Raw genomic sequence first — 113,325 nt, forward strand, 5'->3', positions numbered from 1 at the left:
CGTCGCCGACGTACATCCCGACGTGGCTGGCGTCGGCGTGGTAGATGATCAGGTCGCCGGGGCGCATGTCCTGGATGTCGATGCGCGGGAGCAGCCGCCACTGCTCCTGCGAGGTGCGCGGGATCGGGCGCCCCGCCGCCGCCCATGCCTTCGACGTCAGCCCCGAGCAGTCGTACGAACCGGGGCCGGTGGCCCCCCACACATACGGCTTGCCTATCTGCGCGGTCGCGAAGGCCACGGCGGCTCTGCCTGCCGGGGTCGCCCCGCCGCCGACGTTCTCGATGCCCTGGGCGGGCTGGGGCCGGGTGGCGAGCCAGGCGGACTGGGCCCGGCTCGCGGCCTCCCGCTCCAGCTGGCGGAGCCGGGCGCGCTCCTTCTTCTCCAGCTGCGATTCCAGCTTCTCCGCCGCGGCTATCTGCGCGTTGATCTTCTTCTTGGCCTTGGCCTGCTTGACCCGGTTCGTCTCCAGCTTCTGCCAGTGGGAGCTGGCGTCCTGGGTGTACGTCTCCAGGTCCTCCTGGGTCCGCTTCAGCTCGGCCAGGACCGTCTTGTTCGCCTGCTGGCTCTGCCGGACCTTGTTGATGCCGTCGAGGAAGAGCTGCGGGTCGTCGCTGAGGACCAGCTGCGCGCCGGGCGGCAGGCCGCCGTTGCGGTATTGCTCGCGCGCCTGGGCGCCGGCCCGGTCCTTCAGCTCGGCGATACGGGCCTGGCCGTCGACGATCGCCTTGGCCAGCTTCACGATCTCGCCGGACTGCTTCTTGGTCTGCTCCTGGGCGAGGTTGTACGCGTCCGTCGCCGCCCCGGCCTTCCGGTAGAGCGTCTCGATCTGCTCGCGGACCTTCTCCAGCTTCTGGTCCGACGCGGAGAGGGGCAGCGGCGAGGAGGGCGGCAGCGGGTACGCGGGAGACAGCGGGGCCGAGGCGCCGGGAGCGGTCGGCGGCACGTCCGGGAGCGGCGCGGCCATCGCCTGGACCGGGACGGTCAGCAGCCCCAGCGCACAGACCAGCGTGATGGCGGCAGCGGCACAGCGGCGTCGGTTCACGAGCTCCCCCTCCGGGCTGGTCCCCGGGCCGGTCTCCGGGTCGAAGCGCCAGATAGCGTACGACTGACTTACCGTCAGTAACATGCGGGCGACGTCGCGATCGTGCCACGTCGTCCCGTAAAGCAACAGAGGTACGCGGCACCTGACGCGTCACATGACGGACCCGCCGGGCCACTTGCCCCGCCCTCTCCCCACCCCGCAGGACGAACGGCGCACCTGCGGCGTTCCCCCGAAGAGCATACTTTCGCCCGAACGAGAGGCTCCGCTCGGTAGGTGTCTGCTCAGGGGCTGTTGGGCCGCAGGGCGTCCCACCCGACGGTGACCTCGCCCTGCCGCCACCGCCGTACGCCGTCCGCCACCGGCCAGTCGCCCGCCACCGCCCGCACCGCCGCGATCCACCGCTGCCGGGCGCCGAGCGACGCGTACGGGGAGGCCGCCGCCCAGGCCCGGTCGAAGTCGCGCAGGAAGGCGTGGACCGGCTCGCCCGGAACGTTGCGGTGGATCAGCGCCTTCGGCAGCCGCTCCGCGAGGTCGGAGGGGCGCTCCAGCGAACCGAGCCGGGTCGCGAAGGTCACCGTCCGCGGCCCCTCCGGCCCCAGCGCCACCCACACGTGCCGCCGCCCGATCTCGTCGCAGGTCCCCTCCACCAGGAGCCCGTCGGGGGCGAGCCGGGAACGGAGCCGCGCCCAGACCTCCGCGACCTGGTCCTCGTCGTACTGGCGCAGCACGTTCGCCGCCCGGATGAGCGTGGGCCGCACCGCCAGCGGGATCTCGAAGCCGCCGTGGACGAAGGTGAGCCCCTCGCGCTCGTACGGCTTCGCCGCCGCGACCCGCTCCGGGTCGATCTCGATGCCCGCCACGGCGGTGCGGGGCTCGGCGGTCCGCAGCCGGGCCAGCAGCTCGACGGCGGTCCAGGGGGCGGCCCCGTACCCGAGGTCGACGGCCACGGGGGTGTCGGCGCGGCGCAAGGCTGGGCCGTGCGCGGCGGCGATCCAGCGGTCCATGCGGCGCAGCCGGTTCGGGTTGGTGGTCCCGCGGGTGGCGGTGCCGATGGGGCGCTGACGCATGCGGTGAGCGTATGCGACGGGGGAGGAGCGGGTACGCGGGTGCCCACGGGCGGAAGTCGGACGGCAGCAGACAGGAAGCAAGGCGGCAAGCGGACCGGAAGCAGGACGGCGGCAGGCAGGAAGCCGGACGGCAAGCGGACCGGGGCCCGGGGCGCCCCCGTGCGCCCGCCTTCGTGCCTCCCCCGCGCCCCCGCCTCCGTAATGATTTGGCAAAGCGGAAATGAAAGGCGGGATTCCGCTGTTCTCGCCCTTCGGAGGGCCCCGCGCCCTTCCCCGGCATGCCCTGAGTGAGGAGGACCGACGACGTGAGCCAGTACGTCTCCCGGCTCGGCTCCGCCCGGACCGGCCCGCGCCTCAGGTTCCCCGGCGGCTTCGCCGGAGCCCCCCGCAAGCCGCGGCGCATCGCGATGCTCTCCGTGCACACCTCCCCGCTGCACCAGCCCGGCACGGGCGACGCGGGCGGGATGAACGTCTACATCGTCGAGCTCGCCAAGCGCCTCGCCGCGATCGACATCGAGGTCGAGATCTTCACCCGGGCCACCACCGGATCGCTGCCCCCCGAGGTCGAGCTGGCTCCCGGCGTCCTGGTCCGGCACGTCGACGCCGGGCCGTACGAGGGGCTCGCCAAGGAGGACCTGCCCGCCCAGCTCTGCGCCTTCACCCACGGCGTGATGCAGGTCTGGGCCGGTCGCCGCCCCGGCTACTACGACCTCGTGCACTCCCACTACTGGCTCTCCGGCCAGGTCGGCTGGCTCGCCGCCCAGCGCTGGGGCGTCCCGCTCGTGCACGCCATGCACACCATGGCCAAGGTCAAGAACGCCGCGCTCGCCGAGGGCGACACCCCCGAACCGGCCGCCCGGGTCATCGGCGAGACCCAGATCGTGAACGCCTCCGACCGGCTGATCGCCAACACCGCCGAGGAGGCCGACGAGCTGGTCCGCTTCTACGACGCCGACCCGGCGACCGTCGCCGTCGTCCACCCGGGCGTCAACCTGGACCGCTTCCGCCCCTTCCCCAAGGACTCCGACACGCTCCGTCCGGGGGAGGCCCGATCCGCCCGCGCCGCCGCCCGGGCCCGGCTCGGCCTGCCGCAGGACGCGCTGATCCCCCTCTTCGCGGGCCGCATCCAGCCGCTGAAGGCCCCGGACGTGCTGCTGCGCGCGGTGGCGGTGCTGCTGGACCGGGACCCGTCCCTGCGCTCCCGGATCGTGGTGCCGGTGGTCGGCGGGCCCAGCGGCAGCGGGCTGGCCAAGCCCGAGGGGCTCCAGAAGCTGGCCGCGCGCCTGGGCATCGCCGACGTCGTACGGTTCCACCCGCCGGTGGGCCAGGACCGGCTGGCGGACTGGTTCCGGGCCGCGTCGGTGCTGGTCATGCCGTCGTACAGCGAGTCCTTCGGCCTGGTCGCCATCGAGGCCCAGGCGGCCGGTACGCCGGTGGTCGCGGCGGCGGTGGGCGGGCTGCCGGTGGCGGTGCGGGACGGGGTCAGCGGCTTCCTCATACCCGGGCACGAGCCGGAGGCGTACGCCCGCGCGCTGGAGCGGTTCGCGGACGCGCCGGAGCTGGTCGAGCGGATGGGCGCGGCGGCGGCGGCGCACGCGCAGTCCTTCGGCTGGGACACGGCGGCCTCGGGGACGGCCGACGTGTACACGGCCGCGCTGACCGACCACCGCCGCCGCGCGCTCACGCACCACGGCTGAGCCACGTCCGTACGTACGCACCGTCCGTACGCACCCTGTGCACCACGGCTGCTGAGCCCCTCCTGCCCGCCCGCCCCCGCTGACGTACGCTCGCTGCATGGCTGACGTACCCGAGGAAACAGCAGCGGCCCAGGTCATCGAGGCGACGCTGAACGATGCCGGGCTCGCCTGGGAGAGTCCCGCGCCCGGCAACTACGTCGTGACGCTGCCGGGCACGCGCAAGCTCTCGACGACCTGTTCGCTGATCGTCGGCAAGCACTCCCTCTCCCTCAACGCCTTCGTCGTCCGCCACCCGGACGAGAACGACGCCGAGGTCCACCGCTGGCTCCTGGAGCGCAACCTCCGCCTCTTCGGGGTGAGTTACGCGATCGACTCCCTCGGCGACATCTACCTGGTCGGCAAGCTGCCGCTCTCCGTGGTCACCCCCGAGGAGCTGGACCGGCTGCTCGGCACGGTCCTGGAGGCGGCCGACGACTCGTTCAACACCCTCCTCGAACTGGGCTTCGCGAGCTCGATCCGCAAGGAGTACGCGTGGCGGGTGTCGCGCGGCGAGTCCACGCGCAACCTCGACGCGTTCAGCCACCTGATCGAGCGCTCGCCCGGCGGCTGACCGGCAGGGCCAAGGAGCGGGCGGGCGGCGGGGGTTGTACGGCGGCTCCGCACAGTGCGTTCACAGGGTGATCACAGCCGAATCACGATCCGCCGAGAGGGCTCGCCGGGAAGAACATCGCTCAGAGGTTCGATCGTAAGGTGAGGATCACTGCGACGGCCCGTCCCAGACGGCCTCGGAGTGCCGCACGGGGGGAGGGGCGGTTGCTCCCGAACCGGAGAGAAGAACCATGCGCGCCACTGCCGTACGCCGTACCGCCCTCGCCGCCTGCGCGGTGTCCCTGACCCTGCTCGTCACCGCCTGCGGCGGCTCGTCCGACACCGGCGCGGGGGCCGGGAAGAACGACAAGGCCGGTGCCGCCGACGCGAGCAGCCAGGCCCCGAAGGGCGATGCCGGGGCCGAGGCCGGTGGCAAGGCCCTCAGCGCCGCCGAGTTGGAGACCGCGTCGCTCAAGCAGGGTGACGTCGAGGGCCACAAGGTCACCAAGGCGGGCCCGGACGACGAGGTTCCGGCGGACGGCCTGAAGACCGACAAGGAAGCCTGCGTGCCGGTCGTCCACGCCATGTTCGGTGTGGCGGCGGACGGTTCGAAGGCCACCGCCAAGCGCAAGGTGGTCACCGAGCCGGTGAAGGGCGCCAAGAAGCCGGTCGAGGACATGTCGGAGGAAGGGGTCGAGGACGCCATGAAAGCGGCCTTCGACCTGACGTCCACCCTCGTTGCGCTGAACACGTACGACGGGGCGGCGGGCCCGGACGCGTACGCCGCCGTGAAGAAGGCCGCGGCGGAGTGCGCGGGCGGCTTCACCGTCACGATCGCGGGCGACCGGCAGAAGATCGTCTCGGTCACCGAGGAGAAGATCACCGGCGGCGACGAGGCGGCGGCCTGGACGGTCGTCCAGGAGCAGGACGGGGCGAAGTTCGCGTACAAGCTGGTGGCGCTCCGCAAGGCAAGCACCGTGGCGACGTTCTTCTCCTTCAACCTGACGGCGGGTGCGGACGGCGGTGCCAAGTTCACCCTGCCGACGGAGGTCGTGGCGGCGCAGGCGAAGAAGCTCGGCTGACGGGCCCGACGCTCCGGCGTACGCCCCCTGCCCCGGCACTTCGGTGTCAGGGCAGGGGAACGAGCCGTACGACGGTGACGGTCAGCACGGACCGGGAGACGTAGTAGAGGACGATGGCCCCGGAGACGGTCGCCTCGCGCCGGTCCCGCTCGCTCTTGACGGCGGTCGAGGCGTGGCCGTACGGCTCCCTGCCCAGGGTGCGGGCCATCGCGTCCCGGAAGACCTGGCCGTCACGCATCTTGGCCAGGGTGTCATCGGCGGGCGGCGCGTAGGAGATACGGAAGCTCAAGCGACGCTCCGCCTCTCGGCCTCGTCCTGGGCCAGCCGGTCCAGGATCTGTTCGGCCTCCGGATCGGGAACGGCCTCCAGCATCCAGTGCCGCATGACGGCCTGGATCTCGTGGACCCCGGCCTCGTTGATGGCGAGGTCGAACTCCTCGCGTCTCTCCTCGGGCAGCGCGGCCCGGATGTCCGGGATGCTGTTGGGCACCTCGACCTCGGTACCGCCGACGAAGGTCTTCAGAGACTCGCCCATGATCGCTCTCCCCGATCTCCTTGCCCTTGGTGCCGCCACCTCTGGCCGCTGATCCCGGTGCTGCCGGGCTTGCTTGGGGCCACCGTAGTGCGTGGGACCCCCAGTTCGGCCCCTGCCCGCACGACCGGTGTACGACAGAAACGTGTTCGGACCGTGCGGTGGTGGGTTTCAGGCCGGGCGGAACGGTGCAGGTGCGGGCTCGGGCTCGGGTGCAGGCTCGGGCCGGGGTACGGGCTCGGGCCGGGCGAAGGGGAAGACGGGAGCGGGTGCGGGGTGGGGAGCCGGAAGCGGAGCGGGGAACTCACCGGTCCGGAGGCCGAGGCGGTGGAGCGCTACCGGGAGCTGCGGCGGCGCGGCCGTCCGAGCCCGCCGGCCCTGGACGGGCCGAGGATTCGGGCGAAGGTCGACCAGGGCTGGCAGGGGGCGCGCTTCCGCGCCTTCTTCCTCGGAGCGGGCATTCTGCTCTGTGCCGGGGGCGGGCTGATGATCGCGGCAGCCGTGGTGCTCACGGACCGGGGCGAATCCGTCCACGCCTCGCTCGGCGTCCGGGGCGCCGTCGTGGCGGGCTTCGGCGTCCTGGTCCTGATCGGCCATCCGGTCAAGGTCCTGCTGGCCCGGCGACGGTGGAAGCGCCTGCTCGCCACGGAGGGCGAGGGCAAGGGCAAGGACGGGAACGAGGAGAGCTGACGGTGTCAGGCGTCGAGGCCGGCGGCCTCGGTGGCGCGGCGCAGACGCTGCTGCCTGACCCGGTGGAGGAGCATGTTCACCGCGAAGTACGCAGCGGTCGCTCCGGCTGTCACCCGGACCCAGAGCAGGGACACGGAGCTTGCCGCCGTCCAGGTACCGGCGACGATGACGATCCAGTCGAAGGCCGTGGGCTTCTCATGGAACATCTGCCACTTGGCCACGGCGCGTCCCCCCAGTCATATGATCCGCGCCATTGTTCCATGAGGGCCGGAGCCCGGGAGGCCCGGGAAACCAGGAAGGTCAGGCGGGCCGAGGCACGATGCTCACGGCGCGGTAGCCGTACCCGTCCTGCCGGAAGCCCGGCGCCTCCCAGGTGAGATCGACCCGCTGCCCGGCCGTCAACGTACGGAAGCCGCTCGACTGGATGGCGGAGTAGTGGCCGAAGCAACCCCCCGGGGTCGCGGCGGAGTCGAGCACACCCCACCCCTCCTCGTCGTCCCACTCACGAACCGTCGCAGTCACCATGTCGGCCATGCCCGAACCGTACGGGCTCGCCTGCGGCGGAATCGAACAGTTTTCCGCCGCGTGAGCCCCCGGCACGAACAAGCCCCCCACCAGCGGGCGAACCGCAGGTGAGGGGCTTCTTCGGATGCGCCGGTGGTGCGGCTACTTCTTCTTGCCCTGGTTCTTCACGGCCTCGATGGCCGCCTTCGCCGCGTCCGGGTCGAGGTACGTGCCGCCCGGGTTCAGCGGCTTGAAGTCGGCGTCGAGCTCGTAGGAGAGCGGGATGCCGGTCGGGATGTTGAGGCCCGAGATGTCCTCGTCGGAGATGCCGTCCAGGTGCTTCACCAGGCCCCGGAGGCTGTTGCCGTGGGCCGCCACCAGGACCGTGCGGCCGGTGAGGAGGTCCGGGACGATGCTGTCGAACCAGTACGGGAGCATCCGGACGACGACGTCCTTCAGGCACTCCGTGTCCGGGCGCAGCTCCGGCGGGAGGTCCGCGTAGCGCGCGTCGTCGAACTGGCTGTACTCGTCGTCGCGGGCCAGCGGCGGCGGCGGGGTGTCGTACGAGCGGCGCCAGAGCATGAACTGCTCCTCGCCGAACTCGGCGAGCGTCTGGGCCTTGTCCTTGCCCTGGAGGGCGCCGTAGTGGCGCTCGTTCAGACGCCAGGAGCGGCGGACCGGAATCCAGAGGCGGTCGGCGGACTCCAGGGCCAGCTGCGCGGTGCGGATCGCGCGGCGCTGGAGGGAGGTGTGCAGGACATCGGGGAGCAGACCGGCGTCCTTGAGCAGCTCACCGCCCCGGACTGCCTCCTTCTCGCCCTTCTCGGTGAGGTTGACGTCCACCCAACCGGTGAACAGGTTCTTCGCGTTCCATTCGCTCTCGCCGTGGCGGAGGAGGATCAGCTTGTACGGTGCGTCGGCCATGAGTCCGAGCGTAATCGAACCCGCGCGCCCCCCGCGCGACCGCCCGCAACGCGGACAGGGCCGGGGCCGGGACACCCCCGGCGGTCGGACGATTGACGGTCGGCGTCAATCCGGTGGCGGGCGGGGAAGCGGGGTTCGTAACGTTCGGAAGGTCGTCACGTTTCGGAAGGCCGCCGGGAGCGCTGCCCGAGGCGAACGTTCCGTCGTCCGTTCCGTACGTCCCGTGGGGGGAACCGCATGTCCGTCGCCGGTCTCAGAACAGCCGTCCGCGAGACCGTCTCCGGGCTGCCCCGGGAGTTCTGGTGGCTCTGGCTGAGCACACTGGTCAACCGGCTCGGGGGCTTCGTCGCCACCTTCATGGCCCTGTACCTGACCCTGGAGCGGGGCTACTCCGCCTCGTACGCCGGTCTCGTCGTCGCCCTCCACGGGCTCGGCGGGGTCGTCTCCTCGCTCGGCGCCGGAGTGATGACCGACCGGCTCGGGCGGCGGCCCACCATGCTGATCGCGCAGCTGTCGATGGCCGTCTCCGTGGCGGTGCTCGGGTTCATGGAGCACCCCGTCGCCATCGCCGCCGTCGCGCTCTTCGTCGGTATGGCGAGCAACGCCTCGCGCCCCGCCGTCCAGGCGATGATGGCGGACATCGTGCCCCCCAAGGACCGGGTGCGGGCCTTCTCGCTCAACTACTGGGCCATCAACCTCGGGTTCGCCGTCTCCGCCGCCGGGGCCGGGTTCATCGCCGAGTACAGCTATCTGGCCGGCTTCCTCGTCGAGGCCGTGATGGTCCTCGCGTGCGCCGTCGTCGTCTTCCTGAAGGTGCCGGAGTCGCGGCCGGAGCAGGCGCCCGTGAAGCGTGTCGGCGGCAAGCGGGGCAAGGACGAGGTGCGGCTCACCACCGTCCTGCGCGACGGGCGCTTCATGGGGGTCGTGGGGCTGTCGTTCCTGGTGGCACTGATCTTCCAGCAGGGGTACGTGGGGCTGCCGGTGGCGATGGGGGCGGACGGGTTCTCCAGCTCCGACTTCGGCACCGCCCTCGCCGTCAACGGCGTGCTGATCGTGGCCCTCCAGATCCCCGTCACCCGTTTCATCCAGCACCGCGACCCGCGTCGGCTGCTGATCATCTCCTCGCTGGTCGCCGGGTACGGCTTCGGGCTGACCGCCTTCGCCGGGTCCGTCGCCGTGTACGCCCTGACGGTGTGCGTCTGGACCCTCGCCGAGATCGTCAACGCGCCCACCCAGACGGGCCTGGTCGTCCAGCTGTCACCGGCTCAGGGCCGGGGCCGCTACCAGGGCGTGTACACGATGTCCTGGTCCGTCGCCGCCCTCGTCGCGCCCCTCATGTCCGGTTTCGTGATCGACCGTTACGGCGCCGCCTGGCTCTGGGGCGCCTGCGCGGTGATCGGTACGGTCGCCGGGCTCGGCTACTGGCTGCTCATGCGCGACCTGCCCCGCGAGGAGGTCCTCGGCGAGGAGCCCGTGATCGAGCCCGCCCCCGTACCCGCCCAGGCCCGGCCGGACCAGGCCGAGCCCGACCCGGCGGCCGCCATGGAGCGCGCGGCCGACCCCGGCCCCGTGAGGACGACCCCGTAAGCCCCCAGGGACCACAAGGCCGTAAGCCCCCGCGCACCACGACGGCGCCCGCCCGGAGAACGAAACCGGGCGGGCGCCGTCCGCGTGTGCCGGCCATACCGGGCTCCGGTCAGCCGCAGCAGCCGCCGCACTGGCACGGGGCCCCGGACTGGCAGCCGCACCCGCAGCCCGAGCCGCAGCCGCAGGCGCCGAGCACGGTCAGGTGCACCACTTCGGTCGGGGTCTCCTGCTGGGGTTCGGTCATGGGGGAATCGGCCATGGTCCCTCCTCAGGGGCGTACGGCTGGGCGGCGGACGCCGGTGCGCCGCCGCCGGGGACGTACGGACACGGCACGTACCGCGTACGGCCATGGCGCCGCCCCCGCCCCATTGCATGCCCAGCCCGACCGGCGCATCAACGGCGCATGCATGCAGGAACGCATGTGCGACCGGCGTGCGCCGGGAGCGTACGCCCCAGGGACGTACGAAGCGCGCACGTACGTCGTACGCACCGCGTACGTACGACGTACGGCGGCCGGGACGCGTAACGGCTACGCGCCCTCCACCGGCGTCGCCGCCTGGATCTCGTCCGCGTGCTCACCCGTCACCAAGTAGACGACGCGCTTCGCCACCGACACCGCGTGGTCCGCGAAACGCTCGTAGTAGCGGCCCAGCAGCGTCACGTCGACGGCCGTCTCGATGCCGTGCTTCCAGCGGTCGTCCATCAGGTGCTGGAAGAGTGTGCGGTGCAGCAGGTCCATCTCGTCGTCGTCCTGCTCCAGCTGGAGCGCCAGGTCGACGTCCTTGGTGATGATGACCTCGGCGGCCTTGGCCATCAGCCGCTGGGCGAGCTGGCCCATCTCCAGGATCGTGGCGTGCAGGTCGTTGGGGACCGCCGACTGCGGGAAGCGCAGCCGGGCCAGCTTCGCCACGTGCTGGGCGAGGTCGCCGGAGCGCTCCAGGTCGGCGCTCATCCGCAGCGAGGTCACCACGATCCGCAGATCGGTCGCCACGGGCTGCTGACGGGCGAGGAGGGCGATCGCGCGCGCCTCCAGGTCGTGCTGGAGGTCGTCCACCTTCTGGTCGCCGGCGATCACGCTCTCCGCGAGCTTCAGGTCGGCGTCGAGCATGGACGTGGTCGCCCGGCCGATCGCCGAACCGACCAGCCGGGCCATCTCGACCAGGCCCTCTCCGATCGAGTCGAGTTCCTCGTGGTAAGCGTCGCGCATGGAAGTCCCTCTCCAGTTCCAACTGAGGCCGGGGTCTCGGACCGACCCCCACGGTGCCACGGTGGGGGTGCAACGCGTCCGTATCCGGCCCCCTAAGTGAACCGGCACCTACCCCTCGGTGAACTCTGGGCGACGAGTGTTCGAGATGGCACTCGGACGGCTGGGAGAGTGTCTCCGCACCCGCATAACCTTGAAGCATGGACGTGAACGCGGCGGTCGCCGCAGCTGCGGCGATCGCCGGTCTCTGTACCGGTGTGATCGCCATGCTGGCGTTCCGCTGGAGCGAGCGCGACCTGAAACGGCCCACGCGTACGTCGCTGCGGCCGGACAGCAACGCCGCCCTGCCGCCCGGAGTGGACACCGTCCTCTCCGTGCTCAGCTCCTCCGCCGTCGTGCTCGACGAGAGCGACAGCGTGGTCAAGGCCAGCTCCGCCGCGTATGCGCTGGGCCTGGTCAGGGGCGGTCGCCTCGCCGTCGAGCCGATGCTCAACATGGCCCGCGACACCCGGCGGGACGGCGAGATACGGCAGGTCGAGCTGGACCTCCCCCGGCGCGGCACCGGCCGGGGAGACGCCCTCGCGGTCTCCGCCCGGGTCGCCCCGCTGGGCTCGCGGCTGGTGCTGCTGCTGGTCGAGGACCTCACCGAGGCCCGCCGGATAGAGGCGGTGCGGCGTGACTTCGTCGCCAACGTGAGCCATGAGCTCAAGACCCCCACGGGAGCGCTCTCACTGCTCTCCGAAGCGGTCATGGACGCCTCCGACGACCCGGAGGCGGTCGAACGGTTCGCCGGGCGGATGCAGATCGAGGCGACCCGGCTCACCAACCTCGTCCAGGAGCTCATCGACCTCTCCCGGGTGCAGAACGACGACCCCCTGGAGGACGCCGAGCCGGTCAAGGTGGAGGTGCTCGTCGCCGAGGCGATCGACCGCTGCCGCCAGCAGGCCGGCTCCAAGCAGATCACCATGGCCTCCGGCGGCACCGAGGGCCTCACGGTCTGGGGCAACCGGGGCCAGCTCGTCGGCGCGCTCGGCAACCTCGTCGAGAACGCCGTCAACTACAGTCCCGCCCGCACCCGGGTCGGTATCGCGGCGCGCCGCACCGCCGGACCGGGCGGGGACCTGATCGAGATCGCCGTGACCGACCAGGGCATCGGCATCTCCGAAAAGGACCGCGAACGGGTCTTCGAGCGGTTCTACCGCGTCGACCCCGCCCGCTCACGGGCCACCGGTGGCACCGGTCTCGGCCTCGCCATCGTCAAACACGTGGCCGCCTCGCACGGCGGGGAGGTCACCGTCTGGAGCTCCGAAGGACAGGGCTCCACCTTCACCCTCCGGCTGCCCGAATCGGGCGTCGCGAGGGAGCGCACCACCGGCGGACCGCTTATCGTCAACGGCGTCAACGGCGTCACCGACGACGACAGAGCACCGTTCGGGACCGACTCCTATGACCCCTTCCCCGCCCCGGAGGCTCTTCCGTGACCCGAGTGCTTGTCGTCGAGGATGAGGAATCCTTCAGCGACGCCCTGTCCTACATGCTGCGCAAGGAAGGTTTCGAGGTCGCCATCGCGGCGACCGGCCCCGACGGCCTGGACGAGTTCGAGCGCAACGGCGCCGACCTGGTCCTGCTCGACCTGATGCTGCCCGGCCTGCCCGGCACCGAGGTGTGCCGCCAGCTCCGCAGCCGCTCCAACGTTCCGGTGATCATGGTCACCGCCAAGGACAGCGAGATCGACAAGGTCGTCGGGCTCGAAATAGGAGCCGACGACTACGTCACCAAGCCGTTCTCCTCGCGGGAGCTCGTCGCCCGCATCCGTGCCGTCCTGCGCCGCCGGGGCGAGCCGGAGGAGGTCACCCCGGCCGCCCTGGAGGCGGGTCCCGTCCGCATGGACGTGGACCGGCACGTGGTCACGGTCTCCGGCGGCAAGGTCGACCTCCCGCTCAAGGAGTTCGACCTCCTGGAGATGCTCCTGCGCAACGCGGGCCGCGTGCTGACCCGGATGCAGCTCATCGACCGGGTCTGGGGCGCGGACTACGTGGGCGACACCAAGACCCTCGACGTCCACGTCAAGCGCCTGCGCGCCAAGATCGAGCCCGACCCGGGCGCGCCGCGCTACCTCGTCACGGTGCGGGGCCTGGGGTACAAGTTCGAGCCGTAGACCGCGGGGCCGCGGACGGCATGCGAAGGGGCGCTTCCCGGCCGGGAAGCGCCCCTTCGCACGAGCGACCGCCGCTGAGCGTCTGCGCGGTACGGAGGCAGCCGCGCGTTGTGCCGTCGTGCCGCCGTGCGTACGTGCACGGGTGCCTCGGCGGCCTCTGGGCGTACGCGGGCGCGCGGCCTCTGGGCGTACGCGGGTGTTTGCGGCCCTTGTACGTACGCGGGTGGCGTCAGCCGGTCGTGCTACGGGCGCGAGGCGTGTCGGCCGACCGTGTTACGGGCCGCGAGGCGTGTCGGCCGGTCGGTCCGTACGCGGGGCGTACCAGCCCGTCGCGTACGGACGCGGGTGGCGTCAGCCGGTCGTTCCGGCCGTTCCGGTCTCCGGGGCGCCCTCGGTGCCCCCCTGCTGCTCCGTACCGGCCGCCGGGGACTCCTCGGTGCCCGGGGTCGCCGGGGCCTCCGGGGTCGCGGAGCCGCCCGGGGTGGGCGTGTCGCTCGGCTTCGGCGCGGGGGCCTCGGGCAGGGTGCCGGGGCCGAAGTCCTTGTAGTAGCCGGTCGCCGGGACGACGGTCGCGCCGAGGCCGACGTCGCCGGTCCGGCTCAGCTTGAAGACGACCTGCTGGATGTTGCCGTCCTGCGCGGCCTCGCGGCCCTTCTCGATCACGGCGGTGGCGTTGCCCTTGCCGCCGAGGACGATCTGGCCGCCGGCCGGGATCTCGATCGGGCCCTTGCCCCGCGCGGCCTGGAGCTTCACCTGGGCGTCGGTGCCGGGCAGCGTGATGCTCTCCAGGACCTCAGCCTCGGTGCCGTCGTTGAACAGCGTCGCGGAGACCACGGAGGGCCCCTCGTCCTCGGGCTCGGCCTGCGTGATCACGTTCACGTTCTGGACCTTGACGGTGCCCACCGAGGTGGCCGCGTTGTCCGGCCTGACCTGGAGGCTCTCCGCGTTGTTGCCCGCCGCGCAGGCGGACAGGGAGACGATCGAGAACGCGATGGCAGTGGCGGCGAGAGCGCCGTGTCGAAGGCTGCGGCTCACGGCGGCGGCAACTCCTTGAACGATCGGACTGCGGACTTCGGACGTCGGGCGTTGGGCTGGGCGCCCCGCGGACGGCCGGGAAGGGGTCACGTAAAGCCGTCCTAAGGGTGTGTCAGCGGCCTTAGGCTACCGAGCCGCCACTCCCGGCCCGCACCCGACCCGCCCTTGGGCCCTCCGGCTCCTCCCGGGGTGCCCGGTCCGGGCGCCTCGCCCGGGCGCCTCGCGGTGGGCTCCGGCATCGGCCCGGGCGGGAGCGGCGGGCGGGGCGGGGTGCCGGTTCCCTGGCCGGTCCAGCGGCCGATTCGACATGCGCCGTTCACATAATCGCCGTGATCTCGCGGTGATCCCGTGGCGATCCGCGCGGTGATCCGCAGTGATCAATTCCTCCGGCCGCCGCGGATTAACCCGCGAAAGGCGTCGTGAGGGGCGTGTCTTGATCAATTTCATCGGCCACCGCACTTACCTCCGTACGGGTGATCGAGAGGCGAACGGCGTACGTAAAGTTCACCATGTGGAACCCGACAAAACGGGACTTTCGCCCTCTTCTGTGGGGCTTCCGGGCCGTGTGACGTGAGTGTTTCCCGCCCGTCGCGCAGCCGCTCCGACCTGCGAATACCGCCTTCCGGAAGCCTTCCGCAGCACGTTCGTGTCGCTGTTGTCAAGCCCTGAGATATGCCCTGACCTGCGAAAACGCCATTCAGGAGAGCGGATTCTCGTGTTACTCTGGATAGCCACGGAAGGGGTACCTGTCACATGACGTTCAAGGTTGGCGACACCGTGGTCTATCCCCATCACGGGGCCGCGCTGATCGAGGCTATCGAAACTCGCCAGATCAAAGGCGTGGACAAGACCTACTTGGTGCTCAAGGTCGCCCAGGGCGACTTGACGGTTCGTGTGCCGGCGGACAATGCGGAGTTCGTGGGCGTGCGCGACGTGGTCGGGCAGGACGGGCTGGACCGGGTCTTCGAGGTGCTGCGTGCGCCGTATGCAGAAGAGCCGACGAACTGGTCCCGGCGTTACAAGGCAAATCTGGAGAAGCTCGCCTCGGGCGATGTCATCAAGGTCGCCGAAGTCGTGCGTGACCTGTGGCGTCGTGAGCGCGAGCGCGGTCTCTCCGCCGGAGAGAAGCGCATGCTCGCCAAGGCCCGCCAGATCCTGGTGAGCGAGCTCGCTCTCGCGGAGAACACGAACGAGGACAAGGCCGAGGCCCTGCTCGATGAGGTCCTCGCGTCCTGAACCGGATCGCACCGGTCGTAAGAATGTGCCGCGGTGCCCGCTGACCAGCCGTATGACGGTGTGTCGTCGGGCGCTGCGGCATGTCCGCGTCCGGGCAGCCGTCCGGACGGCATGGCCGTACCCGGAAAATCTCTCGTACCCGGAGAATCCGGAAAAGCGTCCGGCTGCGGAGCCCGACTCCCTGTATCCCCGTGCTCCGGTGCCCCCACGCCCGCCGCTCCGGAGCGCCCGCTGTTCCGGATACTGATCGCCGACGCGACTCCGCTCGACCGGGGGTCACGGAAGGGGCCCGGTTCAAGTCAAGGCGTCACGCCCGGCTTGCTGGGCCCCTACCCATGTCGCCCGTGGAAACAAACCTGCCGAACCTTCGGACCTTCGGAGTGCACCCGATGACCTCGACGCCACCCCCGCCCGACCGGCCGCGCCACCCGCGTACCGCAGCGGTGATCCCCGCTGCCGGACGGGGCATACGGCTCGGACCGGGCGCCCCCAAGGCCCTCCGGGCGCTCGGCGGCACGCCCATGCTCATCCACGCGGTCCGCGCCATGGCGGCCTCCCGGGCCGTCTCCCTCGTCGTGGTCGTCGCCCCGCCGGACGGCGCGCCCGAGGTGAAGCACCTCCTGGACGAGCACGCCCTGCCCGAGCGCACCGACTACCTGGTCGTGCCCGGCGGCGACACCCGGCAGGAGTCGGTGGGCCTCGGCCTCGACGCGCTGCCCGAGGACATCGCCGTCGTCCTGGTCCACGACGCCGCCCGTCCCCTGGTGCCCGTCGACACGGTGGACGCGGTCGTCGAGGCCGTACGGAACGGGGCACCCGCCGTCGTTCCCGCGCTGCCGCTCGCCGACACCGTCAAGGAGGTCGAGCCCGCCGGGGCCGCCGGGGAGCCCGAGCCGGTGCTCTCCACCCCCGTACGGGCCAGGCTGCGCGCGGTGCAGACCCCGCAGGGCTTCGACCGGGACACCCTCGTACGTGCCCACGCCGAGGTCGCGCTCGACGGCGAGGGCGCCACGGACGACGCGGGCATGGTCGAACGCCTCGGCAAGCCGGTCGTCGTCGTCCCCGGACACGAAGAGGCGTTCAAGGTCACCCGCCCGCTCGACCTGGTGCTGGCCGAAGCGGTACTCGCCCGCAGGAGGGCCCACGATGGTTTCTGAGCAGCACACGACGGCCCCCGCCGCCCCCGTCATCCCGCTCGTCGGGATCGGCACCGACATCCACGCCTTCGAGGAGGGCCGCGAACTCTGGTGCGCGGGCCTGAAGTGGGAGGGCGAGGGCCCCGGGCTGGCCGGGCACTCCGACGCCGACGTCGTCGCCCACGCCGCCTGCAACGCCCTCTTCTCCGCCGCCGGTCTCGGCGACCTCGGGCAGCACTTCGGCACCGGCCGCCCCGAGTGGTCCGGCGCCGCAGGCGTCACGCTCCTCACCGAGGCCGCCCGGATCGTCCGCGCCGAGGGGTACGAGATCGGGAACGTGGCCGTCCAGGTCGTCGGCGTACGCCCGAAGATCGGCAAGCGGCGGGACGAGGCCCAGAAGGTGCTGTCCGCCGCCGTGGGCGCCCCGGTCTCGCTCTCCGCCGCCACCTCGGACGGCCTCGGCTTCACCGGGCGCGGCGAGGGACTCGCGGGGATCGCGACGGCGCTGGTGTACCGGGCGCGCTGACCCGGGCGGCCTCCGTACGGCGCACGCCGAGCAAGCCCCGTACCGCCTCCGCACGCCCCCTCATTCACCCGTTCGGCGGGTAGTGGCGGGAAGGAACGGAGGCGGTACGGGGTTGGGGGGAAGGAGCACCGCACCACCCCGGCCACCAGGAGGACGTACGCCATGACCGCCGCACTCTCCACCGAGCTCAAGAACCTGCTCGACACCCCGGTCTTCGTCCACATCGCCACCATCCAGCCGGACGGCAGCCCGCAGGTCTCCCCGGTCTGGGTCAAGCGCGACGGCGAGGACCTCCTGATCTCCACCACGGTCGGCCGCCGCAAGGAGAAGAACCTCCGCCGCGACCCGCGTGTCACGGTCGTCGTCCAGCCCTTCGACGCCCCGTACACCTACGCCGAGATCCGCGGCGAGGCGGAGCTGACGGAGGAGGGCGGCCCGGAGCTGATCAACGAGCTGTCGCTGAAGTACACCGGGAAGCCGTACGCGGAGTTCAACCCGGCCTCCGTCGATGACGACCCCCGGGTCGTGGTCCGGATCACCCCGCGCAAGGTCGTCGGACGCATCTGACGCGTCTGACGCATCTGAGAGCCCTCGCCACAAGCCCCCGGGAAGCCGCTGGGAAACCCTGGGGACCTCCCCGGCAAGCCCCGGAAGCTTCCGCGAAGCCCCTCGTGAACCCCTGAAGTCCTCGAAAGGAGCCGCCCGGAGGCGGTCCGGACCAGGCCGGTATCAGAAAGTTGCCCCCGCGATCGCCCAAGGGTCGCGGGGCACTGGTGTCGGCCTACTACCCTTGAGGCGTGACTATTCGCCTGCACGACACCAGCGCCCGGCAGATCCGTGACTTCGTCCCGCTCACGCCGGGCTGTGTCTCGATCTACCTCTGTGGCGCTACCGTCCAGGCGGCACCGCACATCGGGCACATCCGTTCCGGGCTGAACTTCGACATCATGCGCCGCTGGTTCACCTACCGCGGCTACGACGTGACGTTCATCCGGAACGTCACGGACATCGACGACAAGATCATCAGGAAGTCCGCCGAGCAGGGCCGCCCCTGGTGGTCGATCGGTTACGAGAACGAGCGCGCGTTCAACGACGGCTACGACGCGCTGGGCTGCCTCCCGCCCACCTACGAGCCCCGTGCCACCGGCCACATCACCGAGATGATCGAGATGATGCGCGGCCTGATCGAGCGCGGCCACGCCTACGAGGCCGACGGCAACGTCTACTTCGACGTGCGGTCCCTCCCCGGCTACCTCTCCCTCTCCAACCAGGATCTGGACGATCTGCGCCAGCCCTCCGGCGAGGGCGAGACCGGCAAACGCGACCCGCGCGACTTCGCCATGTGGAAGGCGGCCAAGGAGGGCGAGCCCAGCTGGGAGACCCCGTGGGGCCGCGGCCGTCCCGGCTGGCACCTGGAGTGCTCGGCGATGGCCCACAAGTACCTGGGCTCGGCCTTCGACATCCACGGCGGCGGCATCGACCTGATCTTCCCGCACCACGAGAACGAGATCGCCCAGGCCAAGGCGTACGGCGACGAGTTCGCCAACTACTGGGTGCACAACGCCTGGGTGACCATCGCGGGCGAGAAGATGGCGAAGTCGCTCGGCAACTCCGTCCTCGTCAGCGAGATGGTCAAGCACTGGCGGCCCATCGTCCTGCGCTACTACCTGGGCACCCCGCACTACCGCTCGATGATCGAGTACAGCGAGGAGTCCCTGCGCGACGCCGAGTCCGCGTTCGCGCGGATCGAGGGCTTCGTCCAGCGCGTCACCGAGAAGGCCGGCGAGACCGTCCCGCCCGCCGCCGAGGTGCCGCCCGCCTTCGCCGAGGCGATGGACGAGGACCTGGGCGTGCCGCAGGCCCTCGCGATCGTCCACACCACGGTCCGCCAGGGAAACAGCGCGCTCGCCGCCGATGACAAGGAAGCCGCCGTCGCCCGCCTCGCCGAGGTCCGGGCCATGCTGGGTGTCCTCGGACTCGACCCGCTCGACGAGCACTGGGCGGGCGAGGGGGACCGGGGCGAGGATCTGCACGGGGTCGTCGACACCCTCGTACGCCTGGTTCTCGACCAGCGGCAGTCGGCCCGCGCCCGCAAGGACTGGGCCGCCGCCGACGCCATCCGCGACCAGCTCAACCAGTCCGGACTGGTCATCGAGGACAGCGCGAGCGGTCCGCGGTGGACGCTCGGCCCGCGCTGAGCGCACCGGAGGAACCACGCGGGTGTGCCGCCCGGCGCTCCGGGCGGCACACTTTCCCTATACGTACGCACGTCTGAAAGCAACGAAACAGGTAGGTCATGGCCGGGAACAGCCAGCGCAGGAACCGCCGCACGTCCAACAAGAAGGGCGCGCAGGTCGGCAGCGGTGGCCAGCGACGCCGTGGCCTGGAGGGCAAGGGCCCGACCCCGCCCGCCTCCGCCCGCAAGGGACACAAGAAGAACCGGGTGGCCAACGCCCAGGCCAAGCAGGCCGCCGCCCGCCGCCCCGCGCCCCGGCGCGGCGGGGCGAAGGGCACCTCCGAGATGGTCGTCGGCCGCAACCCGGTCTACGAGGCCCTGCGGGACGGCGTGCCCGCCGTCACCCTGTACGTCCAGCAGTACATCGACAACGACGAGCGCGTCCGTGACGTGCTCAAGCTCGCGGGCGACCGCGGCACCATCAACCTGATGGAGGCCCCGCGCCCCGAGCTGGACCGGATGACGAACGGCCTGAACCACCAGGGCCTCGTCCTCCAGGTCCCGCCGTACGAGTACGCGCACCCGGACGACCTGCTCGTCGCCGCGCAGGACAACCACGAGGACCCGCTGATCGTCGCCCTGGACGGTGTGACGGACCCGCGCAACCTCGGCGCGATCGTCCGCTCGGTCTCCGCGTTCGGCGGCCACGGCGTCGTCGTCCCCGAGCGCCGCGCGGCCGGGATGACCGCCGGTGCGTGGAAGTCCTCGGCCGGTACGGCGGCCCGCACCCCGGTCTCCCGGGTCACCAACCTGACCCGCGCCCTGGAGGGCTACCAGAAGGCGGGCCTCACGGTCGTCGGCCTGGCCGCCGACGGCGAGCACACGGTGGAGGACCTGGAGGAGCTGGCCGGTCCCGTCGTCATCGTCATCGGCAGCGAGGGCAAGGGCCTCGGCCGTCTCGTCGGCGAGACCTGTGACTACCGGGTGCGGATCTCGATGCCGGGCGGCGCCGAGTCGCTCAACGCCGGTGTCGCGGCGGGCATCGTGCTGTACGAGGTGGCGCGCCGCCGCGGATAGCGGAGCGGGATGTCGTACGGCCGGTACGGCCGGTACGGCGTTCGCGCGGTCATCTCCCCGGCGACGGGTGGTCGTCGCCCCGGCAACGGGGCGGCCCGTTCACCGAGTTGACGCGCGAACGCCGAACAAGGTTCCAGGATGCCCGAGTTTGGCCGGATCTTGACGGGTCTCGGACACATCGGGCCTGTCAAGGCAGTGTCCTAAAGACCCATCACTCGGTTAGATGAGTGTGGACACCAGAACGCCTCGGTTCGACGAGCAACCCGCCCTGAGCATGACCAAGGTGGACAGCGACCCCGCGCAGGTCATCGTCAACCACGCCAGCTTCCGGGTGCAGCTCGCCCCGGGCCAGCGCGCACGGCTGCGCGGCCTCGCGGACACGGCCCGCATCCCCGCCATGAGCGGTGCCGGAGTCGGTGCCGGGGCCGGGGCCGGAGTCGGCCGCAGGCGGGCACCGGTCGTCTGGAGCGGCAGATCGGCCCCGGGCGACCCCGGCGCCACGGGCCTCCTCCAGGCCGTACGCAACTCCACCGCCGGACACCTCGACACCGCGCTCACCGCCGGGGCCGCCGACGGCCTCGCGGGGGGCGCGACCCAGGTCATCCCGCTCCTGGAGGAGACGCAGCCCAACCCCGTACTCACCGCACCGCACCAGCCCGGCCGCACCGGCCCCCTGCTGCCGCCGATGCGCCAGGCCGTCGGCGCGTACGACTCCGTCGACGACGAGCCGGACGGCCGTCCCGGCACGTACGACGGCGACGGCGACGGCTACGAGGACGGCACCGAGGCCCGCGCCCGCCGCCACGGCAACGACCCCGTCCGGCACGCCTACTACCCGGGCCACCGGATGAACCTGGGCGTCGTCCTGCTCCCGATGCGGGTCCTCCTGGGCTTCATCTCCATCTACGCGGGCATGGGCAAGCTCTGCGACCCCGTCTACTTCGACGGCGGCGAACGCGGCTCCATGGTCAAGTGGCTGAACTCGCTGCAGCCCTGGGCGGTCGCCGAACCCCTCCGCGACTTCGCCCTCTCCCACCCGGTCGGCGCCGGACTGACCGTCGCCTTCCTCCAGGTCGTCGTCGGCGTCCTCACCGTCCTCGGCCTCTGGCAGCGCGTCGCGGCCTCCGTCGGGGCCCTGCTCTCCGCGATCCTCCTGGTGACCGTCAGCTGGCGCACGGTCCCCGTGTACGAAGCCCCCGACATCATCCTGCTGGCCGCCTGGAGCCCGCTGATCATCGCGGGCGCCCCCGTCTACTCCGTCGACGGACGGCTCGCCGGGGAAGCCTGGCGCAAGCTCGGCCCCCGCTCCGAGATCTGGGACCTGCGCCGCCGCGTCCTGCGCCGCGGGACCGTCGTCGCCAGCGTCGTCATCGGCCTCACCCTCCTCATCGGCTCCGTCCTCGGCGGCGCCGTACGCTCCACCGAGGTCGTCACCGTCCCCGGCCGCAATGACTACCCCACCAACCGCCTCCCCGGCATGCCGCTGCCCCAGGAGTCCACCGGCGAACGCCAGGCGTCCCGCACCCCCCAGGAGCAGGAGCGCCGCCCCGAGCCGACCAGCTCCGGCGAGGCCACCACCCCCGTCACCGGCCAGGCCACCCCCGGCGCGACCCGCGACTCCGGCGGTGGCCAGAGCACCGGGGCTGGCGCCCAGCCCAGCGAGACCCAGGGCACCGGCCAGGAACCCCCTCAGCAGACCGCCCCGCAGCAGCAGCAACAGCCCCCGCCCGCCACCAGCGCCGGCCCCACCTCATCCGGCTCCACGGGCGGCGACGGCTCCACCGGCGGCGGCGCGGAGCCGGAGGCCCCGCCCGCCTCGGGCGGCGGCGAGGGCACGCCTCCCGGCGGCTCCACCGGCGGCGGTGGCCGCAACCCGATCGGCGGCCTCCTCGGCTGAGCCGCAGGCCCGCACGAGCGGACCGGCACGAGCGGACAGAAGGGGGCGGCCCCCACCCGGCACTCGGGTGGGGGCCGCCCCCTTCTGCTGCCCACCGATTCCACCGATTCCACCGATTCCACCGATTCCACCGGTGGTGCTGTCAGCCGGTGGTGCTGTCAGCTCGCCTGGGCGCCCAGTTCACGCGCGGCCTCGGTGAGGTCCTTCGCCGTGTCGATCGCCCGCCAGTACGCCCCGTGGGGCAGCGGGAACCCGGCCAGGCGGCGCTCCCGGGCCAGCCGGGGGAACGTGGTCCGCTCATGGTCGCCCCGGTCCGGCAGCATCTCCGTGAAGGCGGGGGAGAACACGTACACCCCCGCATTGATCAGATACGGGGAGGGCGGCGACTCGATGAAGTCCGTGATGTGCCCGAACGCGTCTGTCTCCACCGCGCCCCACGGAATCCGGGGCCGGGCGAGCGCCAGCGTGGCGGTGGCGTCGCGCTCCGCGTGGAACGCGGCCATCTCGCGCAACGAGAAACGGGTCCAGATGTCCCCGTTGGTGGCGTACCAGGGCTGCTGTGGATCGGGCAGCCGCCCGGCCGCGAACTTCAGCCCGCCGCCCCGGCCCAGCGGCTCCGTCTCCACCACGGTCGTGACCCGCAGCGGCAGCACGGCGGACTCCAGCCACTCCTGGAGCACCTCGGCGAGATGGCCGCACGAGACCACGGCGTCGGTGACGCCCTCGGCGGCCAGCCAGGAAAGCTGATGGCCGATGATCGGGGTCCCGGTACCCGGGATCTCGACCATCGGCTTGGGGCGGTCATCGGTGTACGGCCGCAGCCGCGACCCCTGACCACCGGCGAGGATCACGGCCTGCGTCGGATACGTATGCATGGCAGGCACGATATGCGGTGCCCGCGCACGACAGCCCCTGACGGCCGCCGTCACGCATCGCGCTGCGCTCGGCTGATCCTTACGGCCGGACGGCTGCGCTCAGCTGAACTGAGCGACCCCCGAGGCGAACGAGGTGTCGCAGACCGGACGGGAGAAGCGCTGCGCGCGGGTCGGACCGTACTGCTCGACGGCGGCCTTGCCGAGCGCCTTCGCGATCGACATGCAGTGCCGGGCCAGCGACGGACGCTGCTCCACCGCACGCTGGAGGCCCGTCAGCGCGGTGCCCGGGTCCTTCTCCTGGAGCTCGACGAGCAGCTTCTCGCGCAGGACGTCCTGCGCGGTGCTGGGCTTCGCGGGCTTGGACACGGTCTCCGAGGAGGCGGCCAGCAGCGTGGAGTCTTTGTCCGTTGCCGCCCACTGGACGCTGGAGACCGCGAGGGTTCCGGAGAGCACCATGACGACGGGCAGGACGAGGGCGAGGGATCGGCCGATGCGCCGAGCGGTGTGGGTCACGCAGCGAGCGTAGCGGCCAGTGATGACTCAGCGACATTTCGTCACTCTCGTGGGTGATGGTTCGACGCGTCCTTTCGAATGCCCGGTTGACGGACCCAGGGGAAATGCCCTGTGTGCCGGGGTATTTGACGCCGCCCGGCACCGAAACCCAAACCCGCCGCGCACCACGCAAACGGCCCCGCGCCCCCTGGAAGGGGACACGGGGCCGTACGGCAGGCAGGAACCCGGGGGCCTCGTCAGCCGGTGAGGCGCTCGCCGGTCGAGGTGGCGAAGACGTGCAGCTCGTCCGGGCGCGGGACGACGTGCAGCTCGGTGCCCTTCTCCGGCACCTCACGGCCGCCGACCCGGACGACCAGGTCCTTGGCCTCACCGGCGACCTGCGCGGTGCCGTAGACGAAGGCGTCGGCGCCGAGTTCCTCGACGACGTTCACGGAGACGGCGAGACCGGCCGGCTGGTCCGAGGTGTCCTTGGTGAGGGACTTCGCGGCGGCGCCGCCGTGCTCGACGATGTCGAAGTGCTCGGGGCGGATGCCGACCGTGACGGTGGTGTCACCGCGGTCGGCGGCGGCGGACAGCGCCTCGCGGGAGACCGGGACGACGCTGTTGCCGAACTTCACGCCACCGTCGGTGATCGGGACCTCGACCAGGTTCATCGCGGGCGAGCCGATGAAGCCGGCGACGAAGAGGTTGGCGGGGCGGTCGTACATGTTGCGCGGCGAGTCGACCTGCTGGAGCAGCCCGTCCTTCAGCACCGCGACCCGGTCACCCATGGTGAGGGCCTCGACCTGGTCGTGGGTGACGTAGACGGTGGTGATGCCCAGGCGGCGCTGGAGCGAGGCGATCTGCGTACGGGTGGAGACGCGGAGCTTGGCGTCGAGGTTCGACAGCGGCTCGTCCATGAGGAAGACCTGCGGCTCCCGCACGATGGCCCGGCCCATCGCCACACGCTGACGCTGACCACCGGAGAGCGCCTTCGGCTTGCGGTCCAGGTAGTCGGTGAGGTCCAGCATCTTGGCGGCCTCTTCGACCTTCGCCCGGATGTCGGTCTTGTTCACACCGGCGATCTTCAGCGCGAAGCCCATGTTGTCGGCGACGGACATGTGCGGGTACAGCGCGTAGTTCTGGAACACCATGGCGATGTCCCGGTCCTTCGGCGGCAGGTGCGTGACGTCGCGGTCACCGATGCGGATCGCGCCGCCGTTGACGTCCTCGAGACCCGCGAGCATGCGCAGGGAGGTCGACTTGCCACAACCGGAAGGACCGACGAGGACGAGGAACTCACCGTCCGCGATGTCGATCTCGAGCTGGTCCACCGCGGGCTTCGTGGAGCCGGGGTAGACGCGGGACGCCTTGTCGAACGTGACACTGGCCATGCTGAATCTTCTCCTCAACCGGCAGGAACGTGCCGGACGATCCGAGTAGGGAGTGGTCTGGTCCACTTGAGCGGACCTGCGGTGACGTTACCTGCCGTTCATGTGTCCTGTCAGTACCTCTTGGGTCACGAAAAGTGCCTCGTGAAGGCAGAGGAGAGGCCGGAGCAACGTACTTTTGACCCGGCCCCCGCCGGGGACCTTCCTGCTTCGGTATCCGCCGCCGACCGGACATCGCCCCGAAGGCGACATCCTGCCGGTCTCACAAGGACTCCAGAGGCATCACGGCCGACGGCCCGTCGGTCCGGCACGCGCTTCTTACGTCTTTTACGTCGTCCTGAGCCGACTACGCCGTCCGCACTACGTCCGGCACTTCGGAAGCTCTGATCAACGACGGCATGGCCCGCCCCGGTGGCAGCGTCGAAGCCACCAGCTCGTACAGCCGCATCCCTTCCACCCGTAGATTCCGTGCCGCGTTCACGTCGCGGTCCTGCGCCGCACCGCACTCGCCGCACGACCAGCCGCGCACCGCCAGATCCAGCTTCGGTCCCGTCACCCCGCACGCCGAGCACTGCCGCGTCGAGGGGAAGAAGCGGTTCACGACGACCAGCGTTCGGCCGTACCACGCGCACTTGTACCGCAACTGCCGGAGCAACTCGCCCCACGAGGCATCCAGGATCGCCGGGTTCAACCCCGCCTTTCGCCGACGGCCCTTCCCTCTTGGTGACCGTACGAGAGAGGCGACGGACAGGTCTTCCACCACGAGCACTTGGTTCTCGCGCACGAGGCGGGTGGTGAGCCGGTCCAACGCGTCCCCGCGGACATCACTGATCAGGGCATACAGCCGGGCGATCTCCTGTCGTGCCTTCTCCCTGTTTCTCGATCCCCTCTCCTTGCGGTGCAGGTTCCGCTGAAGACCGGCGAGTCTCGCCCCGTACTTCTTCAGCAGCCGGGGGTGGTCCACCTTCTCCCCGTCGTCCAGCGTGACCAGCGCCGCCAGCCCAAGATCCAGAGCCGCCGCCTTCGGCGGCCCACCGTCCCGCAGGAACACCGGGGGCAGAGGCTCGATGCGCTCCTCCACCAGTACCGAGACGAAGAAGCGGCCTGCCTGATCACGGCTCATGATCAGCTTCACCGGCCGCGTTCCCGCCGGGAGCGGTCGGGACCACCGGATGCGCAGCGACCCGGACTGCTTGGCCAACGCGATCAGCCCCGTCCCCGGCCGTTCCGAGTCCTCCACCCAGCGAAAGCCCGTACGGACATAGGTCGCGGAGTCACGGGAGCGACTCTTCTTCTTGCGCCTCGGGTGCTTGGCCGTTCCTTTGAAGAACCGCCCGAAAGCGATGTCGAGATGGCGAAGTGCCTGCTGGAGAACGGTCGAGGACACCTCCTGCAGCCACCGTGTCCCCTCGGCGTTCCGCCAGCCCGTGAGCGCTCGGCAGGACTCGGCGAATCCGAGGGACACCCGGTGCTCGCGCCAGGCCCTGTCCCGCAGGGCCAAGCCCTCGTTGTAGGCCCAGCGGCAGGCGCCGAAGGTCTTGATCAGCTGTTCGGCCTGGACGGGGGTGGGGTAGCAGCGGTACCGGTAGACGCGCTGACGCGTGTCGGCTGCCGGTGTCCGCCGCCGCATCGGCACGGCCACCCGCTGCTGGTGCTTGACGCGGGCGGGAACGCCCAGCGCCTCGCGCTTGACACGCCCGGCCTCCACGCCAGTGACGCGGACCCGGTTGTCTTCCCCCGCGGCCTCGAGCACGACCCCTCCCCTGTCCGATATTCGGACGACACTCCAGTGCGTTCAACGAACAGGTGAGCGGGAGGTTGCGTCCGTCCGATATGCCTGCCCGTGGGGGAGCGGGGCTGTGTAGAGTTGTAGCGTCTCGGCGCGTGCCTTGCGCGTGCGCTGTTGCCTCCTTAGCTCAGTCCGGTCTAGAGCGGCTGTCTTGTAAACAGCAGGTCGTCGGTTCGAATCCGACAGGGGGCCCTCTGGGAAGCCCAGGTCAGATCTCTCTTCTGGCCTGGGCTTCTTCCGTCGGCGGGCTGGGTGCCGGGCCGAGCGGGCGGGAGGGCGTGCCGGGGGCTGAGGGTGAGGGCAGGGTCAGGGGGTGGTTAAGGCGCCCCTAAAGATCGGCCCGCACCGCTCTCACCAGCGGAAAGCGGATGACCGCAGGGCTAGGTTGAGCTCCGCCCGGGAGTTCCCCACCGCCGCGCGAGAGAAGCCCGTTTCCAGGGAGTGCCGTCGTGAACAACCCGTCCTTGCCAGGTTCCGGCCAGTCCGGTCATTCCGCCGCTGCCGTTGTCGACGCCCTGCCCGACGGCCTCGTGCTCGTCGACGGCAACGGCACGGTGGTCAGCGCCAACGCCATGGCCCTCGCCCTCTTCGAAGCACCCGGGACGGCGCTCGTCGGGCGCGGGCTGCTGGATCTGCTCCCCGACTTCGACTGGCGCGAGGGCGCGGTGCCGGCCGGGGCCCGGCGGATGAACGCCCGGCGTACGGACGGCGGTGCGTTCGCCGCCGAGGTCGCCGCCGTCAGTCTTCCGGGCACCGACGCCACCGAGCCGTACGGCAGCGGTGCCGCCGATGATCCGTACGGTGGCGGTGTCGTCGGTGATCCGTACAGCGGTGGTGGTGGCGGTGATCCGTACCGCGGTGGTGCCCGTGGGCAGCTGCTCATGCTCGTCGTACGGGATCTCACCGGGGCCCTGGACGCCGAGGCGGAGCTCGCCGACGCGCGGCGGCAGACCGAGGCGGTGTTGCGGGCCGTGGGGGAGGGGGTCGTCGGGACGGACACCGAGGGGCGGATCGTGCTGGTCAACCCGGCCGCCGCGCAGCTGATGGGGTACCGGGCGAGTGAGCTCGGGGGCCGGGAGCTGCATGCGCTCGTGCTGCACAGCGGTGGTGACGGCGAGCCGTGTCCGTTCGACGGGTCGCCCCTCGCCGACACCCTCCGCACCGGCCGCAGGCACCGGGTCCGGGGGCAGGTCCTGTGGGCTCAGGACGGCACCCGGCTCCTGGTGGACATGACCACCGCGCCGGTCCGCGCGGGGGACCGGGTCGTCGGCGCCGTCGTCACGTTCCTCGACCGGGGCCCGGACCAGCGGCTCGCACACCGGCACGCGGCCGAACTCACCGCCCGGGCCCAGCGCCACGGAGCCGAGCTGCGCCGCCTCGAACAGCGGTACGAGGGGCTGGCCGGGCGCCACCGGCAGCTGGCCGAAGCCGTCGGAGGCGCCCGGCGCGGGCACCTGGAGGAGCTGCGCGCCGAACTCATGGCCCTGGCCGCCGACGACGCGTGCCATCTGTGGCCGGAGGCCGGCCGGTTGCTGGGTCGGCTGGCCACCGGGTACACGCGGATGGCCGCCCTGCTCGACGACGTGCTCGACCACCAGCGGCTCGCCTCGGGGGAGGAGGAGCTGCGCAGGGAGGTGGTGGATGTCGGCGGGGTCGTACGCGACGGCGTACGCCGGTCCGTGGAGCTCCTCGGCCACGAGCGCACGAGGTTCGCCCTGCGCAGTCCCGGGGCGGAGGCGGAGGTCGATCCGGACCGGCTGGCCGTGGCCCTCGCGCACCTTCTCGCCGATGTCGCCACGGCGGGGGTGGGGGCGGGCGCGTCCGGGGACGTACCGCCAGTGGGTGGGGGCGGGCCTGTGGACATGCCCGTGGACGCTGGTGCGTTGACGACCGTGGTGGTGGGCGCGGAGGAGGGCGGCAGCGTGCGCATCGAGGTGCGCGGGCCGTACGCCGGTGGTGATCCCGTTCACCAGTCGATCGTGAGCGGCATCGTGGGCGCCCACGGCGGGGTGGCGCAGCGGTACGAGGCGCCGGGGGTGGGCGGCGGTGGGGTGTACGTGATCGAGCTGCCGGTCCGGTCCGCGACCGGGGTGGCGGAGCGGCTCCCCTACGCGGAAGCCGGGCCGGGGCCGGGGACGGGCCAGGGGGCGGGGCTGGATGTGGGCACGGGGCAGGGGACGGGGGTGGGGGCTGGCTCTGGGCTGGGTCTGGAGCCTGGCTCCGGTTCTGGTCCTGGTTCCGGCTCCGGCGCCGGTCCTGGTTCCGGTCCTGGCTCTGGCTCCGGCCCTGGTCCTGGCTCCGGTTCTGGCCTTGGGTCGGGCTCCGGTCCGGACGCTGTTCCTCCGTCGGGGCGTCGTCGCCGGGGGCGTGCCCGGCATGCTCTGCCGCTTCCCGATGCCGGTCAGTCCGGTCAGCCTGCCCGGCCCGGCCGTCCCGAACGTTCCGGCCCCGGTGCCGGAGTGCGTACGGAGGCGGGCGCCGGGCCCGGGGCCGGAAGTGGGCCGGGGGCCGGGCTCGTGCCGGTCTCCGGGGCCGCGTTCCCGCCTGTGCCCTGGCCCGTACCCGCATCCGGCCCCATGCCCAGCTCCGTACCCGGCCCCGGGGTCAGCTCGATGTGACGCCCGGGCGTCTGCGGCGTCGGGCCGATCTGCGGTCCCGGGGGGCCGGCTGTTCCTCCGGCTGGGCGTTGAGCTGGAGCCATACCCGTATCTCCGCCCCTCCGTAGATCGAGTGGCCGATCCGGACATCGCCGCCCGTGGTCTCCGCCATCCGCCGCACGATGTCCAGGCCCAGCCCCGTCGAGCCGTCCCTGTCACCGTCGTTGCCCCGGGCGAGCGCCGCCTCGGGGTCGGGGATTCCCGGACCGGCGTCGGAGACCAGGATGATCACCGCGTCCTGGCTCCGGTGCAGGTCCAGGGAGAAGGCGGTCCCTTCCGGGGTGTGCTGGAAGACGTTGCCGAGCAGCGCGTCGAGCGCGGCCACCATGTCACCGCGCGGGACGGGGACGTGCACCGGGGCGCGGACGCCCGCCACGCTGTTGGGCCGGCCCTCGTCCTCGGCGAGGGCCGCCCAGAAGTTCATGCGTTCGCGGATGACCTCGGACGCGTCGCAGCCCGCGCCCACGGGCGGTCCGGCCGTCTGCGGTTTGGCGTCGCGGGCCGCGCGGATGATGGTGTCCACCTCGCGTTCCAGGTGGGCGACGGCGGCCCGGGTCTGTTCGGCGGCGGTCCCCTCGCCGAGCGAGGCGGCGTTGAGCCGCAGCACGGTCAGGGGCGTACGCAGGCGGTGCGAGAGGTCGGCGGCCAGTTCCCGTTCGTTGGCCAGGAGCTGGACCACCTGGCCGGCCATGGCGTTGAAGGCCACGGCCGCCCGCTGGAGCTCCCTCGGCCCCTCCTCGGGGACCCGTACGCCCAGGCTTCCCCGGCCGAGCTGCTGGGCGGCTCCGGCCAGGCGCTGGGCGGGCTGGGTCATGCGTACGCCGAGCCGGTCCGCGACCAGCACCGAACCGGTGATGAGGGCGATACCGACCCCGGCCAGCACGAGCCAGGCCAGGGCCACGCCCCGGCTGAGCTCGTCCTCCGGTACGAACACCTCGACGATGCAGATCCGCCCGGCCCCCAGGGCGAAGGGCTGGAGGAACGCCGAACCGCCGGGCACCGCCGTGATTCCGGCGTGGCCGAGGTCGCGGGTGATTTCCACCGCCTCGTGGCCCACCCGGACGCGGCCCATCTCCAGCTCCGAGCCGTCCCCGGAGACCGGGAGATGGATCGCCATGCGTCCGGCCGCTCCCGCCTCGGTGGACAGGACGGCCTGGAGGAGCTGTTCCCGGTCGGTGGTGATGGAGAGCGTCGGGCCGAGTGCGTTGGCCTGCCGTTCGGCCTGGGAGAAGGCCCGGTCCTTGGCCATCTCCTTGACGACCAGGGCGAGCGGTACGGCGAAGGCGAGGACGACCATGCCGGTGACCGCGAGGCAGACCTTGATGAGGGCCCATCTCACCGCGGTGGTTCCAGTTTCACGCCGACGCCCCGGTAGGTGTGCAGGTAGCGGGGGCTGGCGGCGGATTCGCCCAGTTTCCGCCGCAGCCAGGACAGATGGACGTCCACGGTCTTGTCGGCGCCGTAGGGCTGGTTCCACACCCGGGCCAGCAGGTCCTTGCGCGAGACGACCGTGCCCGGGCGTCCGGCGAGGTAGGCCAGCAGGTCGAACTCCCGCCGGGTCAGGTCGAGTTCGACCCCGTCCAGGGTGGCGGAGCGGCGCTGGGGGTCGACGGATATCCCGCCGACGCGGATGACATGGGGTATCGGGGTGCGGGCGGGGCCGTCGGCGCCCAGGGTGCTCATGGTGCCGCTCATGCCGGTGCCCATGCCTGTGCCCGCTCCCATCCCCATCCCCATCCCCATCCCCATGCCCGTGTTCGCGCCGGGGCCGGAGCGGGAGCCGGAGCGCCTGAGGACGGCGGCGATACGGGCGATGAGGTGCTCGGCGGAGAACGGCTTGGTCAGGTAGTCGTCGGCACCGTCGTTGAGCAGGCGGACGATACCGGCCTCGTCGTCCCGGGCCGTGGCGATGATGACGGGGACGTCGGCGATGCCCCGGAGCATCTTCAGCGCCTTGGTGCCGTCGAGGTCGGGCAGTCCCAGGTCCAATATGACCACGTCGAAATGGAGTTGGGAGATCTCGCGCAACGCCTCCAGTGCCGTGCCCACACTCCGCACGCTGTGGGAGGCGTCGGTGAGGTGCCTAATGAGGGCAGCGCGAACGAAGTGGTCGTCCTCGACCAGGAGCACACTAGCCATGAGCGGAACCGTACGCTATTCAATGAAACGGTTTGCAGAGACTTCGGCGAAGAATCCTCGCCGACCCATGGACCACGATGTGACAGCTGATGCGACGGCTACGGAAACGACTACCACTGAAACAGGGAATTGCCTGGACGCTGTCCACGGCGGCGGCGGGCACGTTGTCGTGGTGGGGCGTCCATACGGTGATGGCGGCCACCGCCTATCCTCCGCCGGTCGCGGTCGCCCTGACGGAGGAGCGGGTGCAAGCGGAGTCCCGGTCCGCCCCCGTTCCGTCCTACAGCTACCGGCCGAACACCCCGGCGGCGTCCGCCGATCCGGCTCCGGCTGGTGAGAAGGGGCAGGGGGGTGAAGCCGAGGGGCAGCCGGAGCCGGGGGCGGAGGCGGGAACGGGGCCGGGCCCGGAGTCTTCGGCGGGCGCCGGAGCCTCCCCGGCGCCCGGCCGCGGCGGGGTCTCCCCGTCGGGCGGGCCGAGCGGCGGCGCGGTGGCCGACGGTACGGCGGCGGGGGGCGGCTCCGGGAGCGCCGAGGGCGAGGTCAAGGGCTACACCGTCGACGGCGGCCGGGTCACCTTCTCCCTGGGGCGCGACAGCGCGGAGCTGGTCTCGGCGACCCCGAACGCGGGGTGGCGGATGCAGGTTTGGCGCCACCCGCAGTGGATTCGGGTGACCTTCACCCAGGGCGAGCGCGAGATCAATGTCTTCTGCAGCTGGCACGAGCATCCGCCCCTCGTGCAGATCGAGGGGCGGTGAGCGCGGAGGGGCGGTGAGCGCGGTGGAGGGCGGTGAGGGGTGGGGGAGCGAGCGTGCAGTCGCCGTTCAGGGGGGTGGCCGTGGGTGGTCCCGGGTGGGGTGTCTGACCGTCAGGTCCGTAACGATCCGGAATCGGCAGCGTTAACCGGACCTCGCCGGAGTTAACCGGTCCCCGGGCCCGGCGGAGGCCCCTGGTGCCGTCGCGGCCGTCCCGGTGCATGGCCCGGTGTGCGGTCCGGTCCCTGGCCCGATGCGTGTCCGGCGCGTGGTCCGACGCCGTCGCGGGAGTGCGTCCCTTTCTCTCTTATCGCTCCCTTAACCGGGCTATGAGATCGCGTTATCAATTCCTTGGAAAGGGTGCCGGAGTTCAGGTGATCCGGCCCCCTTGTGCGGGGTCTCCCCGCTGCTATGGTCGGCGTCGTGCGCAAGCGAGAAATGACATTCAGAAGAACAGGTATGGCAGCCGCGTTGGCGCTGTCGGTCGGTCTCATAGGCGGCGGAACAATAGTTTCGGCCGGACCCGCATTTGCTGCCGGTGCGTCGAAATCGTGCCCCGCGCCGGGGGAAGTTCCGGGCATCGGTCATGCCCCGACTTTCACGGACAACAATATCGCCCTCTTCGCCGGTGGTGATTACACCGTCAAGGGCGGTTCGGCGGAGGCGGAGGGGCTGCTCGTCGTCGGCGGGGACGCCCGGTTCGCCAAGAACGGCGGGATCTTCAACATCGGCCGGGTCGGGGCCGGTTCGGGGGTCATCCCGCAGTCCGGTGCGGTGATGCTCGCCGTCGGGGGCGACCTGTCGATCGCCCAGGGCATGACGGTGGACGTCGGACACGGCCTCACCTCCGGCCCCGGATACGGCGGTTCGGTCCGGGTGGGCGGTGAGCTGGCGGTCCGGGGCAAGCTGGAGACGAACGGCGGCGGTCAGGCGGACGGACTGGGCCGGGAGGCGGCGCTGCGGCCGCACGCCGGGTTCGGCGGGACCGTCAAGAAGGAGTCGGCCGCCCTGGGCGCGCTGAAGGCCACGGGGACGACGTCGGCGAAGGGCGGCTCGGTCACCTTCCGCAGTACGGGCCCGAGCAAGGGCGACCTCCAGGTCTTCGAGATCTCCGCCGCCGACATCAACGGCGCCTCGACCTTCTCGTTCGAGTCCATACCGGCCGGATCGTCCGTCGTGGTCAATGTGACCGGTACCCAGGCCGTCCGGATTTCCCCCATGGCGGCCGGACTCAATGGCGACCGGGTCGACGTCTACAGTTCGTCGAAATTCGGTGAAGCCGCTTCACGCATTCTTTACAACTTCCAGGACTCCGCCTCGCTGACCCTGGGCGGCGGCGGCAACTTCATGGGCTCGGTCCTGGCCCCCCGGGCGTCCGCGGACATCACCGCGAGCACCAACGGCCGGCTGTACATCGGCGGGGACCTGACCACCCACGGCACGGGCAACGAGAGCCACAACTACCCCTGGAACGGCACCCCGCCCTTCTCCTGCACCCCGGACACCCCGACCGCCCCGCCCCCCGCTCCGCCCAGCGGTCCGGACGAGCCCGGGACGCCGGACGAGCCCGCCACCCCGGACGAGCCCGGAGTCCCGGACACCCCCGAGACCCCGGGGACGCCCGGGAACCCGCCCGGGGCGACCCCGCCGGAGCGGACCGCCCCGCCGTCGCCCCCGGCCGGGCAGACCCCGCCCGCCGAGCCCCCGGCGTCGGCCGCCCCACCGGTCCCGTCCCCGTCCGCGTCCACCCCGGGCGGCGGCAACCTCGCCCTCACGGGCGCCGGTTCGACGGTGACCATCGCCGTGGCGGCGGCCCTGGTGATCGCCGTCGGCTCGGCGATCGCCCTCGTGACGCGCCGCCGTCGCCGCGTGTGACGCGCCGGACCAGGTGAACGGCTCGAAGGGCGGGGCGGCGCGCACCGGCGCCGCCCCGCCCTTCCGGGTGCGGCACGTCCGCCGCCCACCCCGCGAGGCACCCCATGATCGGAGGCACAGCAGCCCATGACTTCCCGGCACCATTCCCGGACCGACCGGCAGGGGCGCCCGGCAACGCCCCCGCAAGGGCCGTTCCCGCAGGGCATGTCTCCGCAGGGCGTGCCTCCGCAGGGGACGCCCCCACCGGGCGCGTTGCCGCAGGGCGTGCCCCCGCAGGGCACCGTCTGCTTCGCGGCGAGCCCCGTGTTCGGGCATCTCACGCCGCCGGACGGCACCGAGGACACCGTCGAGCAGGAGGTCCTCAACCTCTTCGCGGAGCCGCCCCGCCCGGCGCCCCCGCCCCCGTTCCCACCGAACCGTAAGGCCGACGCCGACGCCGACGCCGACGCCGACGCCGACGCCCACGCCGACGCCGACGCCGACGCCGACGCCGACGCCCACGCCGACGCCGACGCCGACGCCGACGCCGACGCCCACGCCGACGCCGACGCCCACGCCGACACCGGGGGCGATGCCCGTCGCGCCCGGTACGCCCGGATCACCGGGCTCCTCATGTGCGTCGCGGCGGCCGGTGCCGGTTCGCTGACCGTCCTGTACGGGCTCTCCGGCCCTCAGGGCGCCGACCGGCTCGTGACCGTCGACGGGCCGCGGGTGGTGGCCCCGCTGCCCTCGGCGGCCGGGACGTCCGAAGCCCCCGCGCCGGAGCCGCCCCCCACCGCCGACGCCTCGCCGTCACCCTCGACGGCCCCCTCCGCCGTACGCCCGCGGCGTCCGAGCACCGTGCCCGCCCCGTCCGTCACGTCCACCCCCACGCCCCCGTCCGCCCCGCCGTCCCCTTCTCCCCCCGCGCCCCCGTCCGCCCCGGCGTCCGTACCCCCGCCGCCGGTCCGGCAGCCGGACACCCCGCCCGTGCTCACGCTCGGCAGCACGGGCCCCGAAGTGGCCGATCTGCAACGGCGGCTGGACCTGATGCACCTCTACCACGGGGCGTACGACGGTGTGTACGACGAGGACGTGGCGACCGCCGTGCACCGGTTCCAGTGGATACGGGGCATCGACGAGCCCGCCGGGATGTACGGCCCCGCCACCCGGGCGGCCCTCCTGACGGAGACGGGTTCGGCCCGGAGGCGCGCGTGACCCCCGGCGCGGCGGACCGGGGCGAGGGGCAGCGGCTCGTACGGCGGGTCTGTGAACTCTGCGGCGCGGTGCTCCCCGTGGGGCCCGCCGACGGAAGGCCCCGGACGTTCTGCGGAGAGACCTGCCGCCAGACCGCCCACCGCCGCCGCCTGTGCGCGCCCCCGACCGCACCCCGGCCCGTCGTCCCGACGGGCCTCGCGGGCGGGCGGAGGTTCGTGCCGCCGCTCCGGGGGCCGTCCGAGGAGGCCGTCGCTGAGCTGGCCCGGAGCGTACGGGAACACGCCCACGATCTCGTACGCTGGTTGCCCTCCGCCGACGACGAAGAGGCGCTGCGCCGGGTCGCCCAGCTGCGGGAGCAGCTCGACGGGCTGACGGCGGCGGTCATCGGCCGGGCCTGCGGAACCCCCGGCGCGGGGCGTCCGCCCGCCCCGCGCCCGTAGACGTCCCGCAGGCCGTCAGGTGCGCGTGGCGGGCGCCGGTCGCAGCGGTGCCGTCGTCTCCGCCGGTGCCTCCTCCGTACGTACGGGAATGAGCGCGGCGACCACCGCCGCCGTCAGGCCCACCCCGCAGCCGATCAGCATCGCGGTGCGGAAGCCGTTCTCGGAGGGCAGCGGGAAGCCGCCGAAGTCGGTCGTCATGCGGGCCAGGACCACGCCGATGACGGCCGCCGCGAACGACGTGCCGATGGAGCGCATCAGGGCGTTGAAGCTGTTGGCGGAGGCGGTCTCGGACGGGGGGACCGCGCTCATGACGAGAGCGGGCATCGCCCCGTAGGCGAAGCCCACGCCGGAGTTGCAGACCAGGGTGACCAGCAGCAGGCTCCACGGCGAGCCGGAGCCGATCAGCGGGACGGAGAGACCGTAACCGGCGGCGATCAGGAGGCTGCCGGTGGCCAGGGTGACCTTGGGGCCCTTGGCGGCGGAGAGCTTCGCGCCGAGCGGGGACATCGCCATCATCATCAGCCCGGCCGGGGCCATCCACAGGCCCATCGCCAGCATCGACCGCCCCAGGCCGTACCCCGTCGCCTCGGGGAGCTGGAGCAGCTGGGGGACGACGAGGGACTGCGCGTACATCGCGAAGCCGACCAGGACCGAGGCGGTGTTCGTCATCAGGATCTGGGGGCGGGCGGTCACGCGGAGGTCGACCAGCGGGTCGCGCCGCCGCAGCTCCCACCGGGCCCACACGGGGAGGAGGACCAGCGCGGCGGCGAAGAGGGTGAGCGTCGTGGGGCTGGACCAGCCCCAGTCGGCGCCCTTGGAGACGGCGAGCAGCAGGGCGATCAGCGCGGCCCCGAGGCCGATGGCCCCGACCAGGTCGAAGCGGCCCGCCGGGGCGGTGGCCGGGCGGTCGGCGGGGACCAGGGCGCGGATCAGCGCGCCGACCGCGAGGGCCAGGGCGGCGACCACCCAGAACAGCACCCGCCAGCTCGTGTTCTCCGCGATGGCGGCGGCGAACGGCAGGCCCAGGGCGCCGCCCACGCCCATCGACGCGCTCATGACCGCGATGGACGGGCCGAGCCGCTCCGCCGGGACGACGTCCCGCAGCAGGCTGATGCCGAGCGGCACCACGCCCATGCCGAGGCCCTGGAGGCCGCGTCCGGCGATCATCGGGATCACGGACGAGGACAGGGCGCAGACCACCGAGCCGAGGACGAGCGGTACGAGGGAGACGAGCAGCATCCGCCGCTTGCCGTACAGGTCGCCGAGCCGTCCGGCGACGGGGGTGGAGACGGCGGCGGCCAGCAGGGTGGCGGTGATGACCCAGGAGGCGTTGGACGCGGAGGTGGCGAACATCGCCGGGAGCCGCGCGATCAGCGGCACCACCAGGGTCTGCGTGAGCGCGGCCACGATACCGGCGAAGGCCAGGATGGCGACGATCCCGCCGGGGCGGGCCGTGGGTGCCCCCGGGGAGGCCGGTGCGGGTGGTGGAGTCTCCACGGGGTGTCTCTCCGTTTCTCAGCCCTCGGACCTCGGACCTCAGTCCTTGGCTCTCGGACCTCGGCCCTCGGACCTCGGTGGGCTGTGTGGTGATGCGCGATGCACGGAGTGTGCAAGGTACATGGAGTATGCAAGATACATGGAATGTGCATCATGCACGGCTTATGCATCATGCATATCCAGCGTGATATACCTGGATGCGTGGACATGCCCCTCGACCGGATCGAACGCGAGACCATGCTGCTCGGCCGGTACATGCATCTGCTCACCCCGCGCGAGGAGTGGCGGCTCGACCGCAGCGCCTACATCCTCCTCAGCCGGATCGAGGTGGAGGGCCCCATGTCCATCAGCCAGCTCAGCGACGCCTTCGGGCTGGACGCCTCCACGCTCAACCGGCAGACCGCCGCGATGCTGCGCGCCGGGGTCGTCGAGCGCATCCCGGACCCCGACGGGGGCATCGCCCGCAAGTTCGCCATCACCGACGAGGGCGTACGCCGGCTCGACGGCGACCGCAGCCGGAACGTGGCGGGCCTGGCGAAGGTCATGGCCGACTGGACGCCCGAGGAGGCGGAGCAGCTCGCCGTCTCGCTCAGCCGTCTGAACCTCTCCATCGAGCGCCTCGACGGGCGGCCCTGGCCCCGCGACTGACACCCGGCGGCCCCGACTGGGTCCTGGTGTACTGGTGTACGGAGAGGCAGTTCCCCGGACCGGGAGGGGGATGGAGCTCATGAGCCGCCGTCGCCGCCGTCTTCGTACGCGTACGTCTCTCAGGGCCTCGGCCTGTGCCGGTGCCGCCGTCCTGCTGACGACCGCCTTCGTCTCCGCCGCCCCCGCCGACCGCACCGAACCCCGCACCGAGACCGCCGTCCTGGAGATCCCCGCCATCGGTGTCGAGGACCTGGACGTGGTGCCGTACGAGGGGACGACCGACGACCGGCCCGGCAGCCGCATCCAGGACCGGGGCGTCGCCTCCAGTCCGTACGGGGAGGAGGGCGGCGTGGGGCCGGGCGATGTCGGCAACTACCTCGTCACCGCGCACCGGCTCAGCGCCGGGGGCGTGCTGCGGGATCTGCCGGATCTCGGCAAGGGCGATCCCGTGTACGTGACGGAGGACGGCACCCGGTACACGTACGAGATCACCGAGACCCGGAAGACCTCCTTCCGCAGCGAGCGCTCGCTCGCCGAGCAGCGGGCGGAGGTGCCGGGGCGGCCCGGTGAGGAGCCGGACCGGGCGATGATCACGATCTCCACCTGCGCCACCCCCGAGGACGACGCGGCCGGGAACTTCTGGCGCGACGGTCTCGGCAACCCCGAGCACCGGATCGACAAGGTGGGCGTGCTGGTGGCCGAGAGCCCCGCGCCGTAGCCGGTCTCAGTGGCGGCCCGCGATGCGGTCCGCCGCCTTCGCGATCGGGTCGGTCCCGGGGCGCGGCGAGACCGTCTCGCGGCGGTCGGCGGCGCGGTAGGCCGCGTACAGGCCGTGGACGCCCAGCCAGCGGAAGGGTTCCGGCTCCCAGCGGCGGACCTTGTGGTTGACCCAGGGGAGGGTCGTCAGGTCGGTGGGGCCCGCCTGGCCGGAGTCCTGCTGGATCAGGTCGCGCAGGGTGCGGGCGGCGAGGTTGGCGGTGGCGACGCCGGAGCCGACGTACCCGCCCGCCCAGCCGAGCCCCGTGGAGCGGTCCAGGGTGACGGTGGCGCACCAGTCGCGGGGGACGCCGAGGACGCCGGACCAGGCGTGGTCGATGCGGACGCCCGCCGTGGTGGGGAAGAGGCGGACCAGCAGATCGCGCAGGGCGGCGATGGTGGCGGGCCGGGTGCGGCCGTCGTGGTCGGTGGCGGAGCCGTAGCGGTAGGGGTAGCCGCGGCCGCCGATGGCGATGCGGTCGTCGGCGGTGCGCTGGGCGTAGAGGTAGGCGTGGGCCATGTCGCCGAGGGTCTCGCGGCCCTCCCAGCCGATGGTGTCCCAGACGCGGGCGGGGAGCGGTTCGGTGGCGATCATGGAGGAGTTCATCGGGAGCCAGGTCCGCCTGAGCCCCTTGAGGCCCGCCGTGAAGCCCTCGGTGCAGCGCAGGATGTAGGGCGCGCGGACCGTGCCGTACGGGGTGACGGCGTGCTTGGGCTTGATCTCGGTGACCGGTGTCGACTCGTGGATGGTGACCCCGAGCGCCTCCACGGCGTCCGCGAGCCCCTTGACCAGCTTGGCGGGGTGGAGCCGGGCGCCGTGCGGGGTCCAGGTCGAGCCGACGGCCCCGGTGACCCGGACGCGCTCGGCGGTCTCGCGGGCGCCGCGCAGGACCCGGTCGGTCTCCCCGAACGCGATCTCGACGCTGTGGAAGTCCTTGAGCCGGGCGAGCTGGGCCGGGGTGTGGGCGACCTCCAGGACGCCGCCCTGGTGGATGTCCGCCTCGATCTTCTCCTCGGCGGCGATCCGGACGACCTCGCCGACCGTCTCGTTCATCGCCTTCTGGAGCCGTACGGCGGCCTCGTGGCCGTGCAGCTTGGCGTACCGTTCGCGGCCCGCGATGCCGTTGTAGAGCCAGCCGCCGTTACGGCCGGAGGCCCCGTAACCGCAGAACTTGGCCTCCAGCACGGTGATGTTGAGGAAGGGGACGGCCTTCTTCAGGTAGTACGCCGTCCAGAGCCCCGTGTAGCCGCCGCCGACGATGCAGACGTCGGCGCTCGCGTCGCCGGGCAGGGGTTCGCGGGGGGTGGGGGTGCCCTCCTGCGCGTACCAGAACGATATGCCGCCGTTGACGGTACCGGCGTTGCTGACGGTGCTCATGATGCCCCTGGGGTCCCTGTCCGGTGTGATGCCGACCGGTGTGATGTCGAGCGTATGTGTGGCGGGACGTTACTGCGCGGCGGGGCGTTGCGTCTTCCGCGCCTTCCGGCGGGCGTGGGTGGTGAGGGGGTAGCAGGCGAGTCCGGTCAGTACGGCGGTGAAGTGGCCCAGGTCGGTGAAGGTGCGGCCGTCGGCGATCAGGGGGATGCCGTAGAGGACGAGGACGGCGAAGACGTAGACGTACCGCCAGAGGCGCGGCACCCGGTAGGCGAGGACGGCGACCACCCCGGCGAGGGCGTAACTCACCCCGACGTCCAGCGTGTTGACGGCGGACTGCGGCGCGTGCCCGTACCGGACGGCCCAGCCGAGGGCGCCCTCGCTGACCAGGGTGGCCACGACGTGCGCTGCGGCGGCGACCGCGAGCCAGCGCAGGGTGCCCAGCCAGTGTTCGGCGGTGGCGTGGAAGACGGTGAACAGGACGGCGTACGGGAGCCAGCGGGCGCCGTCGATCCACAGGGCGCTGGAGACCAGGACACGGACGGGGTTCTGCGAGAGCTCGTGGAGGTTGGTGGAGCGGTCCCTCAGGAACTCCTCCGCGAAGGCGGGCGACATCCGGTGCAGGACGACGGTGGTGACGAAGAGGATCGCCAGCCAGATGTACGTGCCGGGGGCGCCGGTGATCCAGCGGCGTACGGCGGTGATCCAGGTGTTCTTGGGGTGGTCGGGATGGCTGGGGTGGCGGCTGTGCCCGGTGCTGGGGCCGGGGCTGGGGTGGCGGTGGTTTCGGTCGGTGGTGGTGCGGCGGCCGGTGGATTTCCCGTTGCCGTCGGTGGCCCGGTGCGGCTGTTCTCGGGGCATGGTCCGATTGACGCACGCCCCTAGGATCGGTGGCGTGATCGACATCCCTGACGAGCTGATCGCCACTCAGTACGCATACAACGGGGCGGCCGGGCGAGCCTTCGTCGCCGCGCTGCCGGGCCTCGCCGGGCGGTTCCTGGAGGAGTGGGGGCTGCGGCGGGACGGGCCGTCGATGTACGGCATGTGCGCGCTGGTCCTGCCCGTGGTGCGGGAGGCGGACGGGGTGCCGGCCGTGCTGAAGCTCCAGCTGGTGGACGAGGAGACGGCGGGCGAGCCGGTCGCGCTGCGGGCCTGGGGTGCGGCGGGGGCCGGGGCGGTGGACGTGCTCGGCCATGACCCGGAGACCGGGGCGCTGCTGCTGGAACGGCTTGATGAGGGGCGGCCGTTGGCGGGGGGTGGCCCGGGGGGCTGGTGCGGTGGGGGGTGGCTGGTGCGGCTGGTGTGCTGGGGGTCGGTGTGGGTGGTGGTGTGGTTGATGTGGCTGGGATGCGGGAGACGGCCGGGGCGGTCGGGGCTGCCGGGGTGGCTGACGTAGCTGATGTACGGGGTGCCGTGGGGGTGCTCGGTGAGGTGCTGGCCCGGCTGGTGGCGGTGCCCGCGCCGGAGGGGCTGCGGACCTTGGGTGGCGCGGTGGAGCGGATGCTCGCGGCGGCCCCGGAGACGGTCGGGCGGCTGGCCGACGCCTCGGAGCGGCGGCTGCTCGCGGACTGCGTGGCGGCGGTGCGGGAGGTGGCGGGCGAGCCGGGGGACCGGCTGCTCCACTGGGACCTGCACTACGACAACATCCTGGCGGGGCGGGCGGACACGGGGCGTGCGGGGCAGTGGGTGGCGCTCGACCCCAAGCCGCTGGCGGGGGACCCGGGGTTCGAGCTGTTCCCGGCGCTGGTCAACCTGTTCGACGCCGGGGAGGTGGTGTGGCGGTTCGACGCGTTGACGGAGGCGGTGGGCCTGGAGCGGGACCGGGGGAGGGCGCGGGCCTGGACGCTGGGGCGGGTGCTCCAGAACGCGGTGTGGGGGGCGGGGACCGGCGGGCACAGGATGGTCCCGGAGCATGCGGAGATCGCGCGGCAGCTGCTGGGGGGCGGAGTGACCGTCCGCGCCGGGGTGCGGTGGTGCGGGGGTTGAAGTCGGGGGGGCGGGCCCGAGGACCCGGCGCGGGTGGGGAAGGGGCCGGTAGGGCGGTCGCTCCGACTCCCGTACCTCAGGCGCGCGTGAGGTCCACCCCGGTGTTGTCAGTGGGGTGCGTCACGATGGGGTCATGGCAGCGAGTGCGGGCAGGACGACGAGGACGACGACCGGGACCAAGAAGGGCACCGTCGCGGCGGCGCGGCGCCCGGAGGTGCGGCTGCCGCCGCTCGTTCCGTACGCGGGCGAGGGCCTGGAGCCGGACGGGGACTACGACGGGGTGCGGTTCGACGGGGTGGACCTGGCGGACGCGTCGGGGCGGGGCGCGCGGTTCATGGACTGCGCGCTGGACGGCTGCGCCCTCGACCGTACGGAGCTGGGGCGGGCCCGCTTCATCGACTCGGTGCTGACCGGCGTACGGGGCGTGGGCACCGACCTCGCGGAGGCGTCGCTGCGCGATGTGGAGGTGGTGGACGCGCGCCTGGGCGGGGTGCAGCTGCACGGGGCGGTGCTGGAGCGGGTGGTGGTGCGCGGCGGGAAGATCGATTACCTGAACCTGCGGAAGGCCCGGCTGAAGGACGTGGTCTTCGAGGGCTGTGTGCTCTCCGAGCCGGACTTCGGCGACGCGCACCTGGTGCGGGTGGAGTTCCGGGACTGTGTGCTGAAGCGGGCCGACTTCAGCGCGGTGCGGATGGAGTCGGTGGACCTGCGGACGGTGGCCGAGCTGGACATCGCCCGGGGCGTGGACCGGCTGGCGGGCGCGGTGATCAGCCCGGCGCAGCTGATGGAGCTGGCTCCGGCGTTCGCGGCGCAGATCGGGGTGCGGGTGGAGGCATGAGGCGGGCCTCGCGAGGTCACATACGGGGGAAACGGGCCTGGAGGTCCCAGATCACGGGGTTGTCGGCGAGGCCGTCGTGCATATCGGCGAGGTCGGCGATCAGGTCGTGCAGGAAGTCGCGGGCCTCGCGGCGCAGCAGGGAGTGGCCGAAGGTGAGAGGCGGCTCGTCGCCGGGCATCCAGTCCGCCTCGATGTCCACCCAGCCGAAGCGCCGCTCGAAGATCATGACGTCCGAGGACTCGGTGAAGTCCAGCTCCGCGTACTGCCGCCGGTGCGAGCGGTTGCCGCGCGGGTCCTGGTCGATCTGCTCGACGATGTCGCACAGCGCCCACGCGAAGTCGAGCACCGGCACCCATCCCCAGGCTGTGGACACCTCACGGTCCGCCTTGGTGTCGGCGAGGTAGACGTCACCGGAGAACAGATCGTGCCGCAGCGCGCGGACGTCCGCGCGGCGGTAGTCGGTCTGCGGGGGGTCGGGGAAGCGGCGGGAGAGGGAGTAGCCGATGTCGAGCACGGATCGATGGTGTCATGCCGGGGAGCCGAGACCCACACGATCGGGTGAACGATTGAGCATATGCCTCACGAATGTGCCGAAACGGCCTCTAGCCTCCGGCATATGGTCAGTTCGCCTCATGAGGCTCATCATCGGATCTTTCAGGAAAGCCCTGGCCTATTCGCCAGTGCTTTCCGCACCCTGGGCATCCCCTTTCCGGAGCCCGTCGCGGTGTCGCTCATGGACACGGATCTCACGGAGATCAGGCCGGTCGAACGGCACGTGGACACGCTGCTGCGTATCGAGCTGGCCGGAGGCGACTGCCTCCTGCTGGCGATCGAGGCCCAGGGCAGAAAGGACCCGGACAAGCGGAGCAGCTGGGCCTACTACCTCGCCCACCTCTACGCGAAGTTCCGGTACCCGCCGGTGCTGCTGGTCGTCTGCCGGGACAAGGGGACGGCGGAATGGGCGGCCGAGCCCATCCGTATCGGCCTGGAGAAGCACCCGAGCCTCGCCGTGTACCCGCTGGTGCTCGGCCCGCACAACGTACCGATGGTCACGGACGCGGCACGGGCCGCCGAGGACCTGCCGATGGCCGTCTTCTCCGCGATCACCCATAGTAACGATCACGACATCGCTGCCATACTGGACGCACTCGCCGAGGCCCTCCGGGCCACGGATGCCGACGCCGCAGCGGTCTTCGCCGAATTCACCGAAGCGGGCCTGGGTGCCACCCCGGCCCGTGAGCTCTGGAGGAACCTGATGGGCACTGGTCTCAGCCACTTCCGTGGCTTCGTCGCCGAATCCTTCCGTGACGAGGGGCGGCTGGAGAGCCGTGGCGAGGACATTCTGCGGATTCTCGCCGTGCGCGGTGTCGCTGTGCCGGACGAGGCGCGGCAGCGGATCACCGACTGCAAGGATCTCGCCGTGCTCGACGTGTGGTTCGAGCGGGCCGTCACCGCGCCCACCGCCGACGCGGTGTTCGACGGGAGCTGAGCGCCGCGTTCAGCCGTAGCCGTACCCCCTAGCCCGTGGTCAGTCGGCCACGGCTTCGATGAGGGCGAACGGCGCGGCCTCCGTGAGTGGTGTGACCGCCGTGAGGGCCAGGCCCGCGCGGCGGCACACGTTTGTGAAGTCCTTGTGGGTGCGCTCCCTGCCGCCCACGTTCACCAGCATGTTGAGGTCGCTCAAGTAGGTGATACCCCCGTCGGTGACGCCCGCCGCGCTGTCGACGACCTCGGGGAGCACGGGCTCCACGATCAGGACGAGGCCGCCGGGCGGCAGCACCTTGCGGCAGTTGCTCAGGATCGTGACCACCTGGTCATCCGTCCAGTCGTGCAGGACGCTCTTCATCAGGTACAGCTCCGACCCTGCGGGGACGGAGCGGAAGAAGTCTCCGGCGACTAGTGAGTACCGCCCCTCCAGCCCCCGCCGCGCCATCGTGTCCGGCGCTCCGGCCAGCCCCTCCGCCGTGTCGAGGACCACGCCGATGAGGCCCGGATGCGCGGCGAGCACACCGGCCAGAAGGGTTCCGTTGCCTCCGCCCACGTCCGTGACCGAGGCGTACCGGCCGAAGTCGAAGGCGTGCGGCAGCGTGGCGGAGGTCTCCGAAGTGGCCTGGCTCATCGCCGCGTTGAAGTCCGCCGACAGCTCGGGGTGCTGGGCGAGATGGCTGAAGAAGTCGGTGCCGAAAGCGGTGTCGAACGCGATCTCGCCGGTACGGACACTGTCGTCCAGACGCTCCCAGGCCCGTACGATCGCAGGCTCGGTGAACATCCTGACGAACGAGGCGAGTGAGTCGGGGCGGCCGGGGTGGAGGAGCGCGCCCGCCGGGGTCACCGCGAAGGAGTCGGGGGCGTGTTCCCGCAGCAGGCCGAGCCCGGTCAGGGCACGCAGCAACCGTGTCATGGGCTGGTGCCCGGCCCCGGCGTCGGCGGCCACATCGGCGGCCCGGCGCGGCGCATCGCCGAGCAGCTCGACCACCCCCAACCGGACCGCCGCGCGCAGGGTCTGCGCGGCCATGCTGCCGAACGCGAGTCGGCCGATCAGATCGCGGTCGGCCACGTCCGTCGCTGTGGTTCGGGCTTCGGTGTTCGTCACGGGTGCTGCCTTTCCGGGCGGGGTTCTCGGGCGCGGTTCTGGTTCTTAGAGGAGGTTCTCTGCGGGGTTCTTCACGGAGGTTCTTCATGGGGTCCGCCGCAGGGGTTCCCGCGTACGGTCAGCCTGCGGACGTGGCCCTGCCGGCCAGTGCGCCCGGCGTGCATCCGGCCAGTGCCCGTACGTCCCGGTGAAGGTGCGACTGGTCGGCGTACCCGCAGGCCAGAGCGGTGTCGGAGGCGGAACCGCCCGCGTGCAGTGCCCGTGCGGCGTGGTCGAAGCGGACGAGTACGGCGGCACGCTTGGGGGTGAGGCCGATCTGGTCGGTGAACCTGGACCACAGCCGCTTGCGGCTCCACCCGAAGGAGGCGGCGAGGTCGGCAACCCGTACCCGGCCCCGGTGGGCCACGATGGTGTCCCAGGCGGCGGCGACCTCGGGCGACATCGTCGGTGCCCCCGCGGCCCGCCTCGTGAGGAAGGCATCCGTCAGCACGAGGCGCTCCTGCCATGTGGTGGCGTCCGTCAGCCGCTCGCGGAGAAGGCGCGCGTGCCGTCCCCAGAGGTCCTCGAGCGCGGTGACGGAACCGTCCAGTTCGCGCGGGGGGACCCCCAGCAGCGTATGGGCGGCCTGTGGTGACAGGCACACCTCGACGCATATGGCCCGCTCACCCCGGATGTGGGCCGGGCCGGGTGACAGCGGGGCGACGAAACTCCTCATCGGCCGATGCCCCGTGACGCTCTCCACCGTGAAGGGGGCGTCCCCGAGAGCGATGACGACCACCACGGCGGGCTGGGGGAGCACCTGCATGTCCAGCCCGACGGCCGCACGGTCACGGAAGCCGGCCAGGCGGACCCCGTCGAGCGAGGCGCCGCCGGGGAGGCGGGCAACCTCCCAGCCGTCCTCGGCGTCCCGGTCCCGGGGGACGGACCCCCTCTGCTGTCTGCGCATGCCTCTACCGTCGCCCACTCCGGCGCGCCTGTCTTGGACGAATGTTCTGTGGCGCATGCTCTGCGACGGACGTTCCGTCAGCCCATCAGCCCGGCCCTACGGCAAAAGCCGTTGCTCCTTCGCCACCGATACCGCCCCCGCCCGCGTGTCGACGCCGAGCTTGTCGTAGATCCGGCCCAGGTGGGTCTTGACCGTGGCCTCGCTGATGAACAGGGCGCGGGCGATGTCGCGGTTGCCGAGGCCCTGGGAGAGCTGGGCCAGGATGTCGCGTTCCCGGTCGGTGAGGGTGGGGCGGGGGCTGCGCATGCGGGCCATGACCCGGCTGGCGACGGGGGCCGAGAGCGTGGTGCGGCCCTGGGCGGCGGAGCGGATGGCGGCGAACAGCTCCTCCGGGCGTTCCGCCTTCAGCAGGTAGCCGGTGGCCCCGGCCTCGATGGCCCGGGTGATGTCGGCGTCGGTGTCGTACGTGGTCAGCACCAGGACGTGGACCGTGCCGTCGGCCGCGATGCGGCGGGTCGCCTCGACGCCGTCGATGCCCTCGCCGAGCTGGAGGTCCATGAGGACGACGTCCGGGGTGAGGCGGGCGGCGAGCACCACGGCCTCCTCGCCGCTGCCCGCCTCGCCGACGACCTCGATGTCCGGTTCGCTGCCGAGGAGGGCCAGCAGGCCGGCGCGGACGACCACGTGGTCGTCGCAGAGCAGGATGCGTACGGGAGCGGGGGCGGGGGACGCGGTTGCCTCGCCGGTCATGTGCGGTCCTCCGTCATGTGGGGTCCTCCAGGGTGGTGAGCGGGACCTCGGCCGAGAGCACCGTGCCCTCGCCGGGCGCCGACTCGATCGTCAGCGTTCCGCCGAGCTGGCGCACGCGCGCCCGCATCGCGGGCAGCCCATGGCCCCGTATGGCACCCGTCGCGCGCGGGGCACCGGGCTCCGGCGTGAAGCCCCGGCCGTTGTCGCCGATGTCCAGGACCACCCGGTCGCCCAGGTGGGTCAGGGTCAGCCCGGCGGCGGTGGCGTCGGCGTGTTCCCGTACGTTGGCGAGAGCCCCTTGCGCGATGCGCAGCAGCGCGGACTGCACCCGGTCCGGCAGCGGGGCGTGCGGCGTGCCCTCCACGTGGCAGCGGACGGTCAGGGCCCCCTGCGCCTGGGCGCTCTCGCGGGCCGCCAGTGCGTGCAGGGCCGCCTCCAGGCCGCCGCCCTCCGCCAGATCGGCCGGGGCCAGGTCGTGGACGAAGCGGCGGGCCTCGGCGAGGTTGCGTTCCGCGATGCCCGTGGCCGTACGGACATGGCGGCGGGCGGCGTCCGGGTCGGCGTCCCAGGTGCGGTCGGCCGCCTGGAGCAGCATCTGCTGGCTGGACAGGCCCTGCGCCAGGGTGTCGTGGATCTCCATGGAGAGCCGCTGGCGCTCCGCGAGGGTGCCTTCGCGCCGCTCGGTGGCGGCCAGTTCGCGCCGGGTGCGCAGCAGGTCGTCGATCAGCTCGCGCTGGCGGGCCGCCAGTTCCCGTTGGCGTACGGCCTGCCGCTGCATATGCACGAATACGGCGGTGGCGACGGCCGCCACGGCGGGCGGGGCGAGCACCAGGTTCGGGTCGAACTCGGTGGCCAGGCGCAGTTGGGCGGCCACCACGAACACGGTCAGCAGGGCGACCAGCGCGAGCGCCGCGCGCGGCGGCAGGATGCGCAGCCCGGTGTAGAACAGCGGCACCGCGCACCACGCGAAGCTCGGGGCGAGCACGACCAGCACCGTCCAGACGGCTACCAGGACCCCGAGCCAGGCCACCCGGCGCGGGGTGGGGCGCGAGCCCAGGACCGGCCCCAGCAGATACAGCACCGACAGCGTGATCGACAGCGCGATGATCCACGGCGTACGGGCCTCGCCGGGGTGCCGCATCAGGAACCGGGTCAGCGAGGCGCTCAGCAGCAGGAAGAACGCGGCGTGCATGAGGAGCGCGAGCCAGCGGGCGTCGGGATCGGGGCCGGGACTCGGGGCGGGGCCGGGATCGAGGTCGGAGGCAGGGGCGGGACTGGTGGCGGGGGCGTGGACGGGGCGGCCCGTGGTCCTGGCGTCCGTCCTCGCGTCGCCCCCCGCCCCCGCGTCCTCCCGTCCACCGGTCCGGCGCTCCACCCTGCACCTCTCGTTCCCTCGTTGACCTGCGTAGATCCCTCCATGGTCACCCCGTCCGGCCACCCCCGCATCAACCGATCGGCCGACAGGGACATCAGCCGTCCCGCGCGCCGCTTCCAGCCGGTACGCCGACCGTACGGGGCCGGAACCGCCCGGAGGATCGATGGCAGAGCGAAAACGCCTCAGGAACCACCGAACAACCCACCCTTCAAGGAGTCACCATGAAGAAGCTGTCGCTGCGTGCCCGCGTCCTCACCGGTACCGTCGCCGTCGCCGCCCTCGGGGCCGGGACCTTCGGCGCCGTCTCCGCGAACGCCTCCGCCCCGGCCGCCGCGCCCGCCGCCGCCGTCAAGGCGGACACGAACAACCGCAACCTCCAGCAGAGCACCCACCTCACCGTGGCCGCCGCCACCAAGGCCGCGCAGGCCACGCTGGACGCCGCGAAGAAGGAGAACCAGCGCGTCTCGGTCGCCGTCGTCGACCGCAACGGCAACACCATCGTGACGCTGCGCGGCGACGGCGCGGGCCCGCAGTCGCCCGAGTCCGCCGTGAAGAAGGCGTTCACCGCCGTCTCCTGGAACGCCCCCACCTCCGAGCTGGTCAAGCGCCTGGAGCAGGCCCCCAACCTGAAGGACATCCCGGGCACCCTGTTCCTCGGGGGCGGCGCCCCGGTCCAGGTCAAGGGCGCCCCGGTCGCGGGCATCGGCGTGGCGGGCGCGCCCAGCGGCGACCTGGACGAGAAGTTCGCCAAGGCGGGCGTCGCCGCCCTCACCCGGTAGTCACGTCAGCACCGCACCGCCGAGAACGGAGAAGCCCATGAACGCCCTCGATCACGCCCTGCTCACCGCCGCACGCACCGGCGACACCGATGGTGTGCGCACCGCGATCGAGGGCGGAGCCCGCGTCGACGCCCGCGACGAGGAGCTGCGCACCCCGCTGCTCCTCGCCGCCCTCGGCGACCACGTGGAGGCGGCCCGGCTGCTGGTGGCCGCCGGGGCCGATCCGGACGCCCAGGACCGGCGCGAGGACAGCCCCTGGCTGGTCACCGGGGTCACCGGCAGCGTCGCGATGCTGCACGTGCTGCTGCCCGCCGGGCCCGACCTGACCCTGCGGAACCGGTTCGGCGGTATCGCGCTGATCCCCGCCGCCGAGCGCGGTCATGTCGCGTACGTACGGGAGGTGCTGCGCCGCACCGACATCGACGTGGACCACGTCAACCGGCTCGGCTGGACCGCCCTGCTGGAGGCGGTGATCCTCGGCGACGGCGGCCGGGCGCACCAGGAGGTCGTGGAGGCGCTGCTGGCCGCCGGTGCCACGCCCGGCCTGGCGGACGGGGACGGGGTCACGGCCCTGGCCCACGCAGAGCGGCGCGGGTTCACGGAGCTCGTCGCGCTGCTGCGGGCCGCCGCGTGACCGGCGTACGCGGGGCGCACACCGACTCCGCCACCGCCCCTTCCCGTACGGGCCGTACTGCCTGCGCCGCCCGTATTGCCAGCATCGCCCGTACGGTCCGCACCTTCCGCACCTCCCGTACCGACCGCGCGCGCCGGTTCACGCCGGTGCTCACCGCGGCTGTCGTCCTCACCGCGACCGCCGTGCTCGCCGGATGCGCGTCCGGTACGGCGGAGGCTCCCCCGGAGGCGTCCGCCGCGCCCGGCACCGTACGCACCGCCGACCCCGCCCCCTCCGGCACCCTCGCCCCCGCCGGCCGCACCCCTCAAGGCACCCTCCTCGTGGCCGACTTCGGCGGCGACACCGTGACCTTCGTCGACCCCGGGAAGGACGGTTCGGGGAGGGGTGGGGGCCCCATCGCCTCCGTCGAGGTCGGCACCGCCCCCTACGGGCTCGTCGTCGGCGAGGACGGCCGCGCCTGGGTCGCCACCGCCGAGGGGGTCGCCGTCGTGGACACGCGGCAGCGGACCCGGCTCGCGCTGATCCCGTACGAGACGGAGACCGGACCCGTCACGACCGGCGAGTACCGGGGCGGCGGTATGGGTATCGCCCTGGCCCCCGACGGCCGACACGTCTACGTCGGGGTCAACGTGCCCGGCGGCAACGGCACGGTGGAGGTCATCGACACCGCGACCCGCGAGGTCACCGGGGTCGCACCGGTCGGCCGCCGCCCCTTCGACGTGGACGTCTCACCGGACGGCCGCGAGGTGTACGCCACCAACCACGACTCCTTCGACGTGACGGCGGTGGACGCGGACACCTTGAGGACCCGGCGCATGGAAGTCGCCCCGTACGGCACCGAGGGCGGGCTCGGCTCCTGGCTGAAGCCGCACTACGCCGTCGTACGCCCCCAGGACGGCACGCTGCTGCTGCCGTTCGAGGGGGAGCGGCTGGCCGTGCTCGACCCGCGCAGCGGCAAGGTCACCATCGAGCGGATGACCGCCGACACCCACCAGCACGGGGCGGCCCTCGCCCCCGACGGCACTCTCCTCGTCGTCGGCACCGGCCCGATCGGCTCGGCCGACGAGGGCCCCTCGCTCACCGTCCGCGCCCCGGGCGGCACGGAGCGGATCGTCCCCCTGGAAGGGCCGCACGAGGACGTGGCGGTGTCGGCGGACGGCCGGACGGCGTACGTCACCGGCGGGTTCACCCGCGACGGTTACTGGAACGGGATCACCGTCGTCGACCTCGACAACCTCGACAAGCTCGAAGACCTCGACAACCCCAACAACGAGAAAAACAAGCCGATTCGCCTTTCCGCAGGCAACCGACCCCTCGGAATCGCCATCCTCTGAGTCAGGAGCCGTCCGCCCATCCCCCGGGGCGGGCGGCTCCTTCCCTTCCCGGGCCGCCCTTCCCGGGGTTCGCGCCCCGGCGCCTAGGATCGACCGGTGAACCGCCGCACCCCCGCCGTCCCCCTGCTCGCCCTGCTCCTCGCCCTCGCGCTCCTCGGCACGGGCTGCACCGGCGGGGTCGAGGGCACCCCGGGCGCGGCCGGGCTCCGCGACCCGTACTTCCCGGGGCTCGGCAACGGCGGCTACGACGTCACCCACTACGGCCTGAAGCTCGACATCGGCCCGGCCGCCGACGGGCCGCGCGCCCCTGCCGCCGACCGGCTGCGCGGCACGGCCACCATCACCGCCCGCGCCACCCAGGACCTGAGCGCCTTCCATCTCGACCTGGCCGGGCTCGACGTGGAGAGCGCCACCGTGGAGGGGCGTCCGGCGGCGGTGAACCGGGCGGGCAAGGAGCTGACGATCCGTCCGGCGGCCGCGGTCGAGGACCGGCTGCGCAAGGGGCGCACGTTTACCACCGTCGTGCGCTACTCCGGCTCCCCGCAGGCCATCACCGACGCGGACGGCGCCGAGGAGGGCTGGCTGCGGACGGCGGACGGGGCGGTCGCCCTCGGCGAGCCGACCGGGTCCATGGCCTGGTTCCCCGGCAACCACCACCCGAGCGACAAGGCCGCGTACGACATCGAGGTCACCGTCCCCGAGCCGCTGACGGCCGTCTCCAACGGGGAGCCGGTGTCACGGCGCACGGCGGACGGGCGTACCACCTACCACTGGCGGACCACCGAACCCATGGCGAGCTACCTGGCGACCGTGGCCGTCGGCCGGTTCACCACCCGGCAGTCGCGCACACCCGACGGCATCCGGCTGTTCACCGCCGTGGACCCGGAGGCGGCGGCCAGGGGCGGGAGTGCGCTGACGGAGGTGCTGGACGAGATCCCGGCCGTACTGAAGTGGTCGGCGGAGAAGTTCGGGCCCTACCCCTTCACCTCCGCCGGGGCGATCGTGGAGCGGACCGGCGACTCGTCGTACGCCCTGGAGACCCAGAACCGCCCCGTCTTCCCCGGCCCGCCCGACACCGCACTCCTCGTCCACGAGCTGGCCCACCAGTGGTTCGGGAACTCCGTCACCCCCCGGACCTGGCGGGACATGTGGCTCAACGAGGGCTTCGCCACGTACGCGGAGTGGCTCTGGGCCGCCGACCACGACGGCGTACCGATCGGTGAGAGCTTCGACGAGGCGTACGCCGACGACGCCAACTGGGCCTTTCCGCCCGCCGATCCGCCCACCGCCGCCGATCTCTTCGACGCGCCGGTGTACGGGCGCGGCGCCATGGTCGTGCACCGCATCCGGCTCGCCCTGGACGACGACCGGGCGTTCTTCGCCCTGGTCAGGGGGTGGACGAAGGCGCACCGGCACAAGAACGCCGCCACCGAGGACTTCACCGCGTACGTCGAGAAGGCGACGGGCCGGGATCTGACGGAGCTGTGGGACGCCTGGCTGTACGGCGGAAGCCGGCCGCCCAAGGAGGGCTGACCGGCTTCCGTGCACCTGGTCGCCCAGGCAGGGCTGGGCGGCTTCCGCACGCCCGGCCGCCCAGGACAGGGCTGACCGGCTTCCGTGCGCCCGGGCGTTCGACGCTACTTGACGTTCACCCCGGTCCAGGCGGCCGAGACCGCCGTCAGCTCCTCGCTGTCCGCGCCGAACAGGTCGGTCGCCGCCTTCTCGGTCGCGACGCGTGCGCCCGCGTAGTCGGTGGTGGAGGTCATGTAGACGGAGAGCGCCTTGTACCAGATCTGGTACGCCTTCTCCCGGCCGATGCCCGTCAGCGTCGAGCCGTCGGCGGTCGGGGAGTCGTAGTCGACACCGTTGATCGTCTTCTTCCCGCTGCCCTCGGCGAGCAGGTAGAAGAAGTGGTTGGCGACGCCGGAGGAGTGGTGGACGTCCAGGTTGCCGAGGTTCTCGTCCCAGTAGTCCGCCGAGCTGCCGTCCTTGCTGGGCCGGTCCATGTACCGCAGCGGGGTGCCGTCGCCGTTGATGTCGATCTTCTCGCCGATGAGGTAGTCCCCGGCGTCCGATGCGTTGTCGGCGAAGAACTCCACCGAGGTGCCGAGGATGTCGCTGGTCGCCTCGTTGAGGCCGCCGGACTCACCGGCGTAGTTGAGGTCGGCGGTGGCGGAGGTGAGGCCGTGGGTCATCTCGTGGCCCGCGACGTCGAGTGAGGTGAGCGGCTTCTTGTCGCCCTCGCCGTCGCCGTACGTCATGCAGAAGCAGCTGTCGTCCCAGAAGGCGTTGACGTACGCCTTGCCGTAGTGGACCCGGGAGTACGCGGCCTGGCCGTCGCCCCGGATGCCGTCCCGGCCGAGCGCCGACTTGTAGAAGTCCCAGGTCTTCGCGGCGCCGTAGTGGGCGTCGACGGCGGCGGTCTGCCGGTCCCCGGCCGTGCCGTCGCCCCAGGTGTCGTCGTCGTCCGTGACGAGGGCGCCGGTGCCGGAGGAGCCCTGGTTGAGGTCGTACGTCTTGTGGCCGCCGCGCTCGCCGTCGGTCAGCTCGAAACCGGCGTCGGTTTTGGTGGTGGTGATCTCGACCTCGCCGCTGTACTGGCCGTGGCCCGCGCCGGTCTTGACCGCCTCGTAGCTGTACAGCTTCTCGCCGGTCGTGGCGTCGGTGAGGGTGTGGATGCGGCTGGGCGTGCCGTCCTTCCGCACCCCGGTCTTGACGGTCTCGAAGGCGAGGACGGGCTGTCCGCCGTGGCCCGCCCAGATGACCTTACGGGCACCGGCCGCCGCGTTCTTGAGCTTCGGCGTGGTCGACGCCACGGCTATCCTCGCGTCGGTCGCCCTGTCGACGCCCTTGAGCGTGCCGTCGGCGGCGGTGTGGGTGACGAGGTCGCCGCCGAGGACGGGCAGGCCGTCGTAGGTGCGCTCGTAGCGGGTGTGGACCGTGCCCCGCGCGTCCGTGATCACGTCCCGGACGATCAGCTTCTCCTGGCCGCCCAGCTTCAGGGCCTTCGCCGCCGAAGTGGTGTCCGCCTGCGCCGACTTGATGGCGGTGGCGCGGTCGGCCGAGGAGTTGATGCCGAGCGCGGCGGCGGAGGAGAAGGGCGCGGAGGCCGTGGGGGTTTTGTCGGTTCCGCTGTCGCCGGGGGTGGCGACGGCCGATCCGGTCTGGACACCGGCGACCACCATCGCGGCGGCTGCCGCGAGCGCTGCGAGCCGACGGGTGGTGCGGGTGGTGCGGGCTCCCCGAGTGGCCCGGTCGGTGCGGGAGTTGTGGGGGGTGGTGGTGTGGAGGTTCATGTGTGTTCTCCGTTGGTCGTCCTGTGGGGGGACTACGAGCGGAGAGCGTGCCACCGAATGAACGAAGTTGACGGTGTGCCGACAATTGCCTCACAAGTTTTTGACCAGTTCTTGTCCGACTGGGGTGCTGTGCTGTCCGGTATTCGGTGGAGTGGCGTGATTCTGCTGCGCAGGGCCGCACGGGCCCCGCGCGTGGCCCGCGCAGGCCGGCGTGTTGACGGCGCATCACGCGGGGGAGCCCCCGGCCGCGTGGATGGCGGCCGGGGGCTCCCGGTGAAGCAGGGGTGTCGCTCGGGTCAGAGGTTGACGCCGAAGTCGCGGGCGATGCCGGTCAGGCCGGAGGCGTAACCCTGGCCGACCGCGCGGAACTTCCACTCGGCACCGTTGCGGTAGAGCTCGCCGAAGACCATGGCGGTCTCGGTGGCGGCGTCCTCGCTCAGGTCGTAGCGGGCGATCTCGGCGCCGCCGGCCTGGTTGAGGATGCGGATGAACGCGTTGCGGACCTGGCCGAAGTTCTGGCTGCGGCTCTCGGCGTCGTAGATGGAGACCGGGAAGACGATCTTGTCCACGTCGGCCGGCAGACCCGCCAGGTTGACGTTGATCTGCTCGTCGTCGCCCTCGCCCTCACCCGTGACGTTGTCACCGGTGTGCACGATGGTCTGGTCCGGCGTCGACTTGTTGTTGAAGAAGACGAAGTGGCCGTCGGAGACGACCTTGCCCGCCGCGTTGACCGCGATCGCCGAGGCGTCGAGGTCGAAGTCGGTGCCGGTGGTGGTGCGGACGTCCCAGCCGAGGCCGACCGTGACGGCGGTCAGGCCCGGGGCCTCCTTCGTGAGCGAGACGTTGCCGCCCTTGGACAGGCTTACAGCCATGGGAAGTCCCTTTCCTCGTCGTGTGCGGGCATTCGTGCCATCACGAAAGCTACCGCCACCCGTCATAACGCAACCAGCAGACCATGAGGTTCCTGCTCCCTTTACTTTCTTTGCCGAACTTCCTCCTGAAGGGGTCTCAGGGGCAAAAGAAGGTGACGGGACGGGCAGGGAGCGGGGAACATGGGTGACATGTCCGGGCCCTATGTCATCCGTGGTTCGGTCTCCCTGCCGGAGGCCGAGCTCATGTGGCGTTTCTCGCGCTCCTCCGGTCCCGGCGGCCAGCATGTCAACACCAGCGACTCCCAGGTGGAGCTGCGCTTCGACCTCGCGGCGACCGACGCGCTCCCCGAGGTGTGGAAGGCGCGGGCGCTGGAGCGGCTCGCGGGCAGACTGGTGGGCGGAGTCGTCTCCGTACGGGCGTCGGAGCACCGCTCGCAGTGGCGCAACCGTGAGACGGCCGCCGTCCGGCTCGCCGCGCTCCTGGCCGAGGCCACGGCGCCGCCGCCCAAGCCGAGGATCAAGCGCAAGATCCCGCGCGGGATCAACGAGCGCAGGCTGCGCGAGAAGAAGCAGCGCGGCGACACCAAGCGGGGCCGCTCGGGCCGGGACTGGTAGACCGGCCGCCGCATCGGTGACACCCCCCGGGCCGTTCCCGTGAACCCGTCACCCCAGCTGCCGGTAGCGGCCCTTGAAGTACGTCAGCGGGTCCCCGTCCGGGCTCGGCAGTTCGGCCGTCAGCACCCGGCCGATCACCAGGGTGTGATCGCCCGCCACCACCCGCTGTTCGGTACGGCACTCCAGCGTCGCCAGCGCCCCGCCGATCAGGGGCGCCCGCGTCACCTCGCCCCGTATGTATGCCAGGTCCTGGAACAGCAGCCGGTCGCTGATCCGGCCCTTCATGGCGAACCGCCCCGCGATGTGCCGCTGGCTCGCCGCCAGGACGGAGACGGCCCACAGGGGCTGCTCGTCGAGCAGGTCGTCCATCCGGGAGCCGTTGCGCAGGCTCACCATCACCAGGGGCGGGTCCAGGGACACGGACATGAAGGCGGTGGCCGTCATCCCGACGTCCTCGCCCCGGCCGTCCTCGTCGAGCGGCGGCTCCTGGGCGGTGACCAGCACCACTCCGGCGGCCAGCCGTGCGAGTGCTGCGCGGAACTCGTCGTTGCTCACCCCCTCAGCATGGGGGACGGGCTCGGGGCGCGGGGTGGCGGGAGTCGTCTGGAGCACACCGGAACGCTAACCGTGCGCGAGGCCCCGCCGCATCGGGCCAGGGGACCAGGCCGGTCCTAGGACTCCGGCCCCACGGGCGGGCGCAAACAGCAGAGTGGCCGAAAACGCATGGCCGAATTTGCGTTCAGGAAAACGACGGAACGCCGGAAGAGTCACCCTCGCCCCGGGGTTATCTGTTGTGACTTGGGTCACAGAGTCCATTTTCTGCTGACCCTGTGTACCGGGTGCACAGCTCACTGTGATTCAGTGGCCGTGACACTGCAACAAGTACGCCGATATGAAACCTGGAGTTGCTGTCGAGGTCTCGGGGGGTGCGAGCGATGGAGGCCGAGTCGGAACCCTACGTCCGCCTTGCGACCATGCGGCAGCTGCACCAGGCCGTCGCTGATCTCAATACGGCGCGGAGTCTGGCGGACACGTTGCAGACCGTGGCGGACGGCATCGTCACCGGTCTCGGCTACGAGCTGGGCTGCGTCAACCTGGTCCGGCCCGACGGCGACCTCGTCATCGCCGCCTTCGCGGGCAACGCCGCCGCCGAGGCCCTGATCACCGGCCGGGTCGGCTCCCGCGCCTCCTGGGAGCGGCGGCTCTCCATGGGTGAGGCGTGGGACCAGCTGCGGTTCATCCCGCACACCGAGGGCTGGGTCCTGCTCGACGACGACGTACCGCAGTGGCACACCGAGGGCCCCGAGCCCCGGTTCGAGGACGAGTGGCACCCGCTGGACCGGCTCTACGCCCCGATGTACGCCTCCGGGGGCGGACGGGACCTCCTCGGGGTCATATCCGTCGACCGTCCGCGCAACGGGCGCCGCCCCGGCGCATGGGGGCGCGAAGCGCTCCAGATGTACGCCTCCCAGGCCGCCATTGCGATCAGCAACGCTCGCTTGCGAGCAAACATGCAACGCGCACTGGTCAGGCTCGAACGGGAACAGCAGGCGTTGCGGGCCAGCGAGGAGTCCTTCCGGCAGGCGTTCGAGTACGCGCCCAGCGGGATGGCCATCGCCGAGATGGGCGGCGACCAGCACGGCCGGCTGCTGCGCACCAACGACGCCCTGTGCCGGCTGCTCGGCCGCCCCGCCTCCGTACTCCGCCGGTACTCCTTCGCCGACCTCGTCCACCCCGAGGACATCGGCACCCTCCTGCGCACCTCCGCCGAGGGCGGCCGGGCCGAGCTGCGGCTCGGGCGGCGGGACGGGACGTACCTCTGGGTCTCCCTGCGCAACTCGGTCGTCGCCGACACCGCCGACGGGCCGCGCTTCCTCCTCACCCACGTCGAGGACATCGAGGAGCGCAAGCGCCATGAGCTGAACCTCGCCCACCGCGCCTCCCACGACGCGCTCACCGGCCTCCCCAACAGCGCCGAACTGAAGTCCCGCCTCAGCGCCCGGATCTGCGAGCGCCCCCACTCACCGGCGGCGACCGCGATCGAGGCGCTGGACGCGGCGTACGGGGACGTCGAGTCGTCCCTCACCCACGGCTACCAGGCCGACGGGTACGAGGGCGAGGCGGCGCCCGGCGGCGGCCCCTACGACCACCATGTGCACACGGTCGCCCCCGACGCGGAGCACGACGACGGCACAAAGGGGCTCGCGGTCCTCTTCTGCGACCTCGACGGCTTCAAGTCCATCAACGACCGCTTCGGCCACCACACGGGTGACGCGGTGCTCATAGAGGTCGCGCGGCGGCTCTCCACCTGCGTCCGGGACGGCGACACGGTCGCCCGGCTCGGAGGTGACGAATTCGTCGTTCTCGCGGACGGCCTCGGGGCGGCGGACGCCGCTGACCTGGCCGTACGTCTGAGAAATGCCATCATTCCGCCTATAAGGGTCGACGGGCGTGCCGTCCGGGTCGGAGCGAGCTTCGGCATCGGCTGGGCCGAGTGCGGGATGAGCGTGGAAGAGGTCCTGCGCTCCGCCGACCAGCGGATGTACGTCGAGAAGCGGTCCCGGTCGAAGGTCCACCGCAGGGCCGGATGATGTTCACGGCCGATGCGCACCCTTACCCCGTACACGCCCCTCCGAACCGGCCCGGTCCATGATCGCCATTCGGACTGTGCTCCGTTCGAGGTAGGCTCGGCCGGTCGGCGACGGCTGGCGAGATGGTGAGGAGTGACCCAGGGATGACGGCCGGAAACAACGGCGCGAGCAAGCCCGAGGACGACGATCCGTTCGGCTATCTGTACGCGGACGGACAAGCGGCAGGCGCCCAGCCGCCCGGTCAGGGCGGCTACGGCTACCCGGGTCCGGCCGCGCAGCCGGGCGTGCCCAGGACGTCGTACAACCAGGTGCGGACGGTCGGCGAGCGCCAGTACGGGCAGCACCAGCAGCACCAGATGCCGCCGCAGCAGGGCTACGGCTACCCGCCCCAGCAGCACGGCCAGCAGCCTCCGCAGCAGTACAACCGGCCGAACCCGCAGTACGCCGCACCCGAGACCTACCCCGGCGGCGCGCCCGCCGCGCAGCACGGCTCGGTGCCGGGCGGCGGCGGTCCCGGCCGGGGCGGCCCGAACACCAGGGCGCTGCTCATCGGGGCGGTCGCCGTGGTCGCGGTCGTCCTCATCGGTATCGGCGTCGCGCTGCTCTCGAACAACGACGGCGACAAGGACAAGAAGAACAACGAGGCCGTGTCCACGCAGGGCCCCGCCGAGAAGACCGAGGAACCCGCGAAGCCGGAGAAGAAGCCGGAGGAGTCCGAGAAGCCGGTCGAGCTCCCGAAGCAGGACGCCGCGACGCTGTCGCTGGGCGGCCCGGCCGGGGTGGAGAGCTCGATCAAGGGGGCCCAGGGGGTCAACGGCTCGTACGTCACCGGGTTCAACAACGTCGGCTCCTCCGTGACCTGGCGGGCCGACATGGAGGACGGCGGCTCCTACCGCCTCGCGGTGCGCTACGCGATCCCGGCCAAGGACGCCGACGCCACGCTGACCGTCAACGGCAAGGCGAACAGCCAGCCGATCGGTCTGAAGAACTTCATCAAGTCCTCCGACGAGGACTGGGAGAAGAACTGGCAGACCACCTGGGCGCCGGTCACCCTGAAGCCCGGGCAGAACGAGATCAAGATCTCGTGCGAGGACGGCAATCAGTGTGACGTGATCCTCGACTGGCTCGAGGTCACGCGCGCCACCTCCTGAGGCCGAGAGCCGCGAGGACCTGTCGAAAAGCCGCTGCCCCCGGAGGAGCTTCCGGGGGCAGCGGCTTTTCCGGCCTCAGGACATCCGGCCTCAGGGCGCCGGAACGTGCGGTTCCACCCGCACGCGCGGCAGCAGCTCCGCGTAGGCCGCCGCGTCGTACTCCCCGGCCGCCGGGGCCAGCACCGTCGCCGTCGACAGGGCCACCGCCCGCGCCAGCCGCTCCGGCCAGTTGAGCCCCTCGGCCAGCGCCGAGAGCAGCCCGGCCACCGCGGAGTCGCCCGCCCCGGTCGGGTTGCCGCGTACGGCGGTGGGCGGGGCGGCCCGCCAGGTGCCCTGCGGGGTGACGGCGAGGACGCCCTCGGGGCCCAGCGAGGCGACCACCGCGTGGGCCCCGCGCCGACGGGCGTCCCCGGCGGCGCGCAGCGGTTCGCGGAAGCCGGTCAGCCGGGCCAGCTCCTCCGCGTTCGGCTTGACCAGGTCGGGGCGGGCGGCGACACCCCGGCGCAGGGGTTCGCCGCTGGTGTCCAGCAGCACGGGTACGGAGGCGGCGCGGGCGGTCCGGATCAGCTCCGCGTACGCCCCGACATGGATGCCGGGCGGCAGCGAACCGCAGAGGGCGACCGCGTCGGCGTCCGCGACGAGCTCCCCGTACGTACGCAGGAAGGCGGCCCATTCGGCGGGGCCGACCTGCGGTCCGGGCTCGTTGAGCTGGGTGGTGTCGCCGGTCGAGCGGTCGATGACGGCGAGGGTGCGGCGGGTGTTCCCGGCGACCGGGACGAGGGCGTCACGCGGCGGGAGCGGGGAGAGGAGGCCGCGCAGCACGTCTCCGGTGGCCCCGCCGACGAAGCCGGTGACCACGCTGTCGTGGCCCAGCGCACCCAGCACCCGGGCGACGTTCAGCCCCTTGCCGCCGGGGCGCTCGGTGACCTCGCCGACCCGGTGGCTGCTGTGCGGGACGAGCGCGTCGACGGTGTACGTCACATCGAGCGCGGCGTTCAGAGTGACGGTCAGGATCACCTGGTCCGCCCCCTCCCTCGATTCCCCCGAACCCCTGACTCTCAGCGGCCCGCGTGACCTTCTTATGGTGACGCGTGCTCAATCAAGGTGACGCGTGATGCTGGTGATCATGCCAAAGGGAGGGCGGCCGGGCCCAGTCCTGGGCTCCGACCGCCATCTCTTCGTTACGTGCCCAACGAGTACATACCCAGCAGGACGAAAGACTTCAGGCCGTCTTCGGCTCGATGATCCACTCGCCCTTGCGCATGACGCCCGCCAGGACGAAGTCCTGGTCGAGCACCACCAGGTCCGCGTCCTTGCCCGGCTCCAGCGAACCGACCCGGTCGTCGACGCCCAGGAGGCGGGCGGGGTTGGCCGAGATGGACCGTACGACGTCCTCCACCGGAATCCGGTCGATGGTGACGGCCCGGCGGAACGCGGTGTCCAGGGTGAGGGTGGAGCCCGCGATGGAGCCGCCCTCCACCAGCCGGGCGACGCCGTCCCTGACCTCGACGGCGAGCGGGCCCAGGTCGTACAGCCCGTCACCGAACCCGGCCGCGTCCATCGCGTCGGTGATCAGCGCGACCCGGCCGGCGCCCTTGTGGCGGTAAGCCAGCTCCAGGACCGCCGGATGCAGATGCGTACCGTCGTTGATCAGCTCGACGGTGATCCGGTCGTCCTCCAGGAGGGCGGTGATCGGGCCGGGCTCGCGGTGGGCGATGGGCGGCATCGCGTTGAACAGGTGCGTCGCGACGGTGGCGCCCGCGTCGATCGCCTCGACGGTCTGCGCGTACGTGGCGTCGGTGTGGCCGATCGCGGCGATCACCCCGAGGTCGGCGAGCAGCCGTACGGAGTCGAGTCCGCCGGGCAGCTCGGTGGCGAGGGTCACCATCCGGGCGGTACCGCGCCCGGCGTCCACCAGCTTGCGGACCTCGGCCGGGTCCGGGTAGCGCAGCAGCTGCTCGCTGTGGGCGCCCTTGCGGCAGGGCGAGATGAACGGGCCCTCGAAGTGGAGGCCCGCCAGGTCGCCCTGCTCGACCAGCTCGGAGAGGATGCCCGCGCGCCGGGCGAGGAAGTCCAGCTCGCCGGTGACCATGGAGGCCACCAGGGTGGTGGTGCCGTGCTCGCGGTGCGTACGGATGCCGTTGAGGACCTCGTCCACGGTGCCGGAGGTGAAGGAGGCCCCGCCGCCGCCGTGGTTGTGCATGTCCACGAAGCCGGGGACCACCCAGTGGCCGGTGAGGTCGACGACCCGGGCGCCCTCCGGCTCGGAGCCGGAGATCCGGGCCGACTCGACGGTCACCCGGCCGTCCTCGACGGTCCCGGTGGGAAGGACCACCCGGGCACCCGCGAGGACCGTGCTGTCTGCTGCGCGTCCGGCCATCAGGCGGATACCTCCGTGGCGAGTAGATCCCAGGCGAGCAGCCCCGCGCCCAGGCATCCGGCGGTGTCCCCGAGGGCCGCCGGGACGATGTGGGGCAGCTTCTGGAACGTGACGCGTTCCTCGACGGCCGCACGCAGTGGTGTGAACAAGGTTTCCCCGGCCTCGGCGAGACCGCCACCGATGATGAGCGTGCGCGGGTCCAGCAGGGTCAGCGCGGTGACGAGGCCCGCGGCGAGCGCGTCGACCGCGTTCCGCCAGACCTCGATCGCCGCCGGGTCGCCCGACTCGACGGCCTTGGCGCAGTCGGCCGCGTCCGCCTCGGGGTCCCCGGAGGCGGCGGCCCAGGCCCGGGTCACCGCGGAGGCGGAGGCCAGGGTCTCCAGACAGCCGCGCTGGCCGCAGCTGCAGTCCAGGCCGTCCGGCCGGACGACGATGTGGCCGATCTCGCCCGCGTACCCGTGGGCGCCCGCCTCGATCCGCCCGGCGATCCCGATGGCCCCGGCGATGCCGGTGCCCAGCGGCACGAACAGGAAGCGGTCGGCGCCCCGGCCCGCCCCGATCCGGCCCTCGGCGAGCCCTCCGGTGCGTACGTCGTGGCCGAGCGCGACCGGAATCCTGCCGAGGCGCTCGCCCAGCAGGGCGCGCATCGGTACGTCGCGCCAGCCCAGGTTGGCGGAGTAGATCGCGATCCCGTTCTCGGCGTCGACGATGCCGGGCACGGCGACCCCGGCGGCCACGGCGCTCTCGCCGAAGTGCTCCTCGCCGTACGCGCGCAGTTCCGCGGCGAACGCGAGGACGGTCTCGACGACCGCGTCGGCGCCGCGCTTCCGGCCGGTGGCCCGCCGCGCCTCGTGGAGCAGCGTGCCGTCGGTCCCGACCAGCGCGGCCTTCATTCCGGTGCCGCCCACATCGAGGGCGATGACATGTCTCACGGGAGACAGTTTCGCCCGCCGACCCCTAAAAGGTCTAGTCCACTAGCGTGGTTTGTTGCGCACCCATACAAAATGATGAACGAGTGAAGGTGGACCGTTTCCTTCCGGAAAGCCACGAAATGGGCACCCGGATCGGGCTCGGGGCAGGGGGCGGCCCGGCCAATGGTCTGGACCAACATACGGGTTCGGGGCCTCGACTGCCATAGCCCGTAAGCCAGTTGTGGGCCGCAAAGCCCGCATACGTTGCCGAAGCGATACGCCTGTGGTGTAGACCTCCCCCTCGGCCGTGGGGGAAAATCGCAGTTCATCCGGACGGTGGCAGGACGGGTGGTGCCGCCGTGGCCGACAGGAACTCCGACCGGGAAGTCCGCACGGCGACGCGACGCCCACCGTCCGTGAGACAGGTGATCGACGAGGATGGGCGAGGCTGTGCAGCGGCGCTTTTCGGTTATGACCGCGGTGGTGGCCGCGCTGGGATTGACGGCAACGTTGTCGGGATGCGGCGGTGAGAGCGGCTCGGGCGATGTCACCCTGAAGCTGGTCGCCGCCGACTACGGCACCAGTTCGGCCAACAGCTCCGAGAAGTACTGGAGCGGTGTCGCGGCGGGCTTCGAGAAGCAGAACCCCGGCATCAAGGTCGAGGTCAACGTCCTCTCCTGGAAGGACGTCGACCGCAAGGTCGCCGAGATGGTGAAGGCGGGCAGGGCCCCCGACATCGCCCAGATCGGCGCCTACGCCGACTACGCCAAGGACGGCAAGCTCTACAGCGCCGACCAGATGATCTCCATCCCCACCCAGGCGAACTTCCTGCCCTCCCTCACCGACGCGGGCAAGGTCGACGGCACGCTGTACGGGCTCCCGTTCGTCGCCAGCACCCGGCTGCTCTTCTACAACGAGAAGCTCTTCGACCAGGCGGGCCTGGACGCCCCCGAGACCTGGGACGACATCCAGAAGGACGCCACCGCGCTCAAGGCGAAGGGCGTCACCACCCCGTTCGCCCTGCCGCTCGGCCCGGAGGAGTCCCAGGCCGAGACGCTGATGTGGCTGCTCAGCAACAGCGGCGGTTACGTCGACGACGTCGGCCTGTACGACATCGACTCGGCCCAGAACATCGCCACGTTCAGCTGGCTGCGGGACAACCTCGTCGGCAAGGGCCTCACCGGCCCCGTCGCGCCGGGCAAGCTGGACCGCGAGAAGGCGTTCGAGGCGTTCACCAAGGGCGAGGTCGGCATGCTCAACGGCCACCCCACGCTGATGGAGGAGGCCGAGGCCAAGGGCATCAAGGTCGGCATGGTGCCGCTGCCCGGCGCCGAGGGGCCGACGAAGGGCTCGATGGGCGTCGCCGACTGGATGATGGGCTTCAAGCAGAACGGCAACCGCCAGGCGATCGGCAAGTTCTTCGACTACGCCTACTCCGACGAGAACGTGCTCGCCTTCGCCGACGAGTACGACCTGCTCCCGGTGACCGGCAGCGCGTCCGCCGAGATGGAGACCGACGCCAAGCACGCGAAGCTGCGCGAGTTCCTGGCGGCGCTCCCCAACTCCCAGCTGCCCCCGTTCGGCAAGACGTCCTGGGCGACGGTGAGCGAGTCGATCAAGACGAACATCGGCGAGGCGGTCGCGCCCGGCGGGAGCCCGGAGCGGGTACTCGGGGCGATAGCCGCGGAGGCGACGAGGGCGGAGAACGCGGAGTAGGGCGCCGTGGCGCGGGCGGGCGCGGTGTCGGAGGGCGCGGTTAGGTTGGTCGTATGACCGCTTCCGCCCCCGACCCGGGCACTGCCCCCGACCCGGACGCCGATCGAGACGTCCCGGACACCGATCGCGACCCCGGTCCCGGCGCCTCCCCTCCGGTGGAGCTGTCCGCGCGGGCGCGGGCGGTGCTCGCGCTGGAGCGGCGGCCCTGGGCCGGGCCCGGGGCGAAGGAGCGGGCGATCCGGGAGGAGCTCGGCATCTCCCCGGTCCGCTACTTCCAGCTCCTCGACGCACTGATCGAGGACGAGCGGGCGCTCCGCGAGGACCCGGTCACGGTGAACCGCCTGCGTCGGCTGAAGGAGGAGCGGCGGGGGAGACGCTGAGACGCGCGCCTCACGTCTGCCGTTGCCGTACGTGGCGTCCGCCATCGGCGTCGTCACCGGCCTCACGGCGCGTCCGCCACCGGCACGCGAACCCCACGGCCACCGAGAAGATCATGAGCGGTCCGGCGGCCCCGTGGATCAGGGTCACCGCCCAGCCCGCCTTCTCGCCGAACAGCTGGCCCACCGCCCTGGCAGCCAGAACGGTGCCCAGCAGCACATAGCTGAGGCCCCAGACGCGGGCCAGCCACACGGGTCCCGTGATCGGCTGCGGCGGCCGGTGCGGCCGGAGCACGGCCAGCCCTCCCCACCCCGCACAGCCCAGCGCCAGGACCAGCATGAACACGGCCCCGGCCGTGCCCAGGGCATCAGTCTGTATCTCCGGCATGCGCGTCACGCTCTTCTCACATCACGCGGCCCCCGTGCCGGGGCCCGCCCCCGGCTCCGCATGATGGCAGTCCGGGCGCGGTACCTCACCCGCAGGGCACGGCAGACATCCGGAACGGCTGCCTTCCGGCTTCCGGCAAGGTGAGCGGCCGGGCCCGTTCGCCCGGACCTGGCCCCAGTGCCCGCGCCCTGGATTAGGCTCACCCCATGGGCAGCCACTCCGTACAGCCGCCGGTCCCGATCCCGACTCCGACCACCCCGGCCGGCCGCGAGGGCCTGGAGGCCGTCCTCGCCCGCCCCGGCCGCGCGGTCATCGCCCTCGACTTCGACGGCACGCTCGCCGACATCGTCCCCGACCCCGAGCACGCCCGCGCCCACCCCGGCGCCGTGGAAGCGCTCGCCGCGCTCGCCCCGAAGGTCGCCTCCGTCGCCGTGATCACCGGCCGCCCCGCAGGTGTGGCCGTACGCTACGGCGGCTTCGCCGGTGTCCCCGGCCTCGATCACCTCGTCGTCCTCGGCCATTACGGCGCCGAGCGCTGGGACGCCGCGACCGGCACCGTCCAGGCCCCCGCACCGCACCCCGGCGTCGCCGAGGCGAGGGCCGAACTCCCCGGCGTACTGCACGAGTTCGACTTCTGGCGCGGCACCTGGATCGAGGAGAAGGGGCAGGCCGTCGCCGTCCACACCCGCCGCGCCCCGGACCCGCGGGCAGCCTTCGAGACCCTGCGCGGCCCCCTCGGCGAGCTGGCCGCCCGCCACGGGCTGATCCTCGAACCGGGCCGCCAGGTCCTGGAGTTGCGCCCGCCGGGCATGGACAAGGGCGTGGCTCTGGAGTCGTACGTCGCCGAGGTCGGCGCCGGGTCCGTCCTGTACGCGGGCGACGACCTCGGGGACCTCGCCGCCTTCGCCGCGGTGGAGAAGCTGCGCGGCGGCGGCCCGGACGGCATTCCGGGGCTGCTGGTGTGCAGCGGCAGCGCCGAGGTGCCCGAACTGGCGGAGCGCGCCGACCTGTTGGTCCCGGGCCCGGCCGCCGTGGTGGACTTCCTGGCGGCCCTGGCGGATCAGCTGTAGGCGCCCCCCTCACTCCTGCCGCAGCGCCTCCAGCTGATCCAGGAACCACCGCTGCGGCGGGAGCGCGGTCGCCGCCTCCGCCAGCCGCTTCGTGCGGCCCGTCCGCTCCTCGGCGCCCATCGACAGGGCCTCGTGCAGCGCGTCGGCCGTGCCCACCACGTCGTACGGGTTCACCACGATCGCGTCCTCGCCCAGCTCCTCGTACGCCCCCGCCTCCCGCGACAGCACCAGCGCGCAGCCCTGGTCGGAGACGACGGGGACCTCCTTGGCGACCAGGTTCATCCCGTCGCGGATCGGGTTGACCAGCGCCACGTCCGCCAGCCGGTACGCGGCGAGCGAGCGGGCGAAGTCGTCCTTCACATGGAGGACGACGGGTGTCCAACTCTCCGTGCCGTACGCCCCGTTGATCTCCGTGGCCAGGGTCTGCACCGCCGCCGTGTAGTCCCGGTAGACCGCGAGGTCCTGGCGGGAGGGGTAGGCGAAGGCCACGTGGACCACGCGCTCGCGCCACTCGGGGCGGGTCTCCAGCAGGGTCCGGTACGCGTGCAGGCCGCGCACGATGTTCTTCGACAGCTCGGTGCGGTCCACCCGCACGATCGTCTTCCGGCCCTCGCCCACCTGCTCCCGCAGCGCCGCCATCCGCTCGTCCACGTCCGCCTCGCGCGAGCGCCGCCGCAGGAAGTCCGCGTCCGCCCCCAGCCCGTGCACCCCGATCCGGGTCCGGCCGGTCCCGCCGAGGATCTCCGTACAGCAGCCGATGAACGCGTCCGCCCACCGCCGGGTCAGGAACGCGGCCCGGTCCGCGCCGAGGATGCCCCGCAGCAGCTGCTCGGCGATGTCGTCGGGCAGCAGCCGGAAGTAGTCCACGGGCGCCCACGGGGTGTGCGAGAAGTGGCCGATCCGCAGGTCCGGGCGCAGCTCGCGGAGCATCCCGGGGACCAGGGCCAGGTGGTAGTCCTGGACCAGCACCGCCGCCTCCGGGCCCGCCTCCTCGGCGAGCGCCTGGGCGAAGGCCCGGTTGTACGCCTCGTACGCGGCCCACTGGCGCCGGAACTCCGCGTCGAAGACCGGCTCCACGGGGGTCTGGTACAGCAGGTGGTGGACGAACCACAGCACGGAGTTGGCGATGCCGTTGTACGCGTCGGCGTGGACCCCGGCATCGATGTCGAGCATCCGTACGCCCGGCTCACCGACCCCCCGCCGCACCGCCTCGCGGTCGCCGTCCCCGAGGGCCGCGCAGACCCACAGCTTGTCGTCGACGGCGCTCAGCCCGGAGACGAGACCCCCGCCGCCGCGCTTGGCGTCGAGCGTTCCGTCCTCGCCGAGCGTGTACGTGATCGGGCCGCGGTTGGACGCGACGAGAACCTGGGCAGTGGACGGGGCGGTGGCTTCGGCATGCTCGGTGACCATGTAGCGGAACCTAGCCCGTAAGGGAAGCCGCCAAACGCGCGTCCGGAGGACGGGCCACCACCATCACGCCGCCCACCGCTGCGCGTACTCCTCGATCTCCCGCATCGGCGGCCGTTCCTCCGTGTCCACCGCGTGGGTGCGCGGCACGAACCCCTCCGCGCCCCGCTCGAACTGCGTCAGCGCGGGCCGCACCAGATGGCCCCGGGAGAGCCGCAGCTGAGCCGTGCGGTAGATCGCCGCCGCCATCCGGCCCAGCGCCTGCCCGTCCTGGTGGCGGTGGCGCCGTACGCCGACATCGACCTGGCCCAGCGCGTCCAGGCCCACGGTGTGCAGCGCGTCGACCAGGAGCCCCAGTTCCACTCCGTAACCGACCGGGAACGGCAGCCGCTCCAGCAGCGAGCGCCGCACCGCGTACTCGCCGCCCAACGGCTGCACGAAACCGGCCAGCTGCGGCCAGTGCAGATTGAGCAGCGGGCGGGCCACCAGCTCGGTGACACGACCGCCCTGACCTGCGGTGTCACCGAACGGACGGTCGTACATCGCCTTGACGAACTGCACGGTCGGATCGGTGAGCAGCGGGCCGACCGTCCCCGAGACGAAGTCCGCGGAGAAGTCCTTGAGGTCGGCGTCGACAAAGCAGACGATCTCCCCGCTGGTCACCAGGAGCGACCGCCAGAGCACCTCGCCCTTGCCGGGCAGGGCCGGGACCCTCGGCAGGATCGCGTCCCGGTGGACCACCCGGGCCCCGGCCTCCGCCGCGACGGCGGCGGTGGCGTCGGTGGAACCGGAGTCGATCACCACCAGCTCGTCCACCAGCCGGACCTTCTCCATCAGCTCCCGCCGGACCGTGGCCACGATCGCGCCGACCGTGGCCTCCTCGTTCAGCGCGGGCAGCACCACACTCACCGAGGTGCGGTGCGGTTCGGCGTTCCGGGCGTCGGTGAGCCGGTCCAGCGGGCGGTCGGCGGACGACCAGGAACGCCTGGTCAGCCAGCGTTCCACCTCTTCGAGCACGGTCGGCACCCCTCGTATGTGATCCATCTCGCCGTTCGGACGACTATCTCAACCGTCCACTCCTTCGGTTACAGTCTTGAACAACGCGGATGACCGTCGCATGTCGGGGTCCGTCCGCACACAAACGCCTGGATCGAAGATCCAGTGCCACAGAGCTCATCCAGAGGGACTGAGGGAACGGCCCGTTGAAGTCCCGGCAACCCTCCTACCGGCCGCGAGGTCACGGTGGGGAAGGTGCCAATTCCGTCTTGCGGCGAAACGCGCCGCGAGGAAGATGAGGAGAAAGGGCCTCCGCCATCATGGCTGTTCAGACCGTCGCAGGTAATGCCACCACCGCTTCCGTGAACCTCGGTCCCGCCGTGGCGCTTTCCTGCCGCGAGTGCGGCGAGCGTTTCGAGCTCGGCCCGCTTTTCGCCTGTGCGTCCTGTTTCGGGCCACTGGAAGTGGCGTACGACCTGCCCGCCGGTGACCCGGAGGAGCTGCGCAAGCGCATCGAGGCCGGTCCCGACAACATCTGGCGCTACGCCCCGCTCCTGCCGGTCCCCGCGGACGTGGCGGAGAAGCCCAACCTGAACCCCGGCTTCACCAAGCTGGTCAAGGCCGACAACCTCGCCCGTGAGCTGGGCGTCACCGGCGGTCTGTACGTCAAGGACGACTCCGGCAACCCGACGCACTCCTTCAAGGACCGCGTCGTCGCGATCGCCGTCGAGGCCGCCCGCGCCTTCGGTTTCACCACCCTCTCCTGCTCCTCCACGGGCAACCTGGCCGGTGCCGTCGGCGCCGCCGCCGCCCGCGCCGGACTGCGCTCCTGCGTCTTCATCCCGCACGACCTGGAGCAGGGCAAGGTCGTCATGGCCGCGGTGTACGGCGGTGAACTGGTCGGCATCGAGGGCAACTACGACGATGTGAACCGCTTCTGCTCCGAGCTGATCGGCGACCCGCTCGGCGAGGGCTGGGGCTTCGTCAACGTCAACCTGCGCCCGTACTACGGCGAGGGCTCCAAGACCCTGGCGTACGAGATCTGCGAGCAGCTCGGCTGGCGGCTGCCCGACCAGATCGTCATCCCGATCGCGTCCGGCTCCCAGCTGACGAAGATCGACAAGGGGTTCCAGGAGCTGATCAGGCTGGGTCTGGTCGAGGACCGGCCGTACAAGATCTTCGGCGCCCAGGCCGAGGGCTGCTCCCCGGTCTCCGCCGCCTTCAAGGCCGGTCACGACGTCGTACGGCCCCAGAAGCCGAACACCATCGCCAAGTCCCTGGCCATCGGCAACCCGGCGGACGGCCCGTACGTCCTGGACATCGCCCGCCGCACGGGCGGCGCGGTGGAGGACGTGAACGACGAGCAGGTCGTCGACGCGATCAAGCTGCTGGCGCGCACCGAGGGCATCTTCGGCGAGACGGCGGGCGGGGTGACGGTCGGCGTGACGAAGAAGCTGATCGAGGCCGGGGTGATCGACCCGGCGCTCACCACCGTCGTCCTGAACACCGGTGACGGGCTCAAGACGCTGGACGCGGTCTCCGCGACCTCGCAGGCGACGGCCACCATCAAGCCGAGCCTGGACGCGTTCCGCGCCGCGGGCCTCGCCTCCGCCTGACCACCCCGACCGCAGCAGCCAGAAAGGCGACCGCCATGAGCGTCAAGGTCCGCATCCCCACCATCCTCCGCACGTACACGGGCGGCCAGGCCGAGGTCCCGGCCGAGGGCGCCACGCTCGCCGAGGTCATCGAGTCCCTGGAGAAGGACCACCCGGGCATCGCCGCCCGCGTCCTGGACGACCAGGGCAAGCTGCGCCGCTTCGTGAACGTGTACGTCAACGACGACGACGTCCGCTTCGAGGGCGGCCTCGACGCGGCCACCCCGGACGGCGCCGGTATCTCGATCATCCCGGCCGTGGCCGGCGGCTGCTGACGCCCGCTCACCCCTGATTGCCCCCTCCGCAGCGCAAAGCGGAGGGGGCAATTCTGCATGGTTGAGCACGGTAGAGTTGGGGAAGCCCCCTTCGCTGCGTGTGCCGCCCGCATATGAGAATGCGCCCGGCCCCGATAAGAAGTAGCCAAAGTGCGTGAACCCCTTGAGGCATAAGTGGCCTTTGCCGGGCCCGACTTGCCCGTAAATTTCAGCAATCCCGCATATTCGGGCGTTCAGCCGTGCCCGGAATTCTCGTCCGATTGACCTGTTGCAGAGGGCAGTTGGGCGGATACATTCAGCCGCGGTCGACGCGCTACGGCGCCGCGCACCCTCTCCTGTCGGAGGGTGGGTTCCGACCCGGGGCCGCGAAGTGCGGTCCCGTGCAAGGGCCAGTAATAGGGGAGTTAGGCATGGCTCAGGGCACCGTCAAGTGGTTCAACGCGGAGAAGGGGTACGGCTTCATCGCGGTCGACGGTGGTGCGGATGTTTTCGTCCACTACAGCGCGATCCAGATGGACGGGTACCGCACCCTCGAAGAGGGTCAGCGAGTTGAATTCGAGATCTCGCAGGGCCAGAAGGGGCCCCAGGCCGACATGGTCAAGCTCGCCGTCGGCTGAGGCCGAGCCCGGCACGGCCGGCCGACGACAGCACTCACGACTCACGCACGCAGGGCCCGACCCCGGAGCGATCAGGGGATCGGGCCCTTCGTGCGCGCGGGGGCGCGTGGCCGGTGTTCGCCCCCGAGGCGCTTGCACTCTCGGGGGTCGAGTGCTAATCATTGGCATTAGCACTCTCCAGGTGAGAGTGACAGAACTTGGACCGGGCCGGTGAGGCCCGCAGGCGCGGTGGGGCAAGGAACCACCACGCCGCAGGCCGTCCGTCGCGGGCGCCTCTCGGTCCGGAGCAATCCACCCCTGTCCGGGAGGACCACTTCACATGGCCAAGATCATCGCGTTCGACGAGGAGGCACGGCGCGGTCTCGAGCGCGGGATGAACCAGCTCGCCGACGCCGTCAAGGTCACCCTCGGCCCCAAGGGCCGTAACGTCGTCCTCGAGAAGAAGTGGGGCGCGCCCACGATCACCAACGATGGTGTATCCATCGCCAAGGAGATCGAGCTCGAGGACCCGTACGAGAAGATCGGTGCGGAGCTGGTCAAGGAGGTCGCCAAGAAGACGGACGACGTCGCCGGTGACGGTACGACCACCGCCACCGTTCTCGCCCAGGCTCTCGTCCGCGAGGGTCTGCGCAACGTCGCCGCGGGCGCCAACCCGATGGCCCTCAAGCGTGGCATCGAGAAGGCCGTCGAGGCCGTCTCCGCCGCCCTGCTGGAGCAGGCCAAGGACGTGGAGACCAAGGAGCAGATCGCTTCGACCGCCTCCATCTCCGCCGCCGACACCGAGATCGGCGCGAAGATCGCCGAGGCGATGGACAAGGTCGGCAAGGAAGGCGTCATCACCGTCGAGGAGTCCCAGACCTTCGGTCTGGAGCTCGAGCTGACGGAGGGCATGCGCTTCGACAAGGGCTACATCTCGGCCTACTTCGCCACCGACATGGAGCGTATGGAGGCGTCGCTCGACGACCCGTACATCCTGATCGTCAACTCGAAGGTCGGCAGCGTCAAGGACCTCATCCCGCTGCTGGAGAAGGTCATGCAGTCGGGCAAGCCGCTGCTGATCATCGCCGAGGACGTCGAGGGCGAGGCGCTCTCCACCCTGGTCGTCAACAAGATCAAGGGCACGTTCAAGTCCGTCGCCGTCAAGGCCCCGGGCTTCGGCGACCGCCGCAAGGCCATGCTCGCGGACATCGCCATCCTCACCGGTGGCACCGTGATCTCCGAGGAGGTCGGTCTCAAGCTGGAGAACGCCGGCCTGGACCTGCTCGGCCGCGCCCGCAAGGTCGTCATCACCAAGGACGAGACCACGATCGTCGACGGTGCCGGTGACAGCGACCAGGTTCAGGGCCGCGTCAACCAGATCCGTGCCGAGATCGAGAACTCCGACTCGGACTACGACCGCGAGAAGCTCCAGGAGCGCCTCGCGAAGCTGGCCGGCGGCGTGGCCGTCATCAAGGCCGGCGCCGCCACCGAGGTGGAGCTCAAGGAGCGCAAGCACCGCATCGAGGACGCGGTGCGCAACGCCAAGGCCGCCGTCGAGGAGGGCATCGTCGCCGGTGGTGGCGTGGCCCTGCTCCAGGCTTCGGCCGTCTTCGACAAGCTCGACCTCACGGGCGACGAGGCGACCGGCGCCAACGCCGTGAAGCTCGCGCTTGAGGCCCCGCTCAAGCAGATCGCCGTCAACGGTGGTCTCGAGGGTGGCGTCGTCGTGGAGAAGGTCCGCAACCTGCCGATCGGTCACGGCCTCAACGCCGCGACCGGCGAGTACGTCGACATGATCGCCGAGGGCATTCTCGACCCGGCGAAGGTCACGCGCTCCGCCCTGCAGAACGCCGCCTCCATCGCCGCGCTCTTCCTCACCACCGAGGCCGTCATCGCCGACAAGCCCGAGAAGGCCGGCGCGGCCGCCCCGGGTGGCATGCCGGGCGGTGACATGGACTTCTGATCGACCGCGGAGACCTCACTGTCTCCCGTTGGACGATCGATGTCCTGAGTACGTCCCACAGGGGCGGTACCTCCGTAACGGAGGTACCGCCCCTGTGGCGTGTCCTGGGACACTACGGGAACAGCCGTGCGGGAACGGAACGGCAGGCAACGGTGGTTACGCGCGCGGGGGACGCGGGCGGCACGCGGAACGGGGGCGGTGCGCCATGACGGCTACGCAGGCAGGGGACGACGACAAGCAGGGGCGGGAGCCGGGGGCGGTACCGGGGCCGGGGACGCGGCCGGAGCAGGGACAGGCGCCGGGACGGGTGCCGGAGACGCGGCCGGAGCAGGAGCGGGAACCAGGGCGGGTGCCGGGCCGGACGCCGGGGCCGCGGTGGGACCGGGGGCGCCTCAAGGGCGCTTGGCTCGTCCTCGTGGGGACGGTCCTGTTCGCGCTGGGGGCCTTCATCGTGGTGACCGGTACGGGGCTCTCCGGTGTGTTCGGGATGCGGGTGGAGACCTTCGGCCGGATCACCTGCCACGACACCCGCGCCGAGAAGGGGCAGACCGTCTGGCACTGCTTCGGCCAGAGCCCCGCCCAGCAGCGGGCCAACGACGCGGAGAAGGCCCGGGCCGCCCGCGAGGCGCTGCGCGTCCATGTCGACGGCATGCCGAAGCGGGCCGAGACCGGGCGTACGCGGATCACCTTCGCGGACCACGACGGCAAGAACGACCCCGAGACGATCACCGCGACCCAGGTGTTCGAGGGCGGCCGGTGGTACGCCCACTCGGGGACGCTCGTCGGCTACGGCATGGTCCCGCTGCTGCTGGGCGCCGGTACGGCGGCCTGGGGCGTGTACCGGGTGCGCGAGGCGGGCGGGTGGCGGGGCCGCTGAGGGCCCGCTCATTGGGCCCGCTGAGGGACGGTTGAGGCGCGGAGCCGGGGCCCTGCCGGGCCGAAGCCGAAGTCTGCCGGGCCGAAACCGAGGCCCTGCCGGGCCGGAGCAGAGGCGTGTCCGGGCCGGAAACGAAGCCTGGCCGCACCGGAAACCAAGCCCGGCCGGGACGGAAAGGGCTTTTGGGAGCCCTGGGGCGGCCTTCGTGGGTGATCGTCTTGGCCGAATGGCTACTTGTAGCGCCCTTTACCGTACGGCAGGGCGTGTTCGCCTGATTACGCCGATGTCGGTGGCGCGACCGCCGTCCCTGAGGTAAGGCGGCCCGAGAGGCGCCGAGGGCCGGGTTCCGGCTGGTTCCCCCGCCGCGCCGACGGCTCCCCGCTCTCTTGCCAGCTCACTGCCCGGTCCGGCCGCCGCGACCGCTCATTGGTCCAGTCCACTGCCCCGCCAGGGTCTGGCGGTGTGCGACTGCACATGCCGACCGGTCGGTGCGGTGCGGGGCGGCGGACCGCCCCGCACCGGCGCTGTGGCGCTCACGCTATCCAGCCAACTTTGCGAGGTAAGTCGGAATCACGCGTACCGCTCCGCCAGCGGGACATGATGGCTCTGGTGTTCACCCGGTGAACACCAGTCGCATCAATAACTCCAGTTATGCAGAAGCTATTTGGGCATAACGGTCGTCAACCGTACAGAGAGGTAGGTGTCATGAAGCAGCAGAAGAAGGCTTACGTGAAGCCGTCGCTGTTCAAGCAGGGCGACTTTTCGAAGAAGACCGCCGGTTACTTCATCGGTTCGTACAAGGAGTTCTGGAGCCGGCGCATCATCTGATCCGCCGACCGGTTCCCTGTGCACGGTGTGAGAACTTCCGAAAGGTGAAGATGCCCGGCCTGCTGCGTGACTACTTCGTCGTCCTGCCGGACAGCGTGGCGGGCCACGCGGTCGCCGGGCGGCTTCCCGCATCGGAAGCGGCCACAGGGGTGGGTGACGTCCTGACCGTCGCCCACCCCTCGGGCCGCCCCTGGATCGTCGCCCGCCCGCTGGTCCGCAAGGTCAGCCACCTGGCCCGGGGCGACGACGCCCTCGTCCTCATCGGCCCGGACCGCGTCCCCGAGGCCGTACTCGCCGGGCTCCTGGAGGGCGCCCGCGACCGGGCCGCCCTGGAGCGCCGCCTCGCCCGGCTGCCCGGCCTCCACCACGTGGTCGCCCGGCTCTCCGGCGAGATCTGGATGCGCGGCACCGCCTCCGGGCTGCGCCGGATCTACCACGCCCGGCACCCCGAGGCCGGGACCATCGCCTCCGACCGCCCCGCCGTCCTCGCCCACCTGACCGGCGCCCCCCTGGACGACGGCGCGCTCGCCCTGCGCCTTCTCGACTTCCTGCCGCACCCCCTCAGCCGCCGCGCCCTCTGGCAGGGCGTGCACGAGGCCGGGGCCGGGTACGGAATCGCCCTGCCCGCCGCAGCACCGGGCACGGCCGCCGCCCCCGGCCCCCGTGAGCACCGCTGGTGGGAGCCCCCGGCGCCGGAGCTCTCCCTCGAGGAGGGCGCCCGCAGGCTCGGGGACGCTGTCGCCGCCTCCGTACGCGCCCATGTCGGCGGCCTGGACCGGATCAGCTGCGAGCTCTCCGGCGGGATGGACTCCACCGCCCTCACCTTCGCCGCCCGGGAGACGGGCCCGGCGACGCTCTCCCTGCTGACCGTGGCCGCCCGGGACCGTTACAGCGAGGACGAGGGCTGGGCCCGCCGCGCGGTGGAGGAAGCGCGAAGGAACGCCCCCACCACCGGTACCGGCACCGGAAAGGGCGCAGGCGTCCCCGGACTGGACCATCACCTCATCCCCGCCGCCGACACCCCCTACTTCTACGCCGGTCTCGCCTCCTTCGCCGACGAGCTGAACGACGAACCGCTCCCCGTCGCCCCCGGCCGCGCCCGCGCGCACCTCCTCCTGAGCCGCGCGCACGCCACCGGATCGCGCTACCACCTCACCGGCTACGGCGGCGACGAACTCTTCCTCGGCCTGCCCCACACCTACCAGGACCTCTTCCACGGCAACCCGCTCACCGCCTGGAACCGCCTCAGCGCCCTGCGCCACCAGCTCGGCTGGCCCCTCCTGCCCACGGTGAAGGCCCTGGCGGACCGCTCCCCGTTCCCGCGCTGGCTCGCGGGCGCGGTCACCACCGCCCCGCAGCCCGTCGCCCGCACCCCGCTGCTCTCCTGGGGTGTCCGGCAGTCCCTGCACCCCTGGCTGACCGAGCGCGCCCGCGCCCTGATCACCGAGGAGTTCCGGGCCGCCGCCGAGCACGCCGAGCCGATCGACCCGTGGCGGGGGCGGCACGTGGACATCGACGCGGTACGGATGGGAGCCCGGCACTTCCAGGCGATGGAGGACATCGGCATGACGATCGGGCTGCCGGTCGCCGCGCCCTTCTACGACGACCGGGTCCTGGAGGCGACCCTCGCCGTACGCCTGTCGGAGCGGATCGCCCCCTGGCGCTACAAGCCGCTGCTCGCCGAAGCGATGCGCGGGGTGGTGCCGGATGCGCTGCTGGCCCGTACGACGAAGGACCACATGGCCTCCGACGAACACCAGGGCCTCAGCGAACACGCCGAGGAACTGGCGGAGTTGTGGACCGGCTCCCGGCTCGCCGAACACGGCCTGGTCGACGCCCGGCAGCTGCGCCGGCTCGCCGCCGAACCCTTCTCGCCGGTTCTTGTCGAGCACTCCGTCAGCTCGACCGTGGCCGGGGAGACCTGGCTCCGCACAGCGGAGAACGCCTGGAACAGCCCGCAGTTGACCCCCACGAACACGGCCGCAGCCACGGCCACGACCATGACCAGCGAGGCATCCCTGTGAAGCTCAGAAAAGGCATCGCCGTCACGACGACCGAGTACGGCGGTGTCCTGCTCGATGAAAAGAGCGGCAGCTACTGGCAGTTGAACGACACCAGCGTCATCGTTGTCGAGACCCTGGCCGCCGGGCAGGCGCCCGAAGCCGCCATCGAGCGGATCGTCGCCGAGTTCGACGTCGACCGTGCCGAGGCGGAGTCGGACGTCGCCGAACTGACCCGCCAGCTGGTCGAGGCGAAGATCCTGCGCCCATGACCACCGAGATGACCATGCCCCGCCGGGGTGCGGGCCCGGGCGGTCTGCGGCTGCGCGCCGCGATCGCCGCCGCGTTCGTCCTGGCCCCGCTCAACCCGGGCCGCCTGCGTCGGGTGCTGACCCGGTGCAGCAGGGGCGCGCGCCCCGCCACGTACGACGAGACGCTGGAGGCGTACGAGGCCGTCATCGCCACCAGCCGCCGCTGCGCGGGCCGTTACGGCTGCCTGCCCCGCTCCGTCGCCATCGCCCTGGCCTGCCGGATGTCCGGCGTCTGGCCCGAGTGGTGCGCCGGGGTCCGGACAGCACCCCCGTTCGCGCCGCATGCTTGGGTACAGGCGGGGGGACGTACGGTCGGCGAGCAGGCGGAAGCGGCCGATCTGCGTCCTTTGATGGTGGTGAAGGTACGCGAAGGGGGTCCGGGTGGGCACGGTGGCGGGGACGACGGCGGAGCAGGATAAGCGGCCCGAGGGGACGGAGCCCCCCGCCGAGCAGGCATCACAGGCGCCACCAGGTCCGGAGACGCCCGGCCCCTCCCCCCTGCGCCTCCTCCTCACCCGGGTCCGCCCCCACCAGGGCGTCCTCCTCCGGGCGGGGCTCCTCTCCCTGACCGGTTCGGCGGCCGGGCTGGCGATGCCGCTGATGGCGAAGTACGCCGTCGACGCGTTCGCCGCCGACCGCTCGCCCGTGGCCCCGCTCGTCGCGCTGACCGCGCTCGTCCTCGCCGGGGCCTGCCTCTCCGCGTACGGGCGTTACCTCATGGCCCGTACGGGGGAGGGCGTCGTCCTCCGCGCCCGCGACCAACTCGTGGGCCGCATCATGCGGTTGAAGGTCCCGGCGGTGGACCGCCTCACCCCCGGTGACCTCCAGTCCCGCGTCACCAGCGACACCACCCTCCTCCGGACGGTCCTCTCCAGCGGCCTGGTCGAGTCGTTCAACAGCGTGCTGATGCTGCTGGGGACGGTCGCGTTCATGGCGTACATGGACCTGACGCTGCTGGGCGTGACGCTGGTGGTGATCGTCGGCATCGGAGCTGTAACGGCCTTGCTCATGCCCCGTATTCAGCGCGCGCAGCTCCGCGCGCAGGAGTCCGTGGGGGCGATGGGCGCGGCGCTGGACCGGGTGCTCCAGGCGTTCCGTACGGTCAAGGCGAGCGGCGCGGAGGAGCGGGAGACGGCGGCGGTCGCGCGGGCGGCCCGGCACGCGCACGACCGGGGCGTGACGGTGGCGAAGTGGTCCTCGGTCTCCGACGTCACGATGATGATGTCGATCCAACTGGCCTTCCTGGCCGTGCTGGGCGTCGGCGGAGCGCGGGTGGCCTCGGGCTCCCTGGAGATCTCCTCGCTGATCGCGTTCCTGCTCTATCTCTTCTACCTGATGGGCCCGATCGGCGGCCTGGTCGAGGGCTGGACGGGCCTCCAGAGCGGCCTCGCCGCCGTACGGAGGATCGACGAGGTGGAGTCGCTGCCGGGCGAACCGGCGGGGGGCTTCAGCGGGTTGAAGGGGGGCGGCGGCCCGCTGCGGGTCACCTTCCAGGAGGTCACCTTCGGATACGGGGACGAGCGCGCCCCCGCCCACAAGGGCGTCACGTTCGACGTGCCGACGGGCGGGATGGTCGCGCTGGTGGGCCCGTCCGGGGCGGGCAAGTCGACGGTGTTCAGCCTGCTGGAACGGTTCTACGACCATGACGGCGGCACGATCACCGTGGACGGCCGGGACATCCGGGACTGGCCGCTGGCCGAGCTGCGGGGTTCGATCGCGTACGTGGAACAGGACGCCCCGGTCCTGGCGGGCACCCTCCGCGAGAACCTGCTCTTCGCCGCCCCGGACGCCCCGGACGACCGGCTGGCGGACGCGGTCGCCCGGACCCGTCTGGACGCCCTGGTCGACCGGCTGCCGGAGGGCCTGGACACGCCGGTCGGCCACCGGGGCGTGACCCTCTCCGGCGGCGAACGCCAGCGCATCGCCATCGCCCGCGCCCTGCTGCGCCGCCCGCGTCTGCTCCTCCTCGATGAGGTGACCTCGCAGCTGGACGCGGTCAACGAGCAGGCGCTGCGCGATGTCATCCTTGAACTGGCCGAGCAGACCACGGTGTTGGTCATCGCCCACCGCCTGTCCACCGTCCGCCACGCGGACCGCATCGTGGTCCTGGAGGAGGGCCGGGTCCGCACGGCCGGCACGCACGAGGAGCTGATCGACGGGGACGAGCTCTACCGCGAGCTGGCGACGACGCAGCTGGCGGCGGAGGGAGCGGAGGCGGGGGCGCGGTGAGGGGTCAGCGGGCGTAGTCCTTGAGTTCCTCGGTGTCCAGGGTGATGGAGACGGGGTGGGGGAGGGCCACCGCGTCTCCGTAGTCGTAGGAGTGCTGCTGCCGGTAGCGGCCTTTGTCGGGCTCGCTGTGGACCACGAGTGTCCCGTGCTCCCGGTCGATCAAGAGGTATACCGGGATGCCTGCCGTCGCGTATCCGTGGGGCTTCTCTGCGCGGTCGCGGCGGTCGGTGTCGTGATCGTAGGACGTTACTTCCACGGCCATCAGGACGCCGTCGGCGGGCGCCCACTCTCCTTGCCCGGCGAAGTGCCGACGAGGCGCGAGCGCTCCGTCGGGGCGGGCGCGGCCCTGCCGGTACGCCTCCACCATCAGCCCCTGCTCCGGGTGCAGGTCGAGGTCGGGGCGGTGCTGCATGCACTGGCGCAGCAGCCACATGAAGATGGTTCCGTGATCCCCGTCCGGCACGGGCTTGACCTCTAGCTTTCCGTTGATGAGCTCAAGCGTCACGGTCTCGGGGGCCGAGCGGGCGAGCTGCTCGAACTCCTCGACGGACATCTGGGCGTGCGGTGTGTGCCCGGCGGTGCTGGGGGTCATGGCGTCGCCTCCTCCCCTCCATCGTGCCCTGTCGGATCTGCGGGTGAGCTGCACGGTCATCGGTATGTCCTTTCGGATCGAGGGATCAGCCCGGCCCGGACCGCGTTCATCCGTTCCCGTACGCCGGGCGGCTGCACGGCCCCCGGCGGGCCGATCGGCGGCTCCGGGGACGGCCCCCGGCAGGGTCGGCACAGCCCGCCGAGGAGGGCCTCCGGCCTGCCCGGGGCTCCGCACTCGCCGCACTCCAGGGTGCGCAGGACGGTCCGGGGCCCCGGCAGGACCCGTTCCGGCGGCAGCTTGTCGAGCAGGCGCCGCTCGACGAGGCGGGCGGCGCAGTGGACGGGGGACGGCAGGCCGGTGGTGAGGGCGCTCAGCAGCTCCGCCTCGGTCGCACCCCGCGCGAACCATTCGCTGACCTGCGGTTCCAGGTGTACGCAGTCGGCGGCGGAGAGGGACAGCGCCGGGGCCGTACGCCCCAGGGCGGCCAGCAGGATGAACGCCCGGGACCGGGTGGGGCGTCGGGGCTCGTCCGGCGGGGCGTCGCCCCGGGTGTAGGCGTTCCACCAGGAGTCCTCGCGGGCGGTGCGCGAGAAGAACGTACGGGTCACCCAGAGCATCACGTCGTCGGCCACCACGCACTCGCTGCCGCGCCGCAGATGCCCGGCGGCCTGGAGCCGGTTGAGGGTGGTGCTCAGCGCGCACTGGCCGTACGGGAGGTGCTTGGCCAGCGTCTTCACGGAGATGTCCGAGCCGTCGGGCAGCCGGTCGATGTACGCGGCGACGGCGGCGTCACGGGGGAGGAGGTGAGCGAAGTCGCGCTCGGTGCGCGGTCGTTCGTTCGGTGCGGAGCGCTTGCCGTAGCCGGGTTTGGCCATGGGGTGCGCGGGCGGGGTCTCGTGCGAGGTGCTGTGGGCAGCACTAAGGTAGCTGTTAGCCATGGGGATCGTTCAGTCCGATCTTCGTTGGTCAGACCCCTGTTCGGTGTTCCATCACCGGCAGGGGTCGTCTTTGTTCTGCTCTCGTTCTCCGCACGCTAAAGCCATGCGACGGTGCGTCGCAAGTCGGTCACAAACGGTCAACTGCGGTCGCAGGGTGGGTGGGTGGGACAGCTGACCCATCCACCCCATCACTGTTAAGAGCGCTCGGATCTCGCCGCTTGAGCTCCGGGAGGAGCGAAGGACCGGCCGCAGGCGGAAGCAGCCCGCGCCGGATCGCTTGACCCAGAACGGGGGAGGGCCGTCCCCACACGCACGCAGGCCCCGGGAGCGAACGCGCTCCTCGGGGCCTGCGGGGTGGCGGCGGTGCTCAGCGGATGTCGTTGACGAACGCCGTCCAGGCGGAGGTGCCGAAGATGACGGGCGGTTCCTCTGGCTGCTTGGAGTCGCGCACGGGGACGAGGCCCGGGAAGTCGTCGGACACCTCGACGCAGTTACCGCCGTCGGAGTTGCTGTGCGAGGACGTGCGCCAGGTTGCGGAGGCCAGGTCGGCTCGGCGGGATTGCATGCTCGGATCTCCTTGATCAGCTGCGGGGCAGTGACTGGATTCAGGCGAACAGCGCGTGGACCCCGCCGGGGCGGGGCCCACTGGGACTCAGGCATGGCCGGGGAGCCGCAGGGCGCCGGAAGGGCTCAGTGCATGTCGTTGACGAACGCCGACCAGGCGGAGGCGGCGAAGATGACGGCCGGTCCTTCCGGCCGCTTCGAGTCGCGGACCGGGACGACGCCCGGGAAGTCGTCGGACACCTCGACGCACTGACCGCCGTCGGAGTTGCTGTACGAGGACTTCCGCCAGGTCGCGGAAGTCAGGTCGGCTCGGCGGGAAGGCATGATCGGATCTCCTTGACCAACTGCTGGATGAACTCGGTTGTCTGCTCCGGAGAGAGCGCCTTGTCTCGCTCCAGATCGTAGGACAACCGCAGCTCCTCGACGCGTCCTGAGTCCTCAACCAGTTCACCGGACTTGCTGCCCTCCAGATAGGCCACGGCCTTGCCGTTGGCCAGCCACAGGACCGTCAGTGAACCACCCATCAGATCATGCAGACCTGCGGAGAAGGGCAGTAACTGAAGCGTCACGTTCGGCCGCTTCTGCCACTCCAGCAGGGCTTCCAATTGTTCCAGCCAGACGGCGGGCTGCGAGGCCGCTCGGTGGAACACCGCTTCGTCGAGCATCGCCCGGAAGTACGGGGCATCCTCGCTCTCCAGGATGGACTGACGGCTCATACGGGCGTCGACATCCTCCTGCAGCGCCGCCGCGTCCCGGGGGCGCGCCTGCTCCAGCACCTCCGTCGCGTACGCCCTCGTCTGGAGCAGTCCCGGAATGGTGCTGCTCGCGTACTGATACTGGACCGTCGCCTCCCGCTCCAGCCTCATGAACCGCTGGTACCGGCTGCCGAAGGCGTCGTCCCGGGCCAGCTCCCAGAGCTGTTGCAGCTGATCACCCGTGCCGTAGACCTTGTCGAGCGCCGCCATGACCTCCAGCGAGCCCAGGCGGGCCCCCGTCTCCAGCTTGTGCAGGTACGACCGGTCGTACGTCGTCTCGTCGTGCAGCTCCTCCAGGCTCAGCCCGGACCGGTCCCGCAGCCGCTTCAGCGTCTCGTGCAGCATCTTGCGGGCGGACGCCTCCCCGCTTGAATCGGACGCGCGTTTGGGCATTCCAACTCCCCTGTGTCCTGGGGGGATAGGGCTACAGAAACCCCCTTCCGAGCGTAGCCAGCAACGCCGATGCTCGTGACAGAAAGATCCGAAGTTCGCACGGAAGGTGAGAGCCATGAGCGCACTGCCGAAGTACGACCCCGACTGCCCCCGGAGGGCCGAGCGCATCCCTGATCGACCCGTCATGCGCGTCATCGACGTACAGAGGCAGGACACGTACTTCGACCTGCCGCTGGTGATCACCTTCGACGGAAGCGTGCAGGGTCCGGCGTACCTCCGCATGGAAGTGGACGAGGTGATCGACCTCGTGGACGAGCTGAACCTCGCGCTGGACGTACGGGTGAGGGAACCCGTGGCGCAGCCGTGCACGCCGTCCGGCTCCTGACACGAGTCATCCGGGGCCTGCGCGGCGTCGCCGCGCAGGCCCCGGACATCCACCTCGGAGAAAGTGACCTCATGACCACCACCGTGTCTGCTCGTCAAGAGCAGCAGGTTCACGACGACGCCGGGAGAAGTGCGCCCATGATTCGGCGATGCCAGGTCAGCATCGTGCGGTCGACCCCCGCCGGACAGCCGATGGCGTCGGAAGACCGGCGCCGCCCCGGACAACTGCGGCGCATGAACGGTGCGCTGCTCACGCTGTGGGACCTGGGGCCCTGCATCGACGTGGCCGCGCTCGTCCTCACAGAGCTGGTGACGAACGCCTTCCAGCACGGAGGCGGAGAGGACATCACTGTCACCTGGTGCGCCGACGTCACGCATCTGACGATGCGGGTGGAGGACGGCTCTCCCGTGCGTCCTGTGCTCCGGGCTGTGGACGAGACCTCGGAGGGCGGTCGCGGACTGGGCATCGTGGAGGCGCTGGCCGACGCGTGGGGAGTCAGCGAGGACGGCCGTACCGTTCACTGCGCGCTCGCCTTTGCGGACCATACGGCTTGAGCGTGAGCTCCGTAGCAACCTGATGCTCTGCGCGCTGGTTTCGGGAGGTCAGCAGTATCCGGGGCGGGCGTACACCGTGATCTGTGCGCGGGTGACCCTCCGGGTGTCGCACACCTCGAAGTGTGCGCGCAGAACGGCCGACTTGGTGGCCGCGCGGCCGGTGGAGTCGCCCGGTTCCCCGTACGCGTCCGCCACGGCGACGATGCGCGGGGCGGCCAGCATCCGGGCCCGGATCTCGGCCGGTGCGACCTCGGTGCCGAAGAGCGTTCCGGAGGCGGCGGGGGAGGAGGCCAGCGCGAGATCGTCGAGGTGCGCGTACGCGCCGGGGTTCGCGAGGACCCAGGCGCGGCGGGCGGGTGTGAAGACCAGCCCGTCGCCGGGTGCGCTCATCTCCCGTACGGCTTCGGCCACGGCGTTCACGTTGTCCGACCGGCCCTCGGGGGTGCGGAGTTGGAGGCCGAACGGGAGCAGGGCCACCGTGGCGGCCACGAGTGACACGGTGGCGACCGTCGCGCGCGAGGGAAGCCGGTCCAGGGCCGCCCCGATGAGGAGGGCGAGGCCGATGGACCCGTAGAGGACGTACCGGTCGACGTACAGGGGGCGCAGGAGTGAGAGGGCCAGCAGGAGTCCGGCCGGGAGGATGAGGAGGGGGAGTGCGAGGGTGGGGAGGCTGACGGGTCGGCGGATGGTGGCGCGGCCGAGGCGGGCGCAGGCGGTGCCCAGTAGTGCGGTGGCGGCGAAGACGCCGAGGTCGGACGCGTCGGGGGCGCCGATCCAGGCGACCTGCCCGGACTGGGTGGCGCTGAAGAGCGCGAGCGGGGACAGCCCGGCGACCACGGCGGCGGCTGTCACGGCCCAGGGGCGGAGCGCCTTTCGCGAGAGGGCCACGGTGGTGCCGTGGGCGATCAGGCCCAGGACCGCGAACTCGTGGAGCAGGCAGGCGGCCAGCATCACCGCCCCGTACCCCGCCCACCGCTTCCGGCCGCCGCCGTCGAGCGCCTCCAGCAGCAGCCAGGTGCCCCAGGTGACCAGAGCGCAGACCAGGGCGTACGAGCGGCCCTCCTGGGCGTACCGCTGCATCGCGGGCAGGAGGGGCAGGGCGAGCCCGGCGAGGAGCCCGGCGCGCGGGCCCGCCAGCCGGTGGCCGAGCAGTCCGACCCCGGCGGCCGTCACGGCGACGGCGAGGACCGAGGGGAGACGGAGGGCGACCGGGCCGCCGTCCCAGAGGGCGAAGACCGCGTGCATGAGGAAGTAGTGGAGACCGTGCACGACATCGGCCTCCGCCAGCAGCCGCCAGATGTCCGACGTGCTCCGGTGGGCCACTTCGTAGGTGACGGCCTCGTCGCTCCAGAGGGAGTTCCGGCGCCGGATGCCCCAGAGGCCGACGACGAGTGCGGTGGCAGCGGGGGCGAGGGCGATCAGGGGCGCGCGGTGTGGGGGGCGGGTCGCTGCGGGAGGTTTTCTCCGCGTGACGGGTGCGGTGGTGATGGCCGGCTCCGGTGGTAGGTCGGGGGTTGTTCTCCGTACGCACCCGAGTCCAGCCGTCGGCGGATTGATGGTCAGCCCGCTCCCGCCGGACCAATCAATTACGCTCGCGGGTGCGTGGGGGCTGATGGGGGAAGCGGGGTGGGTTCGGTGGGGCGTTCGGAGAAGCCGGTGGACCCCGCAGCCGGTCCCGTGCAGCGATTCGCTTACGCGCTCCGGCTGTTGCGGCAGGAGGCGGGCAGTCCCACGTACCGGACGATGGCGCGGCAGGTGCCGTACGCGGCTCCGACGCTGTCGGCCGCCGCCTCGGGCGACCGGCTGCCCTCTCCGGCGGTCACCCGCGCCTACGTTCTGGCGTGCGGCGGGGACCCGGATGAGTGGGAGCGGCGGCGGGCGGAGGCGGCGGAGGAAGAGTTCCGGGGCCGGTCCGGGGAGGGCGACGGGGCCTCGGCTCCGTACCCGGGTCTCGGGCGTTTCGGACCCGAGGACCGGGAGAGGTTCTTCGGCCGGGACGCGGTGGTGCACGACTTGGTGGAGCTCGTGGGGCGGCACGGGTTCGTCGCGGTGGTGGGGGCTTCGGGGAGCGGCAAGTCGTCGTTGCTGCGAGCGGGGCTGGTACCGGCGCTGAGGGAGGGCCCCACTACGGGGAGCGCACCCTCGGCGATCAGGGTTCTGACGCCGGGCGAGCATCCGGCGCGCATCGACCGGTCCCTGTTCGCGGACGACGCGGTCGTCCTGGTGGACCAGTTCGAGGAGGTCTTCACACTCTGCCGGGACAGAAGGGAGCGCGCGGAGTTCATCGAGCTGCTGACCGGCGCGCGGGCACGCGTGGTGATCGCCGTACGGTCGGACTTCTACGGCCGGTGCGCCGAGCACGAGGCCCTCGCCGCCGCCCTGCGCCCGGCCACCACGCTTCTCCTCGGTCCGATGACACCCGAGCAGCTACGGCAGGCGATCGTCGGTCCTGCGGTCGCGGAACGCCTGATCGTGGAGCGGGAGTTGACCGCCCGTATCGTCGCGGATGTCGCGGACGAGCCGGGCGGCCTCCCGCTGATGTCCCACGCCCTGCTCGAAATCTGGCGGAGGCGGCGGGGCCGGACGATGACGGTGGCGGCGTACGAGGCGATCGGGGGCGTACGGGGAGCCATCGCCCACACGGCCGAGGAGCTGTTCACCGGATTCGACGACGTACGGGCGCGGACCGCGAGGGCCCTGCTGCTGCGGCTGGTCACACCGGGCGGCGGAACCGAGGACACGGGCCGCCCGGTCGCCAGGAGCGAGCTGGCGGACCTGGACGGGCTCGGCCACGCCGAGGACGTACTCGAACAGCTGGTACGGGCACGGCTGTTGACGGCCGACGACGGGACGGTGACCCTCGCCCACGAGGCGCTCATCGGGGCATGGCCGAGGCTGCGGTCCTGGATCGAGACCGACCGTGAACTCCTCCGGGTCCACCGGCGGCTGACCGAGGCGGCGGGGGTGTGGGCCGATCTGGGGCGGGACGCGGGGGCGCTGTACCGGGGGAGCCAACTGGAGGCGGCGAGGCAGGCGTTCGGTTCCGGGGCGGCGGTACAGGAGCTCACCCCCGCTGCCGCTGCCGCTGCCGCCGAGTCCGGATGTGCGCTCACCTCCACCGAGCGGGCGTTCCTGGAGGCGGGCATCGCCGCGTACGAGCGTGAGCGGCGTACGGCGGTACGCACGGCACGCACCCTGCGCGGGCTCGTCGCCGCCCTCTCCGTACTGCTCTGCCTGGCCGTCGTCGCCGGGCTGACCGCCTGGCAGCAGAGCCGTACCGCCGAGCGCCGGGCGACCGAGGCGGAGGCGCGCGGGATCGCGGCCGTCGCGGGCACCCTGCGCAGCTCGGACCCCCGGACGGCGTTGCGGCTGAGCGTGGCGGCCTGGCGGATCGCCGACGTTCCGGAGACCCGGGAAGCGTTGTACGGGGCTGCCGCCCAGCGCGATCAGGACCTTCTCGACATCGATACGGACGAGCCGTTCCGGGCCGAAGCCGAAGCCGACGCCGAAGCTGAAGCCGACGCCGACGCTGAGGTCGACGCCGGAGCCGAGGTCGACGCCGAGTCCGCTGGTTCCGGTGGGCCCTTCCCGGCCGATCCCGATCCCGATGATCCCGGTGGGGCATCCCCGGCCGGTGGCGACTCCGCCGAGCCCACCTCGGCCGACGACAACGGCACCTGGCGGCGCCTCAGCCGGGACGGCCGCACGCTCACCGTGGTGGGGCCGGAGGCGGTGCGCCGCTGGGACGTCGTGACAGGGAGGCAGCTGCCCGACCTGTTCGGCCTGGGTCGGTGGGCGGAGGGCATCGCGGCGGTCAACCCCGACACCGGGACGGTCGCCTTCCGGACGCCGAAGGGGGTGCGGCTGTGGGACGTCGCCACCGAAAGGCCCACCGGTGCCCCGTTCGGGCCGCCGGGCGACGACGTCGACGTCTGGTTCGGCGGGGACGAACGCACGGTCGCCGTACAAGGGCGTGGGGGACCGGTCGAGGTGTGGGACGTGCGCGCGGGGCGTTTCCTGTTCGACACGGGCCGGGGCCCCCGGGTGGGCGGCGCACCGGGCGGTACGGGCCGCGCCCCGGACCGTACCGCCCTGGGTACGGCGGCGGAGGAGGTCCGCACCCTGGAGATCGCGCCGGACGGACGCCTGGTCGCCTTCTGCCCGGACGGCGGCGCGCTCCAGGTGTGGGACGTACGCGAGGGGCGTCGGCTGCCGACGCCCTGGGCCGCGAAAGCGGATGTCTGCGGCCGGGAGCGGTTCCGGTTCACACCGGACGGGCGGGCGCTGGCGGTCGGTGTTCCGTCCGCGCTGCGGAGCTGGGAGGTGCGGTCGGGGCGGGAGCGCCCGCGGATCGACACGGGGGCTGCGGGGCCGACACCGTCACAGGCCGTTCCCGACGCGGCGTTCAGCGAGGACGGCTCGCACGTGGTGACGCTGTCCGCCGGCTCCTTGCTGCTCTGGCGCACCGCCGACCCGTCCGCCCCGCTGTTCCGGCACCGGGTCTCCGCATCGAGCACGAGTGAGCTGACCCTCGACCTGGAAGGCGGGGTGATCCGCTTCACGGAGGGCGACAACCTCGCCAGTGCCGTGAGCACCATCGCCCTGACCGGTGCGGAAGAGGGCGGTCGGCAGGGTGGGAGCCCCTTCGGCGCTGCCCGGTTCAACCAGGACGGCAGCCGCCTCGTCACCACGTACCCCGGGAGGATCGAACTCCGCGACGGGGCGACGGGCCGACTGCGCGACACGATCGCGGTCCCACCCGCCTGCGACGGCTGCTCACCCCTGCCGCTGACGTCCTTCAGCCCGGACGGCAACACCCTCGCCTACCTGAGCGCGCCGGACACCGTCACCCTGAGGACGTTCGGCCCGCACCGCGCGGTGACGTCCCTGCCCTCCCGTACCGGCGTCGACGGCATCGCGACCGGGGACCGGGACTCGGCGGAGAGCCAGGACGCGGCGGTCGTGACCCGGACATCGTTCGGGGTCGACTTCCTGGCCCGGGGCGAACCCCGGGGGACTCTTCCCCGTGAGCGGTACGGTTCGCTCCTCGCCCGGGGCACGGACGGCAGGCTCATCACGGATGAACGCCAACTGATCTACCCGGGCGGCGGGTTGACGCGTGTGGTCCGCGTCATGCGCGGCGAGGGCCCGGCGGCGGCAGCCGCGTTCAGCCCGCACGGCCGCTATCTGGCCATGAGCGACCACGACGGCCGGGTCACGCTGTGGGACGGCGACGGCAGGGCCCTGCTGGCGGTCCTCACGCCGGGTGCCTCCGGCGCGGAGGCGGGCGCCCGGAAGGGGAAGAGGCCCTCGGCGCTGGCCTTCTCCGCCGACGATGAAGTGCTGGCGGTGGGCGACGCGGACGGGGAACTGCGCTTCTGGTCCACGGACGCGCCCCGGTCGGCCGGGTCGCCGCTGCCGTCGGCGGACGGTCCGGTCCTCGCCGTGGCTTTCGACCAGGACGGCTCCCACCTGCGGGTGGCGACTCCGCATACGCCGGTCCGTACGTATCCGCTCGGCCCGGAGCGGACGGCCGGGGCGGTGTGCGCGAGGGCGGGAGGCGGGCTGACCCGGGAGGCGTGGGCGGCGTACCTGCCGACCGTTCCGTACCGCGAGACCTGTTGAGGCAGGATCGCGGTATGACGAACACTCCTTCCTCCGCGCAGCCCTCTTCCCCACCCTTGTTGTTCCGGCAGGCCGCGGAGTCGGGGGGCGACCTGACGGAGCTCGTACGCCTGCGGGACGCCGCCGCGCGGTGGCAGGCCGAGCAGGGCATCGACCAGTGGAAGCCCGGGGAGCTGGGCGAGGAGCACTTCCGCGCACGGCTGCGCGAGGGCGAGGTGTGGATCGCCACGCTCGGCCCGTCCGGCCCGAGCGCCGGGGCGTGGGAGCTGTGGTGGGACGACGAACCGGCGTGGGGCGCCCAGCCGCCGGTCGCGGGGTACGTGCACCGCTTGATGACCGACCGCCGGACAGCCCCGCCGGGCACGGGCCGCGCACTGCTGGCGGAGGCCGAGCGCCGGATCGCCGCGTACGGGAGGGAGCTGTGCCGGCTCGACTGCCTGACCTCGAACACCCGGCTCCGGCGGTACTACGAGGAGGCGGGGTACGCGGTGGTCGGCGAGCAGGCCGGGAAGAACGGGGACGGGGGGCGGACGTACGGGGTGACGTTGCTGGAGAAGCGGGTGGGGGGCGGGGTAGGCGTCGGATTCTGGGCCGATGGTGAGGGTAAGGAGACTCGCGGCGGGTCGCGCGTGGCCGACAACCATGCGACACCACGGGGTTGACCTCAGTGGCCGTATTCTCGGTCTGAGTTGAAGGGGGGGCGCCTACCGATTCTGATAATCGGGGGTGACGTCCTTCTGTTCGGGAAGAAGGGGGAAGCGCATTGATACCCGTAGTCGCGGTTGCCATGATGGTGATGGGGGTGGCGCTCATAAAGAACTGGTGGGGAATGACTGACCAGATGTCCGGTAAGCACATCTCCCGTCGGCCGAGTCAGCATGAGGGGACTCTTCCTTGGAAGGCGGCCAGGGTATCCGGAGGTGTTTCCGCGGTATTCGGGTTCATAATGATGGCCCTATATCTGTACGCGGTATTTCGAGGGGTGGGCTGAGGCGTTTCATCAGCACGCCTCACCTGTCAGGGCCCTGTCCTCCGGCGGACGGCTCCACGGACGGCCTCTGCGAACCGTGTCCGTGTCCTCACGCAGCAACACCCTCACCAGTTTCCCGAAGGCGCGAGCACTCAGCCCGGGGACGGGGCTGTCCGGGAAGGCTCTGACGCCGCGATCACACCAGCCGAACCAAGACCGTTCCGCAGGTGCGACCAGCGATTCGGCCCGCCTCTCAGCTGCCGCTCAGCGGAGATGCCCACATGGGGTCGTGTCGGGATCTCCTCCTGATGCGGGCCAGCAGATGTTCCGCCGCGATGGACGCGGAGTCCTGCGGCGCGCCGACTGCGGTCAGGGCGGCGACAAGCCTCGATATCGCTTCCGGCACGTCCGGTTCCGTGAGGAGGGGAAGCAGCAACAGGAGGCGGGCGGCTGAATCCTGGACGCCTTCGACCGCAGGGGACGGGCCCTCGGCGATCCGGATCAGCTCGACCCAGGTCAGCCCCGCGCCCGAGAAGTCGCCGTCCCGGCCGGCGATCCGCTCGACGTGGTTTCCGCCTGGACGGGTGAGACAGTAGTCGGTGCCGTAGTCGCCATCCAGATTGCGGTAGACCACCACCGCCCCGGGGCCGCCTTCCGACGGCATCCTGAACACCGGCCAGCGTTCAGGATCGAAGAGGACCTCGGACAGGGCATCGACATCGGCGCCGTCCTCACCGAACCACTCCGGAACCGGGCGTTCGGCACATCCCCCGTCGCCGCACATCGCCAAGAGGCAGTTCGACCAGAAGCCCGGGTGGACCAGCAATGACTCGCCCGGCACCAGTGGGCCGTCGTCGTATCCCTTGATCAGCACCTCTCGATCCTGTCACCAGCCACTGACACGAGGCGGACCCGGGACCGGCAAGGGGACGCCGCGCGCTATGGGGCAACCCTGGGGCGAAGCCTTGCCTGACCCGTGACGACGATCACTCCGATTCCCTGCCGGCGCTGTAGACCGGATGCCCGGCGGCAGGCGTATACCCGGTGAAGCGAAAGATCCGGGAGCAACTTTTGACCGTCGAGGAGTTCGAAGAGTTCTACGCCCAGGCGGTCGCGCGCCTCACAGGCCAGCTGTACGTGATGACCGGCGACCTCCAGGAGGCGCAGGACGTCGTGCAGGAAGCGTTCGTCAAGGCGTGGGTCCGGCGTGGGCGGCTGGAGCGGGACGGGCAGCCCGAGGCGTGGATTCGTACGGTCGCGTGGCGCCTGGCGGTGAGCCGTTGGCGGTTCCGGCGGCGTTCGGCGGACGCCTGGGGCCGGGGGAGCGGTGCGGCGGAGCACGTGGCGCCGCCGGAACCGGACCATGTGGTGCTGGTCGACGCGCTCCGGGAACTGCCCGCCCAGCAGCGGCGGACCCTGACCCTGCACTACCTGTGCGATCTCACGGTGGAGCAGATCGCCGGGGAGACCGGGCTTTCCGGCAGCACGATCAAGACGCATCTGGTTCGCGGACGGGCGGCGCTGGCGCACCGTCTGGAGGACCCCGGTACGGAGGAGGCTCCTGATGTCTGACCCACGGGACCCACGGGACCCACGGGGCTCTCGGGACGCACGGGACCCACGGGGCTCTCGGGACCGACGGGGCTCATGGAAGCCAGAGAGCCCGCGGGACCCACGGGACCCGCGGGGCTCTCTGGGCCCGGAAGGTCCGGAGGACGACGCGTTGCGTTCCCTCTTCCACCAGGCCGGGGACTTCGGGCGGGGCCGCTCGGAGGCGGACCCCGCCGCCCGGATCACCGAACGCGGCATGCGGGCCCAGCGGCGGCGGATGGCCACGTTCGCGGTGGGGGTGTGCCTGGTCGTCGGCGGCGGCAGCGCGGCGGCGGTCGGTCTGCTTCCGGCCGGCCCGACGCCCGCGCCTCCGGCCACGAGCCCTTCGCCCAGCTACCCGTCCCCCGGACCGCCCCCGGCCGAGACGCCGACGGACCCTCCCGCGCCGCCTTCGCCCAGCACTACGGTGCCGGGGGCGCCGGATTCCACCACCACGGGGTCCGGCGATACGGGCGCGCTGCCGACGACGATGCCGCCGCCGACGTCGACGCCGACCTCGACTCCACCGCCGACTCCACCGCCGACTTCGACGACGGGGGCGGCGACGGGGGCGACGACGGTGCCGTGAGGCAGGGGTGGCTGACGGCTGGTGTCCACCACCGGCGAGGTCTTCGTACGCCCGCCCTTCCCCTCCGTCCATCGGCGCTTCCCTGACGTCCACTACCGTCGCCGGTGTATCCACCGGGCGGCCCCCACGCCTCGACGTGTCTGAAAGGTTTCCGAGTGTCCACGTTGTCCCCCGGGCTGCGGCCCGCACCGCCGGGGCCCGAGACCCCCGAGCGCGGGCCCGGCCCCGGTTCCGTACGGCGGGAGAGCCGGGCGGCCCGGTGGGGCAGGGCGGCGACGGCCTGGCTCACCCCCGCCGACCGCAGGGTGCTGTGGCTGTACCTCCTGACCCGAATATCCCTGTGGATCACGGCCCACGGCGCCCGGTGGCTCTTTCCGCAGGGCTCGGGTGCGCGGGAGGCGGGGGCGCTCTTCGCCCCGTTCCAGCAGTGGGACGCGAACCACTATCTGCACATAGCGCGCGACGGCTACTTCCCGGCGGACGAGGGCCCCTGGACGAGCGGCTGGGACAACCGGGAGGCGTTCTTCCCCGGCTTCCCGCTGCTGCTGCGGGCCGTGCACGTCATCGTCCCGAACTGGACGGCGGCGGGCCTGCTGATCTCGCTGGTCGCGGGAGCGGTGGCCGTACTGGCCCTGTCCCGCATCGCCCGCTCCTACGTCCCCGAGGACGCCGACGGCCGACGGACGGCCCTGTTCTTCCTGCTCTCCCCGTGCGCGGTGTTCCTGGCGGTCGGCTACACGGAGGCGCTGTTCCTGGCGTTCGCGCTCCCGGCCTGGCTGGCCGCCCAGCGCCACCGCTGGGCGTGGGCCGCCGTGCTGACGACCCTGGCGACGACGGTACGGGTCAGCGGCCTGTTCCTGGCGGCGGCGATAGCGGTGCTGTTCGTGCTCACGGCGCTCTCGGCCCGGTCGGGCAAGGGCTGGCGCGGGGCGGCCTGGCTGACGCTGCCCGCGCTGCCGCCGGTGGCGTACAGCTGGTACCTGCACGCGCACACGGGCGACTGGATGGCGTGGAAGCACGCGCAGGAGCGCGGCTGGTACCGGGGCTTCCACACCCCGTGGGAGGCGTGGACGAACACGTGGAACGCGGCGTTCGACGGCGGACACACGACCGGCTACGCGATCATGTTCCAGGCCGAGTTGGCGGCGATGCTGGTGGGCCTGGTCCTGGCCGCCCTGCTGCTGTGCCACCGCCGCTGGCCGGAAGCGGTGTACGTGGCCCTGAGCCTGTGGGCGCTGGGAACGTCGTACTGGTACACGTCGATCCCCCGCGCCACGCTGCTGTGGTGGCCGCTGTGGGTGGGCCTGGCGGCGCTGAGCCTGCGGCGGCCGTGGTTCAGGACGGCGTATTTGTGCGCGGCGGTTCCGGCGAGTGCGCTGGTGGCCCTGGCGTTCCTTACGGGGCGGTGGGCGGGGTGACGGAGTAGATCCCGGACACGTGGAGAGGCCGAACCATCACCAGGGGGATGGATACCGCCCGAGATGCGGCGAAGATCACACTACGCAATTTTGCGCACAATTCGCCCGCAGGGAAGTTGATCAAGCGCAATTTCACGCAACACCCTTCCGCTCACGCTCCGCTGTCGATCACGCTCTACGAGTCAGCACAACCCCTCGGCCCACGGAGGACTTTGTGGCCCTGCATCTCCTGTGCAAGGACCCGGAGAGCCCGAACAACGGCTCGCCCACCTTGTATTACGACGATGAGTCGCGCAACTACCTGCTTCAGGGGTGGCGCGTGACGGACTCGGCGACCCGGTTGTCCGACATCGTGATCCCCGAGCACGAGACGATAGTCGAGTTCCCCTCGCGTCTCCTGAGGCTGTTCCCGGCTGTCGGGGGCACGTCGCAAGACTGAGCACCCGGACGGGCGGACGAAGCGATGGAATCCATCTGATTGCCCGTCAAACAGCCTGATCCCGTCGGTTGGTTCGGGCCGGAGGCCGCACGGCACACTGTCGCGCATGGCTCACTCCGAAAGTGTTCAACGCGCCCGCCGCGATCTCGGCGCCAAGCTCAGCGCGATGCGCAAGAGCAAGGGTCTCACCGGTCGTGCCTTGGCCGACATCTGTGGTGGCTGGCACCCGTCCAAGGTCAGCCGTATCGAGAACGGCCGCGCTGCCGCCAGCGCGGCCGACATCACTGCCTGGACCCGTGCATGTAGGCAGCCGGAAGTCGCACCCGAGCTGATCGCCGCTGCCAACAACATCGCGTCCATGTACCTCGAATGGCGGGACATGGAACGCAGGGGACTGGCCAAAGCCCAGGAACACGTCATACCGCTGTGGGAGGAGACCAAGCGATTCAAGGCGTACGCCATCAGCTACGTCCCCGGTCCGTTGCAGACGGAGGACTACACCCGGGCCGTCCTCGCAGGCATCCGTGCCCGCCGAGGTCTGAGTGACAGCGACTTCGAGAACGCCGTCGCCACCCGTACGGCCAAGCAGAAGTACCTGAGAACCCGGCAGTTCCGGATCGTCCTCGAAGAGGACGTCCTCTACACCCGCTACGCCGAACCGTCCGTGATGCTCAACCAGCTCACCCGGCTGATCCAGGTCGCGGACTACTCCAGCGTCAGCCTCGGCATCATCCCGCGAGACGCGAACAGGGGACCGGCCCACAAGGCGCAGGACTTCTGGGTCTACGACGACGAAACGGTCCAGGCCGAGATCGTCTCCGCGTTCCTCACCCTCAAACAGCAGAACGAGGTCAACCGGTACCTGGAGGACTTCCAGCGCCTCAGCGAACTCGCTGCCGTGAGTGGTGCGGCGGTCCCCATCATCGCGAAAGCCATCAGCGCCTACAGCTGACCCCTCCGCAACCGGCGGACGGGGCTCGGCGAAGGCCGCGCCCCCTCAACGCCGAAACGGAGCACTGCCCCATGACCGCCGCACGACGCCGCCGGAGTGAGTACGGGAACGCGCCTTTGACCTGGCGTTCCTCGCCCACGTTCGACCGGCAGCCCGCGCCCCGGCCGGGCGCCCTCGTGACCGTGGCCCTCCTCGCCGCCGCTGTCGGCGTGTTCGCTCTCACGACCTGGAACGGGAACACGCCCAGCGACACCAAGGTCACCGAAGCGGCGATCGCCGAGGCCGTCCGCGAGGAGCTGCACGCGATGTTCCTCGCCGACATCACCTCCAGGGGGAGCGTGCTGCGCTCCAGCCTGCTCCAGGAGGACGCCGCTGCCCGCATCGACTACGCGAAGAACGCGGACACCCTGGCCTTACGCTGCTACGGCGCCGGCCGGGTCCGCGTCGCCCGGGTCCTGACCGACGGCACGAGAGAGCCGCACGCGGAGATCCGCTGCGGTGACACAACCACGACGTACATCGTCAACGACGGCACCCTCCGCACGATCGTGCTCGACCCCGGCGAAACGGGCAGCTGGGCCTCTTGGGCGCTGACCCGCCCCACGTCACCGATGCCGGGTGCGGACGCGGACGCCCGCGCGAGCTGAACCAGGGACTGCCGCGACGACGCCTGGGGGCCGCCCGGCGGTATCGCCACACAACAGGCCCGCGCTTGCGGCCTGCCCGGGGTGCGGAATCGGCTTTGTGCGGCCGGAGTTGGCTGTTGCCCGACGCGGAGGTCCTGATGGTGCGAGCCTGCGGCCGAGACCTTGATCCCAGCCCCCCCCCCGGGAGGTCGGCGGAGAGCCGAGGGCGGGTAGGGCAGCAGGGCCCGATGGGTTGCGGTCCCAGGGCGGCGGCGCGTCAGCTCTGTGCGGCCTCGTCGCCCGCCTGCCCGGCGCCGTCCTCAGCCGCGCCTGCCTTCTCGCGCATCTTGCGTACCAGCTCCGCCTTCTGGTCGGCCGCGCTCCGGCGGTCGAGGTTGCGGTGCGGACCGTTGTTCTGCCGCTCGGCGCGGGACAGCCTCTTGCGCTGACCGCCGCCCTGGCCCACGGGGTTGTTGATGTTCTTGCTCACGGTCATGGGCTCTCCCGGTAATGATGCGTGAAGTGGTTGACGGATTCATCGGTGGAGGACGGGCGGCGGCGACGTCGAAGGACGTCAGCAGGGGCCCATCACGCTCTCACTCGTAAATCGGCGCCCGGAAGAATACGACAAGACGTTACCCGGTTCCGTCGGCCCCGCACACCAGCCTTCTCGCGGCCCCATTATCGGCCGGGCCTTCGGCGAGCACCCGGGGCAGCTGTCTCCTTCCGGGACTCATCAGCACCCGTCAGTACCCGGTGGCGGTCGCCGCCCGCCACCGGGCGATCAGTCGGGAGCACGACAGCTTGAGCTGCCGATGGCCCTCAGCGCCTCTGCGGTTCTCCTCGGCCAGCCGCCGGGGGACCCCCGCACGCGCGGGGACCACTGGGCTCGACGTTCCCCTGTGAGGCCGGGCAGGGGACCACCCCCGCACGCGCGGGGACCACACCCGGCGAGTGACCCAGCGAGCGAACACACCGGGACCACCCCCGCACGCGCGGGGACCACTTGATGAAGCTGATCCGCGTGGCCAGGAACGCGGGACCACCCCCGCACGCGCGGGGACCACGCGATCCCCGGGTTCGTCCAGTACGACATGCGGGGACCACCCCCGCACGCGCGGGGACCACGTTGACACGACGACCCGGAATGGTCAGCAGCTGGGACCACCCCCGCACGCGCGGGGACCACTCGTCGACGCAGGGTCGTCGACGCTCGCACTGGGGACCACCCCCGCACGCGCGGGGACCACCTCACCGGAGCCGTCTGACCAGTGCCTTTCGGGGGACCACCCCCGCACGCGCGGGGACCACCGGATCGGCCGTCCTGGCACCGGGGGGACGGGGGGGACCACCCCCGCACGCGCGGGGACCACTCGAACTGGTCGAGGTCCGGGGCGACCGGGATGGGACCACCCCCGCACGCGCGGGGACCACAGTTCCTGACCTGCGCGTTTACGCGGCCAGGGTGCTGTTTTTCCTTACTTCTTGAGAAACGGACATATCGGCCTCACTTCATAGGGTGCCCGCGGCGCAAGCCGCCCAGCCCCATTCTTCAGCACAGCAAGGCAGGCCGGGGCCCGGTTACGGGCGCGAGCGCCGACCGCCCCGCCCCAGCCCCGCCCCTACCCCCGCTCCAGCCCACCCCGCGCGATAACCCCCGCGTACCACCGCGCGCTGTCCTTCACCGTCCGGCGCTGTGACGCGAAGTCCACGTGGACGATGCCGAAGCGCTTGCTGTAGCCGTACGACCACTCGAAGTTGTCCAGCAGCGACCACAGGAAGTAGCCGCGTACGTCCACCCCGTCCTCGATCGCCCGGTGTACGGCCGTGAGGTGCGCGTCCAGGTACGCCACCCTCTCCGGGTCGTGGACCTGGCCCTCCGGGTCCGCGTAGTCGTCGTACGCCGCCCCGTTCTCGGTCACCAGCAGCGGCAGGCCCGGGAGTTCGTCGCGGAGGCGGGTCAGGAGTTCGTACAGGCCGTTCGCGTCCACCGGCCAGTCCATCGCCGTGCGCGGGCCCTCCGCCGGGGTGAACGCCACGTGCTCCTCGGCGCCCGCCCAGGGGGAGGGGGAATCGGAGCTGCCCGCCGAAACCACGCTCGGGGAGTAGTAGTTGATGCCCAGCGAGTCGATCGGGGTGGAGGTGACCTCCAGGTCGCCCGCCTTCACGAACGACCAGTCCGTCACCCCCGCCGTGTCCGCCACCAGGTCCTCCGGCAGCCGCCCGTGGAAGACCGGGTCCAGGAAGATCCGGTTCGCCACCGCGTCGATCCTCCGCACCGCGTCCCGGTCCGCCGCCGTGTCCGTCAGGGGGCGCAGGGCGTGGAGGTTGAGGGTGAGGGAGATCTCCGCCGTGTCGGGGAGGCGGTCGCGCAGGACCCGGGTCGCGCCGCCGTGCGCCAGGTTGAAGTGGTGGGCGGCGCGCAGTGCGGCGAGGTCGCTGGTGCGGCCGGGGGCGTGGACCCCGTTCCCGTACCCCAGAAACGCCCCGCACCAGGGCTCGTTGAGCGTCGTCCACGTCGTCACCCGGTCCCCCAGCGCCCCGGCCACCAGGCCCGCGTACTCCGCGAACCGGTGCGCCGTGTCCCGCTCCGGCCAGCCGCCCGCGTCCTCCAACTCCTGGGGCAGGTCCCAGTGGTAGAGCGTGGCGACCGGGCGGATGCCTGCTCCCAGCAGCTCGTCCACCAGGCGGCGGTAGAAGTCCAGGCCGCGTTCGACCGCCGGGCCCCGGCCCGTCGGCTGGACGCGGGGCCAGGAGACGGAGAACCGGTAGTCCGTGACGCCCAGGTCCTTCATCAGCCGGACGTCCTCGGGCATCCGGTGCAGATGGTCGGCGGCGATGTCCCCGGTGTCGCCGTTGCGGACCTTGCCGGGGGTACGGCTGAACGTGTCCCAGATCGACGGCGTACGGCCGTCCTCGGTGGCCGCCCCCTCGATCTGGTAGGCGGCGGTGGCCGTGCCCCAGCGGAAGCCGGTGGGGAAGCGGAGCCCCGTCCCGGTCTCGGGGCGGGCGTCGACAGCGGTCATGAGACGGACACTCCAGAAGTGAGGGGAGGAGAAGGAGGAGAAGGGGGAGAGGGAGGAGGGGAGGCGGAAGGGGGGCGGGCGGGCAGCCTCAGCCCTTCACCGCGCCCTGCATGATTCCGCCCACGATCTGCCGGCCCAGCAGGCCGAACACCAGCAGCACCGGCAGCGTGCCGAGCAGCGTGCCCGCCATGATCACCGACTGGTCGTTGACATAGCCGCCGCCCAGCTGCCGCAGCGCGACCTGCACGGTCGGCTCCTGCGAGGACAGCGCGATGATCGGCCAGAAGAAGTCGTTCCACGCCGTCATGAACGTCAGCATCCCCAGCACCGCCATTCCCGGCCGCGCGATCGGGATCACGATCGACCAGAAGATGCGCGCCGTGGATGCGCCGTCCACCCGGGCCGCCTCGATCAGTTCGTCCGGCAGCGACTGCACCAGGTACTGGCGCATGAAGAAGACCCCGAACGCCGAGACCAGGCCGGGCAGGATCACCGCCTGGAGCTGGTTCACCCACTGGAGTTCGGCGATCAGCATGAAGAGGGGGATCACGCCGAGCTGCGGCGGGATCATCATCGTGCCGATCGTCAGCGTCAGCAGCGCGCCCCGGCCCTTGAACTTCAGCTTGGCGAAGGCGAATCCGGCCAGCGTGCAGCACAGGACCGTACCGAGCGTGATCGAGCTCGACACGATCAGCGAGTTCAGCAGCGCCTTGCCGATGTCCGCCTCTTCGAGGACCTGCTCGAAGTTCTTGATCAGGTTCGGGCCCGGCAGCAGGCTCGGCGGCACCTGCGCCATGTCCGCGTTGGACCGGCTGGCCGCCACGATCGTCCAGTAGAAGGGGAATGCCGAGATGAGGAGGGCGAAGCCGAGGATGACGTACGAGAGCCAGCCGCCCTTCATCGTCCGGCCCGCGCCCCTCTTGCGGAGGCGTCGGCCGGGCGGTGGTGTCTGCGGCGGGCCGTCCTTCCCGGGGGCGGTCGGCGGTGCGGCGAGCGCGGTCATCGGCCGGCCTCCTTGCGTGTGCGGCGGCGCACGATCAGGGCGTTGACCCCGACGATCACCACGATCAGGACGAACATCACCCAGGCGATGGCCGCGGCCCGGCCCAAGTGGAAGAAGCCCCAGCCCTGTTCGTACATGTACAGGCCGAGCGTCTGGTACTGGTGCGAGATCCCGCCCGAGATTGAACCCTCGAACAGCAGTGGCTCACCGAAGAGTTGGGTCGCCCCGATCGTGGAGATGATGACCGTGAAGATGATCGTGGGGCGCAGGCCCGGCAGCGTCACATGGATGAACTGGCGCCAGCGCGACGCCCCGTCCATCTCCGCCGCCTCGTACAGCTCGTGCGGGATCGACTGCATGCCCGCCAGGTAGATCAGCGCGTTGTAGCCCGTCCACCGCCAGATCACGATGGTCGACACCGCGATCTGCGAGGCGACCGTGCCCGTCTGCCAGTCCACCGGGTCGAAACCGACCAGCCCGATCACGTAGTTGATCAGCCCGAAGTCCCGGCCGAAGAGCTGCGCGAAGACGAGCGTGGCCGCGGCCACGGACGTCGCGTACGGGAGCAGGATCGCCGTCCTGATGAACGTCCGGCCGCGCAGCTTGTAGTTGAGCAGGTGCGCCAGGCCCAGCGCCATCGCCAGCTGCGGGACCGTGGACAGCACGCCGATGGTGAACGTGTTGCGCAGCGAGGTCCAGAAGAACTCGTCGCTGAAGAGCGCCGTGTAGTTGGCGAGCCCCCGCCACTCCATCTCGCCGCTCGTCTGGAGCTCGACCCGGTAGAGGGAGACGAACGCCGTGTAGAGGAGCGGGAAGAGGCCGAAGGCGAGGAAGAGGGTGAAGAAGGGGGCGATGTAGGCGTACGGCGATGCCTTGCGCCAGGTGCGCCGGAGAGCGGCTGCCCGGCCGTCGTCGGGCCCGGGTCCGGTTCCGGCCGGGCGGCGGGGCCCGGCCTTCGCGGTGGCGGTGAGGGACACGGTGCGGCCCTTCGGGATCGGGGGAGCGATGAGTTACGAGGAGGGGGCGGAGTCACGGGTCACGCGGAGGGGTACGGGGGTGGGGCCGGGCCACCGTGGTGCGCACCGGTGGACCGGCCCCGGACAGAAGGGGGGAGAAAGGGGAGGAGAGAGGGGACGCGGCGCGTCGGCGTCAGCCGATCACGTTCGCCACGCCCTTCTTCGCCGTTCCCCACGCCTTCTCCGACGAGACGCCCTTGCGCTCGACCTCGCTCAGCGCGTTCGTGATCTGCTGCATCACGTTCTGGTCGTGCACCCCCAGCACCTGCACCGGGGACTCCTTGGCCGCGTCACCGAAGATCTGGCCGATCGGGGCGTTGGAGAAGTACGCGTCCTTGGCGTCCGCGATCTTCTCGATGGCGCCCGTCGAGGAGGGGAAGTTGCCCTGCTTCTGGAAGACCTTCGCCTGCTGCTCGGGGGCGGTCAGCCACTCGATCAGCTGGTACGCCTCCTTCTTGTGCTTGGCCGCACGCGGGATGGAGAGGTACGAGCCGCCCCAGTTGCCCGCGCCGCCGGGCAGCTTGGCGATGTCCCACTTGCCCTGGCCCTTCTCGCCCGCCTGGCCCTTCACATAGCCGAGCATCCAGGCCGGGCACGGGATCGTGGCGAACGAACCGGCGGCGAACGCCTGGTTCCACTGCGGGGACCACTGGTCGAGCTTGGCGCTCAGGCCCGCCTCGGCCGCTTCCACGGAGGCGTCCCAGGCCGCCTTGACCGCCGGGTTCTTCTCGTAGATCAGCTCACCGGAGGCGTCGTAGTACCGCTCCTCCTCCTGGCCGATCATGATCCCGTAGAGCGAGGCGACGCTGTCCAGCCAGGCGCTCTTGGCGGGGGCCTTCTTCTTGTACTCCTTGCCCAGCTCCAGGTAGCCGTCCCACGTGGCCCACTTCTTCGCGAGCTCCTCGCGGTCCGTGGGGAGGCCGGCCTGCTTGAAGAGGTCGGTGCGGTAGCACATCGCCTCGGGGCCCACGTCCGTGCCGAGGCCGAGGATCTTGCCGTCCTTCGTGGTCGCCGCCGACCACTTGGCCTCGGCGAACTCGCCCTTGAGCTTGTCGGCGCCGAATTCCTTCAGGTCCTGGAACTTGTCGGACTGCTGCTGGGTGACCGACGCGATCCGGCCCACCTCGACGCCCTGCACGTCCGCGAGGCCACCGCCGCCCGCCAGGCGGGTCTGGAGCGACTTCCAGTAGTCCGCCTCGTCCTGGGTGTCGCTCTGCTTGATCGTCACACCCGGGTTGAGCTTCTGGTACTCCTCGTACAGCCCGGCCTCCTTGAAGCCGAAGGAGCCGAAGAGGTCGACGGTGAGCGTGACCTTCCCGCCCGCACTGTCGGAGGAGTCGGAGCCGGACGAGTTACCGGCTCCGCAGGCGGCGAGGAGCGCCCCGACGAGGGCGACCGCGCCGAGGCGGACGGTGGCCCGCTTGGCGGCTCGGGCGATGGGCATGGGAAGCCTCCCTTGGCTTCGGGATGAACCGAGCGCTTGAGAGCGCTCTCAAACCTGCGTCTGGAGCGTCCCCCACCACCCCCGCCCCGTCAAGACTCGAACGCATAACAGCTTGGCGTTACGGCCGATCGCCGCCCAACTGCCTTCCCTGTGCGTTCTCTTGACACCCACGTTTCAGGAGTTTTACGTTCCTTGGCACTTGAGAGCGCTCTCGAAACTCTCGAAAGTGCTCTTCGTCCCCCCCCATGATCGAGGTGCTGCTCGTGCAAGCCTCCCTCCCCAGACCCGCCCCCCGGACCTCCTCCCGGATCTCTTCCCGGCTCGCCTCCAGGCCCGCCGCGGCGACCCTTCTGGCCATCGCCCTGGCCGCCGTCGGCCTGGGCCCCGCCGCCTCCCCCGCGGCCGCCGCCACCATTCCCGCGGGTTCCGGCAGCTATACCGACACCCGCCCCGCCGGTACGTCGGGACCCACGACGAACACCGGTACACCCGTCACCCCCAAGGTCACCGCCGCCGCCCGGGACAAGCCGGTCCCGACCAACGACTGGTGGTCCTCGCTCGCCTTCCAGCGCTACGGCGACAACCCGTACTCCACCCCCATGTACGGCCACCCCCTCACCTACCAGGCCAAGGCCAACGGCCTGGAGGTCGGCTACCCGACCACGCCCGCGATCGTCGGGGACGGCCGGCAGTACGAGTACGCCCACAAGGCCGACCTCACCGTCGGCCTCACCGGGCTGAACTCCCCGGACACCAAGGCCGACGCCTGGTCCGACTGGACGGTTACCCCCTACTGGGCGGACGGCTCCCGCACCTTCCGGGCCACCATCGGCCACGGCATGCCGTTCGTGTACGCCAAGGGGTCCGGCGGCGACGCCCGCATCACGACCGCCTCCACGCCCACGGTCTTCTCCGACCAGGGCAACGTCGTCGGCATCACGGTCGCCGGGCACCACTACGCCCTCTTCGCGCCGACGGGGTCCGACTGGAACATATCCGGCACCACGATCACCGCCGGGCTCGGCTCCAAGGACTACTTCTCGCTGGCCGTGCTGCCCTCCACGGACGCGCTCGCGACCTACCGCAAGTACGCCTTCAGCTTCGTCACCGGCTCCCAGGTGTCCTGGCAGACCACCGGCGGCAACGTACGGGCGACCTACACCCTGACCACGGAGGCCAGGGAGGGCACGGAGCGCGGCACGCTCCAGGCCCTCTACCGCCACCAGTGGCTGCACACGAGTGACGCGCTGACCCCGTACACGTACGTCTCGCCGCGCGGCACGATGAAGGTGCGCGAGTCCGCCTCCTTCACCACCAGCCAGCGCAACAACGGCGTGGTGCCCGCGCTGCCCGCCGCCAGTGGCGTCGACCGGGCGCGGCTGACCGGCTACCTCAACGAGGTCGCCAACGCCTCGGACCCCTTCTCCGGGGCGCGTGACACCTACTGGACCGGCAAGGCGCTCGGCAAGCTCGCCCAACTGGTGCCCGTCGCCGACCAGATCGGCCAGACCGCCGTCCGCGACAAGCTCCTCGGCCTGATGAAGGGCCGGATGCAGGAGTGGTTCACGGCGGGCGGGGCCAGCGAGTTCAGCTACGACAAGGACTGGAAGACCCTCACCGGCTACCCGGCCTCGTACGGCAGCGACACCGAGCTCAACGACCACCACTTCCACTACAGCTACTACGTCTACGCGGCGGCGATCATCGCCCAGTACGACCCGGCCTGGGCGGCCGACTCGGCCTGGGGCACGATGGTCAAGCACCTCATCCGCGACACCGCCAACCCCAGCCGCACGGACGCGGCGTACCCCTTCCTGCGCGGCTTCGACGTCTACGCGGGCCACAGCTGGGCCTCCGGCCACCAGGGGTTCGCGGCGGGCAACAACCAGGAGTCCTCCTCGGAGTCCATCAACCTCAGCGCCGGCCTGGTGCTGTGGGGCGCGGCCACCGGGGACAACTCCCTGCGTGACCTCGGCAGTTACCTGCTGACCACCGAGTCCGAGGCGATCACCCAGTACTGGTTCGACGCGAACGAGCAGGTCTTCCCCGCCTCGTACCGGTACGGAACGGTCGGCATGGTCTGGGGCAGCGGCGCCTCCTACTCCACCTGGTGGACGGCGAACCCCGAGGAGATCCACGGCATCAACGTCCTTCCCGTGACGGGTGGTTCACTCCACCTGGCCCGTGAGAAGGCCGCCATCAAGCGGAACATCGCCGAGATGGAGCGCGAGAACGGCGGACCGGCCCAGGAGTGGCGCGATCTTCTCTGGGAGTTCGAGGCGCTCTCCGACCCGGCGTCGGCCAAGGCCAAGTGGGACGGCGTGAACGGGAATTACACCCCGGAGGAGGGCGAGTCCAAGGCCCACACCTACCACTGGATCACCACCCTCGACACGCTCGGCGCCCCGGACATGACGGTCAGCGGCGACCTGCCCACCTCCGCCGTCTTCTCCAAGAACGGCACCCGCACCTACACCGCCCACAACCACGGCTCCACCACCCGTACGGTGACCTTCTCCGACGGCAAGACCCTTTCCGTACCGGCCCGTTCGACGGCCACCAGCACGGGCCCCGGCGGCGGCGACCCCGACCCGGACCCCGACCCCGACCCGGGCACCCCCTCCACCGGTAACACCTTCCGGCTGAAGACCGGTGGCGTCCTCACCACCGCCACCACCGACCCGGCGGGCGCGGACACCATCGCCTCGGCCGACGGCGTGAACCGGGACGGCACCCCGTACCGCCCGAACGTCTACGAGATCAAGCGCGTCAACGGCAAGGTCTCCGCCGGGGCAGCCACCGCGTTCCGCCTCCGGGTGGACGCGGGCACCCGGGTCGGGCTCGCCCCGCAGGTCCGGGTCAGCTACGACCTGACCGGCGACGGCACCTTCGACCGCACCGAGACCTTCCGCTACTTCGCCACCGACCCGGTCAACGGGTGGGAGGAGTACACGCAGGCGGCGGGCGTCCGGGCCACCACCGGCAGCCTGGGCGAGCTGAAGAACGGCACGGTCCGCCTGGAGATCTGGAACGCGCTCGGCAACGGCACGTCCCAGGTGCAGACGGGGACGGACGCGGCGGTGCTGAGAATCCCGTACGTGTAGGGCGTGCGCGACTCCGTACGCGTAGGTGTACGTGTACGTGTACGGAAGCATGCGTAGACCGCTGATGTACGGGCACGATCCGTGCGGCGGGTCTCCGGCTCCTCAGGGCGGAGGCCCGCCGTACTCGTTCCCCCGTGATCACGCCGAGGCGCGGCGTACCAGCGTCGTCGGAGTGATCACCGAGTCCGGCGCCGGGCCGTTCCCCGTACGGTCCCGGTCCAGGCCGCGCAGCAGCAGCCGGGCCATCAGCCGGCCCTGGCCCTCGATGTCCTGGCTGACGGTGGTCAGCGGCGGGTCGGTCTCCTCGGCCACCCCGTCCATGTCGTCGAACCCGACGATCGCCACCTGCTCCGGCACGGACACCCCGCGCTCCCGCAGGACCCGCAGCGCGCCCGAGGCCATCAGGTCGTTGGCGACGAACACCGCGTCCAGGTCGGGCCGCCGCTCCAGCAGCCCGGCCATCGCCCGCGCCCCGCTCTCCACGGTGAACGCCCCCTCCGCGACCAGCGTCGGGTCCACGTCCAGCAGCACGTCCCGGTAGCCGTCGAGGCGGTCCATCGCGGAGGTCTGGTCGGGCGGCCCGCCGATGTGCGCGATCCGCTCCCGGCCGAGGTCCCGCAGATACTGCACGGCGACCCGCGCCCCGCCCCGGTTGTCGGCGTCCACATACGGAACGGCCTGGTCACCGGGGTCGGCGGTCCAGCCGGGCCGCCCCCCGTACACCGTCGGAATCCCGGCCCGCCGGGTGATCGCGGGCAGCGGGTCGTCGGTGTGGAGCGAGAAGGCGAGCGCCCCGTCGACATGGCCGCCGGAGAGATAGCGCGCGATCCGGTCGAAGTCGCCGGGCCCCTCCACCAGCAGCAGGACGAGCTGGGTGTCGTGGGCGGTCAACTCCTTGCTGATGCCCCGGATCTGCTGCGAGAAGAAGGGGTCCGAGAAGATCCGTATCTCCGGCTCGGCGATGACGACGGCCACCGCACCGGTCCGCCGGGTCACCAGCGTCCGGGCCGCGTGGTTGGGGATGTAGCCGAGCTCGTCGACCGCCCGGAGCACCTTGTCGACCAGCGGTTTGCGGACCCCGTCGCCCCCGTTGACGACCCGCGAGGCGGTGGCTCGGGAGACCCCCGCACGTGCCGCGACGGCTTCCAGGGTGGGCCGGGACCCGGGGGACTGCTCGGGCAAGGCGGTTGCTCCTCGTCGACGGGGGCGTCGGCGCGCGGGGTGGTGCGGGGCCCGTGCCGTCGCCGGATCGGCTACAGCCTAACGCCGGGGCGGTGACGCCGCTGAGAGCGCTTTCAAGCGGAAGGGGCGACTCTTCTCGGCCCGGTGAGCGTTGGACACGCTGGGTAGGCATTCACCTACTCGGAGTGGAAGGTGTGCAGCATGGAAGCGACGGAGCGGTGCGCGGTGGCGGCGGACGGAGTACGGGGGGCGGAGGGCGCGGTGCGGGATGCGGTGCGGGAGGCGGAGGACGCGGTGGCACGGCTGAAGGAGGGGCTGGCCGGAGTGGGCGTGACGCTGCCTTCGCTGCGGGTCGATCCCGTCTCGTGTGCGGGCAACGAGCCGACGCCCCTGGTCGACCTGGGCCGCTGCAACATCGACACCGCGTTGCGGCTGTGCGAGGTGCTGGCGGAGAAGGGGAGCGGCCATGGCGGGTGAGGGAGTTCAGCCGGGGGCGCATGAGGCGGTGGGGGCGGGCGAGGCGGTGAACGGGCCTGAGGGGGCGGGGGCGTCCGAGATGGCGGGGGCGTCCGAGGGGGTGGGGGTGCCTGAGGTGGTGGGGGTGCCTGAAGTGCCTGAGGCGGGGGCGTTCGTGGTGGACAGCCGGGACGGGCGCGTCGGCCGGGTGATCGGCCTGGCCGACGGGGACGTACGGCTGAGGCCGCCGGGCGGGGGGCCGGAGTGGGCCTGCCCGGCGGACGCGGTGCGGCCCGCCCCGCCGGGGGTGGTGCTGCGGGCGCGGGTGACGGAGATCAACCGGGAGGGGCAGCTGCCGCGTTGAGGCGTCCGCGGTGGTGGCCGGGGCGGCGGGGCCGGTGGGCGTACGCGTGAGGCGGCGGGGCCGGCCCCTCCTCGGGGTCGGGCCCGCCGCCGTACAGGGGGAACGCGGGGGTGGGTCACATGATGCGGAACGCCAGGTAGTACGCGGAGACCTGGGCCTGGTAGCCCGGGTCCTCGGTCTGCCGGTGGCGGTCGAACTCCGGCGAGTCCTTGACCTGTTCCTTGGTGAGGTCCACGTAGACCTTGCGGTCCTCCGTGTCGATGTGCCGGACCGTGCCCGCCGGGAGCAGGACGTCCTTGCCGAAGATCCAGGTGCCGGTGTCGACGAGCAGATAGGCGGAGCCGGCCTCGTCGGAGTGCTTGTCGACCTTGCCGATGCTGCCGTCGGTCGCCTCCACCGTATATCCGGAAAGATCGGCTCCCGCAGTATGGCCGCTCGACGGCTGGTAGCCCCACAGGGATTCGCTCATTTTGTGGCTCCTTTCGCGAGGTCGATTCAGCTCGTTACATCATTCTCGGTACATCATTTACGGGTCGTTGAGTTCCGTGTGCCCGGGGAATCCCGGCCTACACATGGGCGGCTCCACGGGGGTGGCGCAAACGGGGCCGGGACCGGGCATCAGCCCGGTCCCGGCCCCGTTTCCCGCTGGTCAGCGACGCTTACCAGCGATACCACCGGCCTCGTCGGCCACCGCCTCCGGCGGGCCGGACGAAGAAGCCCACGACCCAGAGGACCAGGACGATCACGGCTATCCACCAGAGAGCCTCAAGGGCGAATCCGGCACCGAAGAGAAGCAGGATGAGCAGAAGAACGAGAAGCAGGGGAACCATAGTTATCAACCTCCGGAAAATCAGGTTCCCGGCATCGCTTTCTCTACACACCTCATCCGTCGATCATTTTTATTTTTTCTTCACATGGCGAAAGTGCCTGGTGGGGGGCGGGGAGGGCCGGGTGTGCGCGGGGCGGGGCGGGTGAGGGTGGTAGGAAGGCTCGCGAGCGGGGCGACGGACGGCGGGACGGAGACAGGGCAGTGTCCGACGAGGTACGGGGATGGCTCTCCCCGAAAGCGGTGGCGGCCGAGGCCGGTGTGAGCCAGGAGTTCGACCTCTCCCAGTGCGTACGGGAGCCGATCCACCTGCTCGGCGGTGTCCAGTCGTACGGTGCCCTCGTCGCCGCCCGGCTGCACGACTCCGTGGTGGACACGGTGAGCCGGAACACGGGGGAGGTGCTCGGGCGGGCGGCCGGGGAGCTGGTCGGGCGGCCGGTCACGGAGCTGATCGGGGCGGAGCAGTGGGCGCTGGCACTGGAGAGTACGGAGGTGGCGGCGGGGGGCCCGGAGCCCGACGCGGCCTCTTCGGGGGCCGCCGCTGCTTCTCCGGGGGCTCCCGTATCGGGGCCCGGCGCATCGAGGGATTCCGCATCGAGGGATTCCGTCTCGGGGGCTTCCGCGTCGAGGGATTCTGTCTCGGGGGCTTCCGTGCCGGAGTCCGGCGCCGCTTCTCCGGGCGGGGCCGCCTCCTCCGGTGTGCTGTCCCTCTCGCTGGAGCGGGACGGGCAGGCCCGGCTCTTCGACGTGACCGTCCACCGGGTCGCGGAGCTGCTGGTGCTGGAGTTCGAACCGCGGGCGGCGGACGGGCCGTTCGTGTTCCAGAACTTCTATCCCCGGGTGCGGCGCGCCCTGCACCGGCTCCAGGGCGCGGCCGACGTCACCGAGTGCTGCGCGGCGGCCGTCCGTGAGGTGCAGGCGCTCACCGGCTACGACCGGGTGGTGGCGTACCGGTTCGACGGTGCCGAAGGCCCCGGCCAGGTCATCGCGGAGGCGCGTACCGAGGGGCGGGAGCCGTGGCTGGGGCTGTGGTTCCCGGCCAGCGACATCCCGCCGCAGGCCCGCCGCCTCTACGCCCGCAACTGGATTCGGGTCATCGGTGATGTGGACGACGCGACGGTGGGGCTGCTGCCCGGGCTGCGGGAGGGGACCGGGGAGCCGCTGGACCTGTCGGGCTCGGTGCTCCGTACGGTCTCCGGCTACCACCTGGAGTACCTGCGCAACATCGGGGTGGCCTCGTCCATGTCCGTATCGCTGCTGCACGACGGCGAGTTGTGGGGGCTGATCGCCTGCCACGGTGACGAGCCGCGGCGGCTGACCCCCGAAGTGCGGGCGGCCTGCGAGTTCTTCGGGATCGCGCTGTCCCTGCAACTGGCGGCCGTCGCCGGGCGCGAGCAGGCGGACGAGCTGTCCGGCTACCGGCGGGCGCTCGCCACGCTGCTGGCCCGGCTCACCTCCCAGGCGCCGGACGCCCTGCTGAGCCCCGGCTCCGGCGTGGTCGAACTCCTCGACGCGGACGGGGCGTTGCTTCTTCGGGGTACGGAGACACTGACGACGGGGGCCCCGCTCCCCGCCGGGCTGCCCGGACTGCTGGAGCGGCTGGCGGACGCCGGTCCGGTGGGCGAGGTGTGGAGCAGCGACCGGGTGCCGGAGGTGCTGGGGCTCGACCCGGCGGAGGCGGAGGCGCAGGGGCTGCCCGCGGGCCTCCTCGTCCTCCCCTTCAGCCGGGACGGCGACCTGCTGGCCTGGTGGCGCCGCGAACGCCCCGCGCCCCGGGAGTGGGCGGCCGATCCGGCCCGCCCGGTGCGTACGGGGCCGGGCGGTGAGCGGCTGACCCCGCGCGGTTCCGCCGCCGTCTACCGGGCGACCGTACGCGGGCGGAGCGAGCCGTGGACCCCCGCGCAGCGGATCGTCGCCGGGGAGCTGTGGCGGGAGATCTCGGGCCTGCTGAGCCGCCGGATGGCGGAGCTGGCGGCGCGGAACACCGAACTCGCCCGGACCAACGAGGACTTGGACTCCTTCGCACATGCGGCGGCCCATGATCTGAAGGAGCCGTTGCGGGGGATTTCGAACGCGGCGGCCTTCATCGTCGAGGACGCCGGTTCCGTACTGGACGCGACCTCGCTGCGCCGGCTCACCACCGTACGCCGCCTCGCGGAGCGCATGGACGGGCTGCTGGACTCGCTGCTCCACTTCTCGCGCCTCGGCCAAGTGGGCCTGGAGCGCGAGCTGTTGTCGCTGGACGAGGTGGTGGACGACGCGCTGCTCGTCGCCGGGGACCGGCTCGCGGAGCAGGGGGTGCGGGTGGTGCGCCCCGCCGCCCTGCCCCGGCTGCGGGCGGACCGGGAGCGGCTGCGCGAGGTGCTGGAGAACCTGTTCGTCAACGCGGCCAAGTACGCGGCGGACGAGGGTTCGGGGGAGCGGCGGGTGTGGGTGGAGGTGGCGTCCGTGGTGCCGCCGGGGGAGGAGGACGGACGGGCGGTGACGGCTGTCGTCGTACGCGACAACGGCATCGGGATTCCGCCCGCCCAGCAGGAGGACGTCCTCCAGCTGTTCCGCAGGCTGCACCGGCGCGAGGAGCGGGGCGGCGGCTCGGGCGTCGGCCTCGCCGTGGTCAAGCGGATCGTGGAGCGGCACGGGGGGCGGCTGTGGCTGGAGAGCCCGGCCACGGCCCCGGACGGCGGCGGGGTGCCGGGCGGCGGTCCGGGCACGGCGGTGTGGTTCACGCTGGGCGGGGAGGACGCCCCGGCGGACGACGACTGACCCCGGCCCCGCGCCGGAGGGGGCGTGCCGGAGGGCGTGTGCGGCGGCTCGGCGAGGGAGCGGCCCCCACCGGAGGGGGCGTGCCGCCTACCCGGTCGGCTTCTGCGTCATCCAGAAGTCGACCGCACCCCGCAGAACCGTCTGGAACAGCTCGAAGTTGACCGGCTTGTAGATGTAGCTGTCCGCGCCCGCCGCGTAACACGCGTCCTCCTCCGCCGAGGAGGTGGACGAGGTGAAGACGACGACCGTCAGGGAGGCGCACGCGGGGTGCGCGCGGAGGTTCGACAGGAGCGTCAGGCCGTTCGTGCCCGGCATGTTGAGGTCGAGCAGCACCAGGTCCGGCGTACGGGCGGCGGGGTCGAGGAGGCGGGGCACCACGGCGTCGCTGCGGGGCGCGAACTCCACGTGCAGGGAGGGGTGGGAGCGGGACAGGGCGCGCTGGATGGCCTCGGTGTCCTCCTCCGAGTCCTCCACGACGAGAATCAGCCCGTCGCTGTTCATCGGGACCCTGCCGGGGTGGCCCGGCCGGTGGGGGTCTTCATCGCAGGGCCGCCTGTTCGAGGTGGAGGTGGTGGGGGAGCGGACCGGCGTCCGGCGTGATGCCGGTCCAGCGGGCCACGAGCAGGGCGATGTCGTCCTGTCCGGAGGCGCGGAAGACCTTGGCCTGCCGGGCCAGGCTCTCCGCGATGTGGGTGGCGTCGAAGCCGCGGAGGGCGGCGAGCCGCCCGGGCAGGACGGCCTCGAAGAAGACCCCGCCCGCTTCCCGGGACTCCGTCAGTCCGTCGGTGAACAGCACCAGGGTGTCGCCGGGGGCGAGTTGCTCCTCGTGGCTCCCGTAGGAGACGTCGTCCAGGACGCCGAGCAGGAGCCCGCCGGAGAGCACTTCGGAGACCGTACCGTCGTTGCGGAGCACCAGGGGCGCGGGGTGCCCGGCGCTGCACGTGGTGAGCCGCGCGGTGCCGTCGGCCCGGGGCGTCAGCGTCGTGACGACCGCCGTGAGGAAGCGGCTCGCCCGCTCCTGGCGCAGGGCCCGGTTGAGCCGGCTCAGGGCGGTGCCCGGGTCGGTGCCCTCCTCCAGCAGGGTGCGCAGGGTGTGGCGGGCCAGACCGGTGAGGGCCGCCGCCTCCGCGCCGCGTCCGCAGACGTCGCCGATCAGCAGGGCGATGCTGCCGTCGGGCCGGGGTACGGCGTCGTAGAAGTCGCCGCCCACGTCGAGCATGGGGTCGCCGACCTCGTAACTCGCGGACAGGTCCCACTGGTCGGTGACCGGGAGCTGCGAGGGGAGCAGGTGCTCCTGGAGGGAGAGGACGGCGTTGCGGCGGAGCTCATAGAGGAGGGCGTTGTCGATGGCGAGGGCGGCGCGGGTGGCGAGGCTGCGGAGGAAGGCGCTGTCGGGCAGCCGGGCCTCGGGCCGCTGGTAGACGAAGGTGATGCTGCCGACCACGCGGCCCCGGGCGCGGAGCGGGCTGATGCTGACGACGGTGGGGGTGGGGCTGCTTTCGGCGCTGCCGGTGTCTCCGGCGCTTTCGGGGTCTCTGGGTTTCCCGGGGGCCCTGGTGTCTTCCGCGCCCCCGATACCCCTTGCGCCGGGCGCGTTCGCGGAGGTTGCGGCGGAGGTGTCCGCGAAGGGGGAGCCGTTGAGCGCGGCGCCGCTCAGGAACAGCGTGTCCTCGTCCTCGCCCCGGCGCGCGAGCAGCGCCGCCAGCCACGGGTCGTCGCGGCCCGCCTCCTCCAGCGCGCGCTGCTGCTGGACGGCGACGTGCGTGGCGGCGACGAACTCCGGACCCTCGCCGCGCAGCAGATGGACGAGACATCCGTCGGCGACGGCCGGAACCGCGATCCGGGCGACCCGCCGCAGGGTGTCCTCCACGTCCAGCGACGAGTCCATCTGGAGCGACGCCTCGGCGAGCAGCGCGTCGTCCGCGCCCCGGCGGGCCTCGCGCCCGCGCTGGAGGATGCCGGTGTGGCAGGC

106 protein-coding genes, 1 tRNA gene, 4 pseudogenes, 1 CRISPR repeat array and 1 riboswitch (2 of these 113 only partly in view) are annotated in these 113,325 nt (G+C 71.7%); of the genes and pseudogenes, 59 read left to right on the forward strand and 52 right to left on the reverse strand.

Translation table 11 applies throughout. The features are described 5' to 3' along the window. Positions 1–1,042 carry the 5' portion of a glycoside hydrolase gene (locus B7C62_19295; GenBank protein ARF74146.1) on the reverse strand. 95 nt of this gene lie to the left of the window's left edge, so only the first 1,042 of its 1,137 coding nucleotides appear in the window; the start codon lies at positions 1,040–1,042; its stop codon lies off the left edge, out of view. Positions 1,043–1,323: 281 nt separating this feature from the next. After that, the gene (locus tag B7C62_19300; protein ARF74147.1) at positions 1,324–2,109 is read right to left on the reverse strand and encodes an SAM-dependent methyltransferase; all 786 of its coding nucleotides are present in this window, start codon (positions 2,107–2,109) and stop codon (positions 1,324–1,326) included. Between the two features lie 305 nt (positions 2,110–2,414). Here B7C62_19300 and B7C62_19305 point away from each other — a divergent pair, with 305 nt between their 5' ends. The 3 genes from B7C62_19305 to B7C62_19315 all read left to right on the forward strand — a co-directional run bounded on the left by B7C62_19305 (position 2,415) and on the right by B7C62_19315 (position 5,476). After that, positions 2,415–3,806, forward strand: a complete 1,392-nt coding sequence (locus tag B7C62_19305; GenBank protein ARF74148.1) for a D-inositol-3-phosphate glycosyltransferase — start codon at positions 2,415–2,417, stop codon at positions 3,804–3,806. Between the two features lie 97 nt (positions 3,807–3,903). Next, a complete protein-coding gene (locus tag B7C62_19310) occupies positions 3,904–4,416 on the forward strand; it encodes a YbjN domain-containing protein (GenBank protein ID ARF74149.1) in 513 nt (170 codons plus the stop codon). 229 nt (positions 4,417–4,645) lie between these two features. Continuing rightward, complete coding sequence (locus B7C62_19315; GenBank protein ARF74150.1) at positions 4,646–5,476, forward strand: hypothetical protein; 831 nt, start codon at positions 4,646–4,648, stop codon at positions 5,474–5,476. A 46-nt stretch (positions 5,477–5,522) separates the two neighbouring features. On the opposite strand, the gene B7C62_19320 is transcribed toward B7C62_19315, so the two are convergent. Genes B7C62_19320 through B7C62_19330 form a run of 3 tightly spaced genes read right to left on the reverse strand, consistent with a single transcriptional unit; the run spans position 5,523 to position 6,315 of the window. Further along, positions 5,523–5,765, reverse strand: coding sequence for a hypothetical protein (locus B7C62_19320; protein ID ARF74151.1), 243 nt, complete (start codon positions 5,763–5,765; stop codon positions 5,523–5,525). After that, on the reverse strand, positions 5,762–6,010 hold the full coding sequence (locus B7C62_19325) for a hypothetical protein (GenBank protein ID ARF74152.1): 249 nt from the start codon (positions 6,008–6,010) through the stop codon (positions 5,762–5,764). Before B7C62_19325 ends, B7C62_19320 begins: the two co-directional genes overlap by 4 nt. Then, complete coding sequence (locus B7C62_19330) at positions 5,995–6,315, reverse strand: hypothetical protein (GenBank protein ARF74153.1); 321 nt, start codon at positions 6,313–6,315, stop codon at positions 5,995–5,997. Before B7C62_19330 ends, B7C62_19325 begins: the two co-directional genes overlap by 16 nt. 19 nt (positions 6,316–6,334) lie before the next feature. On the opposite strand from B7C62_19330, the gene B7C62_19335 reads away from it, so the two are divergent. Beyond that, positions 6,335–6,697, forward strand: a complete 363-nt coding sequence (locus tag B7C62_19335; protein ID ARF74154.1) for a hypothetical protein — start codon at positions 6,335–6,337, stop codon at positions 6,695–6,697. Positions 6,698–6,702: 5 nt separating this feature from the next. Here the strand turns inward: B7C62_19335 and B7C62_19340 are convergent, their stop codons facing one another. The 3 genes from B7C62_19340 to B7C62_19350 all read right to left on the reverse strand — a co-directional run bounded on the left by B7C62_19340 (position 6,703) and on the right by B7C62_19350 (position 8,125). Then, complete coding sequence (locus B7C62_19340) at positions 6,703–6,903, reverse strand: hypothetical protein (protein ID ARF77265.1); 201 nt, start codon at positions 6,901–6,903, stop codon at positions 6,703–6,705. Between the two features lie 94 nt (positions 6,904–6,997). Beyond that, on the reverse strand, positions 6,998–7,222 hold the full coding sequence (locus B7C62_19345; GenBank protein ID ARF77266.1) for a hypothetical protein: 225 nt from the start codon (positions 7,220–7,222) through the stop codon (positions 6,998–7,000). Positions 7,223–7,363: 141 nt separating this feature from the next. Then, positions 7,364–8,125, reverse strand: a complete 762-nt coding sequence (locus B7C62_19350; protein ID ARF74155.1) for a phosphoglyceromutase — start codon at positions 8,123–8,125, stop codon at positions 7,364–7,366. Between the two features lie 237 nt (positions 8,126–8,362). Here B7C62_19350 and B7C62_19355 point away from each other — a divergent pair, with 237 nt between their 5' ends. Then, positions 8,363–9,712, forward strand: a complete 1,350-nt coding sequence (locus B7C62_19355) for an MFS transporter (protein ARF74156.1) — start codon at positions 8,363–8,365, stop codon at positions 9,710–9,712. Between the two features lie 529 nt (positions 9,713–10,241). Here B7C62_19355 and B7C62_19360 read toward each other — a convergent pair. Further along, positions 10,242–10,919: a phosphate transport system regulatory protein PhoU gene (locus B7C62_19360; protein ID ARF74157.1), complete on the reverse strand. Its 678-nt coding sequence runs from the start codon at positions 10,917–10,919 to the stop codon at positions 10,242–10,244. A gap of 197 nt (positions 10,920–11,116) precedes the next feature. Between B7C62_19360 and B7C62_19365 the strand changes: the two genes are divergently transcribed. Beyond that, complete coding sequence (locus B7C62_19365) at positions 11,117–12,397, forward strand: two-component sensor histidine kinase (GenBank protein ID ARF74158.1); 1,281 nt, start codon at positions 11,117–11,119, stop codon at positions 12,395–12,397. Further along, entirely contained in the window at positions 12,394–13,074 is a 681-nt protein-coding gene (locus tag B7C62_19370) for a DNA-binding response regulator (protein ARF74159.1), read from the forward strand. Before B7C62_19365 ends, B7C62_19370 begins: the two co-directional genes overlap by 4 nt. A 351-nt stretch (positions 13,075–13,425) precedes the next feature. On the opposite strand, the gene B7C62_19375 is transcribed toward B7C62_19370, so the two are convergent. Beyond that, positions 13,426–14,109, reverse strand: coding sequence for a DUF461 domain-containing protein (locus tag B7C62_19375; protein ID ARF74160.1), 684 nt, complete (start codon positions 14,107–14,109; stop codon positions 13,426–13,428). A gap of 504 nt (positions 14,110–14,613) precedes the next feature. Continuing rightward, positions 14,614–14,901: a hypothetical protein gene (locus tag B7C62_19380; protein ARF74161.1), complete on the reverse strand. Its 288-nt coding sequence runs from the start codon at positions 14,899–14,901 to the stop codon at positions 14,614–14,616. Between B7C62_19380 and B7C62_19385 the strand changes: the two genes are divergently transcribed. The 7 genes from B7C62_19385 to B7C62_19415 all read left to right on the forward strand — a co-directional run bounded on the left by B7C62_19385 (position 14,863) and on the right by B7C62_19415 (position 22,157). Beyond that, complete coding sequence (locus B7C62_19385) at positions 14,863–15,345, forward strand: CarD family transcriptional regulator (GenBank protein ARF74162.1); 483 nt, start codon at positions 14,863–14,865, stop codon at positions 15,343–15,345. The genes B7C62_19380 and B7C62_19385 overlap by 39 nt on opposite strands. A 389-nt stretch (positions 15,346–15,734) precedes the next feature. Continuing rightward, positions 15,735–16,502 carry a 2-C-methyl-D-erythritol 4-phosphate cytidylyltransferase gene (locus B7C62_19390; GenBank protein ARF74163.1) on the forward strand — a complete coding sequence of 256 codons (768 nt, stop codon included), beginning with the start codon at positions 15,735–15,737 and terminating at the stop codon, positions 16,500–16,502. Continuing rightward, a complete protein-coding gene (locus B7C62_19395; GenBank protein ID ARF74164.1) occupies positions 16,492–17,007 on the forward strand; it encodes a 2-C-methyl-D-erythritol 2,4-cyclodiphosphate synthase in 516 nt (171 codons plus the stop codon). Before B7C62_19390 ends, B7C62_19395 begins: the two co-directional genes overlap by 11 nt. 162 nt (positions 17,008–17,169) lie before the next feature. Further along, positions 17,170–17,574: a PPOX class F420-dependent enzyme gene (locus B7C62_19400; GenBank protein ARF74165.1), complete on the forward strand. Its 405-nt coding sequence runs from the start codon at positions 17,170–17,172 to the stop codon at positions 17,572–17,574. A gap of 230 nt (positions 17,575–17,804) precedes the next feature. Further along, a complete protein-coding gene (locus B7C62_19405; GenBank protein ARF74166.1) occupies positions 17,805–19,205 on the forward strand; it encodes a cysteine--tRNA ligase in 1,401 nt (466 codons plus the stop codon). A gap of 98 nt (positions 19,206–19,303) precedes the next feature. Continuing rightward, positions 19,304–20,260 (forward strand): 23S rRNA (guanosine(2251)-2'-O)-methyltransferase RlmB, encoded by a 957-nt coding sequence (locus B7C62_19410; protein ID ARF74167.1) that lies wholly within the window; start codon positions 19,304–19,306, stop codon positions 20,258–20,260. Between the two features lie 274 nt (positions 20,261–20,534). Continuing rightward, positions 20,535–22,157 (forward strand): hypothetical protein, encoded by a 1,623-nt coding sequence (locus tag B7C62_19415; protein ARF74168.1) that lies wholly within the window; start codon positions 20,535–20,537, stop codon positions 22,155–22,157. 158 nt (positions 22,158–22,315) lie between these two features. On the opposite strand, the gene B7C62_19420 is transcribed toward B7C62_19415, so the two are convergent. The 4 genes from B7C62_19420 to B7C62_19435 form a co-directional block, all read right to left on the reverse strand. Next, positions 22,316–23,032: a guanyltransferase gene (locus tag B7C62_19420; protein ID ARF74169.1), complete on the reverse strand. Its 717-nt coding sequence runs from the start codon at positions 23,030–23,032 to the stop codon at positions 22,316–22,318. A gap of 99 nt (positions 23,033–23,131) precedes the next feature. Continuing rightward, positions 23,132–23,545 carry a hypothetical protein gene (locus tag B7C62_19425; protein ID ARF74170.1) on the reverse strand — a complete coding sequence of 138 codons (414 nt, stop codon included), beginning with the start codon at positions 23,543–23,545 and terminating at the stop codon, positions 23,132–23,134. Between the two features lie 236 nt (positions 23,546–23,781). Further along, positions 23,782–24,918 (reverse strand): sugar ABC transporter ATP-binding protein, encoded by a 1,137-nt coding sequence (locus B7C62_19430; GenBank protein ID ARF74171.1) that lies wholly within the window; start codon positions 24,916–24,918, stop codon positions 23,782–23,784. A gap of 343 nt (positions 24,919–25,261) precedes the next feature. Then, positions 25,262–26,668, reverse strand: coding sequence for a transposase (locus B7C62_19435; protein ID ARF74172.1), 1,407 nt, complete (start codon positions 26,666–26,668; stop codon positions 25,262–25,264). A 152-nt stretch (positions 26,669–26,820) separates the two neighbouring features. Between B7C62_19435 and B7C62_19440 the strand changes: the two genes are divergently transcribed. Together B7C62_19440 and B7C62_19445 are read left to right on the forward strand one after the other, a co-directional pair. Next, positions 26,821–26,896 (forward strand) — tRNA-Thr (locus B7C62_19440). A 305-nt stretch (positions 26,897–27,201) separates the two neighbouring features. Continuing rightward, positions 27,202–28,779: pseudogene (locus tag B7C62_19445) on the forward strand (hypothetical protein). Between the two features lie 529 nt (positions 28,780–29,308). Here B7C62_19445 and B7C62_19450 read toward each other — a convergent pair. Then, complete coding sequence (locus tag B7C62_19450; GenBank protein ID ARF74173.1) at positions 29,309–30,700, reverse strand: two-component sensor histidine kinase; 1,392 nt, start codon at positions 30,698–30,700, stop codon at positions 29,309–29,311. Continuing rightward, a complete protein-coding gene (locus tag B7C62_19455; protein ID ARF74174.1) occupies positions 30,697–31,500 on the reverse strand; it encodes a DNA-binding response regulator in 804 nt (267 codons plus the stop codon). Before B7C62_19455 ends, B7C62_19450 begins: the two co-directional genes overlap by 4 nt. An 89-nt stretch (positions 31,501–31,589) precedes the next feature. On the opposite strand from B7C62_19455, the gene B7C62_19460 reads away from it, so the two are divergent. The 4 genes from B7C62_19460 to B7C62_19475 all read left to right on the forward strand — a co-directional run bounded on the left by B7C62_19460 (position 31,590) and on the right by B7C62_19475 (position 35,764). Further along, on the forward strand, positions 31,590–32,255 hold the full coding sequence (locus B7C62_19460; GenBank protein ID ARF74175.1) for a hypothetical protein: 666 nt from the start codon (positions 31,590–31,592) through the stop codon (positions 32,253–32,255). 435 nt (positions 32,256–32,690) lie between these two features. Beyond that, positions 32,691–34,127 (forward strand): hypothetical protein, encoded by a 1,437-nt coding sequence (locus tag B7C62_19465; GenBank protein ARF77267.1) that lies wholly within the window; start codon positions 32,691–32,693, stop codon positions 34,125–34,127. Positions 34,128–34,391: 264 nt separating this feature from the next. Next, positions 34,392–35,324: a hypothetical protein gene (locus B7C62_19470; GenBank protein ID ARF74176.1), complete on the forward strand. Its 933-nt coding sequence runs from the start codon at positions 34,392–34,394 to the stop codon at positions 35,322–35,324. Further along, positions 35,321–35,764, forward strand: a complete 444-nt coding sequence (locus B7C62_19475; GenBank protein ARF74177.1) for a hypothetical protein — start codon at positions 35,321–35,323, stop codon at positions 35,762–35,764. The genes B7C62_19470 and B7C62_19475 overlap by 4 nt, the downstream gene beginning before the upstream one ends. 15 nt (positions 35,765–35,779) lie before the next feature. On the opposite strand, the gene B7C62_19480 is transcribed toward B7C62_19475, so the two are convergent. Further along, positions 35,780–37,261 carry an MFS transporter gene (locus B7C62_19480; GenBank protein ID ARF74178.1) on the reverse strand — a complete coding sequence of 494 codons (1,482 nt, stop codon included), beginning with the start codon at positions 37,259–37,261 and terminating at the stop codon, positions 35,780–35,782. 201 nt (positions 37,262–37,462) lie between these two features. Between B7C62_19480 and B7C62_19485 the strand changes: the two genes are divergently transcribed. Both B7C62_19485 and B7C62_19490 read left to right on the forward strand, forming a co-directional pair. After that, positions 37,463–37,909 (forward strand): MarR family transcriptional regulator, encoded by a 447-nt coding sequence (locus B7C62_19485; GenBank protein ID ARF74179.1) that lies wholly within the window; start codon positions 37,463–37,465, stop codon positions 37,907–37,909. Positions 37,910–37,988: 79 nt separating this feature from the next. Further along, the gene (locus B7C62_19490) at positions 37,989–38,627 is read left to right on the forward strand and encodes a sortase (protein ID ARF77268.1); all 639 of its coding nucleotides are present in this window, start codon (positions 37,989–37,991) and stop codon (positions 38,625–38,627) included. 6 nt (positions 38,628–38,633) lie between these two features. On the opposite strand, the gene B7C62_19495 is transcribed toward B7C62_19490, so the two are convergent. After that, positions 38,634–40,043 carry an FAD-dependent oxidoreductase gene (locus B7C62_19495; protein ARF74180.1) on the reverse strand — a complete coding sequence of 470 codons (1,410 nt, stop codon included), beginning with the start codon at positions 40,041–40,043 and terminating at the stop codon, positions 38,634–38,636. Between the two features lie 69 nt (positions 40,044–40,112). Continuing rightward, positions 40,113–40,745, reverse strand: a complete 633-nt coding sequence (locus tag B7C62_19500) for a hypothetical protein (GenBank protein ID ARF77269.1) — start codon at positions 40,743–40,745, stop codon at positions 40,113–40,115. Positions 40,746–40,935: 190 nt separating this feature from the next. On the opposite strand from B7C62_19500, the pseudogene B7C62_19505 reads away from it, so the two are divergent. From B7C62_19505 to B7C62_19515, 3 genes and pseudogenes are all read left to right on the forward strand, one after another. Beyond that, positions 40,936–41,295, forward strand: a pseudogene (locus tag B7C62_19505) (hydroxyurea phosphotransferase). A 14-nt stretch (positions 41,296–41,309) separates the two neighbouring features. Continuing rightward, positions 41,310–42,026 carry a hypothetical protein gene (locus B7C62_19510; GenBank protein ID ARF74181.1) on the forward strand — a complete coding sequence of 239 codons (717 nt, stop codon included), beginning with the start codon at positions 41,310–41,312 and terminating at the stop codon, positions 42,024–42,026. 214 nt (positions 42,027–42,240) lie between these two features. Then, complete coding sequence (locus tag B7C62_19515; protein ARF77270.1) at positions 42,241–42,864, forward strand: hypothetical protein; 624 nt, start codon at positions 42,241–42,243, stop codon at positions 42,862–42,864. Positions 42,865–42,880: 16 nt separating this feature from the next. Here the strand turns inward: B7C62_19515 and B7C62_19520 are convergent, their stop codons facing one another. After that, positions 42,881–43,378, reverse strand: coding sequence for a hypothetical protein (locus tag B7C62_19520; GenBank protein ARF74182.1), 498 nt, complete (start codon positions 43,376–43,378; stop codon positions 42,881–42,883). A 102-nt stretch (positions 43,379–43,480) separates the two neighbouring features. Here B7C62_19520 and B7C62_19525 point away from each other — a divergent pair, with 102 nt between their 5' ends. Next, on the forward strand, positions 43,481–44,353 hold the full coding sequence (locus B7C62_19525; protein ID ARF74183.1) for a hypothetical protein: 873 nt from the start codon (positions 43,481–43,483) through the stop codon (positions 44,351–44,353). A 39-nt stretch (positions 44,354–44,392) separates the two neighbouring features. Here the strand turns inward: B7C62_19525 and B7C62_19530 are convergent, their stop codons facing one another. The 4 genes from B7C62_19530 to B7C62_19545 form a co-directional block, all read right to left on the reverse strand. Then, a complete protein-coding gene (locus tag B7C62_19530) occupies positions 44,393–45,457 on the reverse strand; it encodes a methyltransferase (protein ARF74184.1) in 1,065 nt (354 codons plus the stop codon). Between the two features lie 118 nt (positions 45,458–45,575). Next, positions 45,576–46,403: an AraC family transcriptional regulator gene (locus B7C62_19535; protein ARF74185.1), complete on the reverse strand. Its 828-nt coding sequence runs from the start codon at positions 46,401–46,403 to the stop codon at positions 45,576–45,578. Positions 46,404–46,499: 96 nt separating this feature from the next. Continuing rightward, positions 46,500–47,153, reverse strand: a complete 654-nt coding sequence (locus B7C62_19540) for a DNA-binding response regulator (protein ID ARF74186.1) — start codon at positions 47,151–47,153, stop codon at positions 46,500–46,502. 13 nt (positions 47,154–47,166) lie between these two features. Then, the gene (locus B7C62_19545) at positions 47,167–48,564 is read right to left on the reverse strand and encodes a two-component sensor histidine kinase (protein ARF77271.1); all 1,398 of its coding nucleotides are present in this window, start codon (positions 48,562–48,564) and stop codon (positions 47,167–47,169) included. 185 nt (positions 48,565–48,749) lie between these two features. On the opposite strand from B7C62_19545, the gene B7C62_19550 reads away from it, so the two are divergent. The 4 genes from B7C62_19550 (at position 48,750) to B7C62_19565 (ending at position 52,808) form a co-directional block, all read left to right on the forward strand. Beyond that, positions 48,750–49,307, forward strand: coding sequence for a hypothetical protein (locus B7C62_19550; protein ID ARF74187.1), 558 nt, complete (start codon positions 48,750–48,752; stop codon positions 49,305–49,307). Between the two features lie 37 nt (positions 49,308–49,344). Then, a complete protein-coding gene (locus B7C62_19555) occupies positions 49,345–49,941 on the forward strand; it encodes a hypothetical protein (protein ID ARF74188.1) in 597 nt (198 codons plus the stop codon). A 146-nt stretch (positions 49,942–50,087) separates the two neighbouring features. Then, positions 50,088–51,275 carry a hypothetical protein gene (locus B7C62_19560; protein ID ARF77272.1) on the forward strand — a complete coding sequence of 396 codons (1,188 nt, stop codon included), beginning with the start codon at positions 50,088–50,090 and terminating at the stop codon, positions 51,273–51,275. A 96-nt stretch (positions 51,276–51,371) separates the two neighbouring features. Continuing rightward, positions 51,372–52,808, forward strand: a complete 1,437-nt coding sequence (locus B7C62_19565) for a metallopeptidase (protein ID ARF74189.1) — start codon at positions 51,372–51,374, stop codon at positions 52,806–52,808. A gap of 104 nt (positions 52,809–52,912) precedes the next feature. Here the strand turns inward: B7C62_19565 and B7C62_19570 are convergent, their stop codons facing one another. After that, positions 52,913–54,571 carry a peptidase M4 family protein gene (locus tag B7C62_19570; GenBank protein ID ARF74190.1) on the reverse strand — a complete coding sequence of 553 codons (1,659 nt, stop codon included), beginning with the start codon at positions 54,569–54,571 and terminating at the stop codon, positions 52,913–52,915. Positions 54,572–54,867: 296 nt separating this feature from the next. Further along, entirely contained in the window at positions 54,868–55,443 is a 576-nt protein-coding gene (locus tag B7C62_19575) for a chemical-damaging agent resistance protein C (GenBank protein ID ARF74191.1), read from the reverse strand. 180 nt (positions 55,444–55,623) lie between these two features. Between B7C62_19575 and B7C62_19580 the strand changes: the two genes are divergently transcribed. After that, complete coding sequence (locus B7C62_19580) at positions 55,624–56,058, forward strand: aminoacyl-tRNA hydrolase (GenBank protein ARF74192.1); 435 nt, start codon at positions 55,624–55,626, stop codon at positions 56,056–56,058. 48 nt (positions 56,059–56,106) lie between these two features. On the opposite strand, the gene B7C62_19585 is transcribed toward B7C62_19580, so the two are convergent. Then, positions 56,107–56,613, reverse strand: coding sequence for a reductase (locus B7C62_19585; GenBank protein ARF74193.1), 507 nt, complete (start codon positions 56,611–56,613; stop codon positions 56,107–56,109). A 380-nt stretch (positions 56,614–56,993) separates the two neighbouring features. Here B7C62_19585 and B7C62_19590 point away from each other — a divergent pair, with 380 nt between their 5' ends. Together B7C62_19590 and B7C62_19595 are read left to right on the forward strand one after the other, a co-directional pair. Then, on the forward strand, positions 56,994–58,649 hold the full coding sequence (locus tag B7C62_19590) for a sensor domain-containing diguanylate cyclase (GenBank protein ID ARF74194.1): 1,656 nt from the start codon (positions 56,994–56,996) through the stop codon (positions 58,647–58,649). 143 nt (positions 58,650–58,792) lie between these two features. After that, positions 58,793–59,800 carry a carbohydrate-binding protein gene (locus B7C62_19595; GenBank protein ARF74195.1) on the forward strand — a complete coding sequence of 336 codons (1,008 nt, stop codon included), beginning with the start codon at positions 58,793–58,795 and terminating at the stop codon, positions 59,798–59,800. 90 nt (positions 59,801–59,890) lie between these two features. Here B7C62_19595 and B7C62_19600 read toward each other — a convergent pair whose 3' ends face one another. From B7C62_19600 to B7C62_19610, 3 genes are all read right to left on the reverse strand, one after another. Further along, positions 59,891–60,817, reverse strand: a complete 927-nt coding sequence (locus B7C62_19600) for a 1-phosphofructokinase (protein ARF74196.1) — start codon at positions 60,815–60,817, stop codon at positions 59,891–59,893. Between the two features lie 205 nt (positions 60,818–61,022). After that, on the reverse strand, positions 61,023–62,180 hold the full coding sequence (locus tag B7C62_19605) for an N-acetylglucosamine-6-phosphate deacetylase (GenBank protein ARF74197.1): 1,158 nt from the start codon (positions 62,178–62,180) through the stop codon (positions 61,023–61,025). Continuing rightward, entirely contained in the window at positions 62,180–63,112 is a 933-nt protein-coding gene (locus B7C62_19610) for a sugar kinase (GenBank protein ARF74198.1), read from the reverse strand. The genes B7C62_19605 and B7C62_19610 overlap by 1 nt, the downstream gene beginning before the upstream one ends. Positions 63,113–63,529: 417 nt before the next feature. Between B7C62_19610 and B7C62_19615 the strand changes: the two genes are divergently transcribed. Together B7C62_19615 and B7C62_19620 are read left to right on the forward strand one after the other, a co-directional pair. Beyond that, complete coding sequence (locus B7C62_19615; GenBank protein ID ARF74199.1) at positions 63,530–64,807, forward strand: ABC transporter substrate-binding protein; 1,278 nt, start codon at positions 63,530–63,532, stop codon at positions 64,805–64,807. Positions 64,808–64,860: 53 nt separating this feature from the next. Further along, positions 64,861–65,187 (forward strand): hypothetical protein, encoded by a 327-nt coding sequence (locus B7C62_19620; protein ARF74200.1) that lies wholly within the window; start codon positions 64,861–64,863, stop codon positions 65,185–65,187. A 10-nt stretch (positions 65,188–65,197) separates the two neighbouring features. Here the strand turns inward: B7C62_19620 and B7C62_19625 are convergent, their stop codons facing one another. Further along, entirely contained in the window at positions 65,198–65,572 is a 375-nt protein-coding gene (locus B7C62_19625; protein ARF74201.1) for a hypothetical protein, read from the reverse strand. A 206-nt stretch (positions 65,573–65,778) separates the two neighbouring features. Here B7C62_19625 and B7C62_19630 point away from each other — a divergent pair, with 206 nt between their 5' ends. After that, positions 65,779–66,642 carry a trehalose-phosphatase gene (locus tag B7C62_19630; protein ID ARF74202.1) on the forward strand — a complete coding sequence of 288 codons (864 nt, stop codon included), beginning with the start codon at positions 65,779–65,781 and terminating at the stop codon, positions 66,640–66,642. A 9-nt stretch (positions 66,643–66,651) separates the two neighbouring features. On the opposite strand, the gene B7C62_19635 is transcribed toward B7C62_19630, so the two are convergent. Next, positions 66,652–68,052, reverse strand: a complete 1,401-nt coding sequence (locus B7C62_19635; protein ARF74203.1) for a trehalose-6-phosphate synthase — start codon at positions 68,050–68,052, stop codon at positions 66,652–66,654. A 63-nt stretch (positions 68,053–68,115) separates the two neighbouring features. Further along, positions 68,116–69,066, reverse strand: a complete 951-nt coding sequence (locus B7C62_19640) for a glucosyl-3-phosphoglycerate synthase (protein ARF77273.1) — start codon at positions 69,064–69,066, stop codon at positions 68,116–68,118. A 153-nt stretch (positions 69,067–69,219) separates the two neighbouring features. Further along, a riboswitch (SAM riboswitch) is annotated at positions 69,220–69,347 on the forward strand. Between the two features lie 18 nt (positions 69,348–69,365). On the opposite strand from B7C62_19640, the gene B7C62_19645 reads away from it, so the two are divergent. From B7C62_19645 to B7C62_19660, 4 genes are all read left to right on the forward strand, one after another. After that, positions 69,366–70,661, forward strand: a complete 1,296-nt coding sequence (locus B7C62_19645) for a threonine synthase (protein ID ARF74204.1) — start codon at positions 69,366–69,368, stop codon at positions 70,659–70,661. 35 nt (positions 70,662–70,696) lie between these two features. Further along, positions 70,697–70,975: a molybdopterin synthase sulfur carrier subunit gene (locus tag B7C62_19650; GenBank protein ARF74205.1), complete on the forward strand. Its 279-nt coding sequence runs from the start codon at positions 70,697–70,699 to the stop codon at positions 70,973–70,975. A 410-nt stretch (positions 70,976–71,385) separates the two neighbouring features. Further along, positions 71,386–71,592 carry a cold-shock protein gene (locus B7C62_19655; protein ARF74206.1) on the forward strand — a complete coding sequence of 69 codons (207 nt, stop codon included), beginning with the start codon at positions 71,386–71,388 and terminating at the stop codon, positions 71,590–71,592. Positions 71,593–71,911: 319 nt separating this feature from the next. Beyond that, complete coding sequence (locus tag B7C62_19660) at positions 71,912–73,534, forward strand: chaperonin GroL (protein ARF74207.1); 1,623 nt, start codon at positions 71,912–71,914, stop codon at positions 73,532–73,534. Positions 73,535–73,749: 215 nt separating this feature from the next. Here the strand turns inward: B7C62_19660 and B7C62_19665 are convergent. Further along, a pseudogene (locus B7C62_19665) lies at positions 73,750–73,923 on the reverse strand (lipoprotein Hlp). Here B7C62_19665 and B7C62_19670 point away from each other — a divergent pair. The 5 genes from B7C62_19670 (at position 73,884) to B7C62_19690 (ending at position 79,779) form a co-directional block, all read left to right on the forward strand. After that, positions 73,884–74,411 (forward strand): hypothetical protein, encoded by a 528-nt coding sequence (locus B7C62_19670; protein ARF74208.1) that lies wholly within the window; start codon positions 73,884–73,886, stop codon positions 74,409–74,411. The pseudogene B7C62_19665 and the gene B7C62_19670 sit on opposite strands and share 40 nt — an antisense overlap. An 878-nt stretch (positions 74,412–75,289) precedes the next feature. Next, entirely contained in the window at positions 75,290–77,263 is a 1,974-nt protein-coding gene (locus B7C62_19675) for an asparagine synthase (GenBank protein ARF74209.1), read from the forward strand. Further along, positions 77,260–77,511, forward strand: coding sequence for an HPr-rel-A system PqqD family protein (locus B7C62_19680; GenBank protein ID ARF74210.1), 252 nt, complete (start codon positions 77,260–77,262; stop codon positions 77,509–77,511). Before B7C62_19675 ends, B7C62_19680 begins: the two co-directional genes overlap by 4 nt. Continuing rightward, positions 77,508–77,969: a polyketide beta-ketoacyl synthase gene (locus B7C62_19685; GenBank protein ID ARF74211.1), complete on the forward strand. Its 462-nt coding sequence runs from the start codon at positions 77,508–77,510 to the stop codon at positions 77,967–77,969. Before B7C62_19680 ends, B7C62_19685 begins: the two co-directional genes overlap by 4 nt. Next, positions 77,932–79,779, forward strand: a complete 1,848-nt coding sequence (locus tag B7C62_19690; protein ARF74212.1) for an ABC transporter ATP-binding protein — start codon at positions 77,932–77,934, stop codon at positions 79,777–79,779. Before B7C62_19685 ends, B7C62_19690 begins: the two co-directional genes overlap by 38 nt. A 4-nt stretch (positions 79,780–79,783) precedes the next feature. Here the strand turns inward: B7C62_19690 and B7C62_19695 are convergent, their stop codons facing one another. From B7C62_19695 to B7C62_19715, 5 genes are all read right to left on the reverse strand, one after another. Further along, positions 79,784–80,371: a hypothetical protein gene (locus B7C62_19695; GenBank protein ID ARF74213.1), complete on the reverse strand. Its 588-nt coding sequence runs from the start codon at positions 80,369–80,371 to the stop codon at positions 79,784–79,786. A 56-nt stretch (positions 80,372–80,427) separates the two neighbouring features. Beyond that, positions 80,428–81,309, reverse strand: a complete 882-nt coding sequence (locus B7C62_19700) for a hypothetical protein (GenBank protein ID ARF74214.1) — start codon at positions 81,307–81,309, stop codon at positions 80,428–80,430. A gap of 367 nt (positions 81,310–81,676) precedes the next feature. Next, entirely contained in the window at positions 81,677–81,874 is a 198-nt protein-coding gene (locus tag B7C62_19705; GenBank protein ID ARF74215.1) for a DUF397 domain-containing protein, read from the reverse strand. Positions 81,875–81,999: 125 nt separating this feature from the next. Further along, a complete protein-coding gene (locus B7C62_19710) occupies positions 82,000–82,197 on the reverse strand; it encodes a DUF397 domain-containing protein (GenBank protein ID ARF74216.1) in 198 nt (65 codons plus the stop codon). Beyond that, positions 82,173–82,949, reverse strand: a complete 777-nt coding sequence (locus B7C62_19715) for a hypothetical protein (GenBank protein ARF77274.1) — start codon at positions 82,947–82,949, stop codon at positions 82,173–82,175. The genes B7C62_19710 and B7C62_19715 overlap by 25 nt, the downstream gene beginning before the upstream one ends. Positions 82,950–83,205: 256 nt before the next feature. Here B7C62_19715 and B7C62_19720 point away from each other — a divergent pair, with 256 nt between their 5' ends. Together B7C62_19720 and B7C62_19725 are read left to right on the forward strand one after the other, a co-directional pair. Beyond that, on the forward strand, positions 83,206–83,406 hold the full coding sequence (locus B7C62_19720; GenBank protein ARF74217.1) for a hypothetical protein: 201 nt from the start codon (positions 83,206–83,208) through the stop codon (positions 83,404–83,406). Next, positions 83,385–83,960: a hypothetical protein gene (locus B7C62_19725; protein ARF74218.1), complete on the forward strand. Its 576-nt coding sequence runs from the start codon at positions 83,385–83,387 to the stop codon at positions 83,958–83,960. Before B7C62_19720 ends, B7C62_19725 begins: the two co-directional genes overlap by 22 nt. 48 nt (positions 83,961–84,008) lie before the next feature. On the opposite strand, the gene B7C62_19730 is transcribed toward B7C62_19725, so the two are convergent. Then, on the reverse strand, positions 84,009–85,379 hold the full coding sequence (locus tag B7C62_19730) for a hypothetical protein (GenBank protein ARF77275.1): 1,371 nt from the start codon (positions 85,377–85,379) through the stop codon (positions 84,009–84,011). Positions 85,380–85,637: 258 nt separating this feature from the next. On the opposite strand from B7C62_19730, the gene B7C62_19735 reads away from it, so the two are divergent. After that, positions 85,638–89,585 carry a hypothetical protein gene (locus tag B7C62_19735; GenBank protein ID ARF74219.1) on the forward strand — a complete coding sequence of 1,316 codons (3,948 nt, stop codon included), beginning with the start codon at positions 85,638–85,640 and terminating at the stop codon, positions 89,583–89,585. A gap of 14 nt (positions 89,586–89,599) precedes the next feature. Beyond that, positions 89,600–90,148: pseudogene (locus tag B7C62_19740) on the forward strand (N-acetyltransferase). Positions 90,149–90,808: 660 nt separating this feature from the next. On the opposite strand, the gene B7C62_19745 reads toward B7C62_19740, so the two are convergent. Beyond that, positions 90,809–91,429, reverse strand: coding sequence for a hypothetical protein (locus tag B7C62_19745; GenBank protein ARF74220.1), 621 nt, complete (start codon positions 91,427–91,429; stop codon positions 90,809–90,811). 197 nt (positions 91,430–91,626) lie between these two features. Between B7C62_19745 and B7C62_19750 the strand changes: the two genes are divergently transcribed. The 6 genes from B7C62_19750 to B7C62_19775 all read left to right on the forward strand — a co-directional run bounded on the left by B7C62_19750 (position 91,627) and on the right by B7C62_19775 (position 96,190). Further along, positions 91,627–92,127: a SigE family RNA polymerase sigma factor gene (locus B7C62_19750; protein ARF74221.1), complete on the forward strand. Its 501-nt coding sequence runs from the start codon at positions 91,627–91,629 to the stop codon at positions 92,125–92,127. Positions 92,128–92,278: 151 nt separating this feature from the next. Continuing rightward, positions 92,279–92,734: a hypothetical protein gene (locus B7C62_19755; GenBank protein ID ARF74222.1), complete on the forward strand. Its 456-nt coding sequence runs from the start codon at positions 92,279–92,281 to the stop codon at positions 92,732–92,734. A 305-nt stretch (positions 92,735–93,039) separates the two neighbouring features. Next, a complete protein-coding gene (locus B7C62_19760; GenBank protein ARF77276.1) occupies positions 93,040–94,152 on the forward strand; it encodes a hypothetical protein in 1,113 nt (370 codons plus the stop codon). A 214-nt stretch (positions 94,153–94,366) separates the two neighbouring features. After that, positions 94,367–94,591 carry a hypothetical protein gene (locus B7C62_19765; protein ARF74223.1) on the forward strand — a complete coding sequence of 75 codons (225 nt, stop codon included), beginning with the start codon at positions 94,367–94,369 and terminating at the stop codon, positions 94,589–94,591. Between the two features lie 106 nt (positions 94,592–94,697). After that, complete coding sequence (locus B7C62_19770) at positions 94,698–95,543, forward strand: hypothetical protein (protein ARF74224.1); 846 nt, start codon at positions 94,698–94,700, stop codon at positions 95,541–95,543. Between the two features lie 116 nt (positions 95,544–95,659). Next, on the forward strand, positions 95,660–96,190 hold the full coding sequence (locus B7C62_19775; protein ARF74225.1) for a hypothetical protein: 531 nt from the start codon (positions 95,660–95,662) through the stop codon (positions 96,188–96,190). Positions 96,191–96,446: 256 nt separating this feature from the next. Here B7C62_19775 and B7C62_19780 read toward each other — a convergent pair whose 3' ends face one another. From B7C62_19780 to B7C62_19800, 5 genes are all read right to left on the reverse strand, one after another. After that, positions 96,447–96,665 carry a hypothetical protein gene (locus tag B7C62_19780; protein ID ARF74226.1) on the reverse strand — a complete coding sequence of 73 codons (219 nt, stop codon included), beginning with the start codon at positions 96,663–96,665 and terminating at the stop codon, positions 96,447–96,449. Between the two features lie 359 nt (positions 96,666–97,024). Beyond that, positions 97,025–97,603: a CRISPR direct-repeat array (repeat unit 29 nt; unit sequence GGGACCACCCCCGCACGCGCGGGGACCAC). 188 nt (positions 97,604–97,791) lie between these two features. Further along, positions 97,792–99,195, reverse strand: coding sequence for a beta-glucosidase (locus B7C62_19785; protein ID ARF74227.1), 1,404 nt, complete (start codon positions 99,193–99,195; stop codon positions 97,792–97,794). Positions 99,196–99,283: 88 nt separating this feature from the next. Further along, positions 99,284–100,198 (reverse strand): sugar ABC transporter permease, encoded by a 915-nt coding sequence (locus B7C62_19790; protein ID ARF74228.1) that lies wholly within the window; start codon positions 100,196–100,198, stop codon positions 99,284–99,286. Beyond that, a complete protein-coding gene (locus B7C62_19795) occupies positions 100,195–101,175 on the reverse strand; it encodes an ABC transporter permease (GenBank protein ARF74229.1) in 981 nt (326 codons plus the stop codon). Before B7C62_19795 ends, B7C62_19790 begins: the two co-directional genes overlap by 4 nt. 172 nt (positions 101,176–101,347) lie before the next feature. Further along, positions 101,348–102,658, reverse strand: a complete 1,311-nt coding sequence (locus B7C62_19800) for a sugar-binding protein (protein ARF74230.1) — start codon at positions 102,656–102,658, stop codon at positions 101,348–101,350. A 245-nt stretch (positions 102,659–102,903) separates the two neighbouring features. Here B7C62_19800 and B7C62_19805 point away from each other — a divergent pair, with 245 nt between their 5' ends. Further along, entirely contained in the window at positions 102,904–105,762 is a 2,859-nt protein-coding gene (locus B7C62_19805) for a glycoside hydrolase (GenBank protein ID ARF74231.1), read from the forward strand. Between the two features lie 138 nt (positions 105,763–105,900). Here B7C62_19805 and B7C62_19810 read toward each other — a convergent pair whose 3' ends face one another. Beyond that, positions 105,901–106,944 carry a LacI family transcriptional regulator gene (locus tag B7C62_19810; protein ARF74232.1) on the reverse strand — a complete coding sequence of 348 codons (1,044 nt, stop codon included), beginning with the start codon at positions 106,942–106,944 and terminating at the stop codon, positions 105,901–105,903. A gap of 201 nt (positions 106,945–107,145) precedes the next feature. On the opposite strand from B7C62_19810, the gene B7C62_19815 reads away from it, so the two are divergent. Continuing rightward, positions 107,146–107,421 carry a hypothetical protein gene (locus tag B7C62_19815; GenBank protein ARF74233.1) on the forward strand — a complete coding sequence of 92 codons (276 nt, stop codon included), beginning with the start codon at positions 107,146–107,148 and terminating at the stop codon, positions 107,419–107,421. Positions 107,422–107,500: 79 nt separating this feature from the next. After that, positions 107,501–107,764 carry a hypothetical protein gene (locus B7C62_19820; GenBank protein ARF77277.1) on the forward strand — a complete coding sequence of 88 codons (264 nt, stop codon included), beginning with the start codon at positions 107,501–107,503 and terminating at the stop codon, positions 107,762–107,764. Positions 107,765–107,879: 115 nt separating this feature from the next. On the opposite strand, the gene B7C62_19825 is transcribed toward B7C62_19820, so the two are convergent. Next, the gene (locus B7C62_19825; GenBank protein ID ARF74234.1) at positions 107,880–108,233 is read right to left on the reverse strand and encodes a PRC domain containing protein; all 354 of its coding nucleotides are present in this window, start codon (positions 108,231–108,233) and stop codon (positions 107,880–107,882) included. A gap of 190 nt (positions 108,234–108,423) precedes the next feature. After that, positions 108,424–108,594 carry a hydrophobic protein gene (locus B7C62_19830; GenBank protein ARF74235.1) on the reverse strand — a complete coding sequence of 57 codons (171 nt, stop codon included), beginning with the start codon at positions 108,592–108,594 and terminating at the stop codon, positions 108,424–108,426. Between the two features lie 200 nt (positions 108,595–108,794). On the opposite strand from B7C62_19830, the gene B7C62_19835 reads away from it, so the two are divergent. Beyond that, the gene (locus tag B7C62_19835; GenBank protein ID ARF74236.1) at positions 108,795–111,353 is read left to right on the forward strand and encodes a histidine kinase; all 2,559 of its coding nucleotides are present in this window, start codon (positions 108,795–108,797) and stop codon (positions 111,351–111,353) included. Between the two features lie 87 nt (positions 111,354–111,440). Here the strand turns inward: B7C62_19835 and B7C62_19840 are convergent, their stop codons facing one another. After that, the gene (locus B7C62_19840; GenBank protein ID ARF74237.1) at positions 111,441–111,854 is read right to left on the reverse strand and encodes a response regulator; all 414 of its coding nucleotides are present in this window, start codon (positions 111,852–111,854) and stop codon (positions 111,441–111,443) included. Positions 111,855–111,891: 37 nt separating this feature from the next. Then, on the reverse strand, positions 111,892–113,325 hold the 3' portion of the coding sequence (locus tag B7C62_19845) for a hypothetical protein (GenBank protein ID ARF74238.1). Its footprint extends 471 nt past the window's final position; only the last 1,434 of its 1,905 coding nucleotides appear in the window; the start codon falls outside the window, past its right edge; the stop codon is at positions 111,892–111,894.

Source organism: Kitasatospora albolonga (assembly GCA_002082585.1).
GTDB classification, from domain to species: domain Bacteria; phylum Actinomycetota; class Actinomycetes; order Streptomycetales; family Streptomycetaceae; genus Streptomyces; species Streptomyces stephensoniae.

Excerpts from the sequence above, each read along its gene's own strand:
- B7C62_19345 (ARF77266.1), bottom strand. The coding sequence starts at position 7,222 with ATGGTGACTGCGACGGTTCGTGAGTGGGACGACGAGGAGGGGTGGGGT.
- B7C62_19430 (ARF74171.1), bottom strand. The coding sequence starts at position 24,918 with ATGGCCAGTGTCACGTTCGACAAGGCGTCCCGCGTCTACCCCGGCTCC.
- B7C62_19820 (ARF77277.1), top strand. The coding sequence starts at position 107,501 with ATGGCGGGGGCGTCCGAGGGGGTGGGGGTGCCTGAGGTGGTGGGGGTG.
- B7C62_19380 (ARF74161.1), bottom strand. The coding sequence starts at position 14,901 with ATGGGGATAGACCACGGTGTCGCCAACCTTGAACGTCATGTGACAGGT.
- B7C62_19310 (ARF74149.1), top strand. The coding sequence starts at position 3,904 with ATGGCTGACGTACCCGAGGAAACAGCAGCGGCCCAGGTCATCGAGGCG.
- B7C62_19700 (ARF74214.1), bottom strand. The coding sequence starts at position 81,309 with ATGGCTAACAGCTACCTTAGTGCTGCCCACAGCACCTCGCACGAGACC.
- B7C62_19800 (ARF74230.1), bottom strand. The coding sequence starts at position 102,658 with ATGCCCATCGCCCGAGCCGCCAAGCGGGCCACCGTCCGCCTCGGCGCG.
- B7C62_19395 (ARF74164.1), top strand. The coding sequence starts at position 16,492 with ATGGTTTCTGAGCAGCACACGACGGCCCCCGCCGCCCCCGTCATCCCG.
- B7C62_19350 (ARF74155.1), bottom strand. The coding sequence starts at position 8,125 with ATGGCCGACGCACCGTACAAGCTGATCCTCCTCCGCCACGGCGAGAGC.
- B7C62_19705 (ARF74215.1), bottom strand. The coding sequence starts at position 81,874 with ATGCAATCCCGCCGAGCCGACCTGGCCTCCGCAACCTGGCGCACGTCC.
- B7C62_19300 (ARF74147.1), bottom strand. The coding sequence starts at position 2,109 with ATGCGTCAGCGCCCCATCGGCACCGCCACCCGCGGGACCACCAACCCG.
- B7C62_19620 (ARF74200.1), top strand. The coding sequence starts at position 64,861 with ATGACCGCTTCCGCCCCCGACCCGGGCACTGCCCCCGACCCGGACGCC.
- B7C62_19550 (ARF74187.1), top strand. The coding sequence starts at position 48,750 with ATGAAGAAGCTGTCGCTGCGTGCCCGCGTCCTCACCGGTACCGTCGCC.
- B7C62_19785 (ARF74227.1), bottom strand. The coding sequence starts at position 99,195 with ATGACCGCTGTCGACGCCCGCCCCGAGACCGGGACGGGGCTCCGCTTC.
- B7C62_19685 (ARF74211.1), top strand. The coding sequence starts at position 77,508 with ATGACCACCGAGATGACCATGCCCCGCCGGGGTGCGGGCCCGGGCGGT.
- B7C62_19365 (ARF74158.1), top strand. The coding sequence starts at position 11,117 with ATGGACGTGAACGCGGCGGTCGCCGCAGCTGCGGCGATCGCCGGTCTC.
- B7C62_19615 (ARF74199.1), top strand. The coding sequence starts at position 63,530 with ATGGGCGAGGCTGTGCAGCGGCGCTTTTCGGTTATGACCGCGGTGGTG.
- B7C62_19825 (ARF74234.1), bottom strand. The coding sequence starts at position 108,233 with ATGAGCGAATCCCTGTGGGGCTACCAGCCGTCGAGCGGCCATACTGCG.
- B7C62_19460 (ARF74175.1), top strand. The coding sequence starts at position 31,590 with ATGCGACGGCTACGGAAACGACTACCACTGAAACAGGGAATTGCCTGG.
- B7C62_19355 (ARF74156.1), top strand. The coding sequence starts at position 8,363 with ATGTCCGTCGCCGGTCTCAGAACAGCCGTCCGCGAGACCGTCTCCGGG.
- B7C62_19580 (ARF74192.1), top strand. The coding sequence starts at position 55,624 with ATGGGTGACATGTCCGGGCCCTATGTCATCCGTGGTTCGGTCTCCCTG.
- B7C62_19315 (ARF74150.1), top strand. The coding sequence starts at position 4,646 with ATGCGCGCCACTGCCGTACGCCGTACCGCCCTCGCCGCCTGCGCGGTG.
- B7C62_19410 (ARF74167.1), top strand. The coding sequence starts at position 19,304 with ATGGCCGGGAACAGCCAGCGCAGGAACCGCCGCACGTCCAACAAGAAG.
- B7C62_19655 (ARF74206.1), top strand. The coding sequence starts at position 71,386 with ATGGCTCAGGGCACCGTCAAGTGGTTCAACGCGGAGAAGGGGTACGGC.
- B7C62_19340 (ARF77265.1), bottom strand. The coding sequence starts at position 6,903 with ATGTTCCATGAGAAGCCCACGGCCTTCGACTGGATCGTCATCGTCGCC.
- B7C62_19490 (ARF77268.1), top strand. The coding sequence starts at position 37,989 with ATGAGCCGCCGTCGCCGCCGTCTTCGTACGCGTACGTCTCTCAGGGCC.
- B7C62_19325 (ARF74152.1), bottom strand. The coding sequence starts at position 6,010 with ATGGGCGAGTCTCTGAAGACCTTCGTCGGCGGTACCGAGGTCGAGGTG.
- B7C62_19830 (ARF74235.1), bottom strand. The coding sequence starts at position 108,594 with ATGGTTCCCCTGCTTCTCGTTCTTCTGCTCATCCTGCTTCTCTTCGGT.
- B7C62_19660 (ARF74207.1), top strand. The coding sequence starts at position 71,912 with ATGGCCAAGATCATCGCGTTCGACGAGGAGGCACGGCGCGGTCTCGAG.
- B7C62_19605 (ARF74197.1), bottom strand. The coding sequence starts at position 62,180 with ATGGCCGGACGCGCAGCAGACAGCACGGTCCTCGCGGGTGCCCGGGTG.
- B7C62_19575 (ARF74191.1), bottom strand. The coding sequence starts at position 55,443 with ATGGCTGTAAGCCTGTCCAAGGGCGGCAACGTCTCGCTCACGAAGGAG.
- B7C62_19710 (ARF74216.1), bottom strand. The coding sequence starts at position 82,197 with ATGCCTTCCCGCCGAGCCGACCTGACTTCCGCGACCTGGCGGAAGTCC.
- B7C62_19455 (ARF74174.1), bottom strand. The coding sequence starts at position 31,500 with ATGGCTAGTGTGCTCCTGGTCGAGGACGACCACTTCGTTCGCGCTGCC.
- B7C62_19630 (ARF74202.1), top strand. The coding sequence starts at position 65,779 with ATGGGCAGCCACTCCGTACAGCCGCCGGTCCCGATCCCGACTCCGACC.
- B7C62_19650 (ARF74205.1), top strand. The coding sequence starts at position 70,697 with ATGAGCGTCAAGGTCCGCATCCCCACCATCCTCCGCACGTACACGGGC.
- B7C62_19840 (ARF74237.1), bottom strand. The coding sequence starts at position 111,854 with ATGAACAGCGACGGGCTGATTCTCGTCGTGGAGGACTCGGAGGAGGAC.
- B7C62_19555 (ARF74188.1), top strand. The coding sequence starts at position 49,345 with ATGAACGCCCTCGATCACGCCCTGCTCACCGCCGCACGCACCGGCGAC.
- B7C62_19635 (ARF74203.1), bottom strand. The coding sequence starts at position 68,052 with ATGGTCACCGAGCATGCCGAAGCCACCGCCCCGTCCACTGCCCAGGTT.
- B7C62_19390 (ARF74163.1), top strand. The coding sequence starts at position 15,735 with ATGACCTCGACGCCACCCCCGCCCGACCGGCCGCGCCACCCGCGTACC.
- B7C62_19695 (ARF74213.1), bottom strand. The coding sequence starts at position 80,371 with ATGACCCCCAGCACCGCCGGGCACACACCGCACGCCCAGATGTCCGTC.
- B7C62_19720 (ARF74217.1), top strand. The coding sequence starts at position 83,206 with ATGCGCGTCATCGACGTACAGAGGCAGGACACGTACTTCGACCTGCCG.
- B7C62_19770 (ARF74224.1), top strand. The coding sequence starts at position 94,698 with ATGGCTCACTCCGAAAGTGTTCAACGCGCCCGCCGCGATCTCGGCGCC.
- B7C62_19780 (ARF74226.1), bottom strand. The coding sequence starts at position 96,665 with ATGACCGTGAGCAAGAACATCAACAACCCCGTGGGCCAGGGCGGCGGT.
- B7C62_19595 (ARF74195.1), top strand. The coding sequence starts at position 58,793 with ATGACGGCCGGAAACAACGGCGCGAGCAAGCCCGAGGACGACGATCCG.
- B7C62_19420 (ARF74169.1), bottom strand. The coding sequence starts at position 23,032 with ATGCATACGTATCCGACGCAGGCCGTGATCCTCGCCGGTGGTCAGGGG.
- B7C62_19415 (ARF74168.1), top strand. The coding sequence starts at position 20,535 with ATGACCAAGGTGGACAGCGACCCCGCGCAGGTCATCGTCAACCACGCC.
- B7C62_19360 (ARF74157.1), bottom strand. The coding sequence starts at position 10,919 with ATGCGCGACGCTTACCACGAGGAACTCGACTCGATCGGAGAGGGCCTG.
- B7C62_19400 (ARF74165.1), top strand. The coding sequence starts at position 17,170 with ATGACCGCCGCACTCTCCACCGAGCTCAAGAACCTGCTCGACACCCCG.
- B7C62_19385 (ARF74162.1), top strand. The coding sequence starts at position 14,863 with ATGACGTTCAAGGTTGGCGACACCGTGGTCTATCCCCATCACGGGGCC.
- B7C62_19525 (ARF74183.1), top strand. The coding sequence starts at position 43,481 with ATGGTCAGTTCGCCTCATGAGGCTCATCATCGGATCTTTCAGGAAAGC.
- B7C62_19790 (ARF74228.1), bottom strand. The coding sequence starts at position 100,198 with ATGACCGCGCTCGCCGCACCGCCGACCGCCCCCGGGAAGGACGGCCCG.
- B7C62_19465 (ARF77267.1), top strand. The coding sequence starts at position 32,691 with ATGACATTCAGAAGAACAGGTATGGCAGCCGCGTTGGCGCTGTCGGTC.
- B7C62_19535 (ARF74185.1), bottom strand. The coding sequence starts at position 46,403 with ATGCGCAGACAGCAGAGGGGGTCCGTCCCCCGGGACCGGGACGCCGAG.
- B7C62_19625 (ARF74201.1), bottom strand. The coding sequence starts at position 65,572 with ATGCCGGAGATACAGACTGATGCCCTGGGCACGGCCGGGGCCGTGTTC.
- B7C62_19570 (ARF74190.1), bottom strand. The coding sequence starts at position 54,571 with ATGAACCTCCACACCACCACCCCCCACAACTCCCGCACCGACCGGGCC.
- B7C62_19815 (ARF74233.1), top strand. The coding sequence starts at position 107,146 with ATGGAAGCGACGGAGCGGTGCGCGGTGGCGGCGGACGGAGTACGGGGG.
- B7C62_19540 (ARF74186.1), bottom strand. The coding sequence starts at position 47,153 with ATGACCGGCGAGGCAACCGCGTCCCCCGCCCCCGCTCCCGTACGCATC.
- B7C62_19675 (ARF74209.1), top strand. The coding sequence starts at position 75,290 with ATGCCCGGCCTGCTGCGTGACTACTTCGTCGTCCTGCCGGACAGCGTG.
- B7C62_19495 (ARF74180.1), bottom strand. The coding sequence starts at position 40,043 with ATGAGCACCGTCAGCAACGCCGGTACCGTCAACGGCGGCATATCGTTC.
- B7C62_19805 (ARF74231.1), top strand. The coding sequence starts at position 102,904 with ATGATCGAGGTGCTGCTCGTGCAAGCCTCCCTCCCCAGACCCGCCCCC.
- B7C62_19590 (ARF74194.1), top strand. The coding sequence starts at position 56,994 with ATGGAGGCCGAGTCGGAACCCTACGTCCGCCTTGCGACCATGCGGCAG.
- B7C62_19645 (ARF74204.1), top strand. The coding sequence starts at position 69,366 with ATGGCTGTTCAGACCGTCGCAGGTAATGCCACCACCGCTTCCGTGAAC.